A 105,911-nucleotide genomic window follows, 5' to 3' on the forward strand; every position below is an offset into this window, starting at 1 on the left:
TTTAATTTGAAAAAATTGCTTTGAAAACTTCAATTGATTTGGGTTTTTTAAAACCATCAAGATGCAAGGCATAATAATCAACCAAAATTTTTAAAAGCAATTGACGTTCATTAACCGAAAAAACATTTTGAGTAGTTTCTAATTTTAAGGCAATGGTTTTTTTAAACAAATCGGTTTCCTGTTTTGAAAGACAATTAATCCCTTGAAAAGCTGAAAAAACACCCTCTCTACAATCAAAAAAATCCAAATCATCATCAACATTATCCGGATAGAAGCCAAAATATTTTGTCATTTCTATCAAAATATACAAATGAAAATTTGCGATATGATCATGAGTGTCAAGCCAAAGTAGTGCTGCTTCTAAAAACTGAAATAAATTTTCGTTTTTTTCTTCTTCGTGAATGCTGTGGTGCAACACTTCGGAGAGAAACATGACGATAGTACTTTTTACAATATCTGAAGAGATGGTTTGATAAACATGACTCATTCGAATTTCTTTAAAATATTCTAATGTGCCTTTGTTTTTGTGAGTAGCTTCAATTTCAAGTAAAGTTAACGGCTGGAAATATCCCGCTTTTTGTTGGTTTTTTTTATTGGAAAACGCATTGGCTACAAAATAGCTTTTTAAGCCGTCAGATGCGGTAAAACATTTTACAATTAAACTTCGCTCTTGGTATTTTAGAGCCGAAATTACAATTGCTTTGGTTTTAACTTGCATTTTAAAATAGCTTTCTTCGAATGGTAATTATCGAATTATCATTACCTTTTTTACTTTGGTTTCTAATCCTTGATCTGCAGAAATAAAAATCATATAAACACCTGATGCTACTTTATATTTTCCAAATGCGGTGGTATCCCACTCCATGGTGCCGCCTTCTGCAATTTTTTCAAAAACCAAATTTCCTGAAATATCGGTTATTTTCACATTGGCTTTATCCACTAATCCGGTTATTTTTACGGTTCCTGCAAAACCGGGTCTTACCGGATTGGGATAAACCACAACGTTATTTAAATTATCATTTGCTTTTGTGGCTGTCCCTCTAAATGAAACCATTCCTTTATTTGTTGCAAAAAAAACTTCTCCGGTTTTTCCGTTAATGTCTATATCATTAATAAAATTGCTTGGCAAAGGAGAATTTGAAGAGGTAAAACGTTGAAGCGTTTGTTGACCGTTTGGTGATAAAAGAAAAACACCGGCATCAGCAGTTCCAATCCATTTATTATTTGATCCATCCACAACAATATCTGTAATAAATGTATCGGCTAAAAGTTCTTGTGCTAAACCATCTTCTACAAAAATGATTGGTCGTGATATTAATTCGTCATTACTAAAAAACCGATCTACGCTAGACAGAATTCGCAAGCCACCAACAGACCCAATCCAAACTTGATTTCGGTTGTCAATTGCAATAGCTCTTGTGTCTGTATAAGGATAACCTAAATTATTTTCGGTAGTCACTTTTTTAAACTGTGGTGTTGCAGTTTCATTAAAAGCAAAAACACCTTCTCTATTGGAAACAAACCATTTGGTTCCGTTTTTATCAATTGACAACCTTCCATAACTTAATGTTAATGCGGTATTGGCCGTATTTTCAATCGAATAGGATTGCCATTGATTGTTTGGTCTTAAAACTTTCATGGCGTTATTGACAAAGGAATTGGTTACCCACAAATTACCGGTTCTGTCAAATCCGGAGCCATTCATACGAATGTCAACATAATTTGGACTTCCGGCCACTACTAGCGATTCAGGTCCATTTGAAGTTGTATTATTGTAAAACTCGGTAAGCTGGTCATTTTCAAATTTTAGAACACCAGAAAAATAAGAGCTGAAAAAAACCTGATTTTCGTTACTCGGATTAATCGCAACTCTTACTATAGATTTTGCTTCTTGCAAATCTTCGTAGGGAATATTGAGCCATCCGGTTTCATCAAATTTACTAACACCATAAGAATCTAATGGGTAAGGATTATAAGATTCTGAATAATCTCCATAAACCGCCCAAAGAAAATTTCCAGAAGGAGCAGTTTGTATTGAAAAAATATTATTTCTCGCAGGACCGGTAGGCAATATAAAATTTACATCGGTTGGGTTACTAAGATTTACAGTTAATACCCCTGATTCTTTAGTGCCAATAATTAAATTACCACTAACAATGCTTACTGACGTAAACTCATCATCAAAATCAGGAATTTGAGTTGTTGAAAGCTGAAAAACAAGCCCAAAACTCTCATTTAAAACAAAAGCTGTTGTTGCAGAACAAGTTGCTATTTGATTATTAATAACTTTAAAATCCAAACCGGACGCATTTAAATTAAATCTCTCTATAAATATTGAGCCATTATGTTGATAGATTCTTGAATTAGTATTTAATCCAACTAATTCATCATTAAACGTTGAAATAATTCTCCAAAATCCTGCATCAAAAACTTGCCAATTATTAAAATCAATAAGATTTGGGTTGGCTAAATCGGCACTAAAAATTCCATTAAACTGCGTATTTGCATAAATTGTATTTCCAACAACTGTAGTTTGTAAAACATTTAATTGTTGACCACTGGGACCAATAATAAAAGTGTCTCCAAATAATTTTGTTATCGTATTATATACAACAATTCCGAATTGACATGAAATGTATAATTTGTTGTCAAATTCATAAAAACTATTAATTCTTTTCAAATTTGGAGCAATTCCACCTTTGTTAATGATGTCAACAACTTGACTAACGCTTTTGTCTGTTTCATCAATAATATTGATTAAACCATTTTCATAACCTAGAAATATTCTATTGGAAGAAGCACTGTAAAATTGTGACGTTATTGTTAAACCAGACAAGCCATCAACTGTGGTGTAGGTTTTCAATTCATTTGTGTTCATGTTTTTTGAAAACAGTGAATTCTCATTGGCTGCAAAAAATTTAGTTGGCGATTGAGAAAGCTGAGTAACATTTGAAAAAGAAAAATACCCTTTCCAAAGTGAATTATTTTGGGAATAAAATGGAATCGAAAAAAGAATAACTAAGAATACTAATACTGTCTTTTTCATAAATCGAATTAACAAAAGCAAATATAGAACAAAACGAAATTATATTGAATTTAATATGATTGAATAAAAAAACTATAAAAAAAGCCGCCCAAATTGGACGGCTATTCTATTATTGGAATAAACTTTTAAACCACCCCTTGGGCTAACATAGCATCGGCAACTTTTACGAAACCGGCAATATTTGCACCTTTTACATAGTCAACATAACCTGATTGATCAGAACCAAATTTAACACATGAGGCATGAATGTCTAACATAATTCTTTTCAAACGTTCATCTACTTCTTCTGAAGTCCAACTTAAACGCAATGAGTTTTGCGACATTTCAAGTCCTGAAGTCGCAACACCACCTGCATTAGAAGCTTTACCAGGTGCAAAAAGAATTTTTGCATGTTGAAATACTTCAATCGCTTCTGGTGTAGAAGGCATATTTGCTCCTTCAGAAACACAAATACATCCGTTTGCTACTAATGCTTTTGCTTCAGATTCGTTCAACTCATTTTGAGTTGCACACGGAAGAGCGATATCACATTTTACTTCCCAAGGACGTTTTCCTTCAACAAATTTTGCGTTAGGATATTTTTTTACATATTCACTAATTCTTGCACGCTGTTCGTTTTTGATAAACATAACGTGAGCTAATCTTTCAGCATCTATTCCATCAGCATCATAAATATATCCTGAAGAATCTGAAAGCGTAACCACTTTTCCGCCTAATTCAGTTGCTTTCTCACAAGCAAACTGAGCAACATTTCCTGAACCGGAAACCGTTACAATTTTACCGGAAAAACTTTCGCCTTTAGTTTTTAACATACTTTGAGCAAAGTAAACGTTTCCGTAACCAGTTGCTTCAGGACGAATTAACGAACCTCCAAAGGAAATTCCTTTTCCGGTTAAAACTCCGGTAAATTCATTTCTTAATCGTTTGTATTGCCCGAACATATAGCCTACTTCTCTGCCTCCAACACCAATATCTCCCGCAGGAACGTCAGTATCAGCACCAATATGTTTAGCTAGTTCTATCATAAAACTTTGACAAAATTTCATGATTTCATTATCAGATTTTCCTTTTGGGTCAAAATCTGAACCTCCTTTTCCACCGCCCATTGGCAATGTAGTTAAGCTGTTCTTGAAAGTTTGTTCAAAAGCTAAGAATTTCAAAATGCTTAAGTTAACAGAAGGGTGAAAACGAATTCCTCCTTTGTAAGGCCCGATTGCAGAATTCATTTGAATTCTGTAACCTCGATTCACCTGAGTATTTCCTGCATCATCAAGCCAAGTTACTCGAAACATAATTACACGTTCCGGTTCAACCATTCGCTCCAAGAGCATTTTGTTTTGATATTTTGTATTTTTTTCAATAAAAGGAATTACAGTTTCTGCAACTTCTTTTACAGCCTGCATAAATTCAGGCTCATTAGGATTCTTTTTAGCTACTGCTTCAACAAAAGAGTGAATACTTTCTGCCATGATTTTTAGATTATTAACGTTTATGAAAACGTTTTCGTTTGATGCCACAAATATACATTTTATATAAAATATAGAATTGATTTTTTTTTATTCCTCAAGCGAATTATTGTTTTTATAGATATTTCTGAATTATATTGATTATTAGAAGTTGATTTATAACTTTTTAGTATTTTAAATTAACATCTTGTTGATATTTATTTAATTTATAATATTTTTAGAATATGAATTTTGTTTTTCTATATTTGTCACTATTTTAGCTGTAGAAACTATTTTCATGTCAAAACGACTTATTTTATTATTTACTTTTATTATAGGAACTAGCAGTGCTTTTGCTCAGTTCAATAGAACCTATCAAGAAATTGGAATTATGGCCGGTCCTGTTCTTTTTCAATCGGACTATGGTGAAAGAGGTGATTTCGATAATTTAATCAAGAACAATGGTGTTACTGTCGGCATTTTTTATTATTTATCGTTTATAGAAAATTACCCAAACATTCGAGAAAATTTAAAACTCCGATTGGAAGCCTCTTACATGAAAAGCGAGTTACAACACTATGGTAAATATGTTGACCCAAGTAAAACTTCTGTATTTGCGCAACAATTAAGAGCCATGAGAGGCTCAACACAAACTGCTAGTGTAGGATTTCAAATGGAATATTATCCGTTTAAAACAGATGATTACACTCGAGCTGATTTTTCTCCATATGTGAGTTTTGGTTCACAGATCAATAGCTTTACCTCAAAAGCATGGTCAACTTTAGGGCCATTAGGAACGCCGCTTACGACTCCTGAAAAATATATGGATGGGTTCAGAAATGACACAGGTTATGTAGTTTCCTTTTCATCAAGTATTGGAGCCCGATATAAGTTATCACCTTATCATGCCATAATTGCGGAAACTAGATGGCAATATTATATGTCTGATTGGGTTGACGGATTAAATCCTGATAAAAATAAATATAAAGAAAATAAGGCCAATGACTATTCGTTTGCATTGACCTTTGGATATGTTTATTATTTCAACTAAGAAAAATTATCTGAAAGCTTGTTCGATATCTTCAAGCAAATCAACAATATCTTCAACACCTACACTCAAACGAACTAAATCGTCTGAGATTCCTATTTCTTTTCTCTTTTCTGCCGGAATTGAAGCATGTGTCATTAAAGCCGGATGATTTGCCAAAGATTCTACTCCTCCTAATGATTCAGCAAGAGTAAACACTTTCAACTTTTCTAAAAAGGAAATCGAATCTTCTTTTTTACCCGATTTAAATGTGAAAGAAACCATTCCTCCAAAACCACCTAACATTTGTTTCTTAGCAATTTCATGAAACGGATGGTCCGGTAAACCAGGATAAAAAACCTTTTCCACTTCGGGATGATTGCTTAAAAATTCTGCTACTTTCATTCCGTTTTCACAATGTCTTTGTACTCTCAAATGAAGTGTTTTGATTCCTCGCAAAACCATATAACTGTCTTGTGGGCCCAAAGTTCCTCCGGTGGCAAATTGTGCGAAATGTAATTTTTCACCTAATTCAACATCTTTTACAATTAAAGCTCCGGCAATCACATCCGAATGACCACCTAAATATTTTGTAGCAGAGTGCATTACAATATCCGCTCCTAAATCCAAAGGTTTTTGAAGATAGGGTGTTGCAAACGTGTTGTCAACTGCAAATAAAATTTTTCTCTCATTAGTAATTTTTGCAATTGCTGCAATATCAGCTAATTTCATCAAAGGATTGGTTGGTGTTTCAACCCAAACCAACTTAGTGTTTTCATTGATTAATGCTTGAAAAGCTACCAAATCATTCATATCTACAAAATGGAATTTGATGCCAAAATCCTGATAAATTCGGGTAAACATTCTGTAGGTTCCTCCATATAAATCATCCATTGCAATAACCTCATCACCTGGTTTCAGTAATTTTAAAACGGAATCTGTTGCCGCTAAACCAGAAGCAAAGGCTAAACCTCTTACTCCATTTTCAATACTTGCCAAAGCATCTTCAAGTGCCTGACGTGTTGGGTTTGCAGCTCTACTGTATTCATAATGATTGATTGGCACACCCGGACTTTTTTGAGCAAAAGTTGATGTATTATAAACCGGAGGCATTACGGCTCCTGTTGAAGGGTCATGATGTTGACCACCATGGATAACTTTTGTGTTGAATTTCATTTGCTTACTATTTTGTGCAAAGATAGTAAGATGAAATTTCTAATTAAATTGGAATGCTAAAGATTAACGAAACATTTTCTATTTTAAATTGAAATTGTATACTTTAAATGATTTTTCTTTGCATTTAAATTGAATAACCATGAAAAAAATATATTACCTCAAAACCTGTGATACTTGCAAAAGAATCATCAAATCACTTCCCAATACAAAGGATTTTATATTTCAAGATATTAAAGAAGAGCCCATAACTGTCAAACAATTAGACGAACTTCATCAATTGAGCGGAAATTACGAAGTCCTTTTCAGTAAAAGAGCTAAATTGTATAAAGAAATGGGGTTGAAAGATGAAAAACTCAACGAATCCGATTTCAAACGATACATTTTAGAACACTACACCTTTTTAAATCGTCCGGTAATTGTGGTTGATAAATCTATTTTCGTTGGAAACAGTCCCAAAACCGTTCAAGCAGCTATCGATTTTTTAGCAAATGAGTAAAAGACATTGGGCATTAATGGCAGCCACATTGGTCTCCATTATTTATGGGGTTACTTTTACCATTGCAAAAGATGTAATGCCAGAATTTATTGAACCTTTTGGGTTTATTTTATTACGCGTAGGCGGTTCGGTTTTATTGTTTTGGATGGTTTCTTTTTTTGGTCCGAAAGAAAAAATAGCAACATCTGATTTTCCAAGAATCATTGCTGCCGCTTTTTTTGGTGTGGCCTTAAATATGCTCACATTTTTCAAGGGTTTAAGTTATACTTCACCCATCATGGGAGCGGTTTTAATGGTTACAACTCCAATGATTGTGCTTATTCTTTCAGCTATAATCATGAAAGAACGCATGTTGAAAAGAAAAGTATTCGGCATCATTTTAGGTTTGGCGGGAACCGTTTCGCTTATTCTTTACGGCAAATCAATGATCAATGCTCCCAACGAAATGCTTGGGAATTTGTTGGTGTTTATAAATGCCATATCGTATGGTTTTTACCTCATCATCGTTAAAAAATTAATGGATAAATACAATGCTTTCACTTTTGTAAAATGGATTTATACATTTGGATTTATCATGGTTTTACCATTTGGATGGAACGAATTTGATGCTGTAAATTGGAACCTCATTCCAACAGAAATTTACTGGAAAATAGGTTTTGTAGTTGTTTTTTCAACTTTCTTAACCTATTTATTGAACTTGGTTTCCATGCGGGAATTAAAACCTACAACGGTCGCAGTATTTATTTACCTTCAACCATTATTTGCCACCATTTTTGCCATCAGTCTTGGCAAAGACGATTTAAGCTGGGTGAAAATTGGCTCGGCCATCTTAATTTTTGTTGGAGTTTATTTGGTAACACAAAAGAAGAGTGTTCAGTAATCAGAAGTTAGTTAGCAGTAACTTAGACACTGAATACTTTTCAACTGAACACTGACCACTTTTTATTATCTTTGAAAACATTTTTTATAATTTATGATACAATCAATGACCGGTTTTGGAAAAGCGTCTAAGCAACTTTCAACCAAAAAAATCACCGTAGAAGTTAAGTCGTTAAACAGCAAAGGTTTGGATTTGAATGTCAGAATGCCTTCTGTTTATCGTGAAATGGAGTTGGGTTTACGCAATGTGATTTCTCAAAAATTAGAACGAGGCAAAGTAGATTTTTCTATCTATATTGAAGTAACCGGTGAGGAAACTTCTTCCAAAATCAATGTACCAATTGTGAGAGGTTACATCAATCAAATGAAAGCTGTGATTCCGAATGCCGATGAAACAGAATTGATGAAAATGGCCGTTCGAATGCCAGATGCGTTGAAAACAGAACGCGACGAAATTGATGAAAACGAATGGAATGAAATTCTAAAAGTAGTTAATGATGCGATGAAAAACATTGCTTCTTTTCGTTTAGACGAAGGAAAATCGCTTGAAAACGAATTTGTTACCCGAATTGAAAACATTCGAAATTATATGAATCAAGCTGTAAGTATGGATGCTGAACGAATTGAAACCGTAAAAAATCGCTTGCGAACCGCTTTAGAAGAATTGGAAGCTAATGTGGATGAAAACCGTTTTGAGCAAGAATTGATTTTTTATCTTGAAAAATATGACATTACTGAAGAACGTGTTCGTTTAGAAAATCATCTGAATTATTTTATCGAAACCATCGCCGGAACAGAAGCGAATGGAAGAAAATTAGGTTTTATTACACAAGAAATCGGTCGTGAAATTAATACAATGGGTTCCAAATCCAATCATTCAGAAATGCAAAAATTAGTGGTGATGATGAAAGATGAACTAGAGAAAATTAAAGAACAAGTTTTGAACGTTTTATAAAATAATTACCTCGATGCCGTTATTTAAATTTGCTAAAGATTTTAAAAGTTACGCCTTTATTTTATTCTTACTAGCCTTATTTTCTTGTGGAAGTGCAATAAAAACCTTGGTGGGTTTTAAAAATCCAAAAGTAGAAACAAAAGAATCACTTTTAAGTTATTTATCAGAAGTAAAAGAAAACGAAACTACTTATTTTTTGAAAGCGGATAAAATTGGAGATAGTGCCACCGTTTACAGAAATTTCTTGTTCGGATTTAATTCGGATCTATTTATGTTTAGTAAAAGTGGTCAAAAATATTGTTATCTGGGAACTGAAGAATGCTCTGGAGTTCAAATGACAAGTGCTTTTAAAAATTTTGATGAAAATTACGCTCCTTGCAACAATGATTCAACTACAACGCTTTCTTTTTTAGTAAATAAATTAGTTGATAAAAACGGAAAAGCGTTAAAGAGTACAGATTTACCACCTGCAGAATATTACATTTTTCAAAGTTGGAATAAATATTCATCGTCATCAAAAAGATTGAAAGAAGACATTAATTGGTTATATGATTTGAAGAAAAATTCTACTATTCCAATCGAAATTATATTGGTCAACACCGATTTGTTAGAAGAATGGGGTTTGGAAAAAAATGGAGAATTACCTGTTAAATTTAAAAAAGAAGGAAAAACCATAGATATGACTTTTGGTAATTTACCATTAAAGAAATAATACAATGAATAAAGGAAAACTACTTGTCTTCTCTGCACCATCAGGATCGGGAAAAACTACAATTGTTAGGCATTTGTTGGCTCAACCCGACTTGAATCTGGAATTCTCTGTTTCTTGTACAACCAGAGAACCACGAGGCGAAGAAGTACACGGAAAAGATTATTATTTTATTTCGCTTAAAGAATTTAAAAACCACATTAAAGCCGAAGAGTTTGTTGAATGGGAAGAAGTGTACCGTGATAATTTTTACGGAACATTAAAAAGTGAAGTTGAACGCATTTGGGCAAAGGGAAAAAACGTGATTTTCGATATTGATGTTGCAGGTGGATTGCGAATAAAATCGAAATTTAAAACCGAAACATTAGCCGTTTTTGTGAAACCACCCAGCATTGACGAGTTGAAAATCCGTTTAAAAAAGCGTTCAACCGAAAGCGAAGATAAAATTAATATGCGAATTGCTAAAGCATCGGTAGAATTGGCAACAGCACCGCAATTTGACAAAGTGATTAAAAATTATGATTTGGAAGTGGCGAAAGCTGAAGCGTATGAATTGGTGAAAAAATTTGTTCAAGATTAATAATTACAAGAATATTCTAAGAAGACGAACGAAAGAACTTCGTGCAACTTTGTGAAATTACTTTGTGAAACTTTGTGAAGCAAAATGAAAATCGGTCTCTATTTCGGCACCTTCAATCCTATTCATGTGGGGCATTTAATCATTGCCAACCACATGGCTGAATATTCTGATTTAGATCAAATTTGGATGGTGGTTACGCCTCACAATCCGCACAAACAAAAAAACACATTATTAGATGATTATCATCGGTTGGAAATGGTTCATTTGGCGACCAAAGATTATCCGAAAATCAAACCAACCGATATCGAATTCAAATTACCTCAACCGAATTATACCGTCAATACATTAGCTCATCTTCAGGAAAAATTTCCAACTTACGAGTTTGCTTTGATTATGGGTGAAGACAATCTGAATTCGCTTCATAAATGGAAAAATTACGAAGTTATTTTGCAAAACCATGACATTTTTGTTTATCCAAGATTAAATTCAGGCGTGATTGACGAACAATTTATCAATCATCCAAAAATTCATCGCGTGGGAGCTCCAGTGATTGAGTTGTCTTCTACCTTTATTCGCGAAAGCATCAAACACGGCAAAAATGTAAGAGCCGTTTTACCCGAAAATGTGTGGGCTTTTTTAGATCATAATTTCTTTTACAGGAAGTAATTATTTCTCTTAACACTCCTTTACCACTTGTTCCACCTATCCTTTTGTAACTTTGTTTAAGTTTTAAACCTTTTAAACAATCTTACAATGACAAACTTCGATTTATACAACCCAACCAATTATATTTTTGGTAAAGGTCAAATAGCCAAATTATCCGAGTTAATTCCGAAAAACAGTAAAATTTTATTGGCTTATGGCGGTGGAAGTATTTTTAAAAACGGTATTTACAACCAAGTAAAATCAGCACTTTCCGGTTTTGAAATCGTTGAATTTGGTGGTATCGAACCCAATCCTCGTTATGAAACATTGATGAAAGCGGTAGAAATCATTCGCAACGAAAAAATCACTTTTATCTTAGCCGTTGGTGGCGGAAGTGTGATTGATGGTGTAAAATTTATTTCCGGAGCCGTGAATTTTGAAGGCGATGCGGTTGAAATTTTGAAAAAACGGGTTTTGTTCAAAGATGTTTCCAAAGTCATTCCTTTTGGAACTGTTTTAACCTTACCTGCAACCGGAAGTGAAATGAATTCCGGTGCGGTAGTGACCATCGAAGCTACTCAGGAAAAATTAACGTTGGGTGGAAGTGCGTTGTTTCCTAAATTTTCGATTTGTGATCCAACTGTGGTGGCTTCTTTACCCAAAAGACAATTGGAAAATGGTGTTGTAGATGCTTTTACACACGTGATGGAACAATACCTCACGTATCCGCACGATGCCCTTTTGCAAGACCGTTTTGCCGAAAGTATTTTGCAAACTTTGATTGAAATTGGTCCGGATGTGGTCAAAAATCCATCCGATTACAAACTGGCTTCCAACTTTATGTGGTGTGCCACAATGGCGTTAAACGGATTGATTCAAAAAGGTGTTCCGAGTGATTGGGCAACCCATATGATTGGTCACGAATTAACCGCTTTATATGAAATCGATCATGCCAGAACATTGGCAATCATTGGTCCGAATCTATACCGCGTTTTATTTGAAACCAAGAAAGAAAAATTGGCCCAATATGGCGAACGCGTTTGGAATGTTGAAGGCAATTCAATTGAAGAAAAAGCAGAAAAAGCAATACGAAAAACCGTTGATTTTCTTCACGTAATGGGAATGGAGACGAAGCTTTCCAATTACACCTCTGATTATGAGAAATCAGCAGATTTTATTGTAAATCGTTTTGAAGAAAGAGGTTGGAAAGCAATGGGTGAAAAGCAGAACATCACGTTGGAAAAAGTGAGAGAAATTGTGGAGATGAGTTATTAGGGATTTGAGATGCTGAAACAAGTTCAGCATGACAGAGATAGTAAAATTCAAAAGGCGTTCCCGAAACAAATTCAGGAACGCCTTTTTCAAAACACCAAAACAAAATTTAACTAACTCTAACCTAATACAAAACTTAAGTATTGGATTTGAACGTAGTAATTTTTAATTTATTGCTTTGATTTTCAAAATTTTATGCTTTTTACCAAATCCTCACTCGATCTTCAGGTTTTAAATATAATTTTTGATCTTCTTTGATGTCAAAAGCTTCATAAAAAGAATCCACATTTTGAAGCGGAACATAGGCTCTGTACATTCCCGGTGAATGCGTATCAGTTTTCACTAAGTTTTTAATCGCTTCATCACGGGCTTTACTTCTCCAGATTGTGGCCCATGAAATAAAGAAACGTTGTTCCGGAGTAAATCCATCAATTAAACCGGGGTTTCCTGATTCTTTTAAGTGAATCTTCAATCCGTCGTAAGCGGCATTTACACCTCCTAAATCGCCGATGTTTTCGCCAAGCGTAAATTTCCCATCCACAAAAATTCCGGGAATTGGTTCCAACTGACTGTATTGTTCTGCTAAAGCTCCACCTAATTCGGTAAACATTTTTAAATCTTCGTCACTCCACCAGTTTACTAAATTTCCATCTGCATTATATCTTGAACCACTGTCGTCAAAACCATGTGAAATTTCGTGACCAATCACCGCTCCAATTCCACCATAATTTACCGCTTCATCCGCTTTAAAATCATAAAATGGTGGTTGAAGAATTGCAGCCGGAAATACAATTTCGTTAAACGATGCATTGTAGTATGCATTCACAGTTTGAGGTGACATAAACCATTCTGTTTTATCAACCGGTTTGTTTAATTTGGCATAATTTTCGGCAGTTCGCCATTTTGAAATAGCTTTTCCATTGTCAAAATAAGTTCCTCCTTTATTCGGAGCCACTATTGTTACTTTTGAATAATCTTTCCATTTGTCAGGATAGCCAATTTTTACATTTGATTTTCTTAATTTTTCAATAGCATTAACTTTTGTCGATGGTGCCATCCAAGGCAAATTGTTTATTCTATTTTCAAAAGCCAAAAACACATTTTTAATCATTTTTTGTGCTTTTTCTTTCGCTTCAGGTGGAAACATTTTTTCTACATAAATTTTACCCAAAGCTTCACCAAAAGGACCGTTTACAGATTGAAGAGCTCTTTCGTTTCGAGGTCTTGGTTTTAAAGCTCCAGTTAATGTTTTTCCATAAAATTCCCAATTGGCATATTCAATTTCGGTTGATAGCGTTCCGGCACTTCTGTTTAATAAGGTCCATCGCATGTAGGCTTTCCAATCTTCTACTTTGTTTTCTTTAAAGATGGTTTCCAGAGCCGTCATATATCTAGGTTGTGAAACAATAAGCGTGTCAATTTTTGGCAATCCAATTTTAGTAATATATTCATTCCAATTGACACTTGGCGTTAATGCCTGCAAATCGGCAACCGTCATTGGGTTGTAGGTTTTTCTGCGATCGCGACGTTCTACTCGGTCTAATCGTGGTGTTGCTAATGCTTTTTCTAGTGCTAAAACTCTTTCTGCAGAAGCTTTGGCTTGAGCCGGACTTTCGCCAAGATATTGAAGCATTCTTGCTACATGAGCCACATATTTTTCTCTCTTTTCTTTGCTATCGGCTTCATCAGATAAATAATAATCTCTATCGGGTAAACCCAAACTTCCTAATCCAACATTTACTAAATTTCGGTTACTGTTTTTGGCATCGGTTCCTACACTAACGCCAAAGAAGCCAATACCTCCTTGATTGTCCATTTCAATCATAAGTTTTTGCAAATCGGCTACAGATTTTACAGCATTAATTTTGTCAAGAAAAGGTTTTAAAGGTTTTATTCCTTGTTTGTCTCTTGAAACCGTATCCATAATAGAACGATACAAATTCAAAGCTTTACCTTGGTCAGTATCATCAGTATATTTCGGATTCTTTAAAGCTTCGTTAAGTATCGAAACCATGTCTTTGTCTGTTTTCTCGCGAAGTTCATCAAAACTTCCCCAACGGGTTCTGTCGGCTGGTATTTCGGTTTTATCAAACCAAGTTCCGTTTACATATCTAAAAAAGTCATCGCCAGGCTTAACTTTTGTGTCCATAAATTCGAGATTAATTCCCGGATTTGACTTTTTCGACTCTTGAGAAAATGCAGCTGAAAAAAAGCCAACGGCAACTATCGCAAGCATCATTTTTTGGTTTATTTTGTTTTTCATATTGAAGTAATACTGGGTTAATTATCAGTGGAAACACAAATATATTAAGATAAAAGACTGACAATAGTTAAAATGTGTTAAATTGAATTGATTTGCACTAGACGCTAATTTTAAATGAATACAATTCGTTTTTGGTTTTGTATTTTTGTGAAAAATTAAATCATGTTAGATTTTATTAAACGAAACAAACTGTTAGTAGTTGTTTTTATCCTTTTTTCACTCGTTTTCTTAACCATTTCCTTTATTTTGTTAACACCACAAAAAAAGCTCACTATTTATTCTCCTTCCATGGTGAATCCGGAAATGGTTGACAGTACGGTGCAACACATTAGCAAATACCACACTATTGCCGATTTTGAATTTACCAATCAAAACGGCAAAAAAATAACCCCTGCTGATTATGAGGGAAAAATTTATGTAGCCGATTTTTTCTTTACCACTTGTCCTACCATTTGCCCAATTATGCAAGACAATATGGTTGAAATTCAAAACCATTTTAAAGATAACCCAAATGTGCTTTTACTTTCACATACGGTAATGCCGGATATTGACTCGGTTGCTGTTTTAAAAAAATATGCTTTAGAAAAAGGCGTAATTGATTCCAAATGGAATTTGGTCACCGGTGATAAAAAAGACATTTTTTACATTGCCAGAAAATCATATTTAGCGGTTAAAACCGAAACTGAAGGTGAGTTGTATGACATGGTTCATACTGAAAACTTCATTCTTGTTGATACGAAAAAACGAGTTAGGGGTTTTTATGATGGCACTAACAAAGAGGAAATCAACAGATTAATTGAAGATATAAATCATCTTTTAGCTCAAGAAAATTAGAAATTTTTTTTTGAAAGCTAACCGATTTGATGATTGAAAAAATGTATTTTTGTATTTATACTAATTCTAAATAATTTGCAAACCACAGTTGACCAGCTAAAAAAAGGAGAAAAAGCAATAATTGTTGCCTTCAATCTTGATACAATTCCCTTAAAATTAATTGAAATGGGTTGTATGGAAGGTCACATGGTTGAGTTAATTCAAACCGCTCCGTTTGGTGATCCCATTTTTCTTGACATGAATGGTACTCACTTAGCCATTCGAAAAGAAATGGCGAAAGAAATCAGTGTTGAAATTATTGAAAATTAAAACACCTTATGAAATCAAACCCCATAAAAGTTGCCCTTATTGGAAATCCTAATACCGGAAAAACATCGCTGTTTAATCAACTTACCGGATTAAAACAACAGGTGGGAAATTATCCGGGAATTACCGTTGAGCGAAAAGTGGGGTCGTGTTCGTTAGGCGATTCTAAAAATGCAACCATCTTAGATTTGCCGGGAACTTATAGTTTAAACACCAATTCACTTGATGAAAATTTAGTTATTGAATTACTGTTAAACAAAAATGATAACGATTATCCGGATGTGGTTGTGGTCGTTACTGAAGTTGAAAACTTAAAGCGTAACCTACTACTTTTTACTCAGATTAAAGATTTAGAAATTCCAACTGTATTGGTAATCAACATGGCCGATCAAATGGAAAAAAAAGGAATTAGTCTGGATATTCCTAAAATGGAAATTGCTTTAAAAACCAAAATTGCCCTGATTAGTTCGAGAAAAGCAACCGGCATTAATGACTTAAAAAAAATAATAAGCAATTACCAAGAACTTTCAACAGAAGCCTGTTTGAATGCTTCTGAAATTGATAGCGACTATTTTGAAAATTTAAAACGCATTTATCCCAATCAACAAAATTATAAATTGTGGTTAGTGATATCGCAGGATGTGAATTTTGGTTCTTTAAATAAAACCATTTTACAGAATAATTCTTTTTCAAAATCAGATGCCGAATTAAAACGATTACAGCACAAAGAAACCATCAAACGATATCAATTTATAAATGATATTTTAAAAGTTACCAAAAAAACAGATCCCACTATTGCAACAGATTTTCAGAGCAAGTTAGATCGGATTCTAACCCATAAAATCTTTGGTTATGTAATTTTCTTCGGGATTTTGTTTTTGATTTTTCAATCCATTTTTGATTGGTCAAGCGTTCCAATGGATTTTATTGACGAACAATTTGCCTCGTTAAGTTCGTGGGTAAGTGAGCATTTACCTCCGGGAAAATTAACCGATTTAATAGCTCAAGGAATGATTCCCGGCATTGGAGGTGTTGTGATTTTTATTCCACAAATTGCTTTTCTATTTTTATTCATTTCACTTCTTGAAGAAAGTGGTTACATGAGTCGAGTAGTTTTTTTAATGGACAAAGGCATGCGACGTTTTGGTTTAAGCGGCAAAAGCTTGGTGCCTTTAATTTCAGGAACAGCTTGTGCGATTCCGGCAGTAATGGCCACTCGAAATATTGAAAACTGGAAAGAACGATTAATTACTATTTTAATTACTCCTTTTACAACTTGTTCGGCAAGAATACCGGTTTATACCATTTTAATTGCTCTGATTATTCCTGACACACGTGTTTTAGGTTTTTTAAATCTTCAAGGATTAACGTTAATGTTTTTGTATGCTCTTGGGTTTATCATGGCCATTTTATCTGCTAAAATTTTGAATAGTATTTTAAAATTTCAATCCAAAAGCTTTTTTGTAATTGAAATGCCAAACTATAAAATTCCTTACTATAAAAATGTAGGTTTAAATGTGATAGAAAAAACGAAAGCTTTTGTTTTTGGAGCCGGAAAAATCATTATTTCTTTATCTATTATTCTTTGGTTTATGGCATCGTATAGTCCAAAAGATGCATTTTATACTGCCGAAACAACTATATCTGAAACCAATAGTAGCCTTTCGGAAGATGAAATAAATGACAAAATAGCTTCTTTCAAATTAGAAAATTCCTATATCGGAATACTGGGAAAATCAATTGAACCTTTAATTGAACCTTTAGGTTATGATTGGAAAATTGGAATCGGAATCGTAGCCTCGTTTGCCGCTCGCGAAGTTTTTGTGGGAACTATGGCCACAATTTACAGCGTTGGAAGTCACGAAGATGAAGTAAACACCATCAAACAACGAATGAAATCTGAAATTCATCCCGTTACCGGAAAACCGATTTATAACTTTGCCTCCGGAATTTCTTTACTGCTCTTTTACGCTTTTGCAATGCAATGTATGAGTACGCTTGCAGTAGTTAAAAAAGAAACCAACTCATGGAAATGGCCCATGATTCAACTTTTTGTAATGAGTGGCTTTGCTTATATTGTAGCTTTAATAGCTTATCAGCTTTTAAAATAATCGGATATTATTCTCATCTTATTGTTTTATAATATGTTAATTATGTAATAGGTTCCTTAAGTTATGTAACAAAAGTTTTTGAAGGACTACTACCTTTACTTCACTAACTTTTAAATTTTCAACTATGCCTATTTTAAATATTTTACTTGTATTAATTGTTGTTGGCTTTTTGCTTTGGGTTGTAAATACTTACATTCCAATGGATAGAAAAATCAAAGGTATATTCAATATTATTGTTGTTATAGGAGTTGTCATTTGGTTACTGAAAGTTTTCGGATTATTAGACTCAGTTAAAAATATTACAATTTAAATAACACATTATGAACTTAAAAAGAATTTTTGGTGCCATACTTACCGTTTTAGGGATAGGTGGATTAATTTACACAGCCTATTTAGCTGTTAATCTTGGTGAAAGCAATCAAACAATCAAAACACTTTTGGTTTATGGAATCCTTGGTTTAGTCTTTTTCATTGCAGGTATTGGTTTAGTTAAAACCACAAAAGATGAATCTTAAAGAATAATATAAAACTACCATCAAATCACTATTTAGACTTCCAAAAAGTACCCCTTTTTGGAAGTTTTTTATTTTTATACTAATTGGTTCAAAATTTAATTTCATCACTTTCAGCAAGTTAAAAATTTAACATAAAATAACCTTATTTATAATTTGTCTAAATAAAAACTATTTTTACTTTTGCACCGTAGATTAATTCTAAATAACAAAAATGAAAAATATAGTTTCCCTCTGTCTAGTGGCATTGACAGGTTTTGCTCACTCTCAAAACACAAATGAATCCTTTGATGATCTTGCTTTAAATGACTCCGTTAGAAAATTAAACGGCGTAACCGTACATGGAGATGCCTTAATTGGCAGTAAGTTCAAAGCAAAAAACAGAGCAGGTTCCACCTATTTTATTTCACCCGAAGAACTAAAAACTTTCAATTATACCGATATCAATAGAATTCTTAGAACCGTTCCGGGAATCAACGTGGTTGAAGAAGAAGGTTTCGGACTTCGTCCAAGTATCGGACTGAGAGGAACAAGTCCGTCACGAGCATCAAAAATCACATTAATGGAAGATGGGATATTAATCGCACCGGCTCCCTATTCTGCTCCGGCGGCCTATTATTTTCCTACGGTTAACCGAATTCAAAGTTTTGAAATTTTAAAAGGCGGAAGTCAAATTCAATACGGTCCTTACACAACCGGTGGAGCAATTAACATGGTTTCAAACCAAATTCCATCTCAATTTTCAGGAAAAATAGTAGCATCTATGGGAAGTTTCGATACGAAAAACACCTATGTGAATCTTGGAGACAACTTTAAAAACTTTGGTTATTTAGTAGAATACAATAATCGGAACTCTGATGGTTTTAAAACCATCGATTTTAGCAATAGAACAACCGGTTATAATGGAAACGACTATGTAGCAAAGTTTAGAATCAATACAAATCCTGAAGCTAAAATTTTTCAATCGCTGACTTTTAAAGCTCAATTATCAGATGAATATTCAGATGAAACCTATTTGGGATTAACGCAAAATGACTTTAATAACAGCCCATACCGTCGTTATCTATCCTCAGAAGTTGATAAAATAGATACGAAACACGATCAATTAATGCTGACTCACTTAGCAATACCAACTGATTACTTAACGATTACAACAAAAGCTTATCGCAATAATTTTAGAAGAAATTGGTATAAATTACATGATGTAAATGTTGGCGGTTCAAATGTTTCTTTAGCTTCGATTCTAGAAAATCCCGAAGCAAATCAGGCTGGTTATGACATTCTAACAGGAGCAACAAACACTGCCGATAATGCATTGAGAATGCGAAATAACAATCGTGGTTATTTGGCAGAAGGAATTCAGACTGTATTTAATTTTAAATTAAACAGCGAGATTTTAACACACGATATTGATTTTGGAGTTCGTTATCATTTAGACAGCGAAGATCGTTTTCAGTGGGATGACCGTTATAAAATTCAAAACAATTCTTTATTCAGAACTGTAGCCGGAACTCCGGGAACACAAGACAATCGGGTTGAAAATGCAGAAGCCGTTTCAGTTCATGTCTTATATAATTTAACGTATAAAAAATTAACGTTTTCACCGGGTATGCGATATGAAAACATCATTCGTAGAAGTTTAAATTACGGCACTAGTGATTTAGATAGAACCGGAATCAATTTGAACAGAAAACAAAACCGAGTTGAAAAATACATCCCTGGTTTTGGTGCACTTTATAAAATTAACGAAGATTATTCAGCCTTTACAAGTGTTCACAAAGGTTTTTCACCTCCAGGATCAAATGAAGGTGACAAAGGCGAAAGTAGTATGAACTATGAAGCGGGTTTCCGTTTTAACAAAAAAGCATTATCGGGTGAAATCATTGCTTTTTATAATGATTTTGCACGTCTGGAAGGAGCTGACACCAACGCATCAGGCGGAACAGGAACCGGCGACTTATTTAATGCAGGACAAGCAAGAGTTCAAGGGTTAGAATTATTAGTTACGTATGATGTGTTGAACAATGAAAATTCAAAATTTAAATTACCAATTACATTCAGTTATACGTATACAGATACTGAATTAAAAAATGAATTCAACAGTGGTACAGAAGCTTGGGGGCAAATTCAACCCGGTGATGAGATTCCATACATTGCAAAAAATCAATTTTCAATTACTGCAAATTTGGAGCACAAAAAATTCAATTTTGCTATCAGCGGAAAATACAATGATCAATTCAGAACATTAGCCGGACAAGGTGCAATTCCGGAAAACGAATTGGTAAAAAGCAACTTTATTGTGGATGCTTCTGCCAAATATCATTTAACTGAAAAAGTAAGTTTGATGAGTAATATTGTCAATTTATTAGATAAAGAATACGCTGTTTCAAGAGTCCCTGCTGGTTTACGTCCGGGAATGCCTTTTGGAATCCATTTCGGAATTTCAGCACAATTTTAAAAAATGTTTTTATTTGTTTGTTAAAGGTTCTCTGTTTTTGATAGAGAACCTTTTATCTTTGTAGTATGATTGATTTTCAGGAAATAATCGCGTTTATCATTTTAGCAATTGCTATAGTAGTTCTTTATTTTCATTTTTTTGGTAAAAAGAAATCGAAAAAAAATTGCAGTAGCGATGATTGTGGTTGTCATTAACTTCCTAAAGCCACATCCAAACTCATCATAACAACAAATCCACCAATGAAACCGAGAGTTGCAATATCCGTATGTTTGTCTTGTTGCGTTTCCGGAATCACTTCTTCTACCACCACAAAAATCATTGCTCCGGCAGCAAATGCTAAAGCATAAGGCAAAATAGGAGTGAAAAATGTTACGGCTACAGCTCCTAAAACGCCGGCAATCGGTTCAACCAAAGCAGAGGATTGTCCGTATAAGAAACTTTTCTTTCTACTCATTCCCATTCGTCGCAACGGCATAGAAACGGCAATTCCTTCGGGAAAATTTTGAATCCCAATTCCAATGGCTAAAATAGTAGCTCCTGCAATAGAGGCTTCAGGAATTCCGGCAGCAACGCCACCAAACAAAACACCAACCGCCAATCCTTCCGGAATGTTGTGTAATGTTATGGCCAAAACCAAAAGTGTCGTTTTTTGCCAAGGCGATTTTACACCTTCTGTTTCTTTGAAATTGATATGTAAATGCGGTAAAACTTTATCCAAACCAAACAAGAAAAAGGCTCCTAAAAGAAAACCAACTGCTGCCGGCATTACTTTTACAAAACCTTCTCCTTCCGACATTTCGATGGCAGGTGCAAGCAAACTCCAATAACTGGCAGCAACCATAACTCCGCCCGTAAAACCAAGCATTCCGTCTAAAGCGGCACGATTCATCGTCTTAAAAAAGAACACAACTGAAGCTCCTAACGCCGTTAAAAACCAAGTAAATAACGTGGCATATAAAGCCGCCAAAATGGGGTCAATACTCGATAAATAGTCTACAATGCTATCAAACATATTATATCACTTTTACAAATAAATTACCGGCAATTTTATTCGAAATTAAAATCTCTTTTCCATTCATTAAAATAGTTAGCGACATATCAAAGGCTTCTTTATTGATAATTTCAATTTCCGAACCTAACGAAATTTGATGTTTATCTAAATACTGCAAAAAACTCGGCGAACTATCTTTAACACCTAAACACATCACTTTTTTGTTCAAACCCACTTCAGAAAGTAATTGTTTTTCCACTTTTATCATCTGTCCATATCGATCAGGAATCGGATCACCGTGAGGATCTTCTTTAGGGAAGCCTAAAAATTCATCCAATCGATTAATCAATTTCTCCGATTTAATGTGCTCCAATTCTTCCGCCAAATCGTGTACTTCATCCCACGTAAAATCTAATTTTTCTACCAAAAAAACTTCCCATAAACGATGTTTTCTTACAATCATTTTGGCAGCGTGCAATCCTTTTTGAGTGAGCGTCACACCTTGGTATTTCTGGTAATCAACCAATTCTTTTTCGGCTAATTTCTTTACCATATCCGTAACCGAAGATGCCTTACTCTCAATCATACCCGCAATCGCATTGGTATTAATTCCTTTGGGCGAAACCAACGATAAATGATAAATTACTTTGATATAATTTTCTTCCGAATAGGTCATAAATTCAATTAATTGAAAACAAATATACTAAGATAATTTGATATGAGTAAAATAATTTTTAGTTTTGTCTAAATTTATTTTTTGGTATGAAAAAAATTCTTCTCTTAGTTGTTTTATCTTTTACATTAATTTCACAAGCTCAAGAAAAAGGAACGGTTGTGGGTCATATTTTATCTGAAGGTCAAGCGGTTCCATTTGCTAGCATTCTTTTGAAAAATGCAACAACAGGAACTTCGTCTGATGAAAACGGAAATTATTCCATTGAAGTTCCGTCGGGTAAGCAAACCATCATCGTCCAAGCCATTGGTTTTAAAAATCAAGAAAAAAATATAAATGTTCCTTCCGGAGGAAAAATTCATTTGGATTTTAATTTAGAAGAAAGTGTTTTCGGACTCAATCAAGTCGTTGTTTCAGCCACTCGTGGATTGCAAAAAAGAACCGAAGCTCCTGTGATTGTAACCGTTACAAATTCGGAAGTTTTACAAAAAGCACAAGCCATCAGTTTATCAGAAGGATTAAGTTTTCAACCCGGATTGCGGATGGAAACGAACTGCCAGAACTGCGGATTTTCGCAAGTTCGGATGAATGGTTTGGATGGAGCTTATTCTCAAATTTTGATGGATAGCCGTCCCATATTTTCGGCTTTAAATGGTGTGTATGGTTTAGATCAAATTCCAGCCAATATGATTGAACGAATTGAAGTTGTTCGTGGTGGCGGTTCATCTTTATATGGGTCGAATGCAATTGCGGGCACCATCAACATTATTACAAAAGATCCGATAGAAAATTCGTTTGAAATTAATTCGCATTTAGGTTTAATTGACGGAAATGTGCCCGACAAAGCATTAACGTTAAACGGAACAGTTTTATCAGAAGATTTGAATTTAGGAATTCAGATTTTTGCGATGCTCCGTGACCGTGAACCTTTTGATGCCAATGATGATAATTTTACGGAAATTACGACAATGCAAAACCGAACTTTCGGATTCAAATCGTTTTATCGTCCGTTTGGACGAAGTAAAATTACAGCCGAATTTCATACTGTAAACGAATTTAGAAGAGGCGGCGAAAACCGTTTTGATTTACAACCGTTTGAAGCTCTTACGACAGAACAAATTACTTCCAAAATGGTGGGTGGCGGACTCACATTTGAAAATTATTCGGAAGATGAAAAGAACAAATATGCTGTTTATTTCAACACGCAACAATCTAAAAATGATAACTTTTATGGTGGTCGAGCTGATGATGAATTTGGAAATATCGACTACGAAGAAAGCATTCGCGGTTACGGAGATACTGAAGTTGTAACTTGGATCGGTGGAGCTCAATACAACCGAAAACAAGAATCATTTTTAGGTGGATCGGCAACCTTAACAACCGGAGCCGAATACAAAAAAGAAATGATGGTTGATGAAAAACCAGGTTATAATGCATTCGTCAATCAAACATTAGATATTTTGGGGATTTATGCTCAACAAGAATGGAAAGTCAATGAAAAACTAAAAGTTTTAGGAGGATTGCGAGCCGATTTTCATAATGCTGCCGATGAAGATGTGATTTTTAATCCACGACTAAATATTCTCTATAATTTTAAAGAAAATTTGCAATGGCGAAACAGTTATGCCAAAGGTTTTAGAGCCCCACAAGTCTTTTCGGAAGACATTCACGCCCGAATTGCAGCCGGAGAAGTGGCTTTGGTTGAATTAGCGGATGGATTAGAATCGGAAACATCACATTCGTTTTTAACTTCGTTAGATTGGAATAAAGTTACTCCAAATTCTGAAGCCGGATTGACATTTGAAGCTTTTTACACCCGATTAAACGACCCTTTTGTGTTAGAACAACTATCCGAAACAATCTGGGAAAAACGTAACGGAAAAGGAGCTGATGTTTACGGAATTAATTTGGAAGCAAAATATGCTCCGGGACAAAAATGGCAATTTCAAGCAGGAGCAACGATTCAAAAAGCGTTGTATGACGAAGCGGTTCAATGGAGTGAAAACGTGACGAATACAAATCGAAATTTCTTCCGTTCACCAAATGTTTATGGAAATTTAATGGCAACATTTTCGCCTAAAAAAGCATTTCAAAACAATATCTCTGTGGTTTACACCGGAAAAATGTATGCTCAGCATTATGCTGGATTTATTGCCGAAGATCGTTTGGAAACAACAGGTGATTTTTATGAAGTCAATTTAAAATCATCTTATACATTTGTGGTAAAAGAAAAATTGCACCTTCAATTAAGTGGTGGAATTATGAATTTATTCAATCAATACCAAAAAGATTTTGACTTAGGTGTGAATAGAGATGCTACTTATATTTACGGCCCATCTCGACCAAGAACCATTTTTATTGGGTTGAAAATTGGAACGGATTTGTTATAATTCATAACTTTTGAGGATTTAAATCCAAAAAAAACATAACTTTTGAGGATTTGATTCCAAAAAAAACGTAACTTTTTTGGATTTGAATACAAATTTAGTATGTTTGTAATCAAAAAAGAAGCCATGAGTATTGAAAGAGAGCTTTTTGAAACAGTGCAAAAAGGTTTATTTAAACACAAAGTTATTCTGTTGTTTGGTGCTAGACAAACCGGAAAAACAACCTTGTTAAAAAAGCTAATAGGAACTGAAGAAAGCGTACTTTGGCTAAATGGAGATGAAAGTGATGTGCGAATGATGCTTCAAAACCAATCTTCAATTAGTTTAAAAGCACTTATAGGAAATCACAAAACGGTAATAATTGACGAAGCTCAACGCATAGATGATATTGGACTAACCATCAAATTAGTGCATGATAATTATCCTGAAATCAAAATTATTGCCACAGGATCTTCTGCTTTTGAATTAAGAAACAAAACCAACGAACCTCTAACAGGGAGAAAACTGGAATACAAGTTATTTCCATTTTCTACTAAAGAACTCATAAATCAATATGGTGTTTTAAATGAAAACAGACTGCTTCAACATCGGTTAATTTATGGCTATTATCCGGACATTGTAAACAACCAGGGAGACGAAATAGATTTATTGAAAAACTTAGCAGACAGTTATCTTTTTAAAGATATTTTGATGTTAGACGGAATTAAAAAACCCGAAAAATTAGTAAAATTACTTCAAGCATTAGCTTTGCAAGTTGGTTCTCAAGTATCGTATAATGAAATTGCAGGTTTAGTAGGTTTAGACAGCAAAACAATTGAACGCTATATAGATTTATTAGAACAATCTTTCGTTATTTTCAAATTAAACAGTTTTAGTAGAAATTTGAGAAATGAATTAAAATTTTCCAGGAAAATTTATTTTTACGATAACGGAATTAGGAATGCGATGATTACTAATTTTTCTCCAATTGCAATAAGACAAGATGTTGGAGCTTTATGGGAAAATTATCTTATCGCTGAAAGAATGAAAAGAAACGTTTACGACAAAAATTATTGTAACACTTATTTCTGGAGAACTAAAGCACAACAGGAAATTGATTATTTAGAAGAAAAAAACGGAAACCTTTTTGCTTATGAGTTCAAATGGAACAGCAAAAAGAATCATAAAACCACCAAAACTTTTACTTCAAACTATCCTGATGCTGAAACACACGTTATCACACCCGAAAACTATCTTGATTTTGTTCTTTGATTTTCTATTTAATCATAACAAATCTTTATGATTGAAATCATCAAATGAAAATGAAATCTTAGTAACTTTGCAAAGTCTCAGAATCTGAGAATCGAACAATCAAAAAGTCTAACAATCTAATAAAAAAAATATGTATCCAGAAGAAATGGTAAAACCCATGAGAGCCGAATTATCGGAAGTAGGTTTTCAAGAATTATATAGTGCAGAAGCGGTAGAAAATGCAATTTCACAAAAAGGAACAACGTTGGTAGTTGTGAATTCTGTTTGTGGATGTGCTGCCAGAAATGCAAGACCGGGAGCAAAAATGAGCTTAGACGGAGCTAAAAAACCAGACCAGTTAGTGACTGTTTTTGCCGGTGTTGACAAAGATGCCGTTGATGCAGCCAGACAACATATGTTTCCTTTTCCTCCATCGTCGCCAAGTATGGCTTTGTTTAAAGATGGTGAATTAGTTCATATGTTAGAACGTCATCACATTGAAGGTCGTCCTGCGGAAATGATTGCAGAGAATTTAAAAGATGCTTATAACGAGTTTTGTTAAGAAATTAGAAAACCACCTTCAGGGTGGTTTTTTTATGAATATATCTTTTAACTAGAACTCGGATATAAAAATCAATTCGCGATTCCTTATTTCATATTTAAAAATCGGAGGATCATACATAGTTCCAATTTTTTCTTTCTCGAATTTATCTTTATTTACGAAAAAGATGATTTTTGGATCAGTCTTTTCTTTTATTTCAAAAAAAGAATCCAAATCTCCGTATAAAAGTATAATTTCATCTTTTTTAAATAAGTACCCTTTTAACCCCTTTCTATCAAATTCCTTATCTAAAAATCTACGTTGTTCAATAGTTAACATTGACTTTGTAATCTCGAGAGCTTTTATCTTTTTTAATGTATCTAGATTATTTAACTTAACAACTATAAATTCATTTTCGTTAATAACTAATTTTTTATTTTCAATTAATTTTTCTATTTCCTTTACAATTAAACTATCTTTAATCTTGTGCGTTGACTTGAGATTTTTTATTTCATTAAAAGTGTATTCTTTTTGATTAATACAACTTGAAAATACAAAAACAATTAGTGTCAATAATCCTAAAATTTCTTTTTTCATTCTTCAATTTTATTACTTTTGAATTACAAACTTACGATTCTTATTGAAGCACAAATTCAATAATATATAAAAATTTGAAAGGGCTTTTTATTTGAGATTTCTAAATTAATAATACCTTTGCATCGAATTCTTCCATTTAGAATTCATCTTATTGTACTAACCCAAAACGTTTATAGCATGCAACTGTATAACACGATGAGGGCAGAAGAAAGAGCCGAGCTTATTGATCAAGCCGGCAAACAACGACTTACGTTGTCTTTTTATGCCTATGCCAAAATTGAAGACCCAAAAAAATTTAGAGATGATTTATTCTTAGCCTGGAATCCGTTGGATGTCTTGGGGAGAATTTATGTGGCTCACGAAGGAATTAACGCCCAACTTTCGTTGCCGGCGGATTATTTTTATCAATTCAAAGATACGCTAGAAGTATATGATTTCATGCGAGGTATCCGATTGAATATTGCTCGCGAACAAGACGATCATTCCTTTTTAAAATTGACCATAAAAGTGCGTCATAAAATTGTAGCTGATGGACTAGATGATTCCACTTTTGATGTAACGAACAAAGGAATTCACTTAAAAGCGAAGGAATTCAACCAACTTTTAGAAGACCCAAACACCATTGTAGTTGATTTTAGAAATCATTACGAAAGTGAAATTGGTCATTTTAAAGGAGCCATTACACCGGATGTTGATACGTTTAGAGAATCGCTTCCCATCATTGAAGAGCAATTGAAAGATTTTAAAGAAGATAAAAACCTTTTGATGTATTGCACAGGTGGAATTCGATGTGAAAAAGCCAGTGCGTTTTTTAAGCATAAAGGCTTTAAAAATGTCTATCAATTAGAAGGCGGAATTATTGAATATGCTCGTCAAATTGAACAAGAAGGTTTACAAAGTAAATTCATCGGTAAAAATTTTGTTTTCGATCATCGCTTGGGCGAAAGAATCACGAATGATATTGTTTCGCAATGTCATCAATGCGGAAAACCGTGTGATAATCATACCAATTGTGTGAATGATGGTTGTCATTTATTGTTCATTCAATGTGATGAATGTAAAGAAAAAATGGAAAATTGTTGTTCGGTAGAATGTCAGGAAATCACTCATTTGCCATTGGCAGAGCAAGTGAAATTACGACGCGGCATTCAAAAAGGAAATATGATTTTCAAAAAAGGAAAATCGGATGCCTTAAAATTCAAACATTCCGGTGAATTGAGCAATAAATCATTGGCTACAGCTGAAAAACCAAAACCGATTCGCGAACGCATCAAACAGAAAAAAGTATTGGTTGGAAAAGCAGAGCATTATTACACCAAAGCACAAGTAGGTTTATTTTTAATTGAAAACCAAGAACTAAAATTGGGTGATAAAATCCTAATTTCAGGTCCAACCACCGGAAATCAAGAGATGATTTTAGACAAAATTTTTGTCAACGGAAAAGAAAGTTCAGTGGCTAAAGTTGGTGATAAATTATCTTTTGCAGTTCCGTTTCGAATTCGATTGTCGGATAAATTGTTTAAAATTATCAGCTAACAATTTTTATAAATTACAACTTCAAAATGCCTATTTTACATCAATAAAATAGGCTTTACTTTTTTCGTTTTTTGAAATAAAAGCAGTTTAAACTTCTATCAAAAAAATACTATCTTTACACACTTAACGTTTAATGACTGTAGTCTTGTTTCAAAACGAGATGAACAATATATATAAATTATGGCTTGTACAAACTGTTCTACCGGGAGTAAAGATGGAGGAGCTCCCAAAGGATGTCAAAATAAAGGGACTTGCGGCACCGATAGCTGCAACAAATTAACTGTTTTTGATTGGCTTTCTAACATGAGTTTACCAAGTGGTCAAGAACCGTTTGATTGTGTTGAAGTGCGATTTAAAAACGGTCGGAAAGAGTTTCATCGGAACACCGAAAAACTCTCGTTAATCATTGGAGATGTTGTTGCAACAGAAGCATCGCCGGGTCATGACATTGGAATTGTGACTCTTACCGGAGAATTGGTTAAAATCCAAATGAAGAAAAAAGGAGTTAGTCACACCAGTCCGGAAATCACAAAAGTGTATAGAAAAGCTTCTCAAAAAGATATTGATATTTGGTCTGATGCTCGTGCAAAAGAAGAACCAATGAAAGTTACCGCTAGAGAAATTGCGATTAGACTTCAACTTCAAATGAAGATTTCAGATATTGAATTTCAAGGCGATGGCTCAAAAGCTACCTTTTATTATACGGCTGAAGACCGAGTAGATTTCCGTCAATTGATTAAGGAATATGCTCAAACATTCAAAACCAGAATTGAAATGAAGCAAGTTGGTTTTCGTCAAGAAGCGGCTCGATTGGGTGGAATTGGTTCTTGCGGAAGAGAGCTTTGTTGCTCGACTTGGTTAACTGATTTTAGAAGTGTAAACACCTCAGCTGCTCGTTACCAACAACTTTCTTTAAATCCTCAAAAATTAGCCGGACAATGTGGCAAACTCAAATGTTGCTTAAACTATGAGTTGGATACGTATATGGATGCGTTAAAAGATTTTCCTGATTTTGATACAAAAATTGAAACCGAACGAGGTGTTGCTTATTGTCAAAAACAAGATATTTTCAAAGGATTAATGTGGTTTGCCTACGCTGATAATATTGCCAACTGGCATGTAATTCATATTGATCAAGTAAAAGAAATTGTGGCTGAAAACAAACAACGAAGAAGAATTTCTTCTTTAGAAGATTTTGCATTAGAAATTATAGCAGAACCTAAACAAGATTTCAACAATGCTATGGGTCAGGAAAGTTTAACTCGTTTTGATCAACCAAAGAAAAAGAAAAGCAGAAACAACAACAAAAGAAGAAAGCCAAATTCAAATGAACCTAAAAAGTAGTTTTGTTTTAATTTTACTGGTTATTCTGGTGGTATCTTGTGACAAAAAACGAGTTTTTGATCGCTATGATTCCGTTGGAAAAACTTGGCATAAAGACAGCATCGTTACATTTTCTTTTGAACAAAAAGACACGGTAGCATTACATAATCTTTTTTTAAATTTAAGAAATAATAAAAACTATCCGTATAGTAATTTATTTTTAATTGTTGAATTGGAAGACCCAAATCAAAAAACTATAGTGGATACTTTAGAATATATAATGGCAAATCCTGACGGAACGTTGTTAGGCTCCGGTTTTTCTGATACAAAAGAAAACAAACTGTATTACAAAGAAAAGTACCAGTTCAAAAAACCAGGAAACTATACTGTTAGAATACAACACGCTGTTAGAAACTCCGGAAAAATAAGTGGCGTAGAAACCTTGGAAGGAATATTGGATGTTGGCTTTAGAATTGAATTAACTGAATAATTATGGCTCAAAAAAAGAATTTAGGAACGTCTGATTTTTCAAAATACACCAAAAAGTTTTGGAAAATTTTTGCTTTCGGACTAGGTGGAATTTTTCTCTTTTTCTTCTTAGCATCTTTGGGTGTTTTTGGTTCGATGCCATCATTTGATGAATTAGAAAATCCGGATTCCAATCTAGCTACCGAAGTAATTTCATCAGATGGAGTTACCATAGGTAAATTTTATCGCGAAAACCGTACGCCAATTTCCTATGAAGATTTACCTCAACATTTGGTTGATGCGTTAATTGCCACTGAAGATGAACGTTTTTACAGCCATTCCGGAATCGATGCGAGAGGCACCATGAGAGCCGTTTTTAAACTGGGTTCAAGTGGTGGAGCGAGTACAATTAGCCAACAATTAGCCAAACTTTTATTTCACGGTGAAGGATCAAAGTTCATACTTTTTAGAATTATTCAAAAAATGAAAGAATGGATTATTGCCACAAAACTAGAGCGTCAATATACAAAAAATGAAATCATTACGATGTATTTAAATCGTGCCGATTTTGTTAATACAGCCGTTGGAATTCGTTCAGCAGCTAAGGTATATTTTGGAAAAGAACCTCGTGATTTAACAATTGAAGAAGGTGCACTTTTGGTTGGAATGCTAAAAAATCCTTCGCTCTATAATCCTACAAGAGAAAAAAGGAAAGAACTGGTTTTTAATAGAAGAAATACTGTTTTGGGTCAGATGGTGAAAAATGGTTATTTAGAAAAAGAAGCCAAAGAACAATTAGAAAAACTACCAATTAAATTAGATTTTAATCCTGAAAGTCATAAAGAAGGAATTGCTACTTATTTTAGAGAATACCTTAGAGACTACATGAGAAAATGGATAAAAGAAAATAAAAAACCCGATGGCACCGATTATAATATCTATAGTGATGGTTTAAAAATTTATACTACTATCGATTCACGTATGCAAAAACATGCGGAAGAAGCGGTCGATGAGCACATTAAAAACCTGCAAGTTGAGTTTTTTAAATCCCAAAAAAACAATAAAAACGCTCCTTTTTATAAAATAAATCAAGAAGAGACCGATAAACTAATGTTGCGAGCGATGAAAAATTCGGAACGTTGGCGATTGATGAAACTTCAAGATATCAGCGAAGAAGAAATATTGAAATCGTTTGATATAAAAACTGAAATGACTGTTTTTACTTGGAAAGGGGAACGTGATACCATAATGACTCCACGAGATTCTATTCGTTATTACAAGCACTTTTTAAGAAGTGGAATGATTTCAATGGAACCTCAAACCGGACATGTTAAGGCGTGGGTTGGCGGAATCAATTACAAACATTTTCAATACGACCATGCGGGTCAAGGAGCTCGTCAAGTAGGTTCAACCTTCAAACCGTTTGTTTATGCAACAGCTATTGAACAATTAAACATGTCACCTTGTGATTCAATAATTGATTCGCCTTTTACAATTCCAAGAGGAAGACATGGCGTTAGTGCAGATTGGACACCAAGAAACTCTGACCACAAGTATCGTGGTATGATTAATTTGAAAAGAGCTTTGGCTAATTCGATAAATACAATTTCCGCCAAGCTAATTGATAGAACCGGCCCAAGAGCAGTAATAGACTTAACTCAAAGACTTGGTGTAACAACCGATATTCCACCACAAGTTTCCATTTGTTTGGGTGCTGTAGAAATTACAGTTCACGACATGGTGGCCGCTTTCAGTACATTTGCAAACAACGGAATTTATATAAAACCACAAATCATTTCTAGAATTGAAGACAAAAACGGAAACGTTATTTTTCAAACGGTTCCGGAATCCAGAGATGTTTTAAATCAAGATATTGCTTATGCTGTGGTAAAACTTTTAGAAGGTGTAACGGAAGACGGAACCGGAACCCGTTTAAGAGGAGGAAGAGCCGGGTTTAGATCTTATGATTACAAGTTTGATAATCCTATCGCAGGAAAAACAGGAACAACTCAAAACAACTCTGACGGATGGTTCATGGGATTTGTGCCTAATTTATGCACTGGAGTTTGGGTAGGTTGCGAGGATCGATCCGCACGTTTTAACACCACTGCAATGGGTCAAGGTGCAACAATGGCTTTGCCTATTTGGGGAATTTATATGGATAAATGCTATAAAGACCCGAAGCTTTCTGTTTCTAAAGAACCTTTTGAGCGTCCAAAAGATTTAACCGTTAAGGTAGATTGTTGGAAAGCATCAAAAGACACCTTAGATTTTGACCAGGACGTCAATGAATTTAATTTTTAAAATAGATATCAAAACAGTAGAAAACGGACTTTGCAAAAAGCCCGTTTTTTTATACCTTTAGAATCCAAAAAAACAAACATATGATTACACGAAAAGTAAATTCTGTAGAAGAAGCCCTTCAAGGAATTACCAATAATATGACCATTATGCTTGGTGGTTTCGGGCTATGTGGCATTCCCGAAAACAGTATTGCACACTTAGTTAAATTGGGTGTTTCCAACCTAACTTGCATTTCAAACAATGCAGGTGTTGATGATTTTGGTTTGGGACTCTTACTACAAAAAAAACAAATCAAGAAAATGATTTCTTCTTATGTAGGAGAAAATGCTGAATTTGAACGTCAGATGCTTTCCGGAGAATTGGATGTGGAACTAACGCCTCAAGGAACTTTAGCCGAAAAATGCAGAGCTGCTCAACACGGAATTCCGGCATTTTTTACTCCTGCAGGATTTGGAACTGAAGTAGCCGAAGGCAAAGAAACCAGAGAGTTTAATGGAAAAATGTATGTCATGGAAAAAGCTTTCAACGCAGATTTTGCCATTGTAAAAGCCTGGAAAGGCGATGAAGCCGGAAATTTAATTTTCAAAGGAACAGCACGAAATTTCAATGCATGTATGGCGGGTGCTGCAAAAATAACAATTGCCGAGGTGGAAGAATTAGTTCCAGCCGGAACATTAGACCCAAATCAAATTCATATTCCCGGAATTATGGTGAACCGAATTTTTCAAGGAAATAAATTTGAAAAAAGAATTGAACAAAGAACTGTTAGACAAAGATAATGTGGCAATGGGACAATTTGCCAATTAGACAATTAATTGACACTTTCCCAAATTGACACATCGACACATTAACTCATTGACACATTAAAACATGGCTTTAGATAAAAACCAAATTGCAAAACGCATTGCAAAAGAAGTAAAAGACGGTTACTACGTAAATTTAGGAATTGGCATTCCGACATTAGTAGCTAATTTTGTTCGAAACGATATTTCTGTTGAATTTCAAAGTGAAAACGGCGTACTAGGCATGGGTCCGTTTCCGTTTGAAGGCGAAGAAGATGCCGATATTATAAATGCCGGAAAACAAACCATTACAACGCTTCCTGGAGCCTCTTTTTTTGATTCTGCTTTCAGTTTCGGAATGATTCGCAGTCAAAAAGTAGATTTAACTATTTTAGGAGCCATGGAAGTTTCTGAAAACGGTGATATTGCCAACTGGAAAATTCCCGGAAAAATGGTAAAAGGAATGGGAGGAGCTATGGATTTAGTTGCTTCTGCCGAAAATATCATTGTAGCCATGATGCATGTAAACAAAGCCGGAGAATCTAAAGTTTTGAAAAAATGCACGCTCCCGCTAACCGGAGTAGGTTGCGTTAAAAAAGTGGTAACGGAATTAGCTGTTTTAGAAGTAACACCAAAAGGATTTAAACTTTTAGAACGAGCTCCAGGCGTTAGTGTTGAAGAAATTAAAAAGGCAACCGAAGGAACACTTATTATTGAAGGAGACATTCCTGAAATGATTTTAGATTAATAAAAAAACCACGCGATTTGCGTGGTTTTTTGTTCATATAGTTGTTATGTATTAAAATCCGTAATTGATACCAACTCCAAGAACTTGTCTTGTTTGAAGGCCTCTGAATGCGTTGTCATCATAAATGGTTTGAAATGACAAGTTGGTTGACAAAAATTTGTTAATGGTCATCACGATGTTTAATTGATAATCAACATCAACATTTTGTGGATCTTCCAAATAGTTTGAATACAAACTCAAAATGTTTTCTGCTGAAACATTGTCAAATAATTTGAATTTATAATATCCTGCGGCATAAAATCCTAATTCATATCGCATGCTTTTACCTTCATCAACTCCAAAATAAGCAGCTTCAGGCAACGTAAAATCTTTATTTACAAAAGTGATTTTTGATGAAAGTGGAGCTAAGTTAAATTTAAAATCATCACTTTTTTTCCACATCATACCCGGACCAAAAGTTAAATAGGCCGGAGAAAACAAATTAGTATATTCATCTCTAATTTCTTTACCGTTTTCATCTGTTCCGTAAATAAAACCTTTTGTAAATTGTGTTCTAAAATTTAAGAAAGCAGAATAATACCAATATCCACCGGCTTTTTTTCCTGCTAGTGAATTAAACTCAAAACGATCGTCTGTCTTTTTTTCAAACTCAGAATTTTTAGTTTTAACCAATCCATAAGATGCAATAATCTTATTGTCCCAAGACCAATCATCACTTTTGTAGTTGAAATCATAGTTCAATCCCAAATTTCCAGAAATGTTGTTTTCACCTCCGGCTACCCAATTTTCAAATGTTGATTGATTAAACAAAAAAGAAATATTTCCCTTTTTAACCCATCCTTTTGTCCTAGTCGTATCGTTAACCGCTTTTACAACTTCTTCAACACTTTTTACCACTTCTTGTTGAGCTGCAACTTGTAGCCCAAAAATCAAACAAAGTGCAATTACTATTTTTTTCATCCTTTTAGTTTTAATATTTTGCAGGACAAAGTTAGCAATTGTTCTAAAATTAACAATTTTAATGTGAGAAAGTCTTTAGGTTTTGGTGATTATTTTGAAGTTTTATACAAAGGAACAGCCGAACAAGCTTCACCAAACATAACACTCTTGGCTACTTTTTGAAGTTTTTGAATTGCAAAAACGTATGCTGTTTCCGGCACCGGTTTTTTGGAACATCCCTTTAGAATTACTGGTTTGTTTTGATAAATAGAATAATCCATTTGATTGAGGATTTCACTATATAACAAAGTGTCGATTTCCTCTTTCTTACCTAAAATAATTTTTTGAGCAAACGGCTGAAGATGAACTGTTACTAAGATAGTCGCCCAAGCAGGTAAAATAGCATCCGTAGAACAATGAATAGCTACAAAATGATTTTGATATTGAGACCAATCGTGATTTTTTAACGCTTCTCGGAAGTTTTTTTCTTTTAATAAAAATCCTTCTTCGAGCCATTGAGCAATATCGATTTGTGTTCGAACTCCGGTGGGATAATAATCTTCCAAGTCGAAAATTTCGAGGGTTGAGTTGGCTACTTTGTTGATGATTTCGTTCATTTCTGTTGGCGGTTGTCCGTTGGCGGTTAGCGGTTGTCTGATAACAGATAACAGACAACCGCCAACTGCTTTATAACATACCTAATTCTAATTTTGCTTCTTCGCTCATTAAATCCTTCGACCAAGGTGGGTCGAACGTAATTTCAACTTCACAAGACTTAACGGCATCCAGCGATTTTATTTTTTCTTCAACTTCTCTGGGTAATGTTTCAGCAACGGGACAATTAGGGGAGGTTAAAGTCATTAAAACTTTAACGTCATTATCTTCGTTGATCATTACGTCGTAGATTAATCCTAGTTCATAAATATCGACTGGGATTTCAGGATCGTAAATTGCTTTTAGCACTTTTACTACATCTTCTCCTAGGTTTATTTCGTCTTTAAATTCTTCCATTTTTTTACTTCTAAGTTTTTTTGCCACTAAGACATAAAGTTAAACAAGTCTTTATTCTTTTTAATTCTTCGCTTCAAAAGCTAAAGCATACATTTTTATCTGTTTTATCATTGAAACCAATCCGTTTGCTCTGGTAGGAGATAAATGTTCTTTCAAACCAATTTCATCAATAAAATCAGTAGTTGCATTCAAAATAGCTGCCGGTTTTTGGTTAGAGAAAACTCGGATTAATACCGCAATAATTCCTTTGGTTAAAATGGCATCACTATCGGCAGTGAAAATAATTTTTCCGTCCTTTTCCTCACCATGTACCCAAACTTTTGATTGGCATCCCTTAATAATATTTTCTTCTGTTTTGAATTTTTCATCAATAATAGGAAGTGATTTTCCTAACTCAATAATATATTCATATCGTTGCATCCAATCATCAAACATGGAAAATTCATCAACTATTTCATGTTGTATTTCTTCAATGGTCATTATCTTTCAATTTTAGCTATTGAAATAATTTTGTTTACTAAGTCTTTTATTTCTTTTGGTGGATTTCCGTGATCAAAACTTTCTGATTCATACAATTTACCTTCATAAATTACTCTCAAATTTGCTATTGCTGCTGCATCAACAAATCGATTTTCTGATGGGACTTTAAATTTTGATAAATCTTCCGGTTTTATTTTTAAGAACAAATCTGAAAGTTCATTCCAATCAGAACTTGATATTTTTCTCAATTCCGGTTTACCATCGCGTTCTTTAACTACAACTAGTTCTTTGTCTTTTGCTAATATATTTAAATAAAACCCGCGAGACATCGCTTGGTATTCAATACTTGTGTTTTTCATTTCTTCTTTTTGTTGCTGGCTACATCCTTTTGCAATAAAAAGAGATAGAAATATAAATGTAATTGTCTTCATGTTTTTGCTTTTATAATAGCATCATTTTTGCTTTTTTTACTGCTTGAACCAAGGCATCAATTTCTTCTTTTGTGTTATAAAACGCAAACGAAGCTCTCAACGTTCCGGGGATTTTGTAAAAATCCATAATCGGCTGAGCACAATGATGTCCGGTGCGAACCGCTATTCCTAGCTTGTCAATTATCGTACCAACGTCATACGGATGAATGCCATCAATATTAAACGAAATTACGGAAGTTTTTTGATTGGATGTGCCATAAATTTTTAATCCTTCAATTTCTAACAATCTGTTGGTTCCGTATTCTAACAATTCGTTTTCATAAGCTGCAATGTTATCAAAACCAATTTCGTTGAGATAATCAATGGCGGTTCCGAGCACAATACCTCCTGCAATATTGGGTGTTCCGGCTTCAAATTTATGAGGTAATTCCGCATAGGTTGTTTTTTCAAAAGAAACGGTGGCAATCATTTCGCCTCCGCCTTGATAGGGTGGCAATTTGTTTAACCAGTCTTCTTTTCCATATAAAATTCCTGTTCCTGTTGGTCCGCAGATTTTGTGTCCTGAAAACACATAAAAATCACAATCCAAATCTTGAACGTCCGGTTTTAAATGCGGCGTTGCTTGTGCTCCGTCAATTAAAACGGCCGCACCAACTTTGTGAGCTTTTTCAATCATCCATTTAATTGGATTGATAGTACCTAACGCATTTGAAATATGATTTACGGTTACAATTTTGGTTTTATCTGATAGTAATCGTTCGTATTCAGATTGAATTAATTCGCCGTTCTCATTCATTGGAATTACTACCAATTTCGCCCCCGTTTTTTCGCATAACATTTGCCACGGAACGATGTTGCTGTGGTGTTCTAAGGCAGAAACCATTACCTCATCGTCTAGTTTAAGAAAACTTGCAAAACCATTTGCAACCAAATTAATTCCGTGTGTAGTTCCGGAAATAAAAAGTACTTCGTGACTAAATTTTGCGTTGATGTGCTGTTGAATTTTCAAACGCGAAGCTTCATATGCATCGGTTGCCAACTGACTCAAAGTGTGGACACCACGATGAATGTTGGCATTAATTTCTTTATAATAATTCGCTTCCGCTTCAATTACTTGAGTCGGCTTTTGCGAAGTAGCGGCATTATCGAAATAAACGAGTGGTTTTCCATTTACTTTTTGGTAAAATATAGGAAAATCGTTTCTGATTTTTTGGATATCTAACATTTCTTTATTTAGAAAAATTCTAAATACAAAAGTAGTAAAAATGATTGCTTATTTGCCACCAATTCACGAATTTTTATGAATTGTGATAGTCTTAATTATCAAAACCATTTCTCTTTTCTTTTGTATATTTTTATAAATTGCAAGAAATAATTTTAAAATGAAAAAGTTTCTCAAGTATTTCGGTTTACTCCTTTTGGTAGTACTACTCTTTGTTGGTTTTACCACCTATCCAAAGTTGGACATTCTCTCAGGTTTTGCGGCTAAAAGCGTGGCTTCCGGAATTTTTATTGATAACCGCCCTTTAGAAGCGATTCAACAAGGTGATAATGATATTGATTTGGTTCGATTGGCTAAAATTGAAACGAATAAAGACTCGAAATTTGCTACAGCTTCTGTTTATGGGCTAAAAAAACGTAAAGCTATTTACCGCGAAGGTTTAGGTGCCACCTTGGTAACTGATGATTTTGATGAAACAAAACCGTATTTGATTCCGAATCGAACAAAAATCGAAACGAATTTACCTTTTCCGTATGGAAATCTTGAACAAAAAGATACACTTTTTCCTGAAGTGAATTATGAAAAATTAAATCAAGAGGTTGCGAATGCATTTGATAAAAAAGGTGAAAAAATAAAGCGAACACGAGCACTTTTAGTGATTTATAAAGATAAAATCATCGCTGAAAAATACGAAGATGGTTTTTCTAAAAACACTAAATTTTTAGGTTGGTCGATGACAAAAAGTATCACGGCTACTTATTTTGGAATTTTGCAACAACAAGGCAAAATCGACATTCATAAACCGGCTCCGGTGAAAGAATGGGCGAATGATGAACGATCAAAAATCACGTTACATAATTTAATTCAAATGAATTCCGGTTTAGAATGGGAAGAAGATTATGGAAAGATATCGGATGTCACGAAAATGTTGTTTTTAGAAGATGATATGCCAAAGGTGCAATTGGAAAAACCGGCCGCTTTTGCACCGAATACACATTGGAATTATTCTTCAGGAACCACAAATTTGCTGTCAGGAATTTTACGAAGACAATTTCAAAATCATCAAGATTATTTAGATTTTTGGTATTCGTCTTTAATTGATAAAATCGGAATGCATTCGATGTTGATTGAACCTGATATGGCCGGAAATTTCGTGGGCTCATCGTATGGATGGGCAACGGCTCGGGATTGGGCGAAATTTGGCTTACTTTATTTAAACGAAGGCAATTGGAATAGCGAGCAGATTTTTGATAAAAGTTGGGCGAAGTATGTGGCGACTCCTACCCCAACTTCCAACGGAGAATATGGCGGTCATTTTTGGTTAAACGCCGGTGGGAAATATCCTGATGTGCCAAAAGATATGTATTTCTGTGGCGGATTTCAAGGTCAGAAAGTGATTATTATTCCGAGTAAAGAAATGGTGATTATTCGTTTTGGATTGACGGAAGATGAGGATTTTGATTTTAACAGGATGATGAAGGGGGTTATTGAAAGTGTAAAATAGTAAAATGAAGAATCGAAATCTAATTTTAGCATCATTTTTACTGATAATAACTATAATTTCTTTGGTTTTAGGACTGCTCTATCAATGGAATTTTGAAATGAGATTTTACATTGGGTTGATTCTATTGGGTCTCACTTTTTTTGCCTACTTAAAAATGAAAGGAATTGCGAATTATGTGTTTGGCTTTGTATTATTGCTTGGTTTATTTGATTTAATTCATTTCGTTCCTTTCTCAATTGGTATTAATTTTTCCATTTTTAAAATTCATTTAATTCCTTTTATCTTTTTATTGATTTTTTATCTTTTGAACAGACAAAATATAAATGAGAAAATTAGAAATTTCAACGAACCTTCAGCTTCTGAGGAATTGAGCCATAAAAACAGCCAAATTGAGTTTTTTAAAATTAAATTTCAAAACCTTTCTGAAACCGAAATTGATCAAAAATTAAAGGAAGATTTGGTTCCTGAAGCTATGGAAGCTTTAAAAATCTTAAAGAACAATTTAACCGCAAAGAACACAAAGTAAAAATCGAAAAGGACGGAAAGTTTGAATAAATAACTTTGCGTCCTTTGCGTAAATCTTAGAGAGCTTTGCGGTTAAACCTACAAATCAAACCCCAAATTAACACCCAATTTCATCGCAATAATCTTCGTGATGCGTTGTTTGAGTTCCGGGATTTTAATGCTTTCGATGACTCCGTTGGAGAATGCATATAGCAATAATGCTTTGGCTTCTTTTTTCGGGATGCCGCGTTGTTGCATATAGAACATCGCACTTTCGTCTAATTGACCAATGGTGCAGCCGTGTGAACATTTTACATCGTCGGCAAAAATTTCCAATTGTGGTTTGGCGTTGATGGTGGCTTTGTCGCTTAATAAAATGTTGTTATTTTGTTGAAAAGCATCGGTTTTTTGGGCTTCTTTTTCCACGAAAATCTTTCCGTTGAAAACGCCGGTTGAACTTCCGCCTAAAATAGTTTTATAGTTTTGATGGCTTTCGCAATTGGGTGTTGCGTGATTCACTAAGGTATAATGATCCACGTGTTGCTTGTCGCCAATGATTGTAATTCCTTTTAAAGTTGAATCGATTCGTTCGCCAAAGTGGTAGAAATTCAGGTTGTTTCGGGTGATGTTTCCACCAAACGAAAACGTGTGAACCGCAACTCTACTCTCTTGTTTTTGAGAAATATAAGTGTTGTCAATCAAATTGGCAGTTTGTTCGTCGTTTTGAATTTTATAATAATCGACAATCGCTCTTTTTTGAGCAAAAATTTCGGTTACTGAATTGGTCAACACCGGATTACTGTTTAAACTTTGATGACGTTCGATAATTTGCACGTGAGCATTTTCGCCTACAATAATCAAATTTCGAGGTTGAACCATCAACGCACTTTCGACTCCTGTAGAAAAATGAATGATTTCAATTGGTTTATCAGCAACTTTACTTTTCGGGATGTTGATGAACGCTCCTTCCTGAGCAAAAGCTGTATTTAAAGTCGTTAAACTTTCGTCTTTACTGGCGATTTGGTTGAAATACGTGTCCAAAACCATTTTATATTTTGGCTTTGTCAACACAGATGAAAGTAAGCAAACATCAATTCCTTCATGCGTTGTTGACGACATAAACGAACTGAATTTTCCATCGATAAACACTAATTTGTACGTGTCAATTTCGTGTAGAAAAAATTTCTTTACGTCTTTAAATTCAATCGAGTTTTCTCTTTTTGGGAAAACAGAAAAGTCGTTTTTTAATACAGTATTTAACGATGTATATTTCCAAGCTTCTTCTTTTTTGGTTGGGAAACCTTTGTTTTCAAAGTTTTTGATGGCAGAAGTTCGAATGTCGTGCAACTGTGCAGTTACATCAACTTTTTCTTCGAAAGCCATGAAGGATGAAATTAATTTTTCTTTTAAATCCATTTTAAATGTTGAGATTTTAAAAATCTACAAATATTTTATCATAAACCATTAAGGTATTAAGTTTCATTAAGTGTTACAACTTAATTTCCTTAATCTCTTAATGGTTTAAATTTAATTTTTAAACTTCTTGTTCTTGTTTTATCCAGTCGTATCCTCTTTCTTCTAGCTCAAGAGCCAGTTCCTTGCCACCGGATTTAACGATTTTTCCGTCCATCAAAACGTGTACAAAATCAGGGATGATATAATCTAATAAACGTTGGTAATGCGTGATTACTAAAACGGCATTTTCTTGGCTTTTCAATTTATTCACACCATTTGCTACAATTCGCAACGCATCGATGTCTAATCCTGAATCGGTTTCGTCTAAAATGGCTAATTTGGGTTCTAACATTGCCATTTGAAAAATTTCGTTACGTTTTTTTTCTCCACCTGAAAAACCTTCGTTTAATGAACGAGATAAAAATTTACGATCAATTTCTAATAATTCTGATTTTTCACGAATCAATTTCAGCATTTCATTGGCCGGCATTTCTTCTTTTCCATTCGCTTTTCTGCTTTCGTTGATGGCTGTTTTCATAAAGTTCGTTACCGAAACTCCAGGGATTTCCACCGGATATTGAAATGATAAGAAAACACCTTTGTGAGCTCTTTCCTCAGGTGCTAAATCGGCTAAATCTTCGCCTAATAATTCAACAGAACCTTCTGTTACTTCATAATTTTCATTTCCGGCAATTACAGCGGAAAGTGTACTTTTTCCTGATCCGTTTGGACCCATAATGGCGTGCACTTCTCCGGCTTTAATTTCAAGGTTGATACCTTTTAATATTTCTTTGTCTTCAATGGAAGCGTGTAAATTTTTTATGCTTAACATTTTTATATTTTTAAACCATTAAGGTATTAAGATTCATTAAGTTTTGTTTATCCAACAGAGCCTTCTAGTGAAATCTCCAACAATTTCTGAGCTTCTACTGCAAACTCCATCGGCAATTTATTCAATACTTCTTTGCTGAAACCATTCACAATTAAAGCAATCGCTTTTTCAGTTGGAATGCCACGTTGGTTGCAATAAAAAACTTGGTCCTCTCCAATTTTGGAAGTCGTTGCTTCGTGTTCGATTTTGGCAGATGTATTTTTACTTTCGATGTAAGGAAAAGTGTGTGCTCCACAATTATTTCCCATCAAAAGCGAATCACATTGCGAAAAGTTTCGGGCGTTATCAGCATTGGCACTAATTCGGACCAAACCTCGGTAACTGTTTAGTGATTTTCCTGCAGAAATTCCTTTGGAAATGATAGTCGATTTAGTGTTTTTCCCTAAATGAATCATCTTTGTTCCGGTATCGGCTTGCTGATGATTATTGGTTACGGCTATTGAATAAAACTCGCCAATCGAGTTATTTCCTTTTAAAATTACTGATGGATATTTCCAAGTTATGGCTGAACCTGTTTCAACTTGTGTCCAAGAAATTTTTGCGTTTTTCTCGCACAAACCTCTTTTAGTCACAAAATTAAAAACACCGCCTTTTCCTTCTTTATTCCCAGGATACCAGTTTTGAACGGTTGAATATTTTATTTCAGCATCATCCATCGCAATCAATTCAACTACAGCGGCGTGCAATTGATTTTCATCACGACTTGGAGCGGTACAACCTTCTAAATACGAAACATAACTGCCTTCATCGGCAATTAATAATGTTCGTTCAAACTGACCAGTTCCGGCTTGATTGATTCGGAAATACGTTGATAATTCCATCGGACAATGAACGCCTTTTGGAATATAACAAAAACTTCCATCTGAAAAAACGGCGGAATTCAAAGCTGCATAAAAATTATCTCGTTGCGGAACAACCGTCCCTAAATATTTCTGAACTAACTCCGGATGCTCTTTAATTGCATCAGAAATCGAACAGAAAATAATTCCTTTTTCGTTTAATGTCTTTTTGAAAGTCGTAGCTACAGAAACCGAATCCACCACAATATCCATCGCCACATTATTCATTTTTTTCTGTTCATCAATCGAAATTCCCAGCTTTTTATACATCGCTAATAATTCCGGATCAACATCGTCTAATGTTTTATTTGGATCTGCTTTTTTTGGAGCGGAATAATACGAAATCGCTTGAAAATCGGGTTTTTCATAATGTACATTTGCCCAATCCGGTTCGATCATTTCTTGCCAAGCACGAAAAGCTTCCAAACGCCAATCGGTCATCCATTGCGGTTCTTCTTTTTTCCTAGAAATCGCACGGACAATGTCTTCATTCAACCCGATAGGAAACGTTTCCGAGTCTAATTCGGTGTAAAATCCGTATTCGTATTCTTTGCTTTCGAGTTCAACTTTTAAATCGTCCTCTGTATATTTTGCCATTTTTTTAATTTTTTTTAAACCCTTAAGAAATTAAGTTTTCTATCTTAATAGTTTAGTTTTTAAAGCGAAAAACTTTCTCCGCAACCACACGTTCTGTTCGCATTTGGATTGTTAAACACAAATCCTTTTCCATTTAAACCACCGGAAAATTCTAAAATGGTTCCGGCTAAATAAAGGAAACTTTTCTTTTCAACTGCTACTCGTATATTGTTGTCTTCGAATACTTTATCGTTTTCTCCGATTTCTTTGTCAAATTTTAAATCATAAGACAAACCGGAACAACCACCACTTTTTACGCCAACTCGAACGTAATCTCGGGCAGCATCAAAACCATCATCTTCCATCAAATTGATGATTTTCTTTTTGGCTGTATCTGAAACTTTAATCATTTGCTATTTTGATTTTGTCTAAATTAACTGCAAAGATACATCAAAATAGGAATTTTAAAAGGATTCCTAACATTTTTATAACGAATGGATTGATAGAAAATAGTTATAATTCCGACTTAAAAAGGTAAGTTTTTAGTAATTTGCGAAACATTTTACTATCAAATTACAATTATGAAACTATACCCCATTGAAGCTGGAAACTTTAAACTCGACGGCGGAGCTATGTTTGGCGTTGTCCCTAAAACCATTTGGAACCGAACAAATCCGGCAGATGAAAACAACCTCATCGACATTGCTGCTCGCTGTTTGTTGATTGAAAACGGAAATCGATTGACGTTGATAGACACCGGAATGGGCAACAAACAATCGGATAAATTTTTTGGTTATTATTCGCTTTGGGGCGAACATTCATTAGATAAATCGTTGGCAAAATATGGTTTTCATCGTGATGATGTAACGGATGTTTTTATGACTCACCTTCATTTTGATCATTGTGGCGGAAGCGTAAATTGGAATAAGGATAAAACCGGTTATGAAGTCGCTTTCAAAAATGCAAAATTCTGGACGAATGAAAATCATTGGGAATGGGCAACTAAGCCCAATTCTCGTGAAAAAGCTTCTTTTCTACACGAAAATATCATTCCAATGCAAGAAAGTGGTCAATTGAATTTTATCAATAGACCAACTAGTGATTTTGGTTTTTCGGAAGAAATGGATTTCGGCATATTTTATGCGGATGGTCATACTGAAAAACAAATGCTTCCACACATCAAATACGAAGATAAAACCATTGTTTTTTGTGCGGATTTATTGGCTACGGCAGGACATATCCCGATTCCGTATGTGATGGGTTATGATACCAGACCGCTTTTAACTTTGGATGAAAAGGCAAAATTTCTAACAGCCGCAGCTGAAAATAATTACTATTTATTTTTAGAACACGATGCTCACAACGAAATCATCACTGTTGAAAAAACAGAAAAAGGCGTTCGTTTGAAAGAAGTTTTCCGTTGTGAAGATGTCTTAAGATAGTGTTAATGCTAAACAAAAACTTTAAAAAACGATTATTTTTACCTCAAAATATATTTCTATGAATTCTATAAAATTAATTATTTCACTAGGTGTAGCTTCTTTGTTTTTAGCTGGATGTAGTGCTTCAAAATCATCTTTTGCAAATCTAAAACCATTAACTTCTGAAACTGTTCCGTTAAAAAATGGTAAAATTTCTGATGCTGAACTGTTGCGTTGGAGTCATTTGGATTTAATCAAAGACACGATTCCCGGTATGAGTGTTGACCGTGCTTATGAAGAATTATTGAAAAATAAAAAAGGTCAAAAAGTAATTGTTGCCGTTATTGACAGTGGAACCGATATTGAACACGAAGATTTAAAAGGTCGTGTTTGGACAAACGCAAAAGAAATTCCCGGTAACGGAATTGATGATGACAATAATGGCTATGTTGACGACATTCATGGTTGGAATTTTTTGGGTGATGTTGTTAATGAGAATTTAGAAATGACTCGAATTCTTAAAAAAGGTGATGACGGTTCTGATACTTTTAAGAAAGCTGAGAAGAAATTTGAAGAAAAAAAGCAAGAGGCGATGGCTAACAAACAGCAACTTGATTTTATTTTAGCTGCTGACAAAGCCATTTCGGAGCACTTAAAAAAAGAAGATTATACATTGGAAGATGTAAAATCTATTTTAACTTCAAACCCAACACTTGGGAATTACAAAATGGTTATGGTTCAAGTCTTAACCAGAACCCCAGCTGAAGAATTTAAAAAAGGAATTGAAGAATTCAAAGACTATGTTTATGACCAATTAAATTACCATTTAAATTTAGAATATGACGGAAGAAAACTACTAGGTGACAATGCAGAAGATTTCTCCAGTAAATTTTACGGAAACAACCAAGTTTGGGGCCCGGATAAAAAACATGCTTTACACGGAACCCACGTTGCCGGAATTATTGCACAAGTGAGAGGGAACAATCTAGGAGGTGATGGTGTGGCTACTAACGTGGAAATTATGGCGATTCGTGCCGTTCCAAATGGAGATGAATATGATAAAGATATCGCACTTGCTATTCGCTATGCGGCAGATAACGGTGCAAAAATTATCAACGGAAGTTTTGGAAAAGGTTTCTCTCCTCAAAAAGAATGGGTTTATGAAGCCATTCAATATGCCGCAAGCAAAGATGTATTATTTGTTCATGCTGCAGGTAATGATGGTGAGGATTTGAACGTGGTGGAAAGCTATCCAAATGACAGAGTTGGAGAAAAAGAAATTGCAAATAGCTTTATAAAAGTTGGAGCCTTAGATCATGATTATGGAACAAAAATGGTTGCTGATTTTTCAAATTATGGAAAAAAAGATGTAGATGTTTTTGCCCCTGGTGTTAAAATTTATGCTACTATTCCGGATAATGAATTCAAATATGAACAAGGAACTTCGATGGCATCTCCAAATGTTGCGGGAGTTGCCGCATTAATTCGTTCGTATTATCCAAATTTAACTGCAGCACAAGTAAAACAAATTTTGAAAGATAGCGGTGTTGCCATTGACCGAACTGTCATTGTTGGTGGCGAAGCTTCTAACAAAGCTTTGTTTACTGAATTATCTGTTTCCGGAAAAATTGTAAATGCTTACAATGCTTTGTTAATGGCAGATAAAATGTCTAAATAATTATAAATTCAACTCTCATGAAATACTCCATTTCCTTTGTTTTTTCATTCATGCTATTGCAGCTTGTTGCTCAAAATCCAAATCCAGGCTATTGGCAACAACAAGCTGATTATACTATGGAGTTGGCTATGGATGTAAAAACCTTTCAATACAAAGGAACACAGACATTAGAATATACTAACAATTCGCCGGACACGCTTCGCAAAGTGTTTTATCATTTGTATTTTAATGCGTTTCAGCCCGGAAGTGAAATGGATATTCGTTTGCAAACCATAACCGATCCTGATAAACGAATGGTGAAAAGCTTTAAAGTAGGCGAAAAAGAAGTTAAAGAAAGTAGAATTTCCACCTTAAAACCGGATCAAATTGGGTATTTAAAAATCACTAATTTCAAACAAGACGGTCAAGTTGCTACAACAAAAGTAGTCGGAACCATTTTGGAAGTTACTTTAGTAAAACCGATTCTTCCTAAATCAAAATCGACATTTACGTTAGATTTTGACGGACAAGTTCCGGAGCAGATTCGTCGTTCTGGAAGAAATAGTTCTGAAGGTGTCGCACTTTCGATGACGCAATGGTATCCGAAAATTTGTGAATTTGATTTTGAAGGTTGGCATGCTGATCCTTACATTGGTAGAGAGTTTCACGGTGTTTGGGGAGATTATGATGTGAAAATTTCGATTGATAAAAATTATACGATTGGAGCCTCGGGCTATTTGCAAAACAAAAACGAAATTGGTCACGGCTACCAAGACGAAGGTGTAGAAGTAAAACATCCTAAAAAAACCAAAAACCTCACGTGGCATTTTTTAGCTCCGATGGTACACGATTTTGCTTGGGGTGCTGACAATGATTTTATCCATGATAAAATTATAGGTGACAATGGCGTTGAACTTCATTTTATTTATAAAAATGATAAAGAAATCATTGAAAATTGGAAAGCACTACAACCTAAAACGGCTGAATTATTGACTTTTTTCAATAATGCAATCGGAACTTATCCCTACAAACAATATTCTGTTATTCAAGGTGGTGATGGTGGTATGGAATATGCCATGTGTACTTTGATAACAGGTAAACGTTCGTTGCCTAGTTTGGTTGGTGTCACCGCACATGAATTGGCTCACACTTGGTTTCAGCATGTTTTAGCAACTAATGAAAGCAAACACGAATGGATGGATGAAGGATTTACAAGCTTCATTTCTGATTTAGCAATGCAGGAAGTAATGCCAAATAAAAACAGAAATCAAGACAATCCGTTTCAAAATACTTACAACAGTTATTATGCAATGGTAGCCGGAGGCAAAGAACAACCTCAAACCACACATGCTGACCGTTATGATTTGAACTCGGTTTATGGTATTTCATCGTATAATAAAGGTACCCTTTTCTTAACGCAACTAGGCTATATAATCGGTGTTGAAAATTTGATGAAAACCATAAAACGTTTTTATTATGATTACCAATTTACACATCCCACTCCGAATGATTTTAAACGAACCGCTGAACGTGTTTCAGGAGCTGTTTTGGATTGGTATTTGGTAGATTGGACACAAACCACCAACACTATTGATTATGGCATAAAAGAGGTCGCAGAAGATGGCAATTTTGTCACGGGTTCTACTAAAGTTGTTTTAGAAAGAATCGGGAGAACTCCAATGCCGTTAGATATTTTTGTGATTTACAAAGATGATACTATAGAAACTTTTTATATTCCAAATCCGTTGATGCGATGGGAAAAAGAAAACCAATACCCTCAATTTAAAAGAACCGTTTTAGAGGGTTGGGGATGGGCAAATCCAACTTTTGAATTTTCCATTTCTAAACCAAAAAAAGAAATCAAAGCAATTGTTATTGACCCAAGCGGCTTGATGGCCGATGTGAATTCAGAAAATAATTATTATCAATCAAAAGAGGAATAAAAAACAAAAGGCTTGAAAAATTTCAAGCCTTTTTTGTTATTTATAAATTGCAATTGTTTTTGTGCCCTTTTTATCTATTGAAGCTCGATACATTCCGGATGTATTAAATTCCATGATAATGTTCCCATCTTTATCGATAGCAATGATTCCGCCGTCGCCACCCATTTCGGGTACCTTTTTCTGTATTGTTTCTTTGGCAGCTTCTGCTAAACTAACTTTTTTATACTTCATTTGTGCCGAGATATCATAAGCCACAACATTTCGAATAAAAAATTCTCCCCAACCTGTTGCTGAAACGCCACAAGTTGCATTGTCGGCATACGTTCCTGCACCAATAATCGGAGCATCACCAACTCGTCCATAAAGTTTGTTGGTCATCCCACCGGTTGATGTTCCAGCTGCAATATTTCCTTTTTTATCTAAAGCAACACAACCCACGGTTCCAAATTTCTTATCTTTTATCATGGGGTCATAATGCATTGCGTTCGCATGATCTAATTCTGTTCTCTCCTGTTCTTTTGCTCTTTGTAAACCTTGCCATCTTTTTGCAGTATGAAAATAAGAGGGATCAACTAATTCTACTCCATTTTGTTCTGCAAATTTTTCTGCTCCAGGACCCACCATCATAACATGTTCTGAAACTTCCATGACTGCTCTTGCTAAAGTAATTGGGTTTTTTACCTTGGTAACACTTGCAACAGCACCGGCCGCTTTTGATTTTCCATCCATGATTGAAGCATCAAGTTCGTTCTTGCCTTCGTTAGTAAAAACAGCACCTTTTCCGGCATTAAACAAAGGGGAATCTTCTAAAATCATAATAGTTTGTGTTACTGCATCTAAACTATTACCGCCGTTTTTAAGAATTTCATAACCTTTTGAAACCGCTAAATCCAAAACTCGATTGTATTCCGCTTCTAAAGAATCTGTCATGTTTTCTTTTAAAATGGTACCGGCTCCTCCGTGAATTACAATGCAGAATTTGCTCTCGTTATTCTGGTCAAATGTCTCAAGTTGATTTTGTTTTTTTTCACAACTTGCCAACATAAAAAATGCTAAAGAGAGAAAAAGATTTACTACTTTCATAAAATGTTTTTTTATAAAAATAGCCAAAAATCTCTATAGCTGATTATTTTTACCGTTTTAAACCACAAAAAATCTACTATGCTTTTTAATTCTATTGATTTTGCGGTTTTTTTACCAATAGTATTTTTACTCTATTGGTTGGTTTTTTCGAAAAGTTTAAAAAAGCAAAATCTATTTCTAATTCTTGCCAGCTATGTTTTTTATGGTTGGTGGGATTGGCGTTTTTTACTACTAATTCTAATCAGTACACTTGTTGATTTTTATGTTGGTAAAAAATTAGGACAAGAAACAGCTCCTAAAAAACGCAAACTTCTTCTTTGGGTAAGCGTATTGACGAATCTTGGTATGTTGGGGTTTTTCAAATACTTCAACTTTTTTATAGAAAATTTTACATCTGCTTTTACATTTTTTGGAGCTTCCTTTCAACCTAACACATTAAACATTATTCTTCCTGTTGGAATCAGTTTTTATACGTTTCAAACTTTAAGTTATACCATTGATGTTTATAGAAAAAAATTAACGCCTACAAATGATGGTGTTGCATTTTCTGCATTTGTGTGTTTCTTTCCGCAATTGGTTGCCGGACCTATTGAAAGAGCTTCTAATTTATTGCCTCAATTTTATAAAAATCGCACCTTTAATTATAACAATGCTGTTGATGGAATGCGTCAAATTTTATGGGGTTTAATTAAAAAAATGGTTATTGCTGATAATTGTGCAGTTTATGCCAATTTATTCTTCAACAATTCGGGCGATTACTCTGGGAGTACATTACTTTTAGGTGCATTATTTTTTACATTTCAAATTTATGGCGACTTTTCGGGTTATTCTGATATAGCAATTGGAACTTCAAGATTATTTGGTTTTGATCTTCATAAAAATTTTGCTTTCCCTTATTTTTCAAGAGATTTTGCAGAGTTTTGGCGAAGATGGCATATCTCATTATCCACTTGGTTTAGAGATTATGTTTACATCCCTCTTGGTGGAAGTCACGGTGGAAAATGGATGAAAATAAGAAACACATTTATAATTTTTCTAGTCAGCGGATTTTGGCATGGAGCCAACTGGACCTTTATCATTTGGGGACTACTCAATGCTGTCTATTTTTTACCTTTACTACTCACAAACAAAAACAGAATAAATTTAGATATCGTTGCTCAAGGTTCCAATTTACCAACTATAAAAGATTTTTTAAAAATTGCTTTGACCTTTACACTAACTGTTTTTGCATGGATATTTTTTCGAGCAGAAAGCGGTGTTGTTGCATTGCAAATAGTTTCTGAAATTTTTTCCGAATCACTATTTATCATTCCGTCTTTTGAAGGTAAAAGATTGGCCGTTGTCACCGCAATTTTAATAGTTTTATTTATGATTGCAGAATGGTTTGGTCGAGAAAAAGCTTATGCTTCTGCAGATTGGGGTTTGCATTTAAAACGCCCATTGCGATGGGTCATTTATGCCATACAACTATTTATTATATTCCAATTTATGGAAACCGACAAGAGTCCGTTCATCTATTTTCAATTTTAAAAATATGACAAACGATTTAAACTATTTTTTACAGTCTTTGTTGAAATTTATCCCATTTTCCATTCTTTTCTGTGTGGTTGGAATTTGCCTTTGGGGCGATTTTGTTCCAAACTTAATAACCAAAAACCTAGCAAAAAAGGAAATGATTCCCGGATTTATGGAAAATAGAATTGCAGATTTGACCAAAACTAAAGAAGTTGATATCTTGTTTTTAGGATCATCACATGCTTACAGAGGTTTTGATACTCGACTATTTAAGGATGCTGGCTATTCCTCTTTTAATTTAGGCTCAAGCAATCAAACACCTTTACAAACCGAAATCTTGTTGCAACGTTATTTGAAACAACTTCAGCCAAAACTGGTTATCTATGAAGTGTATCCGAATACTTTTTCGGTTGACGGAGTGGAATCCACTTTAGATTTGTTAGTAAATGACAAGTTGGATTCTAATTTACTGAAGTTGGCACTTAAACAAAATGACATCACCATTTACAACACTTTAATTTATTCCTATTATCAAAATCTATTTCAAAAAGAACAATCAACTGTTATTCCCTTTCAAAAAGAGGAAGACAACTACATAGCGAATGGATATGTTGAAAGCGAAGTTACTTCGTCAAAAAAATATTCGTACAAACCTCAAGAGTATCTCTTTAAATCGAATCAATTTGACCAATTTGAAAAAAACTTAGAAATTTTAAAAAAGGGAAATTGTAAAGTCATTTTAATTCAAGCTCCTATCACAAAAGCTCTTTATAATTCCTACTCAAATAATGAATTTTTTGATTTGAAAATGAAGTCTTATGCAACCTATTTTAATTTTAATGAATTAATGGAATTAAATGATAGTTTGCATTTTTATGATGATCACCATTTAAATCAAAAAGGAGTGGCACTATTCAATCAAGAGATTATTAAAAAAATTCGATGATTTGATCATGCTTCGAATACCTTACAGGTTTACTATCTTTGCATCAAACTAAGCAAAACTAAATGTCATTCACCTATCCTACTAACGAAAAACTCAAAAGTCAAAAACACATTGATTTGCTTTTTTCTGAAGGAAAATCGGTTTCCAAATATCCTTTGCGTTTGGTATTTGCTCCGGTTGTGTTAGAAAATGACGAAAAAATTAAAATTGGTGTTTCCGTTTCAAAGAAACATTTTAAAAATGCCGTAAATCGAAACCACTACAAACGATTGCTCAGAGAATGTTATCGTTTAAACAAAAAAATGTTGGTTGACTATCTCGAGAAACCTTATGCAATTATGTTTTTTTACCAATCAAAAGAAACAATGAGTTTTAAAGAAATGAATGAAAAAACAGTTAAGCTATTTGAAAAGTTTATTGCTGAAATTAAAAAATAGAAATGGCCTGACAATTGCTGTACGATTATTGTTAACTTTCCGTTTTACTTAAAATCACTTTTATGAAAACAATAATAGCCTATTTATCGTTTTTAGTTTTACCGTTAGCATGTGGTGGAAATCCGGATTATGAAAATTCTGCAGCAGGAGAAACAATGCCTATTATGGAAGAAATGGATTCAAAAATTGCCATAAATGACAGCACGTTTGAAGCTACCGATTTGGAAAATAAAATAATTAGAGAAGCTTCGCTCCGTTATGAAACACAAGATTTAAAAACAACCTATGAGCAGATTCTTTCGGGTTTAAAAAAACACAATGCCTATCTTCAAAATGATTCTGAAGGAAAAGATTATAATTCCATTTATAAACATTTGACCATTCGAATTCCGAATAAAAATTTTGATGCTTTTTTAAATGAAATCGGAAAAGATGTTGCCTATTTTGACCGAAAAGAAATTTCTTCAAAAGATGTAACGGCAGAATTCATTGACTTATCAGCTAGGATTAAGGCAAAAAAAATCTTGGAAGAACGCTATTTGGAACTATTAAAAAAAGCAGTAAAAGTTTCCGAAATTTTAGAAATTGAAAAAGAACTATCTGCCATTCGTGAAGAAATTGAAGCCAAAGAGGGGCAATTAAATTACCTTCAAAATAAAGTTTCGTTGAGCACCATCCAAATAGAATTTTATAAAAAAGTAGCAAACGCAGATTATGCCACTGTTTCTTATGGAACAAAAATGTGGAATGCTATAAAATCGGGATGGAATGGAATATCGAGTTTCCTCATTGGATTGCTTCATATTTGGCCATTTATTCTTATTTTAGTTGCAATTTTCATCTATGTTAGAAAAAAATTAAAAAGAAAAAATCAATAATATCATGTTTACAAAAATCAAAAAGCGTTATATAGTTCCAATTATTTTGTCGGGTTTCTTGTTTGTTGGAATGAGTTTCAGCAAAGATTTTTTTGAAATTGCAAAACAAATTGAAATATTCACCAATTTATATAAAACGGTGAATATGAATTATGTTGACGAAACCAATCCGGGTGAATTGATGGATAAAGCCATTAAAAGTATGTTGGCTGATTTAGATCCTTATACCAACTATTTTAATGAAGCCGATGTAGTAAAATTCAAAATTAACAACACCGGAGAATATACCGGAATTGGTGCCATGATCACCCGAAAAGAGGGAAAAATTATAATTAAAGAACCTTATAAAGGTTACCCTGCCGACAAAGCAGGATTAAAAGCAGGCGATGAAATTATTCAAATTGGCGATGTGATTTTAGCTGATTTCAAAGAAGATGCTTCGCAACTATTAAAAGGAGCAAAAAACGCAAAAGTTGCCCTGAAATTTATCCGTCAAGGAAAAACTTTAACTGCCGATTTGGTACTTGATGAAGTGGACGTTAAAGCCGTTCCGTTCTACGGAAAAACCAACGACAACACTGGCTATATTGTGCTTTCTCAGTTCAACAGAAAAGCTTCGCAAGAAACTCAAGCGGCTCTGATGGATTTAAAAAATAAAGGTGTTGACAGAATCATTCTTGACTTAAGGGGAAATCCTGGAGGGTTGCTTGGTGAAGCGGTAAATATTTGTAATTTATTTGTTCCAAAGGGGGAAGTAATTGTTACCACAAAATCGAAAATTGACAAACACAATGTTACTTACAAAACGACCAGAAATCCTATTGATACTGAAATTCCGTTAGTGGTTTTGGTTGATGGAAAAAGTGCTTCTGCGTCTGAAATTGTTTCGGGTGCTTTACAAGATTTAGATCGTGCTGTGGTTGTAGGAAGTAGAAGTTTTGGAAAAGGTTTAGTTCAAAGACCAATGGATTTAACCTATGGCACACAAGTAAAAGTTACTATTTCCAGGTATTACACTCCAACAGGAAGATGCATTCAAGCTTTGGATTATTCAAAAAAAGATGCAAACGGAAAAGCCATTAAAAATGACGAAAAAAACTTTACCGCTTTTAAAACAAGAGGCGGAAGAACCGTTTATGACGGAGGTGGTATATTGCCTGATGTAGTTTTAGAAGAAACACAACTAAGTGCAATTGCTGAAGCTTTACAAAAAAATGATGCTGTTTTTGACTTTGCTACGATTTATTATTATAAAAACCCATCTCTAGGTGCAAAAGTTCCGCAACTCACTGATGCTGATTTTTCAGAATTCAAAACCTTCTTAAAAAAGAAAAACTTTTCATTTGATACAGAAACCGAAAAAGCTTTGAAAAAAACATTGGAAGCTGCACAAAAAGAAAAAATTGATGAGAATATCAAAACAGAATATCAAAATCTTTTAGCCGCTTTACAGAAAAGTGAAGAATTGCAACTGAATAAAAACAAAGCAGAAATAATGCAATTATTAACGGATGAATTAATTAAAAGATACCAATACAAAGAAGGTTTATATGCTTACTATATTTTAAATAATTCTGAAGTAAAAAAAGCAACCACTTTATTGAACAATCCTAATGAATACAACAAAATACTTAAATAATGCAAACTTTTTTTAGAGTTGTTTTACTGCTGCTTTCTGTTTCGATTTATGCTCAAGAAGAAATGGTCCAGTCTGTTTATTTTGACACCAACAAGTTTTCAATTGATGAAACTCAAGCCACTCAAATTATTGATTTTGTAAAGAAAACAGACAGCACTCGAATAGAAAGCTTACAAATTTTTGGCTATTGTGATGATGTTGGAAAAGATGATTACAATCGAAAGCTATCCAACGATCGAGCCAATGAAGTAAAAGACTTGTTTGTGAATAATGGCATAAAAAATAAAGTAATTATAACCATTGAAGGAAAAGGAAGAATTCTGATTGAAGATGATATTATTGATAATTTACCCGAAGTTCGATCCAAAAACCGTCGTGTAGATGTTGTTATTAATTTAAAACCGGAGCCAAAAGCAAAGGTGGATGATATTCCGGGAGTTTATACGACGATTCAAAAAAAACACATTGTTGGTGACCGAATTTATTTAGAAAATATTCTATTTGAACGCGGAAGCAGTAAATTGACTTTACAATCGAAAAACGAATTGGAAAAAATTTCACGATTGCTGATGAGGTATAAAAACATCCATTTTGAAATTCAAGGTCATGTTTGTTGTACGCCACCCAATCACAAAGAAGCTATTGATAAAGACACTAAAAAAAGAAGGCTTTCAATTAACCGAGCCGAAACGGTTTATAAATATTTAATCTTTAAAAAAGTAGCCAAAGAGCGAATGACCTTCAAAGGTTATGGCAACACAAAACCATTAGGAAAAACACCTGATTTAGATAGAAGAGTTGAGTTGTTGATAACTAAAATTTAGTTCCGCTTCATTTGAATGTGCGGAATATCGTCTTCTAGGTAGGTTTCGCTCGTTTGTTTAAAACCTAAATTTTCATAGAATTTTTTGAGATATAATTGAGCCGAAATGGTGATTTTTGTTTCATTAAGTTCGACTTCAACTACTTCAATGGCTTTATTCATTAATTCATAACCCCATTTTCTATCTCTGTGAGATTCTTTGATTACAACTCTGCCAATGGATGCTTCATCAAAATAATCGCCGGGTTTAAAAATGCGAACATAACCTACTAATTCCTCATCAAAAATTCCTAAAAGGTGAATGGCTTTGTCATCTTTACCGTCTATATCTTGATAAACGCAATTTTGCTCTACTACAAAGACTTCGCTTCGCAGTTGAAGCAGATTATATATTTCAAGAGTTGAAAGTTCGTTAAATCGCTTTATTTCAAATTTTAAATCCATTTGATTTTAAATTAACATCAAAATTAATTTAAAAAAGTAATTGATTTAATTATTGCTTCCAATTCATGCATTAAATCTCTTTTTGAAGTTGACGGATTGTAGCAAAAACCTTCAACAACTAAGTAGCGTTGGTTGGCTTCATCTTTAATTGCATAATTGATAAATGGACCCGCCATAAAATCGTTTTTCAATTCCCAAGTTCCTTTGGTTTCAAAAGCTTCTTTCCCTTTTAAAGTTATTTTTGAGAAATAAGGAGCATACGAATCTTCAGTTACCATGTGTGTATTTGCTAAAGTTCCTTGAATGTGTTTTTGTCCGATTGAATCTCGTAGTGTAATTATTGATGATACAAAATTAGGATCTTCCTCAATAGTTGCAATTGGTACTTCGTAAATCAAAATACTATTGTTCCCTGAAGTTAATTCTTTTCTAATCCAGAAAAACTTATCTTCTTCGATGATGTATTTGTAAGCGGTTGGTATTTTTAGAGAAATGTTGAATTTCTTTTTAATTTTAGAATCGTCCAACAACGAAATAGCTATTCTTCTTTGGTTTTCAAGTATTTCTCCAGCCTTAAATGTTGAAATTATTTCTTTTGAATGTTCTTCAAGTTTATTGATAATCTCAGATATTGTATTTCCTGAAACATAAACTATCGTTTGAGGTTGAGCATAAACATTCTTCTTAATTTCAAAATTAGCTTGTTCGGTTTTTGTTACAATCAGAATCGTTCTGCTGTTGGTCATAAAACCTTCAAAAAGTTTTGGGGCATATTGAGAAATGTTGAATAACGGCTCTTGTTGTGGTAAACCGTCAACCGGAGCTGCAAATTTACTTCTAATGCTATCACCTACTTCACCGCCCCACATTTGGTTTTCGATGATAACGGATAGCGAATTAATTTTTCCTGAGGAATCTTTTAATGAAGTTTTTTGTTGCTGTTCTTCTTTACAAGAAAATAATACTAAAGCTGCTACAATAGTAAAAATTATATTTTTCATTATGCTTGAGATTAAAGGAACTCAAATAAATTATCCATTTATTTTTAATTTCATTCCCGGTTTTATAACCGATCCACCGCTAATACCGTTCCACTTTTTTAAATCTGCTACAGTTACTCCAGGAATTTTTTGAGAAATACTAAATAATGAATCCCCTTTTTTAACAATATAAACGTTTTCGTTTTTGTAACTATTTGTTTTTGAAGCTTTTTTAGGGGCTGCTTTTATTTCTGTAACGCTATTTTCTACTTCTTCAGATTGAATAATTTTTAACTCTAATCCTGCAATCACATTTGCATCCTCTAAATCATTCCATTTAATCAAATCATCTGTAGAAATGTTATGTGCTTTTGCAATGGAATGAAGACTTTCTCCAGCTTTAACAATATGTAAATTTAAATTGTCTTCATCAGTAATTACTTCATTAGCTACAATTAATTTTGAGCCCAATGCAATGTTCGAATCTTTTAAATTATTCCATTTTTTTAATTCCTCAATACTACTATTATATTTTTTAGAAAGTTGACTAAGTGTTTCGCCTTTTTCAACTTGGTGTATCTTTTTTACTGTTGAATCCTTAGAAACAACAACTGTGTTTTTTTCAACCTCTATAGATTTCACTGTTGTTGGCTCGTTAACTTTTTTAACCGGACTGGAAGCAATTCTTTCGTTAGATATGATTTTCAATTTTTTACCCAAACCAATATTGTTAGATTTAAGGTTATTCCATTGCTTAACATTTGTTAGCGTTACTCCGTATTTTTTTGAAATTCCACCCAATGTTTCGCCTCTTTTTACAGTATGGTATTTTGTTCTTGAAACAACTTCAAAGTTTCCATTGGCTGCAGCTAAAGCTTCTTGACTTGAGAATGGCTTTTCACGTTTTGAAAAATCATGCTCTGTGTAAGCATAAATTTTTTCTTCATTTGAAGTAAAAACAGCTACTTTATCAATTGGTAAACGCAAATAATGATCTTTTCCTGAGATAAATGGAACATAATCTCTTTTGTAAGAAGGGTTTAAAAACTGTAATTGCTCAACAGAAATATCTAATAAATCAGAAATCTGTTTAAACGACATTTTGTTTTTAATCTTGATTGTATCCGTTGAAAACGTATTTAATATCGGCTTGTTTGGTACAATTCCATGTTCTTTATGGTATTCATAAACATACATTGTTGCTAAAAAAGCCGGAACATATCCCTGAGTTTCTTTTGGTAAAAATGGTCTAATATTCCAATAATTTTGTTTCCCGCCTGAACGTCTAATTGCTTTTGTTACATTTCCGGGACCTGCATTATAAGATGCTAAAACTAAATCCCAATCGCCAAAAATAGCATACATGTTTACCATGTATTGACAAGCTGCTTCGGTTGCTTTTAAAACATCACTTCTTTCATCAACAAACGTATTGATTTCTAAATTGTATTGTTTTCCGGTTCCATACATAAATTGCCATAATCCGGTAGCTCCCATTTTTGAAACTGCTCTTGGATTTAAAGCGGACTCCACAATTGCCAAATATTTTATTTCAAGTGGCACATTATATTTTGCCAACGAAGCTTCAAAAATTGGAAAATAATATTGCGAAAGTCCCATCAAACGTTCGTATGATTTTTTTCTGTTTTTCAGATAATGCTTGATTATGTTTTCTAATCCAGGATTGTATTCTATGTTAAAAGCTGATTTTGCATCTAATTCTTTTAAACGTTCTTTCAATAAATCTGTAGAAAGTTCATAATCTACTTTTACTTCTAAATCGATGTTTTCAATATCGTTAGTAATTTCTTTATAAAGTTCAAGCGAAGCAATTTCAGAAACAAATCGTTCGTCAACACAAGCAGCAATTTCGTGATGAACAAATGATTTTTTGATAGAATCTAAAAAAGAAATTTTGGGTAGTTCTACAAGCTGATTTGCTGTTGCCAAAGAGTCTTGAGCAAAAAGCTGTCCTGACAAAAGGAGTAAAAAAACTAATGTGGTATTTTGTAACTTCATTTTGATTTGTTAACAGATTATATTTCAGGTAGTTGAGGGGGTTGTGCAAACATACGAAAATATAAACGTTTTTTTTTGTTTAAATATTGTTAAAGTTCAATTATTCTAAAATTGCGGCAATTCCGGGCAAAGTTTGTCCTTCTAACATTTCTAACATAGCTCCACCGCCGGTTGAAACATAACTCATTTTTTCTTCTAATCCGAATTGTTTTACAGCTGAAACCGAATCGCCACCTCCAACAAGAGAAAAAGCTCCGTTTTTGGTTGATTCTGCAATATAATTTCCTAATGTAATTGTGCCGTTTGCAAACGATTCCATTTCAAAAACACCCAAAGGTCCGTTCCAAAGTATCGTTTTTGAATTCATGATAACTTCTTTGAAATTTTCTAACGATTTTGGTCCGGCATCCAAACCTTGCCAACCATCAGGAATTTGGCGAACATCCACAATTTGTGTGTTGGCATCGTTTGAAAAAGCATCTGCCGCAACAACATCAACCGGAATGTGAATATGAACATTTTTTTCGTTAGCTAATTTCAAAATATCAAGTGCTAATTGTAATTTATCATCTTCACAAATGGAGTTTCCAACACTTCCGCCAAGGGCTTTGATAAAAGTGAAAGTCATTCCACCACCAATTATCATGTGGTCAACTTTATCTAATATATTTTCAATTACTGTAATTTTTGACGAAACTTTTGAACCACCCAAAACAGCCGTTACGGGTTTCACGCTATTGTTTAAAACTCTATTTAAACTTTCAATTTCTTTGGCTAATAACAACCCAAAACATTTTGAATTAGGAAAATACTTAGCGACAATTGTAGTTGAAGCATGAGCTCGATGTGCGGTTCCAAAAGCATCATTAACATAAATATCACCTAAAGCGGCTAATTTTTTTGAAAAAGCTTCATCGCCAGCTTCTTCTTCTGAGTAAAAACGAAGGTTTTCTAACAATAAAACTTCTCCCGGTTTTAAACTTGCAGCTCTTTTTTCAACTTTATCTCCAATACAATCGGAAATAAATTCAACATTAACACCCAAAATTTCAGATGCTTTATCTACGATATGACGTAAAGAATATTTACCTTCAACACCTTTTGGTCTTCCAAGATGTGACATTAAAATAACACTTCCGCCATCGGCCAAAATTTTATCAATAGTTGGTTTAGCCGCTTCAATTCTGTTTGTATCTGTTACATTGTAGTTTTCATCAAGAGGAACATTAAAATCTACACGAATTAAGGCTCTTTTATTGGCAAAATTAAAGTCGTTTATGGTTTTCATTGTTTTTAAAATAGGTTATTTTACAAAAATACTAAATCTAATTAAGATTTTAAAAATGGTGCTTGTCTAAATGTTAACAAAAATATTACTCGTTTTTTATGGTCATAATCCACATGTCGCCAAAATAAGTATTGTTTAAATCCGAATTATAATGCTCTTTTGCTTCATTCCAATTAGAAAAACTACTCACATAAACGTAGCGGTAGTTGTTTTTTGGATTAATGAAATAATTAGCTTCAATTCCCATCTTTTTTAATTTTTGAATAAAATTTACAGCATTTGAATGAACTCTAAAAACATTTGCAATCAAGTAAAAACCGTCTTTCGCATTTGGAATAGTCACTTTATCAGATTGCTTTGGTTCAACTCTTTTAGATTTAGCCTCTGTTGAAGAACTCTTTTTTATTTGATTTGTTGTTACTTCTGTTAGTTTTAACTCTTTACTTTTTTCTACAGTACTTTCTCTTATTGGTTCAGCTAGTTCCACTTTGCTTTCAACAATAGTTTCTTGTTCTACTGGTTTTGAAGGATCGATTCCTTCAACACTTAAGGCACAAAAAAACATAAAATACCTGTCGCCTGTAGATTTTAATCGTACTGAAACTTCATTGGTATTATTAGCAATTACTGAATTATCATTGTTTTTAATAGGAATTAAAAAGGCATCATAACCAAGAGTATTACTGCTATTAGGATTTCTTTTATTAAAATTGGCTTGATTAATTGTTATGGAGCTATTGAAAAAATTGTTTTTGTCTCGCAATGGTTCTTCGATTGGAACTTCATTTTGACTTGACTTAGTTTTTATAAAAAGTTCGTCGCCTTTTAAGTTTTGATCTCCTTCTAAAGCGGATCCTAAAATTTTTGCTTTAACTTCCCCTTCTGGTAACGTTTCAAAACCAACAAAATCGATAACTGTAGATTTGTTTGTAACTCCGGCAAAACCATCATAGGAAGTAATTTGTTTACCGGAAAGATTTTTGTCTTCATAAACAATTACTAACGTCCAACCGCCTGAAACGCCACCACTTAATGTTCCTAAAGTTGCTTTAATATTGGCAATTGTATAAGTTCCGTTTGGATTTTTTAATTGTGCTACTTTATCTGTTACATCAGCATAAACAGCATAGGGTGCGTTTTCTGAAAATCCTTCTTTTTCATGTCCGTCATAAAGAATTTCACCAGAAATTTCTTGGTAGTTTTTTTCGCCTGGTAATTTGATTTTTATAACATCAATATTGAATCTCTTTTTATTGGAAGCTACAAATTTTTTGTTTTTCTTTTGTTTGCCTTTTTCGTATTTATAGGTAGCTGACCAATATAACCCGGCATATTTTATCTTTTTGGAAGTTACATTTTCCAAATTCAAATCAGCACTACTTGATGAAAATGTTGTTGGATCGTCGTCAATATCAATATAATCCATGAACCATTCGTCATTTAACTTTGCAGATCTGTCGGTTATATTGTATGGAATGTTAGCACTAGAATTGCCTTCTTTTCTATTTACAATTTGATTAGCAATCAAGGTGATATCTCCGTTTACATAGTTTTGATATCGAATTTCAAACGGTTTGGCTAATTGAGCAAACCCATGCAAGCTTATAAAAACTAGACTAATTTGAAAGAATGAGTTTAAAAGTGGTATTTTCCTCATTTGTTATTAAAAAGTTTTACTGATTAACATTAACGGCTAAAAGCCAAATTTCATCTTTATATTTTTTTTGCATTTTACTGTCAAGTTGTTTTTGGGCTTCCTCTTGATCGTCATAATAACCCAAATATACATAAATATATTTGTTCTCAGGATTGGTGAAAAATTTTGCTCCAATTCCTTTTTGTTCCAATTCTTTTAAAAACATTCTAGCGTTTGAAGGAACGGCAAAAACATTGGCTATGAGATAATATCCTTTTTTTAATCCCGGGTGATTTAAGTGTCGCAATTTTTCTGTTTCAATTTCATTTTGAGAAATAATTTCGGTCAAATCATCAACTTCTGTTAAATTAGAATCTTCATTTATAGTAATGTTGTTTTCTGTTCTTTTAGAATCAACCTCTGAAATTTCAAATTTTTGATCTGTATTTAAAACAAATGATTTGTCAATCTGATCCGGTGTTCCAACAGAAAGTGCTGTTAAAAAGAAAAAAAGTCGATCTCTTGAAGATTTTACTCTCAAATAAACTTCGTTTGTGCTGTTGTTTACAAAGTAATTGTCTTTGTTAGAGATTGAGGTCAAAAAAGTATCATAGCCCAAAGTGTTTCTTGAATTTGGAATTCTGTAGACATATTCTTCTTCATTGATTGTAATGCTACTATTAAAAATATTGCTGTTGAACCGTGTTTTTGTTCTGAGGTTTGATAATCGTGGTTTTGTATTGGAACTTAAAAACAACATGTCCCCATGTGTTTTTTGATCGCCTTCTAAAGCGGCGGCTAAAAATTTTAATTTAATTTTTCCTTCAGAAATTGAGTCAAATTTAAAAGTGGTAATATCTTCAGATTCTTCATTAATTCCCGAAAAACCATCGTGAATAGTGATAAAATTCTCGTGGATTGATTGGTCTTCATAAACAAAAACCATGGTCCAACCGGCAGAAGAACCTCCACTCAAAGTGCCTTGAGTTGCTCTAATGTTTGCAACAGTATAAAACCCAAACGGATTAGAAGACGATTGAACAAAATGAGTAACATCGGCAAAAACCACATAAGGAGCTTGGTCTCTGTAGGGTTTGTTTTTGAGTCCGTCATAAATAACTTGACCTTTAACCGGAATGTAATTTGAAGTTTCGGGTAATTTTAATAAAACTTCGTCAAAAGAAAACCGGTCATTGTCATAAGCATAAAATTTTTCTTTGATTTTATAACCGCTTTCATATTTGTAAGTTGCCGACCAATATAAACCGGCAAATATTATTTTTTTTGATTCTTCTTGTTTTAAAAACAATGCCGCACTACTTGAAGAGAATGTATTAGGATCGTTGTCAATATCAATATATTCCATATCAAAATCATCATTTGAAGTATTTTCAAACGTGATATCGTTATAGGGTTCGTTTGTTGAATTTCTTTTGTCAATTCTATTCAAAATATTGTTTGCAATAAAAGTCATGTCACCTTTTATTTTAACTTCAAATCGGGGTTTAAATGGCACTTGAACTTGAGCTAAAAGCGAAGTTGAAAGTAGTAATAAAAAAAAGTAATTGAAATTATGAACCAATTTAATAGTGTAGCTTTTAGGCTTCAAAAAAGAAGGAGGAGTTTGTTTTATTGAACTCATTTTAATGAAACTGTTATGAAATTGTAAACAGTCATGTCAAAATTAACACTTTTGTAAATAAAAACGACACTTTATGTGTTTTTTCTTATGTAGATAATCATAATTTGTACTACATCGGGATTTTCAGAATATCGTAATTTTTTAATTTATATTTGCGATATGAAGTTTTCAGAAATTGTAGGTCAAGAAGCCGTCAAACATCATTTGATTCGGAATATCGAATTAAACCGAATTCCGCATGCTCAACTTTTTATTGGTCCTGAAGGTTGCGGAACATTACCCACAGCTATTGCTTATGCTCAATATTTATTATGCAAAAATTGTAATAATGAAAATTCTGGTGGAAACGACGCATGCAATGCTAAATTTGAACATTTCGCACATCCTGATTTGCACTTCATTTATCCGACAGTAACGACAGAAGGTGTAAAATCAAAACCAAAAAGTATTGATTTTATTCAAGATTGGCGAGAATTTTTAAACACATCTATTTATGGTGGTTTGTTTGATTGGTACAAACAATTAGGTACAGAAAACAAACAAGGCGAAATTAGAGTTGATGATTCACAGGAAATTTTAAGAACACTATCTTTAAAATCCTATGAAGGTGGCTATAAAGTAATGATTATTTGGATGGCAGAAGAAATGAATATTGCCGCTTCCAATAAAATTCTGAAAATTTTAGAAGAACCTTCTGAAACCACTTTGTTTATTCTTATTGCCGAAAAAGAAGAAGCTATAATTCAAACTATTAGATCTCGTTGTCAAATACTCCATTTTCATAAATTATCAGAACAATCTATTGCAGAAGCTTTAGTATCAAAACATGCTGTTGAAGAAAATTTAGCTTTAAAAATTGCTCATCAAGCTCAAGGGAATTTTAATAAAGCCCTCAAACTGATTCATGAAGAAAGTGACGATGTTGAATTTGAAAAATGGTTTGTTTTGTGGGTAAGAGCCGCATTCAGGGCTAAAGGCAACGCAGCGGCTATTCATGATTTGATTGATTGGAGCGAAGCTGTTGCAAAATTAGGTCGTGAAACTCAAAAAAAATTCCTGTCGTTTTGTATAGAAATGTTCAGACAAGCGTTATTAATAAATTATCAAACACCTAGTTTGGTGTATCTTGAACCAAAAATTGATAAATTTAAACTCGAAAATTTTGCTCCATTTGTGAATGGAAATAATATAAACGAAATTTATAACGAACTTTCCAATGCGATTTATCTCATTGAAAGAAATGGAAATCCGAAAATAATTTTGACGGATTTATCTATAAAACTAACCCGATATTTACATAAAAAATAAGACGTATGAACAATCCGGCATCTTTTTTAATTTTACTTTTTCTGGCTATAACTTTTTTACAGTCAGGTTATGACAAACTTTTTTATTGGAAAGACAATTTAGAATGGTTGAAAGGTCATTTTTCAAAAACAGTTTTGAAAAATTTTGTACCCCTAGCTTTAGCTAAAATTTTAGTTTTAGAATTGGCTTCCGGTGTTTTGGCTATAGTTGGAATGGTACAACTTTTAATGAACGGCGATAGAATTTATGGATTTTATGCCGCTTTTCTTAGCTGTGTCACTTTGCTTTTCTTGTTGTTTGGTCAACGCTTAGCTAAAGATTATGACGGAGCCAGAACTATTGTTATTTATTTTGTTCCGGCAGTTTTAGCGGTTTATTGGCTGAATTAAAAAAACATTCTCTAAAAACAAAACAAGGAAGCTAAATTTAACTTCCTTGTTTTGTTTATTTCTACGACACATCTGCCAAAGTCGCCTTATACAATCGCAATTCGTCCCAAGTAAATTGGTCACCAAATTTTTCTTTTAAAGCATTTAAGGAATCTTCTTGATAACCTTGGAAAGCGGCTGCTAATTGCTGAATTCTATCTTCAGGAAGCACATCACTAATAGAAATTGTTCCGGCTATAATTAATTTTGCTAAATGTCCATAAATTGTTTGGGTGGTTAACACCCTAATTTTCGCAATTTCGTTTACCGAATTGTTTTGAATCCACAACTCATAGGTTTCCTGAACTGTAGATTTTTTGGGCTCATTTGATTTTTTCTTTTTAGGTAAATAATAATGTTTATCTACAACTTCATCTTCTTTAATGATTTCATTTTTAGAAGATTTAAACAACTCCTCAGCTTCTTTAATTTTATTTTTTCGATAGTTACGAATGAGTTCTGAACTTAAATTTTCTTTGTTTATTTCCTTTTCTTCGTTTATAATTTTAATCAGTTTTACAGCTTTAAATAATTTTAAAATCACCTGATAGTGTTTGTCTTCCAGTTCTTGTAATTCCTGATAAAACTCTTTCACTCTTTTGATGCGTTGAACCGTTTCAATTTTCAATAAAAGTTCTAAAAAAGTAATGTCTAATTTTGGAAAAAAATAATTATAAGCCGCTTCAATGCGATCGGAAATCATTTTTAAGTCAACTTGTTCTGCCGCAAACAAAAAATCAAGTTGGGCTCTGAATTTATTTGCCGGTTCTAGAAGTTTACTAATTTCCTCTTCTTTTTCAATGGCCCATAACAGGTGTTTTGAGCGTTCTGATTTTTCGGAATCAGTAGGATAACTAAATCTGTGATTTCGCCATTCTTGTGCTAGATCATGCCATTCAAAGGCATTTTTAAGATAGTCTTTTACAAAATTGTGGGTTTCTTTCACCAGAGAATTTGAAAGTGTTTGAGGATCTACTTTAGATTCTGAATAGGTCATCACATCGCTATTGTTTGAAATGCCATTTAATTGTATTGGACTAAGCAAAATCAGCCCTTCTAAAGAACGCAATCGCGAAAGAGCCACGTAGGCTTGTCCGGAAACAAAAACTTGCGACACATCGAGCACAGCTTTGTCAAAAGTTAAGCCTTGGCTCTTATGAACTGTTATTGCCCAAGCCAATTTTAATGGATAATGCACAAAACTTCCTAAAACTTCTTCTTGAATTTCTTTTGTCATTTCATCGACTGAATAGCGAATGTTTTTCCATTCGTATTTATCAACAACAATTGATTTATTTTCGTCCGGAAAATGAACAAGTATTTCTCCTTCGGAAAGTGATTTTATAAACCCCATTTTTCCGTTGAAATAATTTTTCTCAGGTGACGAATCATTTTTTATAAACATCACTTGAGCTCCAATTTTTAGTTGTAATGTTTCTTCCACAGGATAAATTCTTTCCGGAAAATCACCAACCACTTCGGGTTTAAAAGTTTGGCTTTTCCCCTCCAAATCAGCAAGAGAAGCTGCGTTTAAAGTATCGGCTTTTGCATTGTGAGTGGTTAATGTTATAAAACCTTTGTTGGCTTTTATATCAAAATCGGGTTTCACATATTCGTTGAGCATCAACACATCTTGATTGGTTATTTGATTATTCCGAAGGTTATTTAAAACCGAAATAAATCGCTCATCAGATTGTCTGTAAATTTTAGTTAATTCTATACAAAGGGGTGGTTGTTCGTTGATTACTTTTGCATTAAAAAAGAAAATTCCATTGTAGTAATTACGTAGAACATGCCATTCTTCGTTTTTAACTACTGGCGGCAACTGCAATAAATCACCGATAAATAAAACTTGAACACCTCCAAATGGCGTGTCTCTTCTTCTGATTTTACGAAGTGTAAAATCAATAGCATCCAATAAATCGGCTCGAAGCATACTCACTTCATCAATAATGAGCAATTCCATGTTTTGAATTACCGCCTTTTTTTGTCCACTCATTCTAAAATGCTTGACAAGCGTATTTTTTGTTTCAAATTTCAGATGATCTGAAGTGTTTGAAATGGAAGTATATTCCGGAATAAAACCTCCAAAAGGCAACTGAAATTGGGAATGAATGGTTACTCCACCGGCATTAAGTGCGGCAATTCCTGTTGGAGCAACAACCACAGTGTTTTTGTGGGATGTTTGAATTATGTGATGTAATAATGTGGTTTTTCCGGTTCCTGCTTTTCCGGTTAAGAAAATACTTTTGTTGGTTTGATTAATAAACCTCAGGACTTGTTCTGCAGTGTTTTCAATTGAATTCATATGGCGTATATTTAAGAAAGTCTAAAGTAATAAAAAAAATGAAGTGATACAAATAAAAAAAACCTCTTGCTATAAGAGGTTTTAGTTTAGTAAAAAATTGAATTTATTTCTTTTCTTCAACTTTTTTTGAAGTTGCTGTATATTTATCGTTTAACATTTTGATAAATTCTTGAGTTAAATCGTTTTCTTCTTTTCCATAAAGAACTGTAGCAGATTCGCCTGTTCCATAGATATAATCATAACCTTTTTCTTTACCGTAATCTTTAATCACAACACGAATTCTTTTAACTAATGAATCCATTTCTTTGCTTCCTTCAAGTTGAGCTTCTCTAACAATCAATTGCTCTTGTTGAGCTAAATACTGTTCTTTTTTGCGAAGTTCTGCTCCTTTTGTTTGAGCCCATTGCATTCCGTATTGTTGAGCATTCTTTTCAAAATTTGCAGCTTCTGATTGAAATTGAGCCACTTCGGCATCAAACTTTTTGCCTTTTTCTTCTAATAATGCATCATATTTAGATTTAATATCTTTAGCTTCAAGATTTTCATCCATTAATTTTGCTGTGTCAACATAAGCTGTTTTTATTCCAGACGCGTTTGGTGTTTCTTTATTGTCTGAAGTATTTGAATTACAAGAGGTTAATGCAATAATAGCTGAAAGTAATACAATTGTTTTTTTCATTTTTTTGATTTTCTATAATTTAGGTGTAAAAGTACTAATTCTGTTTAAACTAACAAATTGGGAATACAAAAAGGTAGTTATTATTTGTTTTTAATTAAATAGATATGAGAAGAAAATTCTTTATTTTTTCTACCGTATAAATTTGATCGCAAACCTATATAAAATGCTTTAAATATGTTTACTTTTTTATTCTTATATTTTTCTGAAAGCAAACTAACATAAAAACTATCAAACAACATCGGTTTTATGTCAACGACTTTAAGTTGTTGTTTTGAAAACAATTCATGAACTGCGTTTTTAGAAAAATGCCATAGGTGTCTTGGCACATCATAAGCAGCCCAATATTTACCATAATATTTTGCATCGAATGATTTAAAGTTTGGAACAGCAATCAGTATTGTTCCTGTTGGCTTAATAATTCGTTTTAATTCTGCAATTTTTTCTTCAAGATTCGGCACATGCTCTAATACATGCCACATGGTTATGATGTCAAAAAAATTATCGTCAAACCCAGCGGTGTCTTCTGCAATACACAACCCTTTTCCTTTTGATATTCCTTTTGCTTTTTCGTTAGGCTCAATTCCATAAGTTTTCCAGTGATTTGCTTTTGCTGCAGCTAAAAAATCTCCGGTTCCGGCTCCAATGTCTAAAACAAGACCTTTTTCAGGAGAACAAAACTCTACTAATTTTAATTTTTTCTTAATGGTAAAATTTCTAACGAAACTATAAACTTTTTCAAAAATGGTTTTCTTTGAATTGGAATGCGAAATATAATCATCACTTTCATAATATTTTGCAAGGGCATCTAAAGAAGGTTGTGGATAGGTTTTTAATAATTGCAAATCCTCATCAATCAACAATTCAAAATCTTCTCCTGATATTGCTCCTTTAAAAAATCCATAGTTTTTTTATAATGAGAAAAACAAAAAAATCTTTCTCAGGTATTGTATTTGTTGGTATTGTCTAAATAGTTTCACGTGGAACAAATAGTTTAAAATATTATCTTCCCATATAAATCAAAAGAACAGAAACATCAGAAGGCGAAACACCACTTATACGAGATGCCTGCGAAACAGTAACAGGACGAATCTTTTTTAATTTTTCTTTTGCTTCAATTGACATTGATTTTATCTTATCATAATCAAAATGTTCAGGAATTTGAAGATCTTCAAGGCGTTTTAATTTATCAGCATTATTACGTTCCTTTTCTATGTAGCCTGAATATTTGACTTGTATTTCTGCTTGTTCTACAATTTCTTGGTCTAAATCATTCTCAGCTATATAATTTTTCACTCTATCAAACAAAACAATATCTTCTAAATCAATTTGAGGTCTAGAAAAAACTTTAAACATTTTATCAGATTGAGTCATTAAAGCACTTCCTTTTGACTCTAATACCGGGTTTGCTTCTTCTGGAGAAATACTTGTTTCTTTGAAATAATTGACTAATTTATCTGACTCGTAAAACTTATATTCCATTCGTTTTAAACGCTCTTCGGAAGCCAAACCAATAGCATAACCTTTTGGGGTAAGTCTTTGGTCTGCGTTATCTTGACGCAATAAAGTTCTAAATTCAGCTCTCGAAGTAAACATTCTGTAGGGTTCTTCGGTTCCTTTCGTGATTAAATCATCAATTAACACGCCAATATAAGCTTCATCACGTTTCAGTATAAACGGATCACGCTCTTGTACTTTTAGAGCGGCATTAATTCCAGCCATTAATCCTTGAGAAGCCGCTTCTTCATAACCTGTAGTTCCGTTAATTTGCCCAGCAAAAAACAAACCATCAACTAACTTAGTTTCTAGCGTGTGTTTTAATTGTGTTGGCGGAAAATAATCATATTCAATAGCATAACCCGGTCTAAAAAACTTTACATTTTCAAATCCCACTACAGAACGTAACGCTTTAAATTGTACTTCTTCAGGTAACGATGTAGAAAATCCATTTACATAAACCTCAACAGTATCCCACCCTTCAGGCTCAACAAATAGTTGATGTCTTTCCTTGTCTGCAAAACGATTAATCTTATCTTCAATTGATGGACAATATCTTGGTCCTGTACTTTGAATTCTTCCATTAAACATGGGTGAACGGTCAAAACCTTCACGCAACAATTCGTGAACTGTCTCTGAAGTATATGTCATCCAACACGATTTTTGATGTTGTAATGGTTTTGAACTTTCCAAATATGAGAATTTATGAGGTATTTCATCACCTTTTTCTTCTCTCATTTTCGAATAATCCAAAGACCTTCCATCAACTCTAGGAGGTGTTCCGGTTTTCATTCTTCCGGAATTAAAACCAATCGCAACCAAATCTTCTGTAATGCCATAAGCGGCACTTTCCCCAGCTCTTCCTCCTCCAAATTGTTTTTCTCCAATATGAATCAAACCGTTCAAAAAAGTACCGTTAGTCAAAACAACAGATTTTGCTTTTATATGAATTCCTAGGGATGTTTTAATCCCAACTACTTTATTATTTTCTATTAGCAAACCACCAACCATTTCTTGATAAAAATCAAGATTAGGTGTTCGTTCTAACATCAAACGCCATTCTTCTGCAAAACGCATTCTGTCACTTTGAACTCTAGGCGACCACATCGCCGGACCTTTAGACTTGTTGAGCATTTTGAATTGAATCGCCGTTTTATCAGAAACTAATCCTGAAAAACCACCCAAGGCATCAATTTCTCTAACAATTTGCCCTTTGGCAATTCCTCCCATGGCTGGATTACAAGACATTTGCCCAATTGTTTGCAAATTCATGGTAACCAAAAGTGTTTTAGCCCCCATATTTGCGGCAGCAGCAGCAGCTTCTGAACCGGCATGTCCGGCTCCAACAACAATTACATCATATACCTCTTGAAACATTCTTTTATCTTTACGTTTTATTGTTGTTTAGTCTTGTTCTGTTCCACGTGGAACATTTCGATTTTTTCGTCTTCTTTTGATCTCATCGTTGTTTTCTCTTGTTTGGTTTTATCTTTAAAACCACAGAAATGCAAAACACCATGGGCCATTACTCGTTTGAGTTCCTCTTCAAAACTAACGTTATACTTCTTAGCATTATCAGCAATTCTTTCCACAGAAACAAAAATATCACCATGTAATACATTTCCTATTGAGTAGTCAAAGCTGATAATGTCAGTAAAAGTATCGTGATTTAAATAATCAAGATTGATTTTGTGTAGATAAACATCGTCACAAAAAATATAATTGATATCTCCTACCTTCTTTTGTTCTGAAAGTATCACATGTTTTAACCAACTTTTGAAAGTTCGCTCAGGGTTTAATTTGAATTTTGTCTCGTAATGAAAACTAATCATTTTTCTTAAAATAGTCTTGTACTTTTTGATTGAAACCGGGCCTCAAAGGTAACGTTTGTCTGTTTAAAATCTCAATACTATTCAAATATTCTTGCAATGCAGGCGATATTGGCTTTGTTCCTGAATTATAATTATTTTTATTGGTTTGAGATTCTCTCTTTGTATCCTCTCCCTGCTCTTGAATTGCTTTCTCTAATTTCAGCATTTCATACTTTATGTTCAGCATCTTTTGAAGTACTTCATTTTTAAAACCTTTGTTTAGAATTTGCTTTTCTGCATCTTTCATTTGATTAATGACACGTTGGCCATCAGGAGTTAATCCTTGTTTTTCAAGAGCGTTTTGTAGTTGCTCTCGCAATCGTCTTTGTTCTTTATAAATTTCCATTAGTTCTTTTGCATTTTCTTCGCCATCACCACTTCCTTGACCCCCTTGCCCTTCCTTGCCGGGTTTTTCACCTTTCTTTTCACCTTTCTCACCATCTTTACCTTCTCCGGGTTTATCTCCTTTTTCCATTCCTTCTTTAACTTTCTCGCCCAAACCTTGTTGTTTTTGAATGATATCAGGAAGTTGACCGCTTCCACCTTGTCCGGGTTTTGGCATACCTTTTCCTGAACCTGAAGACTGCATTTGCATTTGCATTGAATTCAAGACATCACTTAAAAAATCAGCCAAACGATTAGCTGCTGAAGTAGTATATTGTTGATGAGAAACACCTCTTGAAATATTCGCTTCAGCTAAGACTTCTAACGATTTATCTACGTTATAATGAACGTTTCCTATCTCTTCAGTAATTCGTTCAGTGATCATTGGGTTTCTCAACGACATGGCAAACAAGCTGTCGTCAACATGTTTAAATTGTAATTTTAAATCTTGTTGCTTTTTTAAATTTGAATTATATGAAGGAGCACCTTTTTTTAATCCTTTGAATTGCTTCATTAAATCTTCTTGTGAAAATGAAAAGGCCAATAAATTATCCAGAATTTGACGCATCATTTTTACATCTTCTTCTAGTTGTTCCATTTCTCCGCCTGACATGCTTTCCATCATACTTTGGCTCATTTGCTTCATTTTTTCCGCAGCTTTTTTCTGCTTTGGTTTGGCACTTTCCTTTTTGTCTTTTTGAAGCTCTTCAGAGGCTTTTTTCATGTCCTCTTTGATGCTTTTCTCTTGATTTTCATCAGAAGGAATATCCATTGGCTTGTTTAGTTCTTTATTGTCTTTGTCTAATTGACGAAGTTCTTCTTGAATTTTATCAAATTCTTTATTCAATTCATTTTGATTGGCTTCCTTATTTTGATTGTCATCATTAGAAAGTTTTTCCTGTTTCTCTGCAAGCTTGTCCAGCTTTGAAGCCAATTGTTCTGCCTTTTTTTCAACATAATATCTTTTGGTGAGTTCCACCAATTGTTCCAAATTTTTTGACTGATTCTTAGCATTTTGTTTGAATTTGTCCAATTTGTCAAACAAATCCTCTTCCTCTAATTTGTCTGAAAGTTTTTGTAACTCTTCTAACAACTTTTCGTTTTCTTCAGCTTCCTTTTGAGCATTTTCCATTCTTTTTTCTAATTCTTGTTTGAATGGATCGTTTTCTGATTTGAAATCTTTTAAATTTTCTTCCAATTTCTTAGAAAATTCTTTCATCATCTGCTCTTGTTGTTTTTGACGATTTATGAAATCATTAATTTTTTGTTTGTCTTTAAAGTTTAATTCTTTGTTTTCTTTTCCAAGTTTTTTCAATTGATCAAGCTCCGACATTTGTTTGTCTTGATTTTTAATTGATTTGGTTAATCCTTGAATATTATCATTTTTCTGTTGTAATAATTGATCTACTTGCTCTTCTTGAGTTGCAATTCTATCTGAAAATACAATTGATTTAGAGCTTTTAAAATTATGAATAGCATCATTATCGAATACTTCAAAATAATAATCATAAGAAACCCCTTCTTCTAAATTCAAATTGGTTGGAAACGTATAAATAAATTGGTCAAAAACATCATTATTAACCTTTAAAGCCACTTTTTTTAATTCATTCGGCTTGTCTTTTGGGTAATAAACAATTTGTAGCTTAGAAAGCCCGTAATCATCTGTGACCTGACCAATTAAAATGTTTTTTCCCGTTTGCAAACTATCAGGAGCAGTAGTTACTGCAATGGAAGGATACTGATCTTTTATTGTAGCAATTTGATAGTTTAGTTTTTCATAATGCTTAGCATTCTCATTAGAAGTAAGTATTTGATATTCTGTGTTTTGTGAAATAGTTTTATTAAATTTATAGTTGTTATTCTCTAAAGCAAAGGGTTGATTGGTTTGAAAGTCACTCCATTCAATCAAGGTCGTAGCAATAGAATTTACTTTCCAAGTTACACGGGTACCTTCAGGAACAACAGCATTACCGATTCCTTTTACCACTTCCGCTTTTCTATTGAGATATCCTGGAAATTGTAAAAGCATTTCAAAATTAACTATAGAAGGTGTTTCAATGATTTGAAGTTCAAAATCTTGCGAGGTAACCGAATTTGCAGTTAAATAAAAAACTACATTCTTTTTTAAATTAGTAAAGCGGTATTCAAATGTTCCCGGTTTTGTTGATTCCATAAAATAGCTTTCATCGCCACTATTAATCATGACATTTTCAGGTACAATCTTTCCAACTGTTTTTATTTGTAAAAGAAAGTCAGAGCCTTGCTCTGAAACCAATTTATTATTTTCAACAACAAAAGAAAACGGAGCCGGTGGTGAAAAGCGTTCGTTGTATCGAACAACGCGGTTCATACTATCCGATAATAAATTGGAATTGCCACTAAGCATAAAAAAAGCAATGAAAACAATTGGCACAATAGCCCAAGGCAAGTATTTTCTATTTGATTTAAAATTCACCGCATTGCTAAACGGAATGGGCTGTAACGATTTAGCCTTTTGTTCGATTGAAGCAAGTAACAATTCTGATTTTTGAGTTGACGTTGCTAACTGTAAAAAATTAGTCAACTTATCGCTAACCTCAGAAAAGTGATTCCCAATTATTTGTGAGGCCTGACTATAGTCAATCCCCTTTTGAAGTTTGAACAACTTAAAAATCGGAAACAGTATAAAACGGAATAGCAGGAATAATTCCACCGCAATAAACGACCAGAATAATACTTTTCTACCTAAAGGACTCAGCCAAAGAAAATATTCAATCAGAAGCGTAAAAATAAAATAAAGTAAACCCAAACCTATAAAGAAAATCAATCCTTTGAGGAGTTCGTTGGTGTAAAATTTCTTAATGAAATCTTCTAATTTTTGATATATCAGCGACTTTGTTTCCAATTTATTTTACTCGTTTATTATAACTTATAAAAGTACAATTTTATTTTTTAGTCAAAAGTTAAATATTATCTAATGAAATCGGGTGCAAAAAGGGGATATAAAACATAATTTCCGTTTAAAACTAAACCGTAAATAGTACAACAAGTACGTATCCTAAAAAATTAAAAAACCAACGCATTAGTTCTTTCTAAAGAACGACAAGAATTCTATTTTGTGGAAGCTGTTGAAAAATTGCTTACGTAGTAATTCAAATTTTTGATTTGAATGCGTCGAAGAAAAGAAACTAATTGATAGCAAATCACCTTTTTAAAACACTAATTCAACTGTTTAAAATTTGGTTTTTATTAACAAGAAATAACATAGGATTGAAAGTTTTAACATTCATGGCTTCACCATGGCTTTACTATGGGATTACTATGGGATTACCATGGAGTTATCAAAGTAAAATAGTTGTAGGAAAACACACTTATGAAAAAAGCTTTTTTAAACTACAGAATTAATGCTTGTTTCTATTATGACAATTGATTGCATTTTTAAAGAAAAACGTAGCTTAATGAACTCAGAAACTATGCAATCACACTCTTCTTATGCTGTTAAATTTACATTTTAAATAATTTCATGAAACGAGTAATAAAAATTGAAAATGTATCTTTGCACAAAATTCAAGAAATATCATGTCAAAACCAGTAAGAGTACGATTTGCTCCAAGTCCAACCGGCCCGTTGCATATTGGTGGTGTTAGAACTGCATTATTCAATTATTTATTTGCCAAAAAACACAACGGTGTGTTCTTTTTAAGAATAGAAGATACCGATCAAAACCGATTTGTTGCCGGAGCAGAGCACTATATTTTTGAGGCCTTAGAATGGTTGGGGATTTCTCCTGATGAAACGGTGAATAAAAACGAAAAGTTTGGACCCTATCGTCAGAGCGAGCGAAAAGCGATTTACAAACAATATGCCGATCAATTGATAAATTCAGGTTGGGCCTATTATGCTTTTGATACTGCTGAGGCTTTGGATTTGCACAGAAAACAACACGAAGAACAAGGAAAAACATTTATTTATAACTGGCACAATCGTGAAAAGTTGGACACTTCTTTGGTACTTTCTAAAGAGGAAACTGATAGAAGAATTGCGTCAGGAGAGGATTTTGTGATTCGTTTTAAGACTCCGGTAAATGAGGTTTTGGAACTAAAAGACATCATTCGTGGTGATATAAAATTTGACACTAATTTATTAGATGATAAGGTTTTGTTTAAAAGTGACGGAATGCCAACCTATCATTTGGCTAACATTGTTGATGATCATTTGATGGAAACTTCGCATGTTATTCGTGGCGAAGAATGGCTGCCTTCACTCCCACTTCACAGTTTGCTTTATCAAGCTTTTGGCTGGGAATCTCCCGAATTTGCTCATTTACCATTGATTTTAAAACCAATTGGTAATGGAAAATTATCAAAAAGAGATGGAGATAAAATGGGATTCCCTGTGTTTCCTTTAGAGTGGAAAACAGACGAAGGAATTTCATCAGGATATAGAGAAAAAGGATATTTTCCGGAAGCGGTGATTAACTTTTTAGCTTTATTAGGCTGGAATGATGGAACGGACCAAGAATTGTTTAGCTTAGATGAACTGGTTGAAAAATTTGACTTGAATCGTGTTCACAAAGCGGGTGCTAAATTTGACCCAGAAAAAAACAAATGGTTTAATCATCAGTATTTGCAACAACAAAGCGATGAAAGTTTGGTAGATGCATTTAAGAAAATGATTGTAGACAAAACGGGGAAATGTGATTTCTCCTTCATCGAAATGACAAAAATCGTAAGTTTAATTAAAGAACGAGCCAATTTTGTTTCCGATTTTTGGGAATTAGCCGACTACTTCTTTGAAGCACCAACATCTTATGATGAAAAAGCATCAAAAAATTGGAAACCAGAAACACCTGATTTGATGAAACAAGTAATTGAAGTTTTAGAATCGATAGAAGATTTTACTTCTTTGAACATTGAAACCCTCTTAAAAGAATGGATGACAACCAATGAAATTGGCATGGGAAAAGTAATGCAACCGCTTCGATTGAGTTTGGTTGGGGCTTTAAAAGGGCCGCATTTGTTTGATATTATTGAGATGATTGGGAAAGATGAAACTGTTAAAAGGATTGATAAAGCAATAAACAATATATAAAACAAAAGCCCTGAAAATTCAGGGCTTTTTGGTTAGTCATTATGATTAGTTCTCGAATATTTAAGACCCTCATCTGAAGCTGAACACAATGAATCATTTGAAATTTTTCTAAATTCATGTGTTTGGACTCCTCCTGCAATTCCTCCACCGGGAGATGGTGTAATCTTTATAGTTGTTCCGTCTTCCCATTCCCATGTACCTGTTAAAGGGTTACTATTTATTGGTCCCCAACCTTGTTGATATTCTCCATCTTCTCCAAAATAATAATAATCATAATAGTAAAAAGGAGCACCTAATCCTTTGTACCAGTAACCAAAAATTTTAGATTGATTTACTCCTTGAGAATCATTGTTGTTAGAATCATCATTACTACATGACACTAAAAAGAGAAACACACTTGATAATAATAAAAATTTTTTCATAAAAATAAATTAAAGATTATTTTCAAATCTAAAATAATTAATCAAATCTAAGAAAATTTATATAAAATATTTATTCATAATAATATACTTGATTTAGGTTTATAATTCAAAAATATAATTTCAAAAGGATTCTATAATTTTTATATTTTTCAAGTTATTGTCGTAGTACTGTTTAAAGAAGAAACCGTTAAAAGAATACTAAAAGCGACAGAAAAAATTTAATTTTGTTAAAAGGTTTTACTTTTGTGACATGTTAAATGCAATTCGACATTCTAAAATAACAGTATTTGTTTGGGGTTTTATGGCTTGCTACCTGTTGAATATCAGCGTAGATGTCACCTCTTTGTTTGCCGATAACGAAAAAAAACATATTTATTATAACGAACAAGAAAGTATTATTGAGCTCGTTTTCGAAAAAGTCTTAGGCTTTGAAGATGCTATTCCTGAGAACAACACTAACGACAACGAAAAAAATCAAACGATGAAAAAAGGGTTTGCAACAGATAAATTTGTGCTACCCTTTTTTGAAATTAAAACAAAATTGATCGTCTTTAATTCTGTTCAAAAGAATTTATATTACAGCAACAACCTTCTTCTGAAACCATTTCTAGAAATTCATTCTCCACCTCCAGAGGTTTAATTTAATTTATAAATACGTTTGTTTTCTATCTGAAGACATACAAAATCATTAGTATAAATTAAAATTAAACCATCATGAATCAATTTTGTTTGAAGCAATTATTTTGCTTCCTATCGCTGCTTTTTATAAGTCAAACTTCATTTTCTCAAACCGAATTAGAAATCAATAAAACGTTGAAAGACAGTTTATATATTGATGAAGTTCAAAACAAAACCGAAAAACCAAAAGTATTACATGCTGAACCCTTATATATCGATTTAATACGAGATTTGGGAGCTCGAAAAGGCGAAAAAGAATGGAATGTTGGGTTTGGAATAACTGACAATGATCAATATGATGAATATCTAGCTTTAGTAGAATATGAGTGGGCTCCAATAGATCGATTAGGATTGGAAGTAGAATTACCTTTTACAATTTATCCATCAAACACCAACGGAATGAGTCCGGGAAGCAAGCTAAACAGTTTAAAATTAGCGGCTCAATACTCCTTTTATGTATCAGAAAAACATAAAACATCTTTGGCACTTGGTTACATTCAAGAATTTGAAATGAACGAATTCAACAATTATAGTAATGGGAGGTTATTTGTTGGAAATGTTTACAATCCTTTTTTTGTTGCAGCTAAACGATGGGGAAACAATTTCCACACTTTGCTTTACACGGGTCCGGCAATAATTCATCATTTTTCAGATAATTCGTCATATACCAATTGGCAAATTAATAGTAATGTACATTATATGATTCCGGGAACACGAAATTTCATTGGTATTGAATTTAATAAAGAAGTCACAAAAACCGATTTCGATATGACTATACGGCCTCAAATGCGGGTTGGAATTACCGAAAATTTGTTAATTGGAATTGTTACGGGAATTCCTATTAGCAGAGAAAACGAACGATTTAGTACCTTCTTTAGATTGATATATGAACCTAGTCATTAATTTAAATAGTTGTCTTGCTGAATTATAGAATTGGTTATTAAATTTTATATACCTTTGACGCTTAATTGTACTTGATTTATTTCAAAAAAAACCTGACATGACACTGTTATTTGTTTATTTGTTTATTGCTTTGTTTACTTCTTTCATTTGTTCAATATTGGAAGCTGTTTTACTTTCTACTCCACTTTCTTTTCTCAAAGCAAAAGTTGAACAAGGTGATGCCGACGCTATAACTTTTATTAAATTAAAAGAAGATATCGACAAACCGCTTTCTGCCATTTTATCGCTTAATACTGTTGCACATACCGTAGGAGCGGCGGGAGTTGGGGCACAAGCTACGCTTGTGTTTGGTGAAGCTTATTTTGGGGTTGTTTCTGCTGTTTTAACTATTTTGATATTAGTTTTAACAGAAATTATTCCAAAAACATTAGGTGCAAATTACAGTAGAGAGTTAATGGGGATTGCGGCAAAATCTATCAATGTAATGATTTTCATTACTTATCCGTTAGTGGTTATTTCTGCTGTTTTAACTAAATTACTTTCCAGAAATGAAAAAGAATTAACCACAAGTAGAGAGGAAATTTCTGCTTTAGCCAGTATTGGTACTGAAGAAGGTATTTTTGGAGAGAAAGAAAATAAAATTATTCAGAATCTTATAAAACTTAAGGGTATAAAGATTTCTGAAATTATGACACCTCGAATTGTGGTTGTCGTAGCAAATGAGGAAATGACTTTGCAAGAATTCTTAAACAATAAAGATTTTCTTCATTTTTCCCGAATCCCGATATACGAAGGAAATAGGGATAATATAACGGGTTATGTCTTTAGAGAACTTGTTTTTGAAAAGTTAGCTGAGGATCAATTTGATTTAAAATTAAAAGACATCCGAAGAGATATTGTTACTTTTCCAAAGGTTACATCGTTATTTGACGCATGGGAAGAGTTGCTACATAACAAAGAGCAAATCTCATTGATTTCTGATGAATATGGTGGAATGGACGGAATTGCAACATTAGAAGACATTATTGAAACCCTTTTAGGATTTGAGATTGTTGACGAAAAAGACAAGGTGGAAGACATGCAACAATATGCAATGGAACGTTGGAAAACAAAGCAAAAGAAATATGAAATACTAAAAAATATTTCTAAAGAAGATCTATAAATAGCATTTTTTAAAAGGGTTTCAAAAAGTTGAAACCCTTTTTTATTATTAATTTCAGAATTGAAAAAAAAATTTAATTCTACTTAAAAACAACACTTTACATGTCGCAGAAAGTTAATTCTAAAAAATCTTTTCATTAATAGTTTGTTAACTTGTAACAAACCTAATAGAAATTTCGTATCATTATACATACTAACATTTAACTATTACTTATTATGATTACTTATGTATTTATTGTTTTAGCCGTATTTCTTTTACTGGCCTCTTTTTTTACAGTTAAGCAACAATCAGCTGCTGTAATTGAGCGATTTGGAAAATACAGTAGCACCAGGCAATCCGGTTTACAATTAAAAATTCCTGTGATTGACCGAGTTGCAGGCAGATTAAACCTTAGAATTCAACAACTTGATGTTATCATCGAAACGAAAACCAAAGACAACGTGTTCGTAAAAATGAAAGTTTCTGTTCAGTTTAAAGTAATTCAGGAGAAAGTTTATGAGGCCTTTTATAAATTGGAATATCCTCACGATCAGATTACATCTTATGTATTTGACGTGGTTCGTGCAGAGGTGCCAAAACTAAAATTAGACGATGTTTTTGAGCGTAAAGATGATATTGCTGTTGCTGTTAAGCGTGAGTTAAACGAAGCAATGACCACTTATGGTTATGATATTATCAACACGTTAATTACGGATATTGATCCGGATATTCAAGTGAAAAACGCGATGAACCGAATTAACGCTGCTGATCGTGAAAAAACAGCAGCAGAATATGAAGCAGAAGCCGGAAGAATCAGAATTGTAGCCAAAGCAAAAGCGGAAGCAGAAAGCAAAAGACTTCAAGGTCAAGGTATTGCTGACCAAAGAAGAGAAATTGCAAGAGGTTTGGTGGAAAGTGTTGATGTATTGAATAAAGTGGGTATTAATTCTCAAGAAGCTTCGGCATTGATTGTTGTAACACAACATTATGACACATTACAAGCTATTGGAGCCGATGCAAATTCAAATTTAATCTTATTGCCAAATTCACCTCAAGCAGGGAGTGAAATGTTAAATAACATGGTGGCAAGTTTCACAGCAAGTAACCAAGTTGGTGAAGCTATGAAAAAAGCTAACAGTACAAAACGAGTTCCGAAAGCCAATTCTAAAGATGAATTTGGAACAACCGAAGAAAACGAATAACTAAAAAGGGCCGAAAGGTCCTTTTTTTTTTTCAAAATCTAAAAAACGAAATAAATTAGTTGTAAGGGCATTTCTTTGAGTAAAACATAAAATCATATTACCGTTTTTTTTTGGCGAATTTAAACAAATCTTACAGTGTCACTTTTGATAATAAATAATTATCGTTTTGCGTTTTATTATACAAAATAACAATAATAGAAAAGCCCGACGCAAATCGGGCTTTTTCATTTGATATTTCTATAGTTGTTGGTTTTACTCTTTTGCTTCAATTTTTGCCCAAGAATCTCTAAGACCAACTGTTTTGTTAAAAACTAATTTTTGAGCAGTAGAATCTTTGTCAACACAATAATAACCCAAACGTTGAAATTGGTATTTATCTTCCGGATTTGAAGATTGCAAACTTGGTTCAACATATCCTGTTATAATTTGCAAAGAATTTGGATTGATGTATTCTTTAAAATCTACATCTTTATCTCCATCAGGATTTTCGTGAGTGAATAATCGATCATAAACTCTTACTTCCGCTTCAACAGCATGAGGAATTGACACCCAATGAATGGTTCCTTTTACTTTTCGTTGACTGGCTTCGGTACCACTTCCTGATTTAGAATCTACATCGTATGTTGCATGGATTTCAGTAATTATTCCGTCTGCATCTTTTATAACTTTCTCACCCTTAATTATATACGCATTTTTAAGTCGAACTTCTGTTCCTAAAGTCAGTCGAAAGAACTTCTTGTTTGCTTCTTCTTGAAAATCCTCTCTTTCAATATATAATTCTTTAGAAAAAGGCACTTTTCTATACGTCATCACCTCTTCTTCCGGGTTATTTTCTGCTTCTAACCATTCTTCCTTTGCGTCGGGATAGTTTGTAATTACCAATTTCACCGCATTTAAAACCGCCATAACTCTTGGCGTTGTTTTGTTTAAATCTTCACGAACACAAAATTCTAGTAGCGAGACATCAATTAAGTTGGTTCGTTTTGCGATTCCAATTGTTTTAGCAAAATTTCTTATTGAAGCTGGCGTATAACCTCTTCTTCGCATTCCCGAAATAGTACTCATTCTAGGATCATCCCAAGAAGTAACATGACCTTCTTGAACCAATTGCATTAATTTTCTTTTACTAACAACAGTGTGCGAAAGATTTCGTCGGGCAAATTCTCTTTGTTTTGGTCGGGTTTTAGTAACATCATAAATTTGATCTAAAAACCAATCATATAATTCTCTGTGAGGTAAAAACTCAAGCGTACAAAGAGAATGTGAAATTCCCTCAATATAATCACTTTCGCCGTGAGCCCAATCATACATTGGATAAATGCACCAAGCATCACCGGTTCTATGGTGGTGTTTATGTAAAATGCGATACATGATTGGATCACGCATTAACATATTTGTGGCACTCATATTTATTTTTGCTCGCAACACGTGAGTTCCTTCAGGAAAATCACCATTTTTCATTTTTTCAAACAGTTCAAGATTCTCTTCAACTGAACGATTTCTGAAAGGACTATCGGTTCCCACTTGTGTTGGTGTGCCTTTTTGTTTTGCCATATCTTCAGAAGATTGACTATCTATATAGGCCTTTCCGTTTTTGATAAAAATTACAGCCCAATCATATAATTGTTGAAAATAATCGGAAGCATATCGTTCTTCAGCCCATTGAAAGCCCAACCATGACACATCTTTTTTAATAGCGTCAACAAATTCTTGCTCTTCTTTGGCCGGATTTGTATCGTCAAATCTAAGATTTACAGGTGCTTGATAATCTAATCCCAATCCGAAATTTAAACAAATTGCACTGGCGTGACCCACGTGTAAATATCCGTTTGGTTCCGGTGGAAAACGAAAACGCAAATTTGATTTAGGAAAACCATTTCTTAAATCTTCTTCAATTATTTGCTCAATAAAATTTAATGATTTCTCTTCTGACATAGTTCAATTTTGAAGCACAAAAATACACAAATTCAAGTTAACCTACTATATTGTGTTACAAAATAAAAACATCGATGAAATGCAATAATACACGTTCAAAAACACAGCCATAAAGTATTTACTTACAATAACATGTGTTAAATGTTACGGTTTACCGCATATTTTCATAAAAAAACGCATTTTTTTAATCTTACGTATATAACATTTAAAAGAAATATTTATCTTCGACTAGGAATTATACAACCAGTAGTAACTATTGGCTTTTATAATACTATTTCATAAAAATAATTTCAGTGAGCAAAGCAAACTGAAAACCTTAAATCAACTATTCTCGTAATAGGATTTAAAGTGTAGTAGAAATTAGTATTTAATTTGAATGTATTTTGGATGCTTTTAGGGGTAGAAGCAAACAAATATAAGCTAGTGTTATATGTATAATTATACCCCAAAGAAAAGCTATTTGCTGCTCACCTTGCTGACAACATTGTTTGTCAACACGGTTGCCTCACAAATAGTGATTGGCACACCTACCTTAGGCTTCTCACAAGCCTGTGCTTCTTCGGGTTTTAATACTTACAACGTTTCCTTTACTTTTTTTCCGGTTGCAAATCTACAAGCAGGTAATACATTCATTATTGAAATGTCTGATCCTACAGGGAATTTTGCTGGAGCTACTACAGTTAAAACATTAACAAGCACAACATCTCCGGTCAATACAAATTTTCAATTACCAACAAATACTGCGGGCGAAGGTTATAGACTTCGAGTACGAAGTACGGCTCCTGTAGCAACTAGTCCGTCAAGTGTAAGTTTCCCTGCCTATTATGCTATCCATAACCAACCTTTTTCAATAAACAACAATTCGGGTTCAATAACTGTTTGCGAGGGTTCCACATTCAATTTGCAAATTGATTCAGATGGAACGCCAGCATCACCATTGTTTTATCCTGGTTTAAATTATAAATGGTATAGAAATTTTGCAGAGATTATTGGTCAAACCGGACCTTCAATACCTGTAACACAATCCGGAAATTATTATGTAATTGTTGACTACGGAAGTTGTATTATGAATTCCTATTCAAATATTGTTGCAGTAAATATTATTTCAGGTTTTGAGTTAACTATAAACACAACTGATTCTTCCGATTTTATATGTGAAGGTTCGTCAAAAACATTGGTTTCTTCGCATCAAGACACCTCATTCAATTATCAATGGTATCGAAATAATGTAGCGATAAGCGGAGCAAATGCAGCAACCTATAATGCCACTTTGGAAGGAACTTACAAATTAATAATTACCGTTGGTTCTTGTGTTTTTGAATCAAATACTTTTTTCTTGGAACTTATCGATTTGCAAGTAAGTTTAAATACAACTGCTGTTGAAATTTTAATTCCGGGAACAACGCTTCAAATAAACGGAATTACAAATGCCATAAATCCAACATTTCAATGGAAGAAAAATGGCGTTAACATTCCTGGTGCTACTTCCATAAATTATACAGCTAATGATGCCGGAATCTATTCATTAACCGTTACAGAAACGCAAGGTTGCTCGTTAACAACAACCGTTTCCGTGGAAGTCATTTTTCCAAACAGCTTTGAAGTTGTAATTGCAAGTGCCGGAGATTATCAACAATGTATCAGCACTGAAATTTTATTAAATATTGTTCAGTTTGATGCCTTTACAAACAACGGCGTGGTTAGTTTGTTAAACAACAATTATGGTTATTCTTATCAATGGTTTAAAAACAATCAGCCAATTTCAGGAGCTACAGCTACAACTTTAACCGTTAATCAAACTACGGGTAACGGAACCTATCATTTAGTGACTACAATTCCGGGTATTGCAACTCCAGTGACATCCAACTCAATCATAATTTCATTAGGCGGTTCAAATCCGGCTGTAATAACCCAAACAGGAGCCTATTGTAACTCAACAACAACGGTTACTTTCAACAGTAATTATACCGGAACTCAATATACCTATCAATGGTACAGAAACGGTAATCCGATTAGTGGAGCAACATCGGCAAGTTATGCTACCAATCAAGAAGGAAATTATTATGTAATTGTAACAAATGGTGGTTGTCCGTTAACATCAAATACTATTTTAGTAAGTTCCACTTCGGGAACAATCACCATCAACAATCCGGCATTTGATATTATATTACCCGGTGAAGAAAAGATATTGACCACAACCACCTCTTTATCACAACCAACTTATCAGTGGTATAGAAACAACATTTTAATTTCAGGAGCCACTTCAAGTTCATATACTGCAACTTTAGATGGAATTTACAAAGTAGTTGCAACCCAAGGAACGGGATGTGCTCTTCAAGCAGAAGCATCAGTTACTTTAGGTTATCCCGATAGTTTTAATTTGACCATTAATGTTGCTGCTGGTTATCAAAACTGTGTGAGTACCACAACATCATTGGCTATTAACTCATTTGTGGCTCAAACATCTCAAGGAAACAGCAACGTGAATCCTGCAAATCCAAACTATTCGTATCAATGGTTATTTAATGGTGTTGCGATTCCTGGTGCTACTTCAATAACATACCCTATCACAAATGCATCACAAAACGGAACGTATCAATTAACCGTTAACTTACCCAATTTTGGAACCATAAGTTCTAATAATGTTGCTGTTGCATTAGCAATAACTGCTCCTGTTGTAACTGTTCAAGGTAGTTTATGTGGTGGAAACAGTGTGCAATTAATCAGTTCCGAAACAAACGCTATTTACAGTTATAATTGGTACAAAAACGGAGTAATTATTGCTGGAGCCAATCAACCAACTTATACGACATTCGAAACCGGTGCTTATCATTTAGTGCTTTCTCAAAGTTCTTGTTCGGCTTCTTCCAACAGCGTTTTTATAGAAGAGTCAAGTATAACCGCAACATTAAATGTTTCTTCAACTGAAGTTATAATTCCGGGTCAAACCAGAACATTAACGGTAACTACAAATGCGATAAATCCAACATTTCAATGGTATAGAAACAACATTATAATTAACGGAGCAACTGCGAGTACTTATGTAGCATCACAATTTGGGACCTATAAAGTTGTTGTCACTCAAAGTCAAGATTGTGTGGCCACACAAGAAGCCATTGTTAATTTAATTTATCCTGATAGTTTTACTGTCACAATAGCTCCCAACTCCAATTATTCAGCTTGTTTTAGTGATCAAACCGTTTTGAACATTACCTCTTTTGATGCTTTAACCACTTTGGGAACTATTTCAATTTTGAATAATGATTACGGATACATTTATCAATGGTATAAAAACGGAATATTGGTTGTTTCTTCCAATCAAAATACATTACCCATCACATCATTAACTGAAAATGGTGTTTATGAATTACGCATTGTAATTCCTGAATTCAACCTTGTTATTTCAAATACTGTAACTATTACACTTGGACTTCCAATGACCATAGAAATCACTCCTGAATTTACAGCAATATGTGAAAATGGAGGAAGTACTTTACTATTTTCAAATGTTACTGACTCCAATTATGTATATCGTTGGTATTCGATAGCCTTAGACCAACAAATTGGAAATCAATCGCAAATTACTATTTCTGAAGCAGGCGATTATTATTTAGAAGTAGAATATAATGGTTGTGTTTATCTCTCAAACACAGTTACCATTCAAGCTATTGATGAAACATTTATAACAATTAGTGAAGGAGATGCTTTTGAATTATTTGAAGGAGCTTCAGTTGTGGTTTATGCAACAGGTGGTGATTCCTATCAATGGTTTTTAGGAACTGAAATGGTTGGAGTGGGTTCAAGTTATACTGTGGTTCAACCGGGAATTTATACCCTAAAAGCTATGATTGGAAATTGTGAAATTGTAAAAACATTTGTAGTAACACTAAAAGAAAACAACAGTTTTGTGATTCCGAATTTTGTGTCCATAAACAACGATGGTCGCAACGATTATTGGGAAATTCCGGAAAAATATACCAACAAAGAAGATGTGGAAGTAATCATTTATTCTTCTGCAGGGAAAGTGCTTTTCAGAGCGAGAAACTATCAAAATAACTGGCCAAACGAAAACTATAGTTTAGTTAAAACAGACCCTGTTGTTTATTATACGATTTCTGAAAATGATGAAATAACTAAAAAAGGCTCTATAACAATTATAGAATAATGATGAAACATTGGTTTATACATATCTTATTACTTGTGGTTGTGTTTGAAAATAGTCAAGCACAAGATGGTCCTGTTTTGACATTTAATGTGCCAACTCAGAACACGTTACAATTTAATAGATTTTTGATAAACCCAACTTTTTCTATTGTGAGAGAAAATGAAAATTATATCACATTGTATCACAGAAACCAATGGATTCAATTTAACGATTCACCGGAATTATATATGCTAAGTTATGCCGGAAAATTTAATGAGAAAGCCGGAGCCGGAATTGGTTTATACCAACAAAACTTAGGAATCATCACCAGTTTTGGGGGAATTGCAAATTATGCTTACCAACTGCAATTAGCAGAAAATATAAAATTAGCTGTAGGATTCAATTTGGCTTATTACACAACGGGGGTTAACAGCAATAGAGCTGTAGGTAATGAGCCGGATCCTGCCATTTTAGAATTGTCTAACAATTCAATTTTAACATTAAAACCGGGGTTTAATGTTACATGGGGAAGTTTTGATGTTGGAGTATATGCTGAAAACCTAGTTGATTATGATTTCAAATCAAGTCAAATGGTTAAAGAATACTCCAACAAAACTTTTTCGGCACATGCGATGTATCATCATGACATGGAATCAAGAAAAGGCATGTTTGAAAACGGCTATTTCAGATTAATGACAAGAGGAAAAATAAATGCTACGGAAGACTTTACCTTGGGTGGTTCTGTTTTGGTAAACTTTCCTTATTTGGGATGGGTTCAAACAGGAATTGATGATTATTATGGAATAAGTATTGGAGCCGGAGCACATTTGACACATCGTTTATCTTTAGGATATACGTATGAAAGAGTGATTAATGAAGGTGCGGTTAATTTTGGTCCAACACATGAAATTACGTTGTCTTTTAGATTGTCATCTACAACAAATAAAAAAACAACTCGTGTTTTTGATTACACCAAAGGTCCGATAGATGTTGCCTCAAATAAAACAGTAAAGGAAGAAGAACTTGAAGAAGAGGAGGAAGATGTAGTATTAGTTGAAGAACCTAAAAAGAAACCATCTAAAAAAACAAATACAAAACGAACTGCCGAAACAGACGCATTAGCTGTTTCAAAAGCAATAGAAGTTGAAAAAATGAGAATGACATTGGATGATTCTAACATGAAATATTTGGAAATGATTGTTAAAGAAGATTCCATTCAAAAAATAAAAGCAGAAGATTTTGATAATCGAATGAATAACATGATGGCCTATATTGCCAGAGTTGAAAAAACTGCTCAAACCAAAGAAGAGTGCAATTGTGATGAAACGGAAGAAACAACAGTGGTCACCGAAACCACAACAACTGTTAAAAAAGGCGGAAAAACAACCCAAACCAAAGAAACGAAAAGTGATATTTCAACGCTATTATCAGGCATGAAATCAGCATCACAAGTAGAAGAAATCAAATTATCAAACACCAAAAATTCAAATGCTAATGATGAAAAAGTAGACATTAACTCAAAACTTTCAGGAATGAAATCGGGTTCAACTAAAGAAGCGGTGAGTAATAAACCCTCTTTTACTTTGAACGATGATGAAATAAAAGAATATTATTCAAAACTAACCACCAAAAAAAGAGATACTGCAAAGAAAAACTATTTAGAAATTGCAAATCAAGAACCCGGATTCTACGTCATTGCCAACGTGTTTCCAGAACCTGTTTCGGCCGACAATTTTATCAGTCAGTTACGTAAACAAGGTATTAAAGCGAATTATTTTACCAATCCAAAAAATAACTTTAGATATGTTTATCTACGCAAATATAACTCATGGAATGATGCCCTAATTTCATATTATACCAACGTAGACAACACTTATTTTGACACGATTTGGATTATGAATATCAATATTAAATAAAAACCCCAATGAAAGCCCCAAAACTACCTACTGCTATCAAAGCAATTGTACTCTTCAATTGTTTGTTCCTGTTCAACTTGATTGCACAAGCTCAAGTTGCTGTTCCATTCACCGTTAGATATGAAAATAATCTAAAAGGTGACATGACTTTAATTGCCAACAGTATTGTCAACAGACAAACCAGCACTGAAGGCCCAAATGTTCCCTATAATACTTTAGGAAATACATCACAATATAATGACAATTTCAATATGCTCTATGTTGATATTGATAGTGATGCGTCGACCTTTAGTTCGAGTAGTGCTGTATTGACATTACCAAATGGAGGTTGTAACAAAATTGTTTATGCCGGATTGTATTGGTCTGCCACTTACAGATTTAATACCGGATATTCTACTAGTGCAGGAGATGGTGATGGGGTTCGATTTTCTGATTTTAACCAAGTAAAATTAAAGCTTCCAGGAGGTGCGTATCAAGATATAACCGGTCAAATTTTATTTGATGGTTTTACTGATCCTAACTTTATTGCAAACAGTCCCTATGCTTGTTATGCAGATATTACCAACTTGGTAACCGGTTTGGCAAATCCGGAAGGAGAATATACTATTGCAAACATCAGAGCAACTCAAGGTTTTATAAATGGGGGAGGAGTTTCAGGTGGATGGACCATTTTCTTTGTCTATGAAAACCCGCAAATGCCTGGAAAATTCATCACTTCTTATGACGGTTTTGCTGGGGTTAGAGCCGCTATAGGAACAACAGATATTGAATATTCCGGGTTTACAACATTGCCACCTCCTTTTCCTGTAAGAGCACAATTGGCCTCTGCAGCTTTGGAAGGTGACAATAGAATCACGGGCGATCAATTGCGTTTTAAAGCTTCAACTAATCCAACATTTACCGATTTATCAGGAGCTTTAAAACCAGTCAATAATTTCTTTAACAGTAGAATAACTTTAAAAGATGTTGAATTCTTGGATAGAACTCCAAATAGTAGAAATACTTTGGGTTATGATTCTGATATTATCACTATTCCTAATCCGGGAAATTTAGTTTTACCAAACAACTCAACGGCTGCAACATTACAAATAACTTCAACGCAAGACACCTATTTTATGTTCTTTAATGCGTTTAATGTTGATGTAATTGAACCGGATATTAATTTAGTAAAAACAGTTCAAGATCTTGCCGGTACAGACATTGGTGGGGCCAATGTTACTTTGGGTCAATTTCTTGATTATGTAATTACGTTTCAAAATATAGGTAATGATGATTCAACCAATTCGGTAATCAGAGACATATTACCGGTAAATACCAGTTTAATTTCAGTGGATTTAAGTGGAGCTCCCGGGGTGACCTACACTTACAATCCTGCCACTAAGGAACTCTTATTCAGTATTCCGGATAACCTATTAGAAATAGGAGATCCGATATATACCATTCGAATAAGAGTTCAGGTGGCAACTACTTGTAGTGAATTGGAAGACGCTTGTTCTAATATTATTCAAAATCAAGCATACACCACTTATCAAGGTGTTTTAAACAGTAATGTTATTTCTGATGATCCAAGTTTTGCAGGTTTAGATAGTTGTGGTTTTGGACAACCGGGCCCTGCTAACTTTTTGGTTGATATTGACGATTGTATTTTTACCACAAACGAGATACTTTGTGGAAGTTCTATCGTATTAACAGCCGCAAATGATTATATAGCTTATGTGTGGACTAATAGTAACGGAGATGTTATTGGAACGAATCAATCTGTAACGGTTTCTTCCGTTGGAACTTATACGGTGGTTAACACTGCGGCACCGCCTTGTATTGGAATTACACAAACATTCAATGTAACTTTATTTGGAGCAACTCAAACCAATCCAATAATTCCTTTTGCAGATGAAGTGGTGGTTTGTCCAAATGATGGTGAAGAATTACCTTTAATCTTTCTATGTGGTGTAAACGACAGTAGATTACTTCAAATAAGTAATTCAGATGCTGTTAGTATTATATGGGAAGTTCTAAACGAAGCTAGTTGTCCTCCTGTTGGCGTTGATGATTGTGCTAATAAAAATGCAGCCTGTAACTGGACAACTGTTGGTACAGGTCCAAATTATAATGCTACAACTGCGGGTCAATATCGCGTGACATTAAACTATCAAAACGGTTGTTTTACCCGTTTTTATTTTAATGTTTTTGCTAACTTATTAGACGTTCAATATACAACAACGAACCTAATTTGTAACACGCCGGGATCCATTACCATTACAAATTTACCGAGTGATTATGAGTTTCAATTAGTGAATCAAACAACAAACACTATTTTGGTTCCTTATCAAAATAATCCAATATTTACAGTTGCTCAAGCCGGAGTTTATTTGGTACAAATCAGACAAATTGGTGTTGTAGATGGATGTTTATTTGAAGTGCCGAATATTGGAATCCAACAAAATGACTTTCAAGTTAATGTTATCACACAAAATGCAAGTTGCAACGGACAAGGTAGTATTCGCTTGCAAGCCTTAAATGTATTACCTCAATACTATTTTACCATATCAGGTCCGGTATCAATTTCAGTTGGTCCGGTTCAAGATAATGATTATACATTCAACAATTTAAATCCGGGAACCTATACTGTAACCGTTACTACAGATGACGGATGTTCGTTTACCGATACTGTCACTATAACTCCTAACACGTTAAATTTAACTGCTCAAGTTTCACAACATATTTCGTGTAATCAAGGAAACATTCAAATGAGTTCAGGAGGTGGTCAACCGCCTTATGTTTATGCTATTTATAGCTACAATGGTGTGTTGCAAAATCCTACTGCTGCCGATTATCAAACTAGTGTAATTTTTGATATTGACTTTGGTGGACAAGGCACTTATGTGTTTATCATGGTTGATAATAACAACTGTTTCACATTGTCTAATCCTGTAACTATTGATTTGATTCCAAACGTAACCGTAAACACTACTGTGCAAAATGTATCTTGTAATGGTGGTTCTAATGGGTCTATCAATTTTGCAATCAGTAACGCAAACGGATATAATATTTCTTATGAATTATTAGATGGAAACGGTAATGTTATCTATACAGGAGCTTCCGGTTTGTTTACCGGATTAGCAGCGGGAGATTATACTGTTAATTTGATTCAATCAAAAGGAAACAGAACCTGTGTTTTTACTTATAACTTTACGATAACTGAGCCTGATCCAATTGTTGGAAATGCTGTTGTTATTCAAGACTATACTTGTTTAACAAATAGTGGTTCTATAGGTATTGCTGCAGGAAGTGTTTCGGGCGGTGTTCCTCCCTATCAATACAGTATTGATGGAATAACTTTTGGAGCAGCAACCACATTTACCGGTTTAACTGCCGGAACGTACACCATCACAATTCGTGATGCTAACAACTGTATTGCAACTACAAATGCAATAACTTTTGCTCCATTAAATCAAATAACCGATATCACTATTACGGCAACAGCTGTTACTTGTCCAGCTCTTTCATCTAATGTTACTTTAACTGCTGTTGGTGGAAATGCTCCTTTTGTATATGAAATAATTGCTCCTTCAGGACAAATTGCAAATAATGGAAACAACCCAACATTTAACGGATTAGCTCCGGGAACTTATACGTTTTTAGTTACCGATAATAACGGTTGTTATTATCAAGAAAACTATACCATTTATCCAATTACGCCAATCACTGTTGTTGGAGTTTTAGTAGCCAATGTAGTTTGTTTGGGTGATTCAAATGGTGCGTTAACTTATACTGTAAACAGTCCAAATCCATACAACTATACTGTTGTAAATGGTTTAGGAACAACGGTTGCTTCAGCATCAAACAGTAGCTTAACAACTATTCCTTTAACGGGTATACCGGCTTCAACTTATACTATTACAGTAACAGATACTACAACAAATTGTACGGCAACATCAGCTGTGACTATTGCAGCTCCAACAGCAGCATTAGCAATAAATATAACTACAAATCCTATTACTTGTTTATCCAATGGAAATGTAACCGCTACCGCAACAGGAGGTTGGGGCAGTAATCAATATACATTGACGCAACCAAATGCAACAGTTGTTGGACCTCAAACAAATGGTTCGTTTGGAAACTTATCACAGACAGGAACTTATACCATTTCGGTTACTGATGCAAATGGATGTATTGTTTCCACAACATTTACTTTGACAACTCCTCCAACAGTAACCGCTTCTATTGCTGCTTCATCAGACATTTGTTATGATACATCAAATGCAGCTACTTTGGTGGTTTCTGTTTCCGGTGGAACAGCTCCTTTTGTATATAGTATCAATGGCGGACCAAATCAAAACTCAAATACATTTGCAAATCTTACACCGGGAAGTTATACAATCACCGTAACGGATTCTTTTGGTTGTACCGCAACCGTTTCTCAAATCATTACACCTCAGTTGTTGGCAAGTACTTCAATTGTTAAAGGTTTAGATTGTACTGCTACGCCAGATGCTCTTATTGAAACTTCAATTACCGGTGGATTGGCTCCTTTTACCTATCAAGTTGCAATCAATGGTGGTGCTTTTGGATCTTCAACTGCAGTAATTGGAACCACTTTGAGTTATCAAACAGCCACTGCGGGAACCTATCAATTCTTGTTTACAGATGCTCAAGGCTGTACTTTTACATCGGGTGTTTATACCATACAACCTATCACGTTACCAAGTATTACTTCTGTCATTCAAACACAAAACATTTTATGTCATGGTGAAGCTTCAGGAGCCATCTCAATAACTTTAGACACTACCGTTGGAACGGCTCCATTTGTAATTTCTGTTGTAAATACCACTACCGGAGTAGATTATGGAAATCAAACAGCAGGTTTAACAGCGGGTAATTATGTAATTACAGTAACGGATGCCAACAGTTGTAGTGATACAGAAAACATAACTATCACACAGCCTGATTTGATTACTTATACGATAACAAGTATTCCTATTACATGTGATTCATTAACAGGAACTAATCTTGGACAAATAACAATTCAAAATGTCGCCGGAGGTGTTGCTCCATTTACTTATTATTTAACCAATAACTTTGGAGATATTTTTACTCCTTATTTAGCAGCAACAGGTGAAGATTACACCTTTACTATTGTAAACTTTGGAATTTATCAAGTTGATGTAATTGATGCTAACGGATGTTCAGTTGTAACGTCAAATATTATCATTGCCTCTCCACCAAATGACTTAGAAATAGATATTTCTACAGCTACGGTTGACTGTGTATCCGGTGGAACTGCAGTTGTTACAGTAACTACCTCTGTAATTGGTGGACCTTATCAATTTGGAATTTTAGATTCCAACACGTCTCCTTATTCCAGTAATTTTATTCCTTCAGATGTTCCTGGTGGTAGTACTGCAACTTTCACAGGCTTGATTCCGGGAGTAACTTATACGTTTGTAGTTTTTGATCAAACCACCAATTGTTATTTTATCAAATCAGCCGATTTACCAATTCAATCACCTTCTAATTTGAACGCTGTTTTAGATGTTGTAAGCAATGTTTCTTGTACAGGAAATGTAGATGGAAACGTAAGTTTTACATTCTCAAACTATGATGCCGGTGCAACTGCTGTGACTTATGAAATATTTAATCTACAATTTAACGTTTCAACAGGAATTACAGGAACAACAACACCTTTATTAGGTGGACCGGTTACAGTTTCAAACTTTGGGCTTTTAGGTCCAGGAACTTATTATATTTTGTTTACAGAAATTGGCGGAGCTTTTAATGGTTGTTCAACAGCTTCTGCTTCTTTTACTATTTCTCAATCAACAAACTTGCTTCAAGTTACTGCTTCAATTAGTCAAAACGACAATTGTAATCTAAACGCAGGACAAATTACAGCTGTTGGTCAATTTGGAACACCTCCATACCAATTCCAAATAATAAACTCAGGAGATACACCACCGACTGCTGCAACTTGGGCAGGAAGTAGTAATTCTGTATTCAATGTAGAAGCAGGAAATTATATCATCTATATTAAAGATGCAAACGATTGTATTCAAGCCACCCCTTCTACTATAATTGTTGTATCAGATCCGGAACCGGTTATTACTGCTTCAGTTAGCAATCAATGTAACACTCCTGATGGTAGTTTCATTATTACAGTAAATAGAACTTTAGACGGAATTGCACCATACAGTTATAGCTTTAATGGCGGTGCTTTTCAAAGTCAAGCTGCGGCTACTTTCACGTATACCAACTTAACTTCAGGAACTTATACTATAGAAATTCAAGACGCTAACGGATGTGGAAACTTAGTAAGCGTAACTATTTTACCTGCACTAAACGCAAGTCCGGTTATTGATGCCTTACCAACTTGTGCGGATAATGATGGTGTTATTTCTGTGATTCCTTCGGGAGGTTCAGGAAACTATGAATTTACTTTACAAAATAATTTAGGTGTAACTATTCAAGGACCACAAGCAAGTTCAACTTTTAATGGTTTGGCTGCCGGTGATTATACTGTAATTGTAACAGACACCACTAGCAGTTGTTCTTCATCTGCAAGTGTTACATTGTCTGTTCCGGCTCCTGTTGTGTTTACAACTTCAACTTCAACTGTTAATTGTAATGGTGTAAGTGATGGAAGTATCACTATCGTGTTAGATGCTTCAAATACAAATCCTCCTTATGTGTTTTCAGTAACAGATGGAATTAATCCTCCAATTGTTCAAAACAATGGGTTTTTTACAGGATTACCTGCCGGAACCTATACGGTTACTGTTACTTCTGATAGAGATTGTCAAGATGTTCAAATCATTCAAATCATTGAACCTTCCTTGTTAGCAATAAGTGCTACTGCAACTTCTTTTGTATGTGATGCTTTGAATACTGTTCAAGCTTCAGTAATTACTGTTACGGTTTCAGATGATGCGTTTGGAAATCCGTCAGGAACTGCACCGTATAATTACAGTATTGATGGAACAAATTATTTTCCAACAAATACATTTAATGTAGTTGATAATGGTGCTGTTCAAAACATTACTGTTTATGTAAAAGATGCAAACAATTGTATTCAAACAACAAGTGTTATCATTAATCCGTTACCAACAATTACAGCAGTATCTGTAACACAAACCACAGCTATTACTTGTATAAATGATGCTATTGTTACAATTGGTGTTGTTGGTGGTTCCGGTGATTTCACTTATGAATTACTACCAAGTGGTCCGGTTCAAGTTAATAACCCGATATTCGCATTAACAACTCCAGGAAGTTATGTATTCCAAGTAACCGACAATGTAACAGGTTGTTATAGTTTGACAACTCCATTTGAAATTGCTCCTTTTGATACTATTGATGTGGTGATTACAGCAAATTCACCTGTAACTTGTTTTGGTGATACTGACGGAACTGTAACCATTGATGTTACAGGTTATTCAGGAGCTTATTCTTATGAAGTTCAAAATAATTTAGGTGCTACTATTGCTTCCGGTAACGGAAACACTTCCGTAAATCCTTTTACAATTACCGGATTACTTGCAGGTAACCATCAAGTTACCATCACGGCAACTGATAGTCCGTTTTGTACTGCAATTTCTGCTACAACAACTGTTGGTTCACCTGACAGTCCGTTACAAATTGTTGCAACAGAAACAGCCAATGTTACTTGTGATAACAATTCAGGAGTAATTGTAGCAACAGCAACCGGAGGATGGGGTAACTACCAATACCAATTGGTAAATAACACAACTGCTACAACAGTTTATCCTTATGGAGCTATTTCAACTTTTGAAAACTTAACTGCCGGTAATTATACCGTTTTTGCTCAAGATGCAGGAGGTTGTATTGTTCAAACCACTGTAATTTTAATACAACCGGCATTTATTAGTGCAACTATTACAAGTACCAATGCGTCCTTGTTATGCCATGGTGATACAAACGCAAGTGTGTCTGCTGTAAGTGTTACAGGTGGTCAAGGTTCGTATCAATATATTTTAAATATTTATGACGCTACAGGAACAACTATTGTTTTTAGTACTGACGCACAAATAAACAATACTTTCACCGGTTTAGGTGTTGGTATTTATAGCATAACCATTACAGATGGTTGGAATTGTGATTTTACAACAAATACTGTAACCATTACAGAACCATCACCAATTGTAGCTTCATTGTCATTAACAGATACATTAACTTGTACAACGTTAGCAGAAGTAACTATTTCTGCAACAGGCGGTACGCCACCTTATTTATACAGTACAGATGGTGTAACTTATACTACAACAACAATTTATCCTGTTGGTGCCGGTACTTACCAGTTTTATGTAACCGATGCTAATAATTGTACTGCTGTTTTATCGAATCAAGTAACTATACTTCCTGTTCCTGCTTTAGAGTTGAACTTAAATTTAAACAGTGCTTCAATCAACTGTTTTGGAGAAGCAACAGCTACTATTTTTGCTGATGCTACAGGTGGTTTAGGAAATTATAACTACACCTTACTTGACAATGCAAACAATGTATTAGCCGGACCGCAAACAAGTGGAAGTTTTTTAAATTTAGCCTCCGGACAATATGTAGTAACTGTAACTAGTGGCGATTGTAGTGACACATCTTCTGTGATTACCATTACAGATCCACAACCACTAGTTGTATCTTCCATCAACATAACCAATGTATTGTGTTTTGGTGGTGAAAATGGTGCCGTAGAAATTATTGCATCAGGTGGAACAGGTATTATTCAATATGCCATATCTCCAAATCTAAATCAATTTTTCAATACCAATACTTTTACAAATCTTGCACCGGGTAATTATGATATTATCGTTCAAGATCAATCAGGATGTTTTGTTCTGTTAAACATCGATATCATTGAACCTGCAGAATTAGTTGCAGATGTTACTAATGTGGTTCAAAACCTTTGTTTAGGTGATGATGATGGTTCATTTGACATGTTAATTACGGGTGGTACACCTCCATATTCAACTAGTTTAAACAACCCTGATCCGTCAAGTTATGTTCAAGATCAATTGTCATTTACCGGTTTAGCAGGTGGTCAAGCTTATTTTATCTTTGTAAAAGATGCAAACGACTGTGAAACTGTAGCTTTTGTTTCCTTGGATGTTCCTGTTGAGGTTATTCCAAGTGTAACTATTGACTACAACTGTACAGGAAACGTACCCGGAAATACCGTAACGGTTTCAGTAAATGCTGATGTTGTAAATGCTGTAACCTATTCTTTAGATGGTGGTCCTTACCAAGTGAGTAACATTTTCCAAAATCTTACATCAGGAACACACACGATTGATGTACAACACACCAACGGATGTATTAAATCGGTGACCTTTGATATTGATGCTTATGATCCAATCCTATTAACTGTTACTTCTGCTGAAGATGTGTTGTGTAATGCCGGAAATACAGGAAGTATTACTGTAAATGCAACCGGAGGTTCCGGAGCTATTCAATATGCAATTTCTCCAAACTTAACCGTATTTACATCACAAAATGTGTATACCGACTTAACTGCCGGAAATTATACTATTATTGCTCAAGACGCTTTAGGTTGTACTGTTTCAGAAATAGTTACTATTAATGAACCTTCTGTGATAGACATTTCCCTTGGAGCAGTTACGCAAGAATTGTGTACAAATGATGCTAATGGGTCTATCACAATCAATGTAACAGGTGGAGTAGCCCCTTATTCAACTAGCTTGAATAACACTACTTCTTATGTTCCAAACCAATTTACGTTCTCCAACTTAATCGGTGGTCAAACCTACACGATTTATGTTCGTGATGCAAATAATTGTGACTCTTCAATTCAAGTAACATTAGATGCTCCGGTAACAATTAATCCTACTGCAGCAATTACGTATAATTGTACAGGAAATGTTCCCGGAAACACGGTTACTATTTCAGTAGATGCAAGTGTTGTAGGTGCAGTAACTTATTCTTTAGACGGTGGTGCTTATCAAGCAAGTAATGTTTTCCAAAACCTTACTTCAGGTTCGCATACAGTAAATGTGCAACACACAAACGGATGTATCAAATCAGTAACTTTTACTATTGATGCTTATAATCCGATTGTGTTAACACTATCTTCTGTTGTTGATGTGTTATGTAATGCCGGAAATACAGGAAGTATTACTGTAAATGCAACGGGTGGTTCAGGAGCTATTCAATATGCAATTTCTCCAAACTTAACGGTATTCACTTCACAAAATGTGTATCCAAACTTAACGGCAGGAGATTATACTATTATTGCTCAAGACGCTTTAGGATGTACTGTTTCAGAAACGATTACAATTAACGAACCTTCTGTAATAGACATTACTCTTGGAGCAGTTATTCAAGAATTGTGTACAAATGATGCTAATGGGTCTATCACAATCAATGTAACAGGTGGAGTAGCCCCTTATTCAACTAGCTTGAATAACACTACTTCTTATGTTCCAAACCAATTTACGTTCTCCAACTTAATCGGTGGTCAAACCTACACGATTTATGTTCGTGATGCAAATAATTGTGACTCTTCAATTCAAGTAACATTAGATGCTCCGGTAACTATTAATCCTACTGCAGCAATTACGTATAATTGTACAGGAAATGTTCCCGGAAACACGGTTACTATTTCTGTAGATGCAAGTGTTGTAGGTGCAGTAACTTATTCTTTAGACGGTGGTGCTTATCAAGCAAGTAATGTTTTCCAAAACCTTACTTCAGGTTCGCATACAGTTAATGTGCAACACACAAACGGATGTATCAAATCAGTAACTTTTACCATTGATACTTACAATCCGATTGTGTTAACACTATCCTCTGTTGTTGATGTGTTATGTAATGCCGGAAATACAGGAAGTATTACTGTAAATGCAACAGGGGGTTCAGGAGCCATTCAATATGCAATTTCTCCAAACTTAACTGTATTCACTTCACAAAATGTGTATCCCAACTTAGTGGCCGGCAGTTATACCATTATTGCTCAAGACGCTATTGGTTGTACCGTTTCTGAAACAATTACTATCAATGAGCCAACAGCAATTGGAATTACTCTTGGAACAGTTATTCAAGAATTGTGTACAAATGATGCTAATGGGTCTATCACAATCAATGTAACAGGTGGAGTGGCTCCATATTCAACTAGTTTGAATAACACTACTTCTTATGTTCCTAATCAGTTTATCTTCTCTAACTTAATCGGTGGTCAAACCTACACGATTTATGTTCGTGATGCTAACAATTGTGTTTCGTCCATTCAAGTAACATTAGATGCTCCAGTAACAATTAATCCTACTGCAGCAGTAACTTATGCTTGTACAGGAAATGTTCCAAACAATACCGTTACTATTTCTGTAAACGCGAGTGTTGTGGGTGCTGTAACTTATTCATTAGATGGTGGTGCATATCAAGCAAATAATGTTTTCCAAAACCTAACTCCTGGTTCGCATACTGTAAACGTGCAACATACCAATGGATGTATCAAACCGGTTACGTTTACTGTTAATCCAACAACGCCAATAACTTTAAACTTAAGTTCAGTGGTAAATGTTGCTTGTAATGGAACCAATACAGGAAGTATTACTGCAACAACAACCGGAGGAACGGGTGCTATTCAATATGCCATTTCACCAAACTTAACGGTATTCACCTCACAAAATATTTTCAATAATTTAGCAGCAGGAACGTATACTGTTATTGCTCAAGATGCCATTGGCTGTTCAACATCGCAAACCGTAACCATAACACAACCAAATGCAGTTGCTATAACTGCCGGAACAGTTGTTCAGGAATTGTGTTCAGGTGATGCAAATGCTTCTATTACAATCAATGTAACAGGTGGTGTTGCTCCATATGCTACAAGTTTAAATAACACGTTTAACTTCATACCAAATCAATTTACATTTAACAATTTGGTAGGAGGTCAAACCTATACGATTTTTGTTAGGGATGCTAACAATTGTATTACATCAATCCCGGTAACATTAAATCCGTCTGTAAACATTAATCCGAGTGTTGCAGTAAATTACAACTGTAATGCTAACACAGTAGGAAACACAGTAACAGTAACGGTAGATGCTTCTGTAGCTTCTTCTGTTCAGTATGCGTTAGACGGAGGAGCTTATCAAAATTCACCAACGTTTACTGATGTTGCTGTTGGACCACATACAATTACAGTTTTACATTCTAACGGATGCCAAAAAACAGTTTCCTTCGTTATCAATCCAACAACCCCTTTACAAGCAACTTTCTCAACGGTTCATGTTACTTGTTTTGGTTTAACAAATGGAAGCATAACCGTAAATCCAACAGGCGGAACAGCTCCATATCAATATGCTATTTCACCAAATTTAACAACATTTGTATCTTCAAACGTGTTTAACAATTTGGCTGCGGGAACGTATTCTGTTATCGTTAGAGATGCAATTGGATGTCAAGTTGAATTAATTATTAAAGTAGACGAGCCTGCTTCGCTTACTGCAACTATTGATGCCGTAACACAAGATTTATGTGTTGGTGATTCTGATGGAGCAATAACGATTGCCGTTTCAGGAGGAACAGCTCCTTATGCTACAAGTTTGACTCAAAACGGAAATTATGTAGCCAATCAGTTTACATTCGAAAACTTACTAGGTGGTCAAACCTACACGGTTTATGTTCGTGATGCTAATAACTGTCAAACTTCAGTTTCAATTACGCTTGATCCGTTTGTAGATATTCAAGCTCAAGTGGCAGTTGATTATGGTTGTTTGAGTAGTTCATCTGAAAACACTGTTACGGTTACAGTTAACTCTACTATTGCCGGAAGTGTGACCTATTCGTTAGATGGAATGCCTTTCCAAAGCAGCAATATCTTTACCAACTTGAGCAATGGTTCGCATACGGTAATGGTTGTTCACACCAATGGTTGTTTTGATGAGGTTACCTTTACCATTTCGAATCAAACACCGCTTTCGTTAACTTTAGTTGAAAGTGCCATGAATCAAATTACAGCAACAGCTGCAGGTGGTTCAGGAATTTATACGTATTATTTGAATGGTCAAAATTATGGAACACAAAATGTTTTCCAAATTTTTGCAACGGGAACTTATGTAGTTCAAGTTGAAGATTCATATGGATGTATTGCTGAAGAATCCATCTTTATTACATTTATAGATATTGATATTCCAAACTTCTTTACACCAAATGATGATGGAGAAAATGATTTGTGGACGCCAACTAATTTAGATGGATTTCCAAATATCAGAATCTATGTTCATGACAGATATGGTAGAAACATCACCCAGTTTGGTCAAAACGGAGGATGGGATGGAACCTATAATGGAAAACCGCTTCCAACAGGAGATTACTGGTATACAATTACCCTTCAAAACGGAAGAAAAATAGTTGGAAATGTAACTTTATATAGATAAATTTATGAACTGACTCCAAGTTCCCCAAAGCTTGGAGTTGGTTTCTCTAAAACCTACAAAAATGAAAAAATATTTACTCCCTATAGTACTTATACTTGTTCTTAGCAAAGGAAATGCTCAAGAGTTAAACTTGCCAACTTTTACACAATATTTGGCTGATAATCCATTTATTATTGCACCAACCTATGCCGGAATTGGCGATAACGTAAAAATTAGAGCCAACGGATTCACGCAATGGGTTGGTATAAAAGATGCTCCCGAAAACCAATCATTGGCGGCTGATATGCGAATTCATGACCAATCAGGTGTTGGAATTTATCTATATAATGATAAAAATGGAAACACGCGTCAATCGGGTGCAAAACTATCATTTGCTCATCACTTGACGTTGAATAAATATGCCGATCAATTTTTATCGTTTGGTATTTCATATAATTTAAATCAATTTCGAATTGACATCGATAATTTCAACGGAACCGACTCCGGTGTTACAGATGACAGGCGTTTGACCAATCATAATTTTGATGTCGGTGTTTTATATCGTGTAAACAACTATTATGTAAACTTTGCGGTTGCCAACGTTTTGAATAAAGAATTGGATATTTTTTCAGGAATTGAACCGCTAGAGTTGAGAAATTATCAAGTATATACGGGTTACAGATGGAAAAACATCAACAGTAGTGATTGGGAATTAGAGCCCTCCATGTATTTTCAATATTTTGAAAGTGATCAAAGATCAACAACAGATTTGAATTTGAAGCTACGTTTTTATAACTTTGAAGATTATTACTGGGCAGGTGTTTCCTATCGTTTTCTAAATGATCAATTCATGGAGCCTTTGAATATTGGTCCGATGGCAGGATTGAAAAAGAAAAATTTCTATTTTGCTTATTCCTATCAAGTTACTATGAATGAATTATTTAGTTATAATTCTGGTACACATATGGTAACTGTTGGATTAGATATTTTCCAAGGAATCAGCAACTGTCCATGTACCTATTAATAATTTAATTAGTACGATTATGGGCATTATTCGATTAAAAAATATAAGAACCTTTTCTTACCACGGTTGTTTGATTGAGGAAAGTAAAATTGGTTCCGACTATTCGGTTGATTTAGAAATAAAAGCCGATTTAAGAAGGTCTTCTCAAACCGATAAATTGGATGATACCGTTGATTATGTGGAGCTCAATCGAATTGTGGTAGAAGAAATGGACAAACGTTCCAAGTTGTTAGAACACGTTGCTCAACGAATCATAACGCGTATTTTTATCGAAATTGCTTCAGTATCTTGGGTATTAGTTGCTGTTTCAAAAATAAACCCTCCAATTGGTGGTGATGTTGAGCGGGTTACAGTTCAAATGGAAGAATATAGAAACTAGTTTTCAATACATACTAAAAGTTTTTTGGCTTTATACTTTTTAACTTTAAAGTTTTTATTTACATTTGCCATCCAATCATAAGGCGTCGTGGCCGAGCGGCTAGGCACCGGTCTGCAAAACCGTCTACTCCGGTTCGAATCCGGACGATGCCTCTGAAACCTTCAAGGAAACTTGGAGGTTTTTTTATTGAAAATTTTTAGAAAGAATTGATTAAAGATAGCGCAAAACCGTCTACTCCGGTTCTCCCGATAGCAATCGGGAGGACGATGCCTCTGAAACCTTCAAGGAAACTTGGAGGTTTTTTTATTGAAAATTTTTAGAAAGAATTGATTAAAGATAGCGCAAAACCGTCTACTCCGGTTCTCCCGATAGCAATCGGGAGGACGATGCCTCTAAAACCTTCAAGGAAACTTGGAGGTTTTTTTATTGAAAATTTTTAGAAAGAATTGATTAAAGATAGCGCAAAACCGTCTACTCCGGTTCTCCCGATAGCAATCGGGAGGACGATGCCTCTAAAACCTTCAAGGAAACTTGGAGGTTTTTTTATTGAAAATTTTTAGAAAAAATTGATTAAAGATAACGCAAAACCGTCTACTCCGCTTCTCCCGATCGCTATCGGGAGGACGATGCCTCTAAAACCTTCAAGGAAACTTGGAGGTTTTTTTATTGAAAATTTTTAGAAAAAATTGATTAAAGATAACGCAAAACCGTCTACTCCGCTTCTCCCGATCGCTATCGGGAG

The 105,911-nt window shown here is 34.0% G+C and carries 79 protein-coding genes and 1 tRNA gene; 47 read left to right on the forward strand and 33 right to left on the reverse strand.

Going from position 1 to position 105,911, the window contains the following annotated elements; translation table 11 throughout:
* Position 1: 1 nt before the first annotated feature.
* The 3 genes from recO to gdhA form a co-directional block, all read right to left on the reverse strand.
* Complete coding sequence (gene recO / locus IEV15_RS05155; RefSeq protein WP_188361443.1) at positions 2–718, reverse strand: DNA repair protein RecO; 717 nt, start codon at positions 716–718, stop codon at positions 2–4.
* A gap of 27 nt (positions 719–745) precedes the next feature.
* The gene (gene porZ, locus IEV15_RS05160) at positions 746–3,046 is read right to left on the reverse strand and encodes a type IX secretion system anionic LPS delivery protein PorZ (RefSeq protein ID WP_188361444.1); all 2,301 of its coding nucleotides are present in this window, start codon (positions 3,044–3,046) and stop codon (positions 746–748) included.
* 125 nt (positions 3,047–3,171) lie between these two features.
* On the reverse strand, positions 3,172–4,515 hold the full coding sequence (gene gdhA, locus IEV15_RS05165) for an NADP-specific glutamate dehydrogenase (RefSeq protein WP_188361445.1): 1,344 nt from the start codon (positions 4,513–4,515) through the stop codon (positions 3,172–3,174).
* A 274-nt stretch (positions 4,516–4,789) separates the two neighbouring features.
* On the opposite strand from gdhA, the gene IEV15_RS05170 reads away from it, so the two are divergent.
* Positions 4,790–5,542, forward strand: a complete 753-nt coding sequence (locus IEV15_RS05170) for a THC0290_0291 family protein (protein WP_229734096.1) — start codon at positions 4,790–4,792, stop codon at positions 5,540–5,542.
* A gap of 6 nt (positions 5,543–5,548) precedes the next feature.
* Here IEV15_RS05170 and IEV15_RS05175 read toward each other — a convergent pair whose 3' ends face one another.
* Positions 5,549–6,718 (reverse strand): cystathionine gamma-synthase, encoded by a 1,170-nt coding sequence (locus tag IEV15_RS05175; protein WP_262891222.1) that lies wholly within the window; start codon positions 6,716–6,718, stop codon positions 5,549–5,551.
* 115 nt (positions 6,719–6,833) lie between these two features.
* On the opposite strand from IEV15_RS05175, the gene IEV15_RS05180 reads away from it, so the two are divergent.
* The 7 genes from IEV15_RS05180 to IEV15_RS05210 all read left to right on the forward strand — a co-directional run bounded on the left by IEV15_RS05180 (position 6,834) and on the right by IEV15_RS05210 (position 12,233).
* Entirely contained in the window at positions 6,834–7,190 is a 357-nt protein-coding gene (locus IEV15_RS05180; protein WP_188361447.1) for an arsenate reductase family protein, read from the forward strand.
* Positions 7,183–8,070 carry a DMT family transporter gene (locus tag IEV15_RS05185; protein WP_188361448.1) on the forward strand — a complete coding sequence of 296 codons (888 nt, stop codon included), beginning with the start codon at positions 7,183–7,185 and terminating at the stop codon, positions 8,068–8,070. Before IEV15_RS05180 ends, IEV15_RS05185 begins: the two co-directional genes overlap by 8 nt.
* 93 nt (positions 8,071–8,163) lie before the next feature.
* Complete coding sequence (locus IEV15_RS05190; protein ID WP_229734097.1) at positions 8,164–9,024, forward strand: YicC/YloC family endoribonuclease; 861 nt, start codon at positions 8,164–8,166, stop codon at positions 9,022–9,024.
* A gap of 13 nt (positions 9,025–9,037) precedes the next feature.
* Positions 9,038–9,736 (forward strand): hypothetical protein, encoded by a 699-nt coding sequence (locus tag IEV15_RS05195; protein WP_188361449.1) that lies wholly within the window; start codon positions 9,038–9,040, stop codon positions 9,734–9,736.
* 4 nt (positions 9,737–9,740) lie between these two features.
* Complete coding sequence (gene gmk, locus IEV15_RS05200; RefSeq protein WP_188361450.1) at positions 9,741–10,313, forward strand: guanylate kinase; 573 nt, start codon at positions 9,741–9,743, stop codon at positions 10,311–10,313.
* 84 nt (positions 10,314–10,397) lie between these two features.
* A complete protein-coding gene (gene nadD, locus IEV15_RS05205) occupies positions 10,398–10,979 on the forward strand; it encodes a nicotinate (nicotinamide) nucleotide adenylyltransferase (protein ID WP_188361451.1) in 582 nt (193 codons plus the stop codon).
* A gap of 87 nt (positions 10,980–11,066) precedes the next feature.
* Positions 11,067–12,233 (forward strand): iron-containing alcohol dehydrogenase, encoded by a 1,167-nt coding sequence (locus IEV15_RS05210; RefSeq protein WP_188361452.1) that lies wholly within the window; start codon positions 11,067–11,069, stop codon positions 12,231–12,233.
* Between the two features lie 199 nt (positions 12,234–12,432).
* Here IEV15_RS05210 and IEV15_RS05215 read toward each other — a convergent pair whose 3' ends face one another.
* Positions 12,433–14,493, reverse strand: coding sequence for a M13 family metallopeptidase (locus tag IEV15_RS05215; protein ID WP_188361453.1), 2,061 nt, complete (start codon positions 14,491–14,493; stop codon positions 12,433–12,435).
* A 162-nt stretch (positions 14,494–14,655) separates the two neighbouring features.
* Between IEV15_RS05215 and IEV15_RS05220 the strand changes: the two genes are divergently transcribed.
* The 6 genes from IEV15_RS05220 (at position 14,656) to IEV15_RS05245 (ending at position 20,714) form a co-directional block, all read left to right on the forward strand.
* Positions 14,656–15,327 (forward strand): SCO family protein, encoded by a 672-nt coding sequence (locus tag IEV15_RS05220; RefSeq protein ID WP_188361454.1) that lies wholly within the window; start codon positions 14,656–14,658, stop codon positions 15,325–15,327.
* Positions 15,328–15,360: 33 nt separating this feature from the next.
* Positions 15,361–15,636 carry a FeoA family protein gene (locus IEV15_RS05225; RefSeq protein WP_414655119.1) on the forward strand — a complete coding sequence of 92 codons (276 nt, stop codon included), beginning with the start codon at positions 15,361–15,363 and terminating at the stop codon, positions 15,634–15,636.
* 8 nt (positions 15,637–15,644) lie between these two features.
* A complete protein-coding gene (gene feoB / locus IEV15_RS05230; RefSeq protein WP_188361455.1) occupies positions 15,645–17,744 on the forward strand; it encodes a ferrous iron transport protein B in 2,100 nt (699 codons plus the stop codon).
* A gap of 124 nt (positions 17,745–17,868) precedes the next feature.
* Positions 17,869–18,054: a Thivi_2564 family membrane protein gene (locus IEV15_RS05235; protein WP_188361456.1), complete on the forward strand. Its 186-nt coding sequence runs from the start codon at positions 17,869–17,871 to the stop codon at positions 18,052–18,054.
* 10 nt (positions 18,055–18,064) lie between these two features.
* Complete coding sequence (locus tag IEV15_RS05240) at positions 18,065–18,259, forward strand: hypothetical protein (protein ID WP_188361457.1); 195 nt, start codon at positions 18,065–18,067, stop codon at positions 18,257–18,259.
* 211 nt (positions 18,260–18,470) lie between these two features.
* Positions 18,471–20,714 carry a TonB-dependent receptor family protein gene (locus tag IEV15_RS05245; RefSeq protein WP_188361458.1) on the forward strand — a complete coding sequence of 748 codons (2,244 nt, stop codon included), beginning with the start codon at positions 18,471–18,473 and terminating at the stop codon, positions 20,712–20,714.
* Between the two features lie 190 nt (positions 20,715–20,904).
* Here the strand turns inward: IEV15_RS05245 and IEV15_RS05250 are convergent, their stop codons facing one another.
* Positions 20,905–21,726 carry a ZIP family metal transporter gene (locus tag IEV15_RS05250; RefSeq protein WP_188361459.1) on the reverse strand — a complete coding sequence of 274 codons (822 nt, stop codon included), beginning with the start codon at positions 21,724–21,726 and terminating at the stop codon, positions 20,905–20,907.
* A 1-nt stretch (position 21,727) separates the two neighbouring features.
* Positions 21,728–22,381: a metal-dependent transcriptional regulator gene (locus IEV15_RS05255; protein WP_188361460.1), complete on the reverse strand. Its 654-nt coding sequence runs from the start codon at positions 22,379–22,381 to the stop codon at positions 21,728–21,730.
* 86 nt (positions 22,382–22,467) lie between these two features.
* Between IEV15_RS05255 and IEV15_RS05260 the strand changes: the two genes are divergently transcribed.
* From IEV15_RS05260 to IEV15_RS05270, 3 genes are all read left to right on the forward strand, one after another.
* Positions 22,468–24,768: a TonB-dependent receptor gene (locus IEV15_RS05260; protein ID WP_188361461.1), complete on the forward strand. Its 2,301-nt coding sequence runs from the start codon at positions 22,468–22,470 to the stop codon at positions 24,766–24,768.
* A 99-nt stretch (positions 24,769–24,867) separates the two neighbouring features.
* The gene (locus tag IEV15_RS05265; protein WP_229734098.1) at positions 24,868–26,016 is read left to right on the forward strand and encodes an ATP-binding protein; all 1,149 of its coding nucleotides are present in this window, start codon (positions 24,868–24,870) and stop codon (positions 26,014–26,016) included.
* A gap of 130 nt (positions 26,017–26,146) precedes the next feature.
* The gene (locus IEV15_RS05270) at positions 26,147–26,557 is read left to right on the forward strand and encodes a BrxA/BrxB family bacilliredoxin (RefSeq protein WP_188361462.1); all 411 of its coding nucleotides are present in this window, start codon (positions 26,147–26,149) and stop codon (positions 26,555–26,557) included.
* Between the two features lie 51 nt (positions 26,558–26,608).
* Here the strand turns inward: IEV15_RS05270 and IEV15_RS05275 are convergent, their stop codons facing one another.
* A complete protein-coding gene (locus tag IEV15_RS05275; RefSeq protein WP_188361463.1) occupies positions 26,609–27,133 on the reverse strand; it encodes a hypothetical protein in 525 nt (174 codons plus the stop codon).
* A gap of 177 nt (positions 27,134–27,310) precedes the next feature.
* Between IEV15_RS05275 and trhO the strand changes: the two genes are divergently transcribed.
* The 6 genes from trhO to IEV15_RS05305 all read left to right on the forward strand — a co-directional run bounded on the left by trhO (position 27,311) and on the right by IEV15_RS05305 (position 34,294).
* Positions 27,311–28,669, forward strand: coding sequence for an oxygen-dependent tRNA uridine(34) hydroxylase TrhO (gene trhO / locus IEV15_RS05280; RefSeq protein ID WP_188361464.1), 1,359 nt, complete (start codon positions 27,311–27,313; stop codon positions 28,667–28,669).
* A gap of 180 nt (positions 28,670–28,849) precedes the next feature.
* A complete protein-coding gene (locus IEV15_RS05285; RefSeq protein WP_188361465.1) occupies positions 28,850–30,013 on the forward strand; it encodes a PSP1 domain-containing protein in 1,164 nt (387 codons plus the stop codon).
* On the forward strand, positions 29,997–30,482 hold the full coding sequence (locus IEV15_RS05290; RefSeq protein WP_188361466.1) for a gliding motility lipoprotein GldH: 486 nt from the start codon (positions 29,997–29,999) through the stop codon (positions 30,480–30,482). Before IEV15_RS05285 ends, IEV15_RS05290 begins: the two co-directional genes overlap by 17 nt.
* Positions 30,483–30,484: 2 nt before the next feature.
* Entirely contained in the window at positions 30,485–32,764 is a 2,280-nt protein-coding gene (locus IEV15_RS05295; RefSeq protein ID WP_188361467.1) for a penicillin-binding protein 1A, read from the forward strand.
* An 80-nt stretch (positions 32,765–32,844) separates the two neighbouring features.
* Positions 32,845–33,543, forward strand: a complete 699-nt coding sequence (locus tag IEV15_RS05300; RefSeq protein WP_188361468.1) for a CoA transferase subunit A — start codon at positions 32,845–32,847, stop codon at positions 33,541–33,543.
* A gap of 91 nt (positions 33,544–33,634) precedes the next feature.
* Entirely contained in the window at positions 33,635–34,294 is a 660-nt protein-coding gene (locus IEV15_RS05305) for a CoA transferase subunit B (RefSeq protein ID WP_188361469.1), read from the forward strand.
* A gap of 51 nt (positions 34,295–34,345) precedes the next feature.
* On the opposite strand, the gene IEV15_RS05310 is transcribed toward IEV15_RS05305, so the two are convergent.
* The 6 genes from IEV15_RS05310 to IEV15_RS05335 form a co-directional block, all read right to left on the reverse strand.
* A complete protein-coding gene (locus tag IEV15_RS05310; RefSeq protein ID WP_188361470.1) occupies positions 34,346–35,254 on the reverse strand; it encodes a DUF3078 domain-containing protein in 909 nt (302 codons plus the stop codon).
* An 89-nt stretch (positions 35,255–35,343) separates the two neighbouring features.
* Positions 35,344–35,850: a DUF2480 family protein gene (locus tag IEV15_RS05315; protein WP_188361471.1), complete on the reverse strand. Its 507-nt coding sequence runs from the start codon at positions 35,848–35,850 to the stop codon at positions 35,344–35,346.
* A gap of 70 nt (positions 35,851–35,920) precedes the next feature.
* Positions 35,921–36,244, reverse strand: coding sequence for an SUF system Fe-S cluster assembly protein (locus tag IEV15_RS05320; RefSeq protein WP_188361632.1), 324 nt, complete (start codon positions 36,242–36,244; stop codon positions 35,921–35,923).
* Between the two features lie 60 nt (positions 36,245–36,304).
* Entirely contained in the window at positions 36,305–36,724 is a 420-nt protein-coding gene (locus tag IEV15_RS05325) for a SufE family protein (protein ID WP_188361472.1), read from the reverse strand.
* A complete protein-coding gene (locus IEV15_RS05330) occupies positions 36,724–37,155 on the reverse strand; it encodes a hypothetical protein (RefSeq protein ID WP_188361473.1) in 432 nt (143 codons plus the stop codon). The genes IEV15_RS05325 and IEV15_RS05330 overlap by 1 nt, the downstream gene beginning before the upstream one ends.
* 10 nt (positions 37,156–37,165) lie before the next feature.
* Positions 37,166–38,380 carry an aminotransferase class V-fold PLP-dependent enzyme gene (locus IEV15_RS05335; RefSeq protein WP_188361474.1) on the reverse strand — a complete coding sequence of 405 codons (1,215 nt, stop codon included), beginning with the start codon at positions 38,378–38,380 and terminating at the stop codon, positions 37,166–37,168.
* 157 nt (positions 38,381–38,537) lie between these two features.
* Between IEV15_RS05335 and IEV15_RS05340 the strand changes: the two genes are divergently transcribed.
* Together IEV15_RS05340 and IEV15_RS05345 are read left to right on the forward strand one after the other, a co-directional pair.
* A complete protein-coding gene (locus IEV15_RS05340; protein WP_188361475.1) occupies positions 38,538–39,881 on the forward strand; it encodes a serine hydrolase domain-containing protein in 1,344 nt (447 codons plus the stop codon).
* Positions 39,882–40,035: 154 nt separating this feature from the next.
* Complete coding sequence (locus IEV15_RS05345; protein ID WP_188361476.1) at positions 40,036–40,407, forward strand: hypothetical protein; 372 nt, start codon at positions 40,036–40,038, stop codon at positions 40,405–40,407.
* Positions 40,408–40,484: 77 nt separating this feature from the next.
* Here the strand turns inward: IEV15_RS05345 and sufD are convergent, their stop codons facing one another.
* The 4 genes from sufD to IEV15_RS05365 all read right to left on the reverse strand — a co-directional run bounded on the left by sufD (position 40,485) and on the right by IEV15_RS05365 (position 44,557).
* Positions 40,485–41,801 carry a Fe-S cluster assembly protein SufD gene (gene sufD, locus IEV15_RS05350; protein ID WP_188361477.1) on the reverse strand — a complete coding sequence of 439 codons (1,317 nt, stop codon included), beginning with the start codon at positions 41,799–41,801 and terminating at the stop codon, positions 40,485–40,487.
* Between the two features lie 118 nt (positions 41,802–41,919).
* Positions 41,920–42,672, reverse strand: a complete 753-nt coding sequence (gene sufC, locus IEV15_RS05355; protein ID WP_188361478.1) for a Fe-S cluster assembly ATPase SufC — start codon at positions 42,670–42,672, stop codon at positions 41,920–41,922.
* A gap of 47 nt (positions 42,673–42,719) precedes the next feature.
* Complete coding sequence (gene sufB / locus IEV15_RS05360; protein WP_188361479.1) at positions 42,720–44,168, reverse strand: Fe-S cluster assembly protein SufB; 1,449 nt, start codon at positions 44,166–44,168, stop codon at positions 42,720–42,722.
* A 59-nt stretch (positions 44,169–44,227) separates the two neighbouring features.
* A complete protein-coding gene (locus IEV15_RS05365; protein WP_188361480.1) occupies positions 44,228–44,557 on the reverse strand; it encodes a HesB/IscA family protein in 330 nt (109 codons plus the stop codon).
* Positions 44,558–44,728: 171 nt separating this feature from the next.
* On the opposite strand from IEV15_RS05365, the gene IEV15_RS05370 reads away from it, so the two are divergent.
* The 3 genes from IEV15_RS05370 to IEV15_RS05380 are packed head-to-tail and all read left to right on the forward strand — an operon-like array spanning position 44,729 to position 49,168.
* Positions 44,729–45,589, forward strand: a complete 861-nt coding sequence (locus tag IEV15_RS05370; protein ID WP_188361481.1) for an MBL fold metallo-hydrolase — start codon at positions 44,729–44,731, stop codon at positions 45,587–45,589.
* Between the two features lie 58 nt (positions 45,590–45,647).
* Positions 45,648–47,246 (forward strand): S8 family peptidase, encoded by a 1,599-nt coding sequence (locus tag IEV15_RS05375; protein ID WP_188361482.1) that lies wholly within the window; start codon positions 45,648–45,650, stop codon positions 47,244–47,246.
* Between the two features lie 17 nt (positions 47,247–47,263).
* Positions 47,264–49,168 (forward strand): M1 family metallopeptidase, encoded by a 1,905-nt coding sequence (locus tag IEV15_RS05380; protein ID WP_188361483.1) that lies wholly within the window; start codon positions 47,264–47,266, stop codon positions 49,166–49,168.
* 36 nt (positions 49,169–49,204) lie between these two features.
* On the opposite strand, the gene IEV15_RS05385 is transcribed toward IEV15_RS05380, so the two are convergent.
* Positions 49,205–50,251: an isoaspartyl peptidase/L-asparaginase family protein gene (locus tag IEV15_RS05385; RefSeq protein ID WP_188361484.1), complete on the reverse strand. Its 1,047-nt coding sequence runs from the start codon at positions 50,249–50,251 to the stop codon at positions 49,205–49,207.
* A 78-nt stretch (positions 50,252–50,329) separates the two neighbouring features.
* Here IEV15_RS05385 and IEV15_RS05390 point away from each other — a divergent pair, with 78 nt between their 5' ends.
* The 6 genes from IEV15_RS05390 (at position 50,330) to IEV15_RS05415 (ending at position 56,490) form a co-directional block, all read left to right on the forward strand.
* Positions 50,330–51,781: an MBOAT family O-acyltransferase gene (locus tag IEV15_RS05390; RefSeq protein WP_188361485.1), complete on the forward strand. Its 1,452-nt coding sequence runs from the start codon at positions 50,330–50,332 to the stop codon at positions 51,779–51,781.
* 4 nt (positions 51,782–51,785) lie between these two features.
* A complete protein-coding gene (locus IEV15_RS05395) occupies positions 51,786–52,712 on the forward strand; it encodes a hypothetical protein (RefSeq protein ID WP_188361486.1) in 927 nt (308 codons plus the stop codon).
* A gap of 62 nt (positions 52,713–52,774) precedes the next feature.
* A complete protein-coding gene (gene rnpA / locus IEV15_RS05400; protein WP_188361487.1) occupies positions 52,775–53,149 on the forward strand; it encodes a ribonuclease P protein component in 375 nt (124 codons plus the stop codon).
* Between the two features lie 62 nt (positions 53,150–53,211).
* Positions 53,212–54,027, forward strand: coding sequence for a DUF4349 domain-containing protein (locus IEV15_RS05405; RefSeq protein WP_188361488.1), 816 nt, complete (start codon positions 53,212–53,214; stop codon positions 54,025–54,027).
* Between the two features lie 4 nt (positions 54,028–54,031).
* Positions 54,032–55,666 carry a S41 family peptidase gene (locus tag IEV15_RS05410; protein ID WP_188361489.1) on the forward strand — a complete coding sequence of 545 codons (1,635 nt, stop codon included), beginning with the start codon at positions 54,032–54,034 and terminating at the stop codon, positions 55,664–55,666.
* Entirely contained in the window at positions 55,666–56,490 is an 825-nt protein-coding gene (locus IEV15_RS05415) for an OmpA family protein (RefSeq protein WP_188361490.1), read from the forward strand. Before IEV15_RS05410 ends, IEV15_RS05415 begins: the two co-directional genes overlap by 1 nt.
* Here the strand turns inward: IEV15_RS05415 and IEV15_RS05420 are convergent.
* The 6 genes from IEV15_RS05420 to IEV15_RS05445 form a co-directional block, all read right to left on the reverse strand.
* A complete protein-coding gene (locus tag IEV15_RS05420) occupies positions 56,487–56,933 on the reverse strand; it encodes a GNAT family N-acetyltransferase (RefSeq protein WP_188361491.1) in 447 nt (148 codons plus the stop codon). The two genes, IEV15_RS05415 and IEV15_RS05420, sit on opposite strands and share 4 nt — an antisense overlap.
* A 23-nt stretch (positions 56,934–56,956) precedes the next feature.
* Positions 56,957–57,934, reverse strand: coding sequence for a DUF4837 family protein (locus IEV15_RS05425; RefSeq protein WP_188361492.1), 978 nt, complete (start codon positions 57,932–57,934; stop codon positions 56,957–56,959).
* Between the two features lie 30 nt (positions 57,935–57,964).
* Positions 57,965–59,932, reverse strand: coding sequence for a LysM peptidoglycan-binding domain-containing protein (locus IEV15_RS05430; protein ID WP_188361493.1), 1,968 nt, complete (start codon positions 59,930–59,932; stop codon positions 57,965–57,967).
* A 100-nt stretch (positions 59,933–60,032) separates the two neighbouring features.
* Positions 60,033–61,220, reverse strand: coding sequence for a phosphoglycerate kinase (locus IEV15_RS05435; protein ID WP_188361494.1), 1,188 nt, complete (start codon positions 61,218–61,220; stop codon positions 60,033–60,035).
* An 85-nt stretch (positions 61,221–61,305) separates the two neighbouring features.
* Positions 61,306–62,877 carry an SPOR domain-containing protein gene (locus tag IEV15_RS05440; RefSeq protein WP_188361495.1) on the reverse strand — a complete coding sequence of 524 codons (1,572 nt, stop codon included), beginning with the start codon at positions 62,875–62,877 and terminating at the stop codon, positions 61,306–61,308.
* Between the two features lie 16 nt (positions 62,878–62,893).
* Positions 62,894–64,498: an SPOR domain-containing protein gene (locus IEV15_RS05445; protein WP_188361496.1), complete on the reverse strand. Its 1,605-nt coding sequence runs from the start codon at positions 64,496–64,498 to the stop codon at positions 62,894–62,896.
* A gap of 159 nt (positions 64,499–64,657) precedes the next feature.
* On the opposite strand from IEV15_RS05445, the gene IEV15_RS05450 reads away from it, so the two are divergent.
* Complete coding sequence (locus tag IEV15_RS05450; protein WP_188361497.1) at positions 64,658–65,806, forward strand: DNA polymerase III subunit; 1,149 nt, start codon at positions 64,658–64,660, stop codon at positions 65,804–65,806.
* A 5-nt stretch (positions 65,807–65,811) separates the two neighbouring features.
* On the forward strand, positions 65,812–66,195 hold the full coding sequence (locus tag IEV15_RS05455; protein ID WP_188361498.1) for a DoxX family protein: 384 nt from the start codon (positions 65,812–65,814) through the stop codon (positions 66,193–66,195).
* 61 nt (positions 66,196–66,256) lie between these two features.
* On the opposite strand, the gene IEV15_RS05460 is transcribed toward IEV15_RS05455, so the two are convergent.
* The 6 genes from IEV15_RS05460 to IEV15_RS05485 all read right to left on the reverse strand — a co-directional run bounded on the left by IEV15_RS05460 (position 66,257) and on the right by IEV15_RS05485 (position 75,854).
* Positions 66,257–68,551, reverse strand: a complete 2,295-nt coding sequence (locus IEV15_RS05460) for a helix-turn-helix domain-containing protein (RefSeq protein ID WP_444542646.1) — start codon at positions 68,549–68,551, stop codon at positions 66,257–66,259.
* A 94-nt stretch (positions 68,552–68,645) separates the two neighbouring features.
* The gene (locus IEV15_RS05465; RefSeq protein ID WP_188361500.1) at positions 68,646–69,221 is read right to left on the reverse strand and encodes an OmpH/Skp family outer membrane protein; all 576 of its coding nucleotides are present in this window, start codon (positions 69,219–69,221) and stop codon (positions 68,646–68,648) included.
* An 80-nt stretch (positions 69,222–69,301) separates the two neighbouring features.
* Positions 69,302–70,063, reverse strand: a complete 762-nt coding sequence (locus tag IEV15_RS05470; RefSeq protein ID WP_229734099.1) for a class I SAM-dependent methyltransferase — start codon at positions 70,061–70,063, stop codon at positions 69,302–69,304.
* 157 nt (positions 70,064–70,220) lie between these two features.
* Positions 70,221–72,092 carry a tRNA uridine-5-carboxymethylaminomethyl(34) synthesis enzyme MnmG gene (gene mnmG / locus IEV15_RS05475; RefSeq protein ID WP_188361501.1) on the reverse strand — a complete coding sequence of 624 codons (1,872 nt, stop codon included), beginning with the start codon at positions 72,090–72,092 and terminating at the stop codon, positions 70,221–70,223.
* 17 nt (positions 72,093–72,109) lie between these two features.
* On the reverse strand, positions 72,110–72,547 hold the full coding sequence (gene ybeY / locus IEV15_RS05480) for an rRNA maturation RNase YbeY (protein WP_188361502.1): 438 nt from the start codon (positions 72,545–72,547) through the stop codon (positions 72,110–72,112).
* Positions 72,540–75,854 (reverse strand): Rad50 family protein, encoded by a 3,315-nt coding sequence (locus tag IEV15_RS05485; protein WP_188361503.1) that lies wholly within the window; start codon positions 75,852–75,854, stop codon positions 72,540–72,542. Before IEV15_RS05485 ends, ybeY begins: the two co-directional genes overlap by 8 nt.
* A gap of 674 nt (positions 75,855–76,528) precedes the next feature.
* Here IEV15_RS05485 and gltX point away from each other — a divergent pair.
* The gene (gltX, locus tag IEV15_RS05490; RefSeq protein WP_188361504.1) at positions 76,529–78,040 is read left to right on the forward strand and encodes a glutamate--tRNA ligase; all 1,512 of its coding nucleotides are present in this window, start codon (positions 76,529–76,531) and stop codon (positions 78,038–78,040) included.
* Positions 78,041–78,072: 32 nt separating this feature from the next.
* Here the strand turns inward: gltX and IEV15_RS05495 are convergent, their stop codons facing one another.
* Positions 78,073–78,462, reverse strand: coding sequence for a hypothetical protein (locus tag IEV15_RS05495; protein WP_188361505.1), 390 nt, complete (start codon positions 78,460–78,462; stop codon positions 78,073–78,075).
* A gap of 250 nt (positions 78,463–78,712) precedes the next feature.
* Between IEV15_RS05495 and IEV15_RS05500 the strand changes: the two genes are divergently transcribed.
* The 4 genes from IEV15_RS05500 to IEV15_RS05515 all read left to right on the forward strand — a co-directional run bounded on the left by IEV15_RS05500 (position 78,713) and on the right by IEV15_RS05515 (position 82,386).
* The gene (locus IEV15_RS05500; RefSeq protein WP_188361506.1) at positions 78,713–79,102 is read left to right on the forward strand and encodes a hypothetical protein; all 390 of its coding nucleotides are present in this window, start codon (positions 78,713–78,715) and stop codon (positions 79,100–79,102) included.
* A 74-nt stretch (positions 79,103–79,176) separates the two neighbouring features.
* Positions 79,177–80,043 (forward strand): HAEPLYID family protein, encoded by an 867-nt coding sequence (locus IEV15_RS05505; protein WP_188361507.1) that lies wholly within the window; start codon positions 79,177–79,179, stop codon positions 80,041–80,043.
* Between the two features lie 97 nt (positions 80,044–80,140).
* Positions 80,141–81,205, forward strand: a complete 1,065-nt coding sequence (locus tag IEV15_RS05510; RefSeq protein ID WP_188361508.1) for a CNNM domain-containing protein — start codon at positions 80,141–80,143, stop codon at positions 81,203–81,205.
* Positions 81,206–81,420: 215 nt separating this feature from the next.
* Complete coding sequence (locus IEV15_RS05515; protein ID WP_188361509.1) at positions 81,421–82,386, forward strand: SPFH domain-containing protein; 966 nt, start codon at positions 81,421–81,423, stop codon at positions 82,384–82,386.
* Between the two features lie 252 nt (positions 82,387–82,638).
* Here the strand turns inward: IEV15_RS05515 and IEV15_RS05520 are convergent, their stop codons facing one another.
* Entirely contained in the window at positions 82,639–84,321 is a 1,683-nt protein-coding gene (locus IEV15_RS05520) for a glutamine--tRNA ligase/YqeY domain fusion protein (RefSeq protein ID WP_188361510.1), read from the reverse strand.
* Positions 84,322–84,751: 430 nt separating this feature from the next.
* Between IEV15_RS05520 and IEV15_RS05525 the strand changes: the two genes are divergently transcribed.
* The 6 genes from IEV15_RS05525 (at position 84,752) to IEV15_RS05550 (ending at position 105,321) form a co-directional block, all read left to right on the forward strand.
* A complete protein-coding gene (locus tag IEV15_RS05525; protein WP_188361511.1) occupies positions 84,752–88,486 on the forward strand; it encodes a T9SS type B sorting domain-containing protein in 3,735 nt (1,244 codons plus the stop codon).
* Positions 88,486–90,381 (forward strand): PorP/SprF family type IX secretion system membrane protein, encoded by a 1,896-nt coding sequence (locus IEV15_RS05530; RefSeq protein ID WP_188361512.1) that lies wholly within the window; start codon positions 88,486–88,488, stop codon positions 90,379–90,381. The genes IEV15_RS05525 and IEV15_RS05530 overlap by 1 nt, the downstream gene beginning before the upstream one ends.
* Positions 90,382–90,389: 8 nt before the next feature.
* Positions 90,390–103,787 (forward strand): T9SS type B sorting domain-containing protein, encoded by a 13,398-nt coding sequence (locus IEV15_RS05535; protein ID WP_188361513.1) that lies wholly within the window; start codon positions 90,390–90,392, stop codon positions 103,785–103,787.
* Between the two features lie 61 nt (positions 103,788–103,848).
* On the forward strand, positions 103,849–104,790 hold the full coding sequence (locus IEV15_RS05540; RefSeq protein ID WP_188361514.1) for a PorP/SprF family type IX secretion system membrane protein: 942 nt from the start codon (positions 103,849–103,851) through the stop codon (positions 104,788–104,790).
* Between the two features lie 19 nt (positions 104,791–104,809).
* On the forward strand, positions 104,810–105,169 hold the full coding sequence (folB, locus tag IEV15_RS05545) for a dihydroneopterin aldolase (protein WP_188361515.1): 360 nt from the start codon (positions 104,810–104,812) through the stop codon (positions 105,167–105,169).
* 81 nt (positions 105,170–105,250) lie between these two features.
* Positions 105,251–105,321 (forward strand) — tRNA-Cys (locus IEV15_RS05550).
* Positions 105,322–105,911: the final 590 nt, after the last annotated feature.

Source organism: Flavobacterium orientale, from assembly GCF_014638005.1.
Taxonomy (GTDB): domain Bacteria; phylum Bacteroidota; class Bacteroidia; order Flavobacteriales; family Flavobacteriaceae; genus Flavobacterium; species Flavobacterium orientale.

What these genes read in the sequence shown, in the direction of transcription:
- IEV15_RS05255 (WP_188361460.1), bottom strand. Translation starts at nt 22,381, where the DNA reads ATGACCTATTCGGAAGAAAATTATATCAAAGTAATTTATCATTTATCG.
- IEV15_RS05295 (WP_188361467.1), top strand. Translation starts at nt 30,485, where the DNA reads ATGGCTCAAAAAAAGAATTTAGGAACGTCTGATTTTTCAAAATACACC.
- mnmG (WP_188361501.1), bottom strand. Translation starts at nt 72,092, where the DNA reads ATGTTTCAAGAGGTATATGATGTAATTGTTGTTGGAGCCGGACATGCC.
- IEV15_RS05235 (WP_188361456.1), top strand. Translation starts at nt 17,869, where the DNA reads ATGCCTATTTTAAATATTTTACTTGTATTAATTGTTGTTGGCTTTTTG.
- IEV15_RS05440 (WP_188361495.1), bottom strand. Translation starts at nt 62,877, where the DNA reads ATGAGGAAAATACCACTTTTAAACTCATTCTTTCAAATTAGTCTAGTT.
- IEV15_RS05325 (WP_188361472.1), bottom strand. Translation starts at nt 36,724, where the DNA reads ATGACCATTGAAGAAATACAACATGAAATAGTTGATGAATTTTCCATG.
- IEV15_RS05525 (WP_188361511.1), top strand. Translation starts at nt 84,752, where the DNA reads ATGTATAATTATACCCCAAAGAAAAGCTATTTGCTGCTCACCTTGCTG.
- feoB (WP_188361455.1), top strand. Translation starts at nt 15,645, where the DNA reads ATGAAATCAAACCCCATAAAAGTTGCCCTTATTGGAAATCCTAATACC.
- IEV15_RS05180 (WP_188361447.1), top strand. Translation starts at nt 6,834, where the DNA reads ATGAAAAAAATATATTACCTCAAAACCTGTGATACTTGCAAAAGAATC.
- gmk (WP_188361450.1), top strand. Translation starts at nt 9,741, where the DNA reads ATGAATAAAGGAAAACTACTTGTCTTCTCTGCACCATCAGGATCGGGA.
- IEV15_RS05425 (WP_188361492.1), bottom strand. Translation starts at nt 57,934, where the DNA reads ATGAAAAATATAATTTTTACTATTGTAGCAGCTTTAGTATTATTTTCT.
- IEV15_RS05275 (WP_188361463.1), bottom strand. Translation starts at nt 27,133, where the DNA reads ATGAAAAAAGAAATTTTAGGATTATTGACACTAATTGTTTTTGTATTT.
- IEV15_RS05210 (WP_188361452.1), top strand. Translation starts at nt 11,067, where the DNA reads ATGACAAACTTCGATTTATACAACCCAACCAATTATATTTTTGGTAAA.
- IEV15_RS05345 (WP_188361476.1), top strand. Translation starts at nt 40,036, where the DNA reads ATGAAAGGAATTGCGAATTATGTGTTTGGCTTTGTATTATTGCTTGGT.
- IEV15_RS05500 (WP_188361506.1), top strand. Translation starts at nt 78,713, where the DNA reads ATGTTAAATGCAATTCGACATTCTAAAATAACAGTATTTGTTTGGGGT.
- IEV15_RS05195 (WP_188361449.1), top strand. Translation starts at nt 9,038, where the DNA reads ATGCCGTTATTTAAATTTGCTAAAGATTTTAAAAGTTACGCCTTTATT.
- IEV15_RS05455 (WP_188361498.1), top strand. Translation starts at nt 65,812, where the DNA reads ATGAACAATCCGGCATCTTTTTTAATTTTACTTTTTCTGGCTATAACT.
- sufD (WP_188361477.1), bottom strand. Translation starts at nt 41,801, where the DNA reads ATGGATTTAAAAGAAAAATTAATTTCATCCTTCATGGCTTTCGAAGAA.
- IEV15_RS05535 (WP_188361513.1), top strand. Translation starts at nt 90,390, where the DNA reads ATGAAAGCCCCAAAACTACCTACTGCTATCAAAGCAATTGTACTCTTC.
- ybeY (WP_188361502.1), bottom strand. Translation starts at nt 72,547, where the DNA reads ATGATTAGTTTTCATTACGAGACAAAATTCAAATTAAACCCTGAGCGA.
- IEV15_RS05265 (WP_229734098.1), top strand. Translation starts at nt 24,868, where the DNA reads ATGTTTGTAATCAAAAAAGAAGCCATGAGTATTGAAAGAGAGCTTTTT.
- IEV15_RS05260 (WP_188361461.1), top strand. Translation starts at nt 22,468, where the DNA reads ATGAAAAAAATTCTTCTCTTAGTTGTTTTATCTTTTACATTAATTTCA.
- IEV15_RS05370 (WP_188361481.1), top strand. Translation starts at nt 44,729, where the DNA reads ATGAAACTATACCCCATTGAAGCTGGAAACTTTAAACTCGACGGCGGA.
- porZ (WP_188361444.1), bottom strand. Translation starts at nt 3,046, where the DNA reads ATGAAAAAGACAGTATTAGTATTCTTAGTTATTCTTTTTTCGATTCCA.
- IEV15_RS05250 (WP_188361459.1), bottom strand. Translation starts at nt 21,726, where the DNA reads ATGTTTGATAGCATTGTAGACTATTTATCGAGTATTGACCCCATTTTG.
- nadD (WP_188361451.1), top strand. Translation starts at nt 10,398, where the DNA reads ATGAAAATCGGTCTCTATTTCGGCACCTTCAATCCTATTCATGTGGGG.
- IEV15_RS05505 (WP_188361507.1), top strand. Translation starts at nt 79,177, where the DNA reads ATGAATCAATTTTGTTTGAAGCAATTATTTTGCTTCCTATCGCTGCTT.
- trhO (WP_188361464.1), top strand. Translation starts at nt 27,311, where the DNA reads ATGCAACTGTATAACACGATGAGGGCAGAAGAAAGAGCCGAGCTTATT.
- gdhA (WP_188361445.1), bottom strand. Translation starts at nt 4,515, where the DNA reads ATGGCAGAAAGTATTCACTCTTTTGTTGAAGCAGTAGCTAAAAAGAAT.
- IEV15_RS05220 (WP_188361454.1), top strand. Translation starts at nt 14,656, where the DNA reads ATGTTAGATTTTATTAAACGAAACAAACTGTTAGTAGTTGTTTTTATC.
- IEV15_RS05385 (WP_188361484.1), bottom strand. Translation starts at nt 50,251, where the DNA reads ATGAAAGTAGTAAATCTTTTTCTCTCTTTAGCATTTTTTATGTTGGCA.
- IEV15_RS05540 (WP_188361514.1), top strand. Translation starts at nt 103,849, where the DNA reads ATGAAAAAATATTTACTCCCTATAGTACTTATACTTGTTCTTAGCAAA.
- gltX (WP_188361504.1), top strand. Translation starts at nt 76,529, where the DNA reads ATGTCAAAACCAGTAAGAGTACGATTTGCTCCAAGTCCAACCGGCCCG.
- IEV15_RS05415 (WP_188361490.1), top strand. Translation starts at nt 55,666, where the DNA reads ATGCAAACTTTTTTTAGAGTTGTTTTACTGCTGCTTTCTGTTTCGATT.
- sufC (WP_188361478.1), bottom strand. Translation starts at nt 42,672, where the DNA reads ATGTTAAGCATAAAAAATTTACACGCTTCCATTGAAGACAAAGAAATA.
- IEV15_RS05270 (WP_188361462.1), top strand. Translation starts at nt 26,147, where the DNA reads ATGTATCCAGAAGAAATGGTAAAACCCATGAGAGCCGAATTATCGGAA.
- IEV15_RS05170 (WP_229734096.1), top strand. Translation starts at nt 4,790, where the DNA reads ATGTCAAAACGACTTATTTTATTATTTACTTTTATTATAGGAACTAGC.
- IEV15_RS05395 (WP_188361486.1), top strand. Translation starts at nt 51,786, where the DNA reads ATGACAAACGATTTAAACTATTTTTTACAGTCTTTGTTGAAATTTATC.
- IEV15_RS05365 (WP_188361480.1), bottom strand. Translation starts at nt 44,557, where the DNA reads ATGATTAAAGTTTCAGATACAGCCAAAAAGAAAATCATCAATTTGATG.
- IEV15_RS05380 (WP_188361483.1), top strand. Translation starts at nt 47,264, where the DNA reads ATGAAATACTCCATTTCCTTTGTTTTTTCATTCATGCTATTGCAGCTT.
- IEV15_RS05330 (WP_188361473.1), bottom strand. Translation starts at nt 37,155, where the DNA reads ATGAAGACAATTACATTTATATTTCTATCTCTTTTTATTGCAAAAGGA.
- IEV15_RS05240 (WP_188361457.1), top strand. Translation starts at nt 18,065, where the DNA reads ATGAACTTAAAAAGAATTTTTGGTGCCATACTTACCGTTTTAGGGATA.
- IEV15_RS05420 (WP_188361491.1), bottom strand. Translation starts at nt 56,933, where the DNA reads ATGGATTTAAAATTTGAAATAAAGCGATTTAACGAACTTTCAACTCTT.
- folB (WP_188361515.1), top strand. Translation starts at nt 104,810, where the DNA reads ATGGGCATTATTCGATTAAAAAATATAAGAACCTTTTCTTACCACGGT.
- IEV15_RS05190 (WP_229734097.1), top strand. Translation starts at nt 8,164, where the DNA reads ATGATACAATCAATGACCGGTTTTGGAAAAGCGTCTAAGCAACTTTCA.
- IEV15_RS05305 (WP_188361469.1), top strand. Translation starts at nt 33,635, where the DNA reads ATGGCTTTAGATAAAAACCAAATTGCAAAACGCATTGCAAAAGAAGTA.
- rnpA (WP_188361487.1), top strand. Translation starts at nt 52,775, where the DNA reads ATGTCATTCACCTATCCTACTAACGAAAAACTCAAAAGTCAAAAACAC.
- IEV15_RS05520 (WP_188361510.1), bottom strand. Translation starts at nt 84,321, where the DNA reads ATGTCAGAAGAGAAATCATTAAATTTTATTGAGCAAATAATTGAAGAA.
- IEV15_RS05375 (WP_188361482.1), top strand. Translation starts at nt 45,648, where the DNA reads ATGAATTCTATAAAATTAATTATTTCACTAGGTGTAGCTTCTTTGTTT.
- IEV15_RS05285 (WP_188361465.1), top strand. Translation starts at nt 28,850, where the DNA reads ATGGCTTGTACAAACTGTTCTACCGGGAGTAAAGATGGAGGAGCTCCC.
- IEV15_RS05300 (WP_188361468.1), top strand. Translation starts at nt 32,845, where the DNA reads ATGATTACACGAAAAGTAAATTCTGTAGAAGAAGCCCTTCAAGGAATT.
- IEV15_RS05335 (WP_188361474.1), bottom strand. Translation starts at nt 38,380, where the DNA reads ATGTTAGATATCCAAAAAATCAGAAACGATTTTCCTATATTTTACCAA.
- IEV15_RS05390 (WP_188361485.1), top strand. Translation starts at nt 50,330, where the DNA reads ATGCTTTTTAATTCTATTGATTTTGCGGTTTTTTTACCAATAGTATTT.
- recO (WP_188361443.1), bottom strand. Translation starts at nt 718, where the DNA reads ATGCAAGTTAAAACCAAAGCAATTGTAATTTCGGCTCTAAAATACCAA.
- IEV15_RS05530 (WP_188361512.1), top strand. Translation starts at nt 88,486, where the DNA reads ATGATGAAACATTGGTTTATACATATCTTATTACTTGTGGTTGTGTTT.
- IEV15_RS05410 (WP_188361489.1), top strand. Translation starts at nt 54,032, where the DNA reads ATGTTTACAAAAATCAAAAAGCGTTATATAGTTCCAATTATTTTGTCG.
- IEV15_RS05215 (WP_188361453.1), bottom strand. Translation starts at nt 14,493, where the DNA reads ATGAAAAACAAAATAAACCAAAAAATGATGCTTGCGATAGTTGCCGTT.
- IEV15_RS05310 (WP_188361470.1), bottom strand. Translation starts at nt 35,254, where the DNA reads ATGAAAAAAATAGTAATTGCACTTTGTTTGATTTTTGGGCTACAAGTT.
- IEV15_RS05515 (WP_188361509.1), top strand. Translation starts at nt 81,421, where the DNA reads ATGATTACTTATGTATTTATTGTTTTAGCCGTATTTCTTTTACTGGCC.
- IEV15_RS05340 (WP_188361475.1), top strand. Translation starts at nt 38,538, where the DNA reads ATGAAAAAGTTTCTCAAGTATTTCGGTTTACTCCTTTTGGTAGTACTA.
- IEV15_RS05495 (WP_188361505.1), bottom strand. Translation starts at nt 78,462, where the DNA reads ATGAAAAAATTTTTATTATTATCAAGTGTGTTTCTCTTTTTAGTGTCA.
- IEV15_RS05435 (WP_188361494.1), bottom strand. Translation starts at nt 61,220, where the DNA reads ATGAAAACCATAAACGACTTTAATTTTGCCAATAAAAGAGCCTTAATT.
- IEV15_RS05185 (WP_188361448.1), top strand. Translation starts at nt 7,183, where the DNA reads ATGAGTAAAAGACATTGGGCATTAATGGCAGCCACATTGGTCTCCATT.
- IEV15_RS05245 (WP_188361458.1), top strand. Translation starts at nt 18,471, where the DNA reads ATGAAAAATATAGTTTCCCTCTGTCTAGTGGCATTGACAGGTTTTGCT.
- IEV15_RS05510 (WP_188361508.1), top strand. Translation starts at nt 80,141, where the DNA reads ATGACACTGTTATTTGTTTATTTGTTTATTGCTTTGTTTACTTCTTTC.
- IEV15_RS05465 (WP_188361500.1), bottom strand. Translation starts at nt 69,221, where the DNA reads ATGAAAAAAACAATTGTATTACTTTCAGCTATTATTGCATTAACCTCT.
- IEV15_RS05290 (WP_188361466.1), top strand. Translation starts at nt 29,997, where the DNA reads ATGAACCTAAAAAGTAGTTTTGTTTTAATTTTACTGGTTATTCTGGTG.
- IEV15_RS05320 (WP_188361632.1), bottom strand. Translation starts at nt 36,244, where the DNA reads ATGGAAGAATTTAAAGACGAAATAAACCTAGGAGAAGATGTAGTAAAA.
- IEV15_RS05315 (WP_188361471.1), bottom strand. Translation starts at nt 35,850, where the DNA reads ATGAACGAAATCATCAACAAAGTAGCCAACTCAACCCTCGAAATTTTC.
- IEV15_RS05430 (WP_188361493.1), bottom strand. Translation starts at nt 59,932, where the DNA reads ATGAAGTTACAAAATACCACATTAGTTTTTTTACTCCTTTTGTCAGGA.
- IEV15_RS05405 (WP_188361488.1), top strand. Translation starts at nt 53,212, where the DNA reads ATGAAAACAATAATAGCCTATTTATCGTTTTTAGTTTTACCGTTAGCA.
- sufB (WP_188361479.1), bottom strand. Translation starts at nt 44,168, where the DNA reads ATGGCAAAATATACAGAGGACGATTTAAAAGTTGAACTCGAAAGCAAA.
- IEV15_RS05445 (WP_188361496.1), bottom strand. Translation starts at nt 64,498, where the DNA reads ATGAGTTCAATAAAACAAACTCCTCCTTCTTTTTTGAAGCCTAAAAGC.
- IEV15_RS05450 (WP_188361497.1), top strand. Translation starts at nt 64,658, where the DNA reads ATGAAGTTTTCAGAAATTGTAGGTCAAGAAGCCGTCAAACATCATTTG.